Consider the following 100,426-nt stretch of genomic DNA (forward strand, 5'->3'; position numbering starts at 1 on the left):
TCAAGCCATAGAACCACTGATGCCCGATTTCATGGGCAATGACGATTTCTAGGTAGGGATTGCCACGCATCCATGACCGTTCGGCAATCTGGACCAGACCGGGGAACTCTACCCCGCTTGGTGTTGGGTTTTGGACAATATCAAGTTCGCGGTAGGGATACTCGCCAAAGGTGGCATTGAACGTTTTCACCGAATTGAGCGCCCACTCTGCCGCTTCATCTGTCCCGTTCGTCTTTTCGGCAAGGAGGTCTTTGTAGTGAACGATGTTGATCGTTGTGCCATCGACGGTCACAGCCTTGATTCCATAACGGGGGCTTGCCTGAAACGCATGATCGCGCATCGGTCCGGTCACATCGCGGTAGGTGACGGTGTTCTCAGCGTTTTCCGTCGTCTCAACAATCGTCCCACTCATGGCGACGGCAACCTCTTTGGGAACGGTCAGCCGCACATCGTACAACCCCGACTCAGAATAGCCGGGATCGCCTTGTGGGGAGGGTAGATCGACCCACCAGCCCGTTTTTTGATCAAAGACCGAGAGCGTCGGGTACCATGCCGTTGCCGAGACAACTTGATTTTGGTAACCAAAACGCCCGTAGGAAGTCCCCAGCCCCCGCGACAAAATGACGCCAAAGGTCATGGTCATCTCAACGCTCTCATTAGGCTGGAGCGGCAGGGCAAGGGGAATACCCATCACCGAGTTTAATTCGGCAAAGGAGGGCTTCACGGGTATCCCGTTGACGGTGACGTTATCGACGGTCATACGCCCGCCAAGCGCGGGGGTGTTCGGGTAAAGACGGAACACAATCACATCGAGCGGGATACCCGTTCGGTTGGTAAAGTGGACGCGCTGTGCCGCCCGAATCACAGCGTCTGGCTCAAAGCGAAGTTCAGCGACAATCAGGTAGCGATTCGCCTTGATAAAGGAGTCCACATCGGCGGCGAAGGTGGGTTTCATCGCCATTTTATGGACGCTGACATCCGTCCAATCAATAGTGGGAAGAGGAGCGGTGGTGAAAGGTGGAAGGGGTGTTGCCGTGACAAGGGGGCTGGCAGTTTCCGTTGGTTGGAGTGTGGGCTGTGCGGCATAGGTAAGTCGTTGAGGCGCGAAACCCGCCCGTCCGAACAAGACGATAAACAACAAGGCACAAAAAACACTGGCTGCGACAAATCGTTTCACCAACGCCCTCCTCAACGCTCACGATGGTGAGATTATAGCGGGGGAACGCCTTATTTCGCAGCCCAAGTGTCTTGTTTTCGCTCAAGGCTCAGCAATTCTTCAACAAACGCCCTAATCAACGCGGCGGATCACCGCGAGAACTTTCCCCTGAATCTGAAGGTTCGATTTTTCCACGAAAATCGGGTCCATCATAGGGTTTGCTGGTTGCAGGCGAATCCGCAAGCCTTCCTCGAAGAAGTATTTCAGGGTTGTTTCTTCACGGGCGGGCAGCCACGCGGCGATCATGTCTCCATTGCGGGCAGTCTGCTGGTGTTTCAAGATCACCATATCGCCATCGTCAATCATCGCATCAATCATGGATTGCCCTTTGACAATGAGGGCATAAACCTGACTGGGATCGTTGTTTCCGATCAACGAAGCGGGAACGGGAATCAAATCATCATGATCGGCATTAGCAAAGACAGGCACGGGCAAGCCGGCAGCAATCTGCCCCAAATTGGGAATTTCCAGCATCTCCATGTCAAGACGAATCGGTTTTTCGCCTTCGATAGACGCTGTGAGGCGAATCCCCCGCGAAAACTTCTTGGAACGGATGATGTACCCCGCATCCACCAGTTTGTTCAGGTTGTAATTGACCACCGAGGTAGAGGAAATGCCCACCTCTTTCCCAATATCGCGGATGGTGGGAGGATAACCACGTTCTGACACCCATTCTTCAATGACCTTTAAGATCGCTTTTTGTTTCTCAGAGAGTGTTTCATGTTTCATGACTCAAACCTTCGTTAAACACACATTCGTTCATGTTGACGATTATAGGGCGAACGTATGGTCGAAGTCAAGGCATTCGTTCAAGTTGGGGTGTCCGTACCACTCCAAGCGGGTTAGGCAAGAGCCGAATACCCCCGCCAAAGCGAGCGATTTTGCCCTAGCCAGCAGCGGCGGCAAGATCGCGCTGCGCCGCTAGGGGGCGCGGTTCGGGAAGGCGCAGTACACCAACCAAGCCGATCACCGCCAGCCCCAACGCCACAGTAAAGACCACCGCATAAGGCGTTACACTGACGGGGGTGATTCCCCAGCCGAGCCATCTGAGATCGGGCAGGGCGGGGCGGGAAACAACCTGCAAGATTGCCCCACCAATGACCGGACCGAGATTCCCCACCGCCCCAAACGTATTTGAGAGTCCGAAATAAATTGGGCGGTCACTGGCAGGGGCATAGGTGATCACCCAATCGAAATAGCCAGCATAGATGATGCCATGAAACGCGCCAGTGGCGATGAAGGCAAGGTGAAGCAGCAGAATCCCCCCGCTGAGGGCGCTGAACAGCGCCAAGCCTGTTTCAATGATGGCGAAAGTCACTGCTACCAGTAAAACGGCACGGCTGCCCGAACGCCGGCTGACATATGCCATGAGTAGCGAGGCGGTGGCGTTCCCGATCTGGATCAAAATAATCGAATCGCCCACTAGCCGATCACGCGGGATAGCGAGAGTCCCAATGGCAAAGACAGCGTAAAAGGGGGCAGCCATGACCGCCATATCAATGAATAGGCGCATCGTGATAAACCGCCGGAAGGGGCGATCTTGGCGCAAGATGCGCCCTAGATAGGGGATATAGCGGCGCAGTGAGGGTCCCGTCTCAATGGGTGTGGGGCTGGCTTCTTCTTTCAAAAGGGCAAGGGCAACCCCGCCGATGAGAAACAAAATACCTGCTACCCCGAACAAAAGGACAAAGTTATGGGGAAACGGCAACCCACTTTTCCCCAATGCCCACCGTGCAAGGGCGCTCATCCCCAACGCGCCAAAGGCAACGGCAAACTGCCCCACGCCGAACATTGTCCCTCGGATGGCATGAGGGAGGGATGATCCGAGGAGATCGCCCCAGGCGATGGAGATCAGCGCATCGCCTAGAGCAAAGACGGCATAGGCGATCAAAAAGACGGTCAAAGCGCCCTCAGGGTTTGCCGCCCCAATCGTGCCAATGACAAGGGCAGCGACGATGATCGTCAGACGAAAAAAGACCACCGGATGAATAAATGGTTTGCGGCGCGAGGCACGGCTGACAATCTGCGCAAAGAGAAGCTGCGGCAAGAGCCACGAAATAAGGTAGAGCGACCCCGTAAAACCAATCAAGAGCTTGGAATCGCTGATCTCGCTGATAAAACTCGGCACAATTGTACTGTTTGTTCCAATCAGGCTGTACGCCATGCCAAACATAAGGTAATCGCACAGGAAACAAGCAATGTTCCGACGGAGGTGTTTGTATTGGCGCAGGGACAAGGTCATAGAAGTCACAGGGGCGTCTTTCTCTTTAGAGTCTCTTTAGCGTGGTGGGCAATAGGGAAGAAGTCTACGGGGGTTTGCCGAAAGGGTCAAGGTACGGCGCGATGCCCCCCACATAGGAAACGAAAACGGGGAGGCTAATCACGCCTCCCCGTCTTATCGTTCGTGATTGAGGAAGGGCGCGTGTTCGGCGCCCTCCCTCGGCTGAGGTTACTTCGGCAAGACGGGCAAGACCGGCGTCGGAGGCGGCTCTACGACGGGCAGACGCCCACCGTTGATGCTGCGCACGCGGACGTAGAAGGAACTCACCCATGCCTCACCGCCAACGATGGCGATCTTGTACCACTTTCGATCCGGGCTGATGCCCAACAGCAGAAGTTCTGTTCCCAAACGCACCAAACCGATCTTCTGGTAGGTGAAGCCCGGACCCGTGCGCACACGGAGGTTATAGGTATTCACCACGCCGATACCCTGACCCTCGACCGGGATGAGCGGCGAGGGGATTGGGACCAGCGGCGCCGTCCCCAGTTGATCATCAATCACGGGCAGGGTGCGGAACTCAGCGCGTTTCATACGAATCCACGCCGCGTAGACCCATGCCGTTCCTGTCTCAAGCTGGATTTGCAGCCACGTTCCCCGTTTGTTCTTGGCGAGGATGCTTACCCGCGTGTTGAGCTTCAGCAAGCCGATGATCTCGCAATCAAGGCTTGGGCAGACGCGCACCCGCAAGCGGTAGGCGATGACCGTGCCTGTGATTGGACCGGCGGGCAAGAAGCCGCCTTCAGGTGTCCCCGTCCCTGTACTTGGCGCTGCCACAGCCGCCGTGCCGGGTGCGGTGAACTTGATGGTTACCGTTTGGTTGATGAAGACCACCGGATTGTCGTTCACGCTGGCGCTAAAGACAGACTCGCCTTGCGCGGACGAACGCACCGTAAACTTCACCTGACCGCTGGAGTCAGAGACATTCGAGGTTGCCTGCTCAATAATCAACGTGCTTGGCGCCGGATTCGCCGTGAGCGTCACCGTCTTGCCCGTGATGGGCTGGTCGGCGTCGTTCTTGAGCGTCACGGTGATGGTTGCCTTAAACGTTCCATCAGCAGGGATAGAGATGTAGTCGGTGACCACCGTCGATTTCGAGGCGCTTACGACCCCTGTTCCTGTGCCAGTAGTGAAGGTCACCACCGGTGGGTTTTGGTTGTAGGTGACTGGTCCGCCGAAGCTGTTCGTTGCCGAGTACGGGATTTGCACCGTCTGGGCAATGGACGACTTGATCGTGAAGGTCACTTGTCCACTGGCGTTCGTTGTCCCCGTCAGACCGGGCGAGAAGGTCAAGCCGTTGCTGCTGTTCGGTTGCAGGGTGACGGTGGTGTTTGGCGCCGGCGTGGTGTTGTTCAGTTGGTAGATGGTGATCGTCAACGTGACCAACGTCGTGTTGTCTGCCGGAGCGCTGGTTGGCGTCAGGGTATAGCTAGACAGCGTGCCGGGTTCGGCGGGGTTGGTTGCCCGGATTTCGATGAGCAAGCTGCTGGTGTTGTTCCCCAACGTGGTACTAGGTTCGCCGCCGCCGCTGACGGACGCCGTGTTCGTCACAAACCCATTGCTCACAGGCAGGACATTCACGATGATCGTCTGGACTTCGTTAGCATTCATCGGCGTGCTGCGTGTACAGGTGACTGTTGCGCCGGCTGTTTGCGCACCAGAACAGCTAAAGCCGCCGCCAGAAGCAGAGATGAACTGAAGCGCCGTCGGCAAGGTATCAGTGACGGTGATCGTCCCGGAGGTCGGTCCGCCGTTGCCGTTGGCGATGGTCAAGTTGAACGACCCGTTCACGTTTTGGCGTAGGAAGGTCGTCCCGCTTGGCAAGGACTTCGTGATCGAGAGGTCGGGCGCCCCGCTGATCGGGATAGCGCCGGTGCTGCCAGAATTGTTGCTGGTGGTCACATCGCCACCGCCGCTGACCGTCGCCGTGTTGATCACACCGCTGCTGGATTGGGTGTTGCCCGAAACCGTCAGGGTGACTGTAGCGCTGCCGCTCACGGCAATGGCGGTGGTGGTGGTGCAGGTCACGGTTGCGCCCGCCGTCTGCGTTCCGGTGCAGGTGAAGCCACCCGTCCCTGAACCGCTGACATAGGTCAACTGGACTGGGATCGTGTCGGTGACGGTGATTGTCCCTGTCGTCGGCAGCGTCCCGATGTTCGTCACGGTGATTGTGTAGTTTCCATCGGCGCCAACGGCGAAGCTGCTCGGACCACTCTTGGAGAGTGTCAGATCAGGCGACGGTCCGGCGACGACGGTTGTTGTGTCTGAGCCTGTGGCTGGCGAGTTATCGCCGCCACCTTGCACGCTGACGTTGTTCGTGTACGTGCCGGGGGTGACCCCGCTCAGGCTGACGGTAAGATCAAGGAAAGTTGCCGTTGAAGCACCGATGACGATGTTCGATTGGCAAGTAACCGTTGTTGTTCCGGTGCAGGTAAAGCCTGCCGGACTGCTGTGGCTGCTATAGGTCATGCCCCCAGGGAGCGTATCGGTGACAACGATGTTGCTGCCGTCTGTCGCCACCGTGCCAACGTTTTCCACCGTGATGCGGTACGTTCCCGTGCCGCTGCTGATGGTGAAGTTGCCCGCGGGAACTTCGGTCTTGGTCACCGTTAGGTTTGGAAGCGGCGAGGCGTTCACCGTTGTTGTGTCGCTGCCAGAAGACGACGAGGTATCGCCGCCGCCAATGACCGACACATTGTTGGTGACTGTTCCCGTCCCTGTTAGGTTTACGGTGAGATCGAAGAAGAAGACACCACTGGGCGCAATGACGTTCGTGAAGGTGCAGGTGACGGTGGATGTCCCCGTGCAGCTTACGCCGCCGCTGGCGCTGTTGAAGTTCATGATGCTGGGGAGTGTATCGGTGACGGTGATCGTGCCGCTGGTTGAGCCAGAGCCGACATTCGTCACGGTGATACGGTACGTTCCCGTGCCGTTGGAGAGGGTGAAGTCGCCAGCAGGTTGTTCCGTCTTGCTCACGACGAGATCAGGCACACCGTTCACGATCACATTCGTCGGATCGATGAAGCTGTCGTTTGCCGAGTTCGCATCACCCGTCGTCGTGACGGTAACTGAGGTGTTCGGGAATGTTCCGGCGGTGCTAGGAATCAGCTGCAAGGTGATCGGTAGGCTGCCGCTGCTGGCGGGGATGGGTGAGCTTGATAAGCGCACGCACTCTGCCGTTGGCACGCCGAGGAGAGACACCTGCGAACAGGTGAAGTTGCTGCCGCTGTTGCCCGCCACGACGCTGAAGCCGCTTGGAAGCGCTTTGCGGACGTACACATCCGCCGTCGTCGGACCGGAGCCGATATTCGCTACGTTGATGGTAAAAACGCCCTGAACGCCAAGCGTGAAGGGATTGACATGCGACTCACTGACAAGCTGCATATCCGGCGCAGCACCAGAGGTCACAATCGTTGGGTCGGTGGCGTTGTTGTTCAGCGCACTGCCATCGATGCCGGAAACAACGATGCTGGCACCAGGTGTGTAGCTGCCCGCCGTCGTCACGTTTACGGTGATCACAATGTCTGGGTAGAAGCTGCCCGCCGTCAGCGCATCGCTGCGCGTACATTGGACATTCGTCCCCCCAAAGGGAGCGCACGTCCAGCCCACCGCACTGCCTACTGAGGCAAAAGCCAATTGGGTGGGGAGATTTGTCGTCATTTCGACCAGCCCACCAGCATAGTTCACGGCGCTCACATTTTGGACGCGGATCGTGTAGGTGCCGGGGCTGCCCACGATGAAGTTCCCCGTGTGGGTCATCGTCACGGCGAGGTCAGATTGGGGTGTTGGCTGAACGGTGATCCCCGTTTGGGCGCTGTTGTTCGCCGTGTTGTTTTCCGTCGCTGCAATAGCGATGGTGGAGTTCAGATTGTAGACTGCCGAACTGCTGACGGAGGCGCCTTGTAGGGTCAGGGTAAAGACCGCCGTATCGCCTGTCGCCATGACGTTCGTGCTCGTCCATTCAAAGACGCCAGGTGTTAGCGTCGCCCCACCAGACCAGCCGCTCGCATTCGTATTTGTGACATACGTCAGACCTGCCGTATCAAAGCTGGTCGTCAGGGTCATCGTGGCGCCCGTCGTGGCACGTAGTCCGATATTTGTCACGGTGATCGTGCAGGTGGTGTTCTGCCCAGTGCTGATCGTCAGCGGCGTGCAGCTATGGCTCACGGTGAGGTCAGCCGTCGGCTCTACCTCAACAATGAGGGTATCTGTCGCCGTATTATTGCCAAGTAGTGAGCTAGGTTCGCCCGCGTTCGCCACTGTCACCGTGTTCACGACCGAACCAAGTGGGGTTAGATCGGTGGCGTAGGCCTGGAACTCAAAGGTTGACTCTGCGTTCGGGGCAAGCGTCCCACTGAAGGTGAAGACGGGCGCAGTTGCTCCATCGGGGCTGCTGGTCGTCCACGCCCCAAGCAGCGGGAGCGTCCCGCCGAGGTACATACGCATTCCGGTGGGAAGCGTATCGGTCACGGTGATCGTGCCGGTGGAGGTTGCCGCGCCGATGTTGCGCACGGTGATGCGGATATTTCGCGAGACGGTGCGGGGGAATGTCCCCGTATGGGTTTTGGTGATCAGCAGGTCTGCCGTGCTGATGTTGAAAGTGTAGGTCTTCGTATCTGCCGGCGTGCCGGGATCAAACCCACCGTTGATCGTCACCGTCACCGGGAAGTTACTGGCGATGGGTGGCGCGGTGAATTCGACTTCAACAGTTTCGGGATCTGCTTGCCGGACGTTGCCCGCTGTTTCTGTACAGGTGAGTGTTGGCGCAGCAAAAACACAGCCGCCGGTGAAGTCGATAGTCGAGGTTCCGGTGCTGCTGATGACGTTCGCCGCGGTGACTCCCGATGGGAAGGTGAAGGTCAGGATGATGGGGTTGCCCGCTGTTGCCGTCGCATTGGAAATGCTGCTGTTTTCCACCGTAAAGGTGAAGCGGCTGTTCGGATCAAGCGCCACAAAGGGGCTTGGTGTTTGCGAGACAACGGTGTTGCTCAGGATGAGATCAGGGGCAGCAATCGGACCCGCATAGGTGTGCGATCCGGTGTTGTTGCTGGTATTCTGGTCAGCAGTGACGGTTGCTGTCGCTGTGTTCGTCACGTTCGTCGCGCCGATGCCCGTGTTGCGGGCGCGGACGGTGAAACTAATCACGCCCGTCTGCCCCACGTCCAAGTCGGCTGTATTTGTACAACTGACCATCTGCCCGGCGAGCGTACAGTTCCAGCTTATCATGTCCCCGGTGAAGGTGAACGTGCCGGCAACCGGAAGCAGAATGGCGGGAACGGTGTCGCTCAGGGAGATTGTCCCTGTGGCGGCGCGGAAGCCCAAGCCGGGGAAGGTCGTGTTGCTGACATTGGCAACGGTGATCGAGTAGGTGGCATTCACCCCAACGGCGAGATCGCCCGTCAGGTCTTTCGTCACCGCCACATCAATCCCCTTCACATCAACCGGAAGGCTGAAGGAATTATTGCCTGTCACCTGATCAAACGCCGTGTTGACAGTGACGGTATTTGTCACCGTGCCAACGACGGTTGGCGTCACCGTGATGGTGATTGTTGCCGTCGCGCTGGTGGCAAGGGTTGCTGTCCGTACGCAGGTGACCGTCTGCCCACTCGTATTGCACGAGGGGAAATCGGCTGAGGTGACGGAGTTAATCGTCAACCCGGCTGGAACAGTATCGACAACGGTGATGCTGTTTGCCCCGCTGAAGGTTGGTCCGCCGTTGTTCGTCACCGTGATGGTGAAGGTGCGCGTCCCCAAGCCAACGACAAAATCGGGCGAAGCCGTCTTTGTCACGGAGAGGTCAGGCTGGCGGTAAATATCGCCAATGGCGGAGGCGGAGTTATCGCCCGTCGAAGCGGCGGGTTCTTCCACACTAAAGACCGTAGCGATATTCCCAGTTAGGGGCAGAGTTGCGTTTGGACCAGGATTGGTAGGATTGGTATAAACCGTGATGTCAGGGGCGGTTTGCCCGGCGAGAAGTTGCAAATTGTATTGGCACGCCAACTGTTGCCCGCCCAATTGGATGGTGCAGTTCCAGTTCGTCCCCGACCAATTTGTAATCAGGTTGTTCGAGCCGGCGTTGTCGTTGACAAAGACCGGTTGAATGGTCGCTGTGGCGCTGCCCTTATTGCGGACACTGATGATAAATCGCGCTTCGTTATTGTGAACCAGCGGCGGGTTTTGCAAAATTTTCGTGATGGTCAGATCAGGCACACCAGCGACGGGGGTTGACCCCTGTCCGGTGTTATTGAAGGTGTTGTCATCACTGTTGGAGACGCTCGCCGTAAGGGTAATCGTCGGTGAGGCATTCGTATCAATGCTGATTGGAATCACAAATTGGCTCGTCCCGCTGTTGGCGGCAATGCTATTGCCAACATCGAGCGTACACGTTGCCGAGGTCGTGGTGTTCACCACGCACGTCCAGTTTGTGCCAGAGCCACCTGTGATTTGCGCCCCTCCAGCAATGTTCAGGTTGACGACAATAGGCTCGCCTATCGTGGAATCTGCCTGAACGGTGCCGAAGTTTGTCACTGTCACCGTGTAGTTGTATCCCGTCGCCGTTCCAGCAATGAAGGACCCAGCATTCGCCGTGACCCCATTCTGGACGGAGAGATCAACTCCTGATGGTAGCGCCCGAACCGTCCATACACCAGCGCCAAACGCCAGCGTGAGGATCAGTATGGTGGCAAGGAGTAACCGCCGTCCTCTAGTCATAGATAATCTCCCAATGAAACGTAACTACCCGCGAAAAGGGTGAATGGATGAACATGATCGACACTCTATAGCGCTGCCTCTCCCGCTGTTACCCCAGTATGTGCCGCGTCTGAGTGTAGCGTTAATTCCTTTACCGCGATAGAGGGTGAGAGGTGACGGAATCCTTGAGGGGAATTTTGTAGGGAGGCTGTTCATATTTTTAGACAAGACACTAGTTCAAAAATTCGCTCACTCCCCCTGCCCAGTCAAACTCCTTATGGGAGAGGGGGTAGGGCACCAAGCGCTATATCAACCCGCCGTCCCTTGCCCCTCCCCGTGGGGCGCAATGGATGGTACGCCTGTACGAGTCCATTTGTACAGGCTGCAAAATATACCCTTGACAGTCCCCTAATTTACTCTATGATAACAGATAATAAAAGGCTTTAATAGTCTACAAAGGGTCATTATAGCTCAAGTGCCGGGGTAGCTCAGTTGGCAGAGCAAGTAAAATACTCTGAGCAGTGTTCTCCGCGCAAGCGGCAGCGAGATTTCAGAGTTACTCCATTCGTAATGGCTAGGTCGTAGGTTCGAGTCCTATCCCCGGCTTTGTGCAGCAGTGAGGTAAGCGGTTACTTCGTGCAGTACCCTCACTGGTTGGACTGCAATCAGCCTTCTTACAAGAAGGACAGGCGTCGTTCATTTTCCCTTGATCACCACCGCCTGCCCATCGGCAGGTATATCGTGATAAGCGGGGGTGTCAACCACTGAGGGGTCAATCTCGTTGAAAAATACTGTAGGTTCGAATCCTAAACCTGATGGCTCTTGATCGGATGACCATCAGGAAACCGCTTTCAATGTTCTCCTCGCATCAATACTGTGCATAGCAGGGCAGTGAGTGTGTCGGATACTTCAAGGTCTAGTGGCGCAAGCCGTGCAGGTTCGATCCCTGCCTTCTCCTTCGGGAGATGTGGCGGAATTGGCAGACGCGCTAGAGAAAATACCGGCGCCAAGATTCTCCCTGTTTTTTTCTAATGTCTACGCCTGAACAATGAACGGGCAGTGAGTGGTTGGGTTACTTCATTTGTCAACGATGGCAAGACCATCATCCATGTGGCTAACGTCACATAGATGGTGGGGGAAACCCCAACCGCAGCGTTCTCTCGTTCACTTTTATAGGACTTACGCAGTTGAACGTGTTTGCCCTGTAGTCATCGAAAGAGGACGTTTGAGGGGGCTTCCCCCTCAAAAAATGAATACCCCCTTCTCCCAGTGGGAGCGGGTACACGCCGAAGGCGGGTCGCAGGGGGATGAGGGCAACTGCGTAACCTCTAATTTATCAAGGTGAGTGCATCATGGGCTTTCTGAACCGCAAGAAGAAAAGGGCTGAGCGGGCGAACACGCATCTGAACTGGATGGGTGGTCCCTCTTACGACATCAACGACTCGCTGAAGCGCTTGCGCTATGCAGCCTCGTCATGCTTTTTTGGAGAGCCGATGTATTACCAGCGCGACAGTCAGGATAAGCGCCCGGCACGCAAGCGCCCGCCTGTGGCGCTGAGCGATGAGGACGTCACTCGGCTGCGCGAACTGCTCAACGCCATAGACCCCCGTGAATGGCGCGGCATGACTCCGGCTGAATTGATGGAATCAGCCATTGATGCGGCACTGGCGGCTGATCCCGAAGCAACGCTGAAGGAAGCCGTTCGCCTGCGTCAGGTGGATCACATCCGCACCACGCCTCAGGTCATCCTCGTTCGTGCCGCCAATCATCCGGCGGTGCGGGGGACGGGGTTGGTGCGGCGTTATGCGCCACAGATCATTGCCCGCGCTGATGAACCGGCTGTTGGACTGGCGTACCAGCGGGCGCTGTATGGCAAGCCGATCCCGAACGCGCTGAAGAAAGCCTGGCGCGATGCATTGGAAAAGGCGAATGAATACGCACTGGCAAAATATCGCCTTGAATCACGCACGGTGAAGTTGGTGGATGTTGCCAATCTGGTACATCCCAAGAGCGAGGCTGTGAACAAGCTGGTACGCGGCGAACTACGGCTCACCGATCAGACGTGGGAAGCGATCATCTCTGCGAAAGGCGCCTCGAAAGAAAGCTGGGAGCAGGCGCTGCCGCTGATGGGGCATATGGCGTTACTGCGCAATCTGCGGAATCTGCTCGAACAGGGGGTCGATCCGAAGGCGTTCAAGGATACCCTTATCAAAGGGGCTGCCGAGGGAAAGCAACTGCCGTTCCGCTACTACAGCGCCTATCGCGCTGTAGAGAAGATTGCGCCGCCTTCCGTGCTGGATGCTATCGAAGAATGCTTGAACTTGGCGCTGGGCAATCTGCCAACCTTTCCGGGGCGGGTGATGAGTCTGTGCGATAATAGCGGCTCTGCGCGGGGTACTACGACCTCATCTATGGGAAAAATGCAGATCAGCACCATTGCCAATCTGACGGCGATTCTCACAGCAATGCAGTCTGGGGAAGGCTATGTCGGCATCTTTGGCGACAAACTGGACATCATGGCTGTACGCAAGCGCAGTTCCCTGTTTGACCAACTCAAAGAGGTTGATAAGCGCGGCTCTGCTGTGGGAGGCGGCACCGAAAACGGGGTATGGCTGTTCTGGGATGAAGCCATTCGCACACGCCAACACTGGGACGTGGTGTTTATTTACTCGGACATGCAAGCTGGACATGGCGGACTTTACGGAACAGATCCGGGTGCATACAGCGACTTTATCTGGTCTGGTAAAGGTAATCGCTATATCGATGTGCCTAAGCTGATAGCTACCTATCGCCGCCAAGTGAATCCTCAGGTATTGGTCTTTCTGGTGCAGGTGGCGGGGTATCAGGATACGATTGTGCCTGAATTCTACGACAAGACCTACATTCTGGGCGGCTGGAGTGATGGTGTCCTGCGCTTTGCGGCGGAGATGGCAGGCTTGAACAATCTGCCGTCGGCAGAGCAAGAGTAAGCGATTGGAGGGGTTGAACAAGCCCCTTTTTCAACTCCTTCAACCCCCTTCATCCCCCGATATCATTTTCCCTGTCTACGGCGGAATAGGTAAACACAGTCCTTACCACATAGGAAGGGAATGAACGCGGGTTTTTGTGAAGCGGCTACCTCAATCTCTAAACATACGTTTAACGTTTAAGGGACTATCTGTAAATTAGGATGTGACATATGAGCGTACCCTCTTGGCAAAACGCATGTTGGCTTCTCAAAAGACGTTATTCCCCCTCTCTCGCTGTGTGGGAGAAGGGAAATCAGGTTTTTGAGGGGGATTCCCCCTCAAACTGTCCCTTTCAATGACTATAGGGGAAACATGTTCAACTACGTAACGTCTATATCTTGTTAGGGCTGAAAGATGAACAGCGGAAGTGGTTTCCAAGCCCCGGAGGGGTGGCTACCCTTAGCCCGCTGCTTTAGCGGCGGGCGATAGAGCGTCCCGACAGGAAGGACGTGTCGGCAGGAATCGGCGTGGACGCCCTCTAGGGCATCTCTACAGGGGCGGGGAACAAACCTCATCCTCCCTCGCCCCTTGTGGGCGATCTATACAACGCTAAGGCGAATGTGCCTCATTGGTTACTACCGTTACCGTTTGGGGATAAACTGATTTTCGGCAATGTACGCCTCAACCATCTCCGCAAGAAGGCGATTTCCCGATGAATCAAGGTGCGAATCGAACCCATAGTAGATCGTCTGGCCCCGCCGGATTGCCTCGCGGAAGGCGGGCAGCGTATCGAGGCACAACCACCCTCGCACCTCACACTCCGCCAGCAGGCGCTCCCGACTTATCGCCATCTGATCCAAGTAGGCTTGTCCCACTGCTTCAGTCAGGAACTCGGCGTAGGCTTCCTCTTTTGTGGGGATCACGACGATCAGCAGGCGTCCGCCCCATGCCTTTACAAGGTCTTGCCCCTCAGCCTGAGCCGCAATGCCACGCTCCCACCCATACTGTGTGCGCGGGTAGGCGTCAATGACCGTCGCATAGGGGTATTCGTTCGTATGGACAAGCAGCCGTCGCCCATTGACGAGAACGGTTTCATAATGTTTAAAGGGCGTCAGGCGGGGCGGTGGCGAAACATTCGCATTGATCAACTGCGCCAACGCCGAAAACTGCCCTAACCCGCTTGGTGGGGCAACGGGATCATCGGCGGGGGCACCGGGGAGTTCCCCCACCTCATCACGGATGCGGGCGAGGTCGTAATTGTCAGAAAGGTCGTTGTTGTACCATGCCCACACAACAAGCGCTGGTTTCCAGGGTGGGGCAAGTTCCTTCATCAGGTTCAGTTGGGCGGTTGTCCCTGTGCCAGGGATTGCCGCATTAAAAACGTTCCACCCGCCTTCTATATCCAGCGTTTCAACCCAACACTGCTCCCATGCCGTCCAGCAAAAGGTGAACGAATCCCCAAAGGTCAGAATGTCGAGCGCCCATTCGGGAGGGTCGCTGCGCAATCCGGCGCGGTGTCCCTCCCACGCGCTGATCGTGTTGAAGTTGAAGCGGGCGTCGCTCCAGCGCACAGGGTAATCGACCAAGCCAACGGGCAAACGCACTTGAAAATCACGGTCAATGGTGAAGGGCATCGGCGGGACGATGGGCGTCTCTGACCAGGGGACGCGCCGCACCCCTTGAATATCGCCCTGTACCTTTGGGGGAAGGTATTCAAAGGCAAGGCGTAGGGCAACTTCGATCAGTAGCCACGTGAAGGCAAGGCTGAACAACAAGGCGATCAGCCGCCCCCGCCACACGCGGCGGCGAGGGGGTGATTGGGTGACATCGTGACTCATAAAAATTTAGGTGACCTGTCTCATTGTTCCTCAGGCGATCTACCCTAGCGGACACCAACAGTGAAGCGCAGGAGCAAATCACCGTGTTCGTTGACCGCCCCGCTGATCGAGGCATCGCGCAGAAGCGTTGTGAGGGTGCGGTAGGTTTCATACTGGCGCCGTTGGTAGTCGTTAGGGGCAAGCAAGGCAAGGGCATCAAAGCGTGAGGTCAACTGCCCGGGCACAACATACCACCCCATGCCTGCCGTCGGAAGGGTGTATTGCCGCACCCGCCGCAGCGAGGCGGATTCCTCGGTGGGGGTTAGGACGCTCTCTACCGCTCCCCGCGACCCCATAACGAGGATCGCTTCGTCGGCAGCAAGGACAATTTCAAAGGGCGCACCGCCATAAAGAGGGACGACCTTGATCACCAACACCTCGGTATCTCTGATGTGCGTCCACGCCGAATCAATCAAAACATCCCTGACGCCAAGCAAGGTCAAGGTAATGCCCAGTTCGCTCTCTACCGTTCGCAAAAACTGACGGGCGCTGGCAGCATCGCTCACAGCGAACATCAGTCCGGCGTCAATGGTCACCCCGCCCGCATCGGAAAGGAAAAGGGCGTAGTCGCCCCTGATCCAGCCGGAGAGGTCGCGCTCGTAATCGAAACCGATCAGGTTGCTGAGGACGACATTGAAGGGGCGTTTCAGTCCCTCGATAAGCGCCGCATCCTCTGTGAACGACTGAAGGGTGAAGGTGCTGAGGATGTGTCCCGCCGCCTCCCAGAACGTTTCCGCGCTGGCGGCGAGGTCAGCCCCATGAATCACGGCGAAGGCGTTCCCCGGAACACGGGCAGCAAACTCAGGGATGAGCGCCCGTCCGCGCTGTGTGAAGGTGAAACCCAACGCCTTTAAGGGGGCAGTGTTTCCCACTGTGAAGATGGTATCCATCGTGATAGTGTCGGCATCCAAACTGGTGAACCCAACGCCTACATAGCCCGCCGCCCGCATCAAGGGCGTTAAAACCATGAGCGTATCCCATCGAAAGCCATAATAGGAGGCGTAGAACGACGAGCCGATACCTTGTTCGAGCCATGTGCGGGCGTTCGTAAAGACCACCGCTGTGTAATGTGGCAGCGGCATACGGCTGAGAGTTTTTTGGAAGTGCGGCGCATCCGCCAGCGAATTGGTGACGAGGGGGAGGCTTTCCAAGCCAATGTTTGTAGAGATAATCAGGCTGTCGTCTCGAATGGCGATTGCCGATGCGCTGAAGTTAGATATATCGCCCTGCGTAAACACTGTTTGAAAGGCGGTGTCTTCTGTCTTCTGCCACACGCCGTCCGCCTTCTGGAAAAACTGTTCCAGTGCGGCGGCTGCCCCTGCCCGATCACGAATCTGGAGGATAAAAACAGGCGCGTAAAAGGACGAAAAGCGGCTGCGGCGAAAATCCCGCGCCAAAAGGTTAATATCAGGGCGGATGAGTGCCGCCGCCCCCACATCGCCCAACCATGGACGGATGCTGGTGGCAAAGTCACCCCCGAAAAATCGCTGCCCAAACACATCCAAACTGGCAAGGAGGGCAATCATATCGCGGGTTGAAGGGGACACCGCATCGGCGGGCAGCCGCTCACGGAAGGTGGCGAGAATGGCATCAAGGCTGCCGAGGGTGGCATCGTCCAGACGGACGGCAGCGTAAAAAAAGGTGTTGGCAGGAAGAATCGCAGCCGGAACGAGCAGTGGATCAGCGGTGGGGGGTTGGGCGGCAGCGGGAGGGGTCATTCCTCCGAAGGTAAGAGCGATCAACAGGGCGACGAATCCTATCGGGCGTAGGAGGCAGAACATGAGCATATCCTCACTGGTGAACAAGGTGCTTGTCCCTAAGTACAAATAGATTGAAAACGCAGGATCGCAAGGAACATCGCATGAGTCCCAGTGCTAAAGCACCGGGCTGGAAGTAACCACCCCTTCGGGGCTTGAAAGACAAAAGAGACCTACCTTTGCCTTCTTTAAGCCTCAACGTGGCGGCTTCAGCCCCGCACCGTTTGACCAACTAGAAGTGCTTTAGAGCGCCCCTGTGACTACTGCTGTCAGCGCCTGATCCAAGCGCCGCCGCGCCGCCCCTGCCCCAATCAAGACGAGTATATCGGTCAGGTGCGGTCCGCCGCTGACGCCCGTCAGGGCGGCGCGAAGGGGCTGCATGATCGCCTTGCCACCGAGGTTGTGACTCGTTTTGAGTGCGGCACGCATCGTTTTGAAGATCGCTTCCGCCGTCTCTGGGCTTACAGCATCTTCTGCCGGAAGCGCCTCGCGTAGGGCATTGAGGGCAATTTCCGCCGCTGCTGATTGAAGGTGTTCGCGCACCTCGCCGTGATAATCAACGGGATCGATGAAGGCGAAGCGCGTTTTCTCAGCAACCTCCCCCACCGTGATCAACTCCTCTTTGACCGCCCCCAAAAGGCGATCCACCCAGCCCGAATCGTCCAAGCGCGGCGCGTCGGGGTATGCCACCTTCAGGTAAGGGAGCGCCCCCGCTGCCAGTTCAGCGGGGGGAAGGCGGCGAAGGTGCTGCTGGTTAAACCAATCCAAACGATCCACATCAAAGACGGCGGGGCTTAGGCTAAGGCGATCCAAGCTGAACGCCGCGCTGAGTTCGGCGGGGGTGAATAGTTCTTCCGTCGTGCCGGGATTCCAGCCCAAAAAGGCGAGGAAGTTCATCACCGCAGCGGGCATATAGCCCTTTTCGCGCAGGGTATCGATGCGCGTCATTTCAACGTACTTCGCGTACTCCTCATCTGCGCCTTGCCCATCATCCCGCTTCTTGATCTTTTTCCCCTGAAAGTCCGTCACAAGGGGGAGGTGAACCCAAACCGGCGCTTGCCAGCCAAAGGCGGCGTAAATCTGCTGGTGAATGGGCGTTGAGGGCAGCCACTCTTGCCCGCGCAGCACATGGGTAATCGCCATGCGCTGATCGTCCACGATCACGGCGAGGTGATAGGTGGGAAACTGGTCTGACTTCAGAATAACTGGATCACCGATCAGGGCGTTTTCAAAACGGGTATCGCCCCGCAGGTGATCCCGACAGATGGTGACGCCCTCAGTGGGCATTTTGAAGCGGATTACGCGCCCTTCGCCCGCGCCCAACCCGCGCTCTCGGCAGTGGTTGTCATATCGGGGGGGCTGACCGCGCTGCTGCTGCATCTTGCGCACGACATCCAGCCGTTCCGGGGTGCAATCGCAGTAATAGGCATGTCCCCGCGCCACCAAATTGCGGGCGGCGTCGCCATAGGCGGGAAGGTTTTCCGATTGAACGTAAGGCACTCCCCGTCCGCCGAGGTCGGGACCCTCGTCCCAGAGCAGACCGAGCCAGCGCATGGCGTCCATCAATTCAGCCTGTGCGCCCTCCACAAGCCGGGTTTGGTCGGTGTCCTCAATACGGAGGATGAACTGCCCGCCACTGTGCCGTGCCAAAAGCCAAGCGAACATGGCGGTACGGAGATTGCCGAGGTGGGTTTTTCCCGTTGGGCTAGGGGCGTAACGAGTGCGGGCGGGTGAATCAGTCATAACCTTACTTTCTCGGATCATCGTCGGGGCGGGCAAAGTACATTTTCCCCGCTGAGGTCTGAATCATGCGTTGAATGATGACATCAATGGTGCGATCAAGGTAACGTCGCCCCTGATCGACAACGACCATCGTCCCATCATCCAGGTAGCCTACCCCTTGCCCCGGTTCTTTCCCCTCTGAGGCAATTTGGATGGTGATCACTTCGTTGGGCAGCAGCGAGGCTTTCACGGCGTTGGCAAGGTCGTTCACGTTCAGAACATGGACACCCTGCAATTGAGCGATGCGGTTCAGCGTGTGGTCGGTGGTCAAAAGGTAGGCGCTCATCTGCTTGGCAAGGGCAATCAGCTTATGATCCACCTCTTTCACGCCTTCCACATCCATTTCCGTGACATAGACCGGGGCGAGGCTTTCCTTCTTCATCGTCTCAATGATTTCCAAGCCGCGCTTGCCACGTGCGCGGCGCTTGGCGTCGCTTTCATCGGCAATGTGCTGTATCTCGTGAAGGACGAACGTCGGGATAATGATTTGCCCGCTCAGGAAACCCGTTTTGCTAATGTCAAGGATGCGCCCATCAATGATGGCGCTGCTGTCCATGAGGATCACGCTCTCGTTAAAGGTTGGGTCGGCGGGGAACGCTGGATCGCGCACGGGGTAAGGGGAGCGTTCTTCTGCACGGATAATTCCCCGCGCTAGGGCGAACAACTCACGGGCGCGATAGCCAAAGACCGTCACCCCCAAATAGGCGGCGAGGATAGCAACGACGGCGGGCAGCCATTCGCTCCAGGGTTTGGGGAGCAAGCCGAGGGGGACGGAGAAAAGCGCCGCCACTATCAAGCCAACCACCAACCCAATCAGCGAAGTGACGAGGATTTCGGCAGGCATTTCAAGGACAATGCGCCGTGCCAGACGCGCAGGGCGTGTGGTGAGATAAGGTGTCAAAATCAAGCCCGTCAGCGAACCGGTTAAGCCGAAGATGAGCGCATAGGTTTCGACGGACAGCGGAGGAATGGCAATGCCCGCACCAATCCGCGCCCCAATTAGGGTGAAGATCAGCATCCCAATAAGACGCAGCCCCAATTCAGAGGTCATGATTCTGTGTCCGTAATGTCATGTGGATATATCCTGATGGCGGTCAGCCCTTCAGGGGGAAAGATGTGCAGTCTCACCGCACCATTGTCGCACGGAGCAAGGCGGGAGTCAACGTGAAGGGGCGCAAAGGGGAGAATTCTTCACCTTCACTTAAGAGCAGTATCGTCCCCAAAACGCCCTAGCCAAAACGAGGTATGCTCATCACGTTCGGTAAGCGCGACAACATAACGGTTAAACCCCTATAAGGACATTCGCTTGTGTTCATCACCTTTGAAGGACCCGAAGGCGGCGGCAAAACGACACAGATTGCCTACCTTGCCGATTGGCTGAGGGCAGAAGGATTTCGTGTTCTTCACACCCGCGAACCGGGTGGCACAGACATTGGCAATCAAGTGCGGCGGGTGCTGTTGACGCCCGGCAACGCGATGAGCGCCGCCTGTGAATTTCTACTCTATTCGGCGTCCCGCGCCCAATTGGTGAACGAAATGATCCGTCCGGCACTGGCAGCAGGGGAGATTGTCCTCTGTGATCGCTATGCCGACAGCACGCTTGCCTATCAAGGCTATGGGCGCGGGCTTGATTTGTCTGCGCTGCGGACGATCACCGCCTTTGCGACGGGCGGTTTGCAGCCCGATCTGACGATCTACCTTGATATTGATCCGGCGGCGGGCTTGGCACGCCGTGCCACCAGCAGCAAGGGCTTGGATCGTCTAGACGCCGAGTCGCTGGACTTTCACCACCGTGTGCGGGAAGGCTACATGACGCTGATGGCTGAAACACCGGAACGCTGGACGCGCATCGACGCCGATCAGCCGTTGGCGGGCGTGCAGGGGATGGTGATCCATATCGTGCGGGAGCGCTTGGCGCGGCGCGGCTTGCTCAGGTTGTAACGTCGCATTGCGCCCGCCGCGAAAAGGCTTGTTTGGGAACTACGTCAGTAAAGGGGTATGGGCAAAATTGGGTCTACCGAGGGGGCGGTTAAACCAAATGCCGAGGTTGACGGCGGCAACTTTAGTAGCGATGCGGACATATAGACCGAGATAGGTGTGTGCGTTGACGGATTTGAGACCGAAAACGGTATAAAAAGGGAAGATGTGCTGACCTTCCCTTTCTATGCCTTGCCTTAGCTGTTCTGCGTAGAACGCCTTTCGTTTATACCGACCCAATCGTTTTTACTGTTCCGCATCAGTTCAGATTCTCAAATAGTCCTGCCGCGCCCTGACCGCCACCGATGCACATTGTCACAACGCCATAACGCGCCTTCCGGCGTGCCATCTCATTCATGATCTGGACGGTCAGTTTTGCGCCTGTACAGCCGAGCGGATGCCCTAGCGCAATTGCCCCACCGTTCACATTTACCTTTTCAGGGTCAAGCTCTAAGGTGCGGATCACGGCAAGGGCTTGGGCGGCGAACGCCTCGTTCAACTCGAACAGATCGATATCTTGCAAGGCAACCCCTGTCCGTTGGAGCAGTTTCGGCAACGCCTTGATCGGACCCACACCCATTACTTCGGGGCGGACGCCCGACGCCGCAAAGCCGACAAACCGCGCCAAGGGCTTCAAGCCGAGTTTCGCTGCCATGCTCCCTTCCATGATCAGCAGCGCCGCCGCCCCATCGCTGAGCGGCGAACTGTTCCCCGCCGTCACCGTCCCACCCTCTTTGAAGACGGGTTTCAGCTTTGCCAGCCCGTCTACCGTCGTCTCACGGCGGAGGTGTTCATCAGTGTCGAAGGTGATCGTCGTTTTCTCTGGCTTACCATTGGCGCTCATTGTCACCTCATCAAAGGTGATTGGGGTGATTTCCCCCTTGAATTTGCCCGAATCATAGGCAGCGGCTGCCTTTTTGTGGCTCTGGTAGGCAAATTCATCCTGATCGGCGCGGTTGACATTCCATTCCGCCGCCACACGCTCTGCTGTCAGCCCCATACCCATGTAGGATTCGGGCATCGTCTCAACCATCGTCGGGTTCGGGCTGATGCGAAAGCCTGTCATGGGGACAAGGCTCATCGTCTCTGCCCCACCGGCAATGATTACATCGGCGCCGCCAGCGATGATCCGTTCGGCAGCGGTGGCAATCGTCTGCAAGCCGCTGGCGCAAAAACGATTCACCGTTTGGGCGGGAATATCCACCGGCAAGCCCGCCAGCAGCCCAATGATCCGCGCCATATTCAGCCCTTGCGAGCCTTCCGGCATGGCGCAGCCAATGATAATGTCATCAATCAGCGCCGGGTCAAGTTTCCCTTCGACATGCCTCAACACATCTTGGATCACAGCCGCTGCCATGTCATCCGAGCGGAGGTTTTGGGTCGTCCCTTTTTTTGCTTTGCCAACGGCGGTACGCGCCCCGGCAACGATCACAGCGTCACGAGTCATAACCTGGTTGCTCCTTAATTCCGCAGTGGCTTGTTCGTTTGCAACATGTGTTGGATGCGCTCAATTGTCTTTGGCTCGCCCATCAGACTCATGAACACTTCGCGCTCCAGATCGAGGAAGTACTGTTCATCGACCCATGTCGGGGCGGTGAGATCACCACCACAGAGGGCATAGGCAAGTTTTCCGGCGATCTTCGCATCGTGGGCGCTGGCGTAACCTGCCTCCCGTAGGGAGTAAACGCCTAATTGGAGCGCCGCCTTTGCATCGCGTCCGGCGGCGTAAAGTTTAGCGCGGGCGGGCGGGGCGTAGCCAGAAGCAACCATCTGCAACACGGTCTTTTTTGCCTCGGCAATCTGGTGATCCTTGTTCATCACGATGCGATCCGATGCACTAAGGAACCCCATAGCACGGGCATCCATGGCGCTGGTGCTGATTTTGGCAAGGGCAATCGTCTCAAACGCCTTTTGGAGCGGGGGAATGGGATCGGCATTGGGGATGCTCATAGCGGGGGTAATCACCCGGCGCACCATCTCTTTTGTGCCACCCCATGCCGGAATCACGCCAACACCGAACTCCACCAAGCCGATGTACAACTCAGCATGGGCGACAATGCGCGAACCGTGCATGGTCGATTCGCACCCCCCACCAACGGCAATGTTAAACGGCGCGGTGACAATCGGTTTCGGGGAGTAACGCATCTTCATGAAGGTGTCTTGTCCGGCGGTGAGCATCTGCTCAACCTGATCCCACTGCCCGCCCATGGCGCCCATCATGAGGACAAAGAGATTCGCCCCGGCGGAGAAATAATCACCCTGATTGCCAACGACCATCCCCTCAAAATCGCGTTCGAGGCGGTCATAGGCAACGTGGAACATGCGGAAAATATCTTCATCAAGGGCGTTCGCTTTGGTATGGTATTCCAACAGCAGCACCCCATCCCCAAGATCGTGGAGGCTTGCCCCACTGTTGCGCTCAATCTCTTTGCCGTTCGCCCGCAGCGACGGAATACTGATCGCCTTGGGGTCGCCCGTCACACGGGTATAGCCTTTCCTTTGTGGGTTATACATGCCGACCACCGTCCCATCGGCGGCACGCTGATAGAACGTATCGCACCCCCCCGCCAACATGCCGATCACCCATTCGGCTACCTTGTAGCCATCGGTAGCCATGCGGTTGACCGTCTCGCGCACGCCGAGGGCATCCCAAATCTCGAAGGGTCCCATCTCATGGGCAAAGCCCCATTTGTTGGCATTGTCGATGCTCAGAATATCATCAGCGATCTCACCGATCATTTGAGAGGCATAGCTGAGGTAAAAGGCATGGATGTGCCAAAGGTATTGGGCGGCGCGATCTGTCTCGCCAAGCAGTGCCTTCAGCCGTGCGCCGGTATCTTCAATCTTGCGGTGCTTGCCAACGCTTTCAAACTTTGCCTTCAGCGGCGAAACATACTCAAGGCTTTTCAAGTCTAGCGCCCAAAATTCCTTCTCGCCGGATGCGCCAGTGACCTTTTTATAGAAGCCCTGCCCGGTTTTATCGCCGAGGAAATTGTTCTTGAGCAAGAACTGCGTCGCCCCCTCAATGATTGGGTCTTTCAAGACCTCTCGATAGGGGTCGGTGGGGATCGCCGGATAGAGGTTTGTTGCCACATGCGCCAGAACATCCACCCCCACCACATCGGCAAGGCGAAACGTCCCCGTCTTGGGACGCCCGATGAGCGGTCCGGTTAGGCTGTCGATCTCCTCAACGGTATAGGCGTTTTGGGCGGCGTAGTTCATGCCAAACCCGCCCGCAATGCTGATGAAGCGGTTGGCGATGAAGTTCGGCGTGTCTTTGCAGATGACGACCCCTTTACCTAACACCGCTTCGGCAAAGTGGGTCATAAAAGTGACGAGGGCGGGGTCTGTGTCTGTGCCGGGGATGAGTTCCAAAAGTTTGAGATGGCGAGGGGGATTGAAAAAGTGCGTCCCCAAAAAGTGCTGCCGAAACGCCGCCCCGTTTGCGCTGCAAATGGCGTTTACGGAAAGCCCTGATGTATTTGTGCTGATGATCATCCCCGGACGGTGAATCGCCTCCAAGCGTTTCATGAGGTCTTGCTTCACATCCAGACGCTCTACGATCACTTCAACAATCCAATCGCAATCGCGCAGCCGTTCGAGGTCATCCTCGGTGTTGCCAATGGTCAGAAGGTTGAGATCATCGTCTTGGAAAATTGCCGGAATACGGCTTGCCTTCAGCTTGGCGAGGTTGCCAGCGGGAATGGCATTGCGCTTGGTGGGGGAATCACCGGGTTTGGTGTCTTTGGGAGGAATATCGAGCAACACGACGGGGATTCCGACGCCCGCTAAAAGCGTAGCAATCCCACCGCCCATCGTCCCTGACCCAATGACGCCCGCCTTGCGGATGTGATAGGACATGCGGCGCAATCTCCTTTTTCAGAAAAAGTCTAATATAATTGAACGTTCGTTTGATTATACTATGGGGTGAGGGTAAAAACAACAAAAATACGTCTGAGGTGGATAGGCGTTATGGGCTTGCCCCATTTCCCTAACCCCCTCAAGCTGCCCTTAAATTATCCCCCCGTACAATGTCAAGGGGTGGGGTCTATGTGTCGCCTACTCCCAATTCACCCCGCAGACCAAGACCAATTCCCCATCGCCCCACATCCATTCGCCGTTTGCTCCATCGGGGCGAAGAGGATTGCCGCCGTCGGGGTGGGAGTCCGCGAAGGGAGTAGCCGTTGAGGTTTTCGGTGGGCTTGGGATTGCTGTGGCAGCGATATCGCTGATTAATATTCCTAGAAGTCATTTCAAAATTCGGTCAAGGCATCAAAGAATGACGGCGACGAGACAAAAGGCGCGGTAGATATGCAGACGACGGTCATAACGCACCGCCAAACGACGCCAGTTATCTATTATCTATCCAACCAAAGTTGGTGTTTTTGAAATAGGTTCTAGGGAAAGAGTTTACTCGCTGCGGGGTGTTTTGGGGGTGATTTTATCAAGAATAGCATCGGAATTGCCCCAATAGGTTTTAATGAATTCGAACATCAATTCCATATCATCCGCCTCAAAATGAAGTAAATTTCCTGTGGTGACTTCCATGGTAAGCGACATACGTTTTGAGTTCACCCTTGTTGGTTGAGCAAGCAAATCATTGAAAATTTCAAGGATGAGGTCTTTTCCCATGATGGCTCGCCCTTCAACAAGGCGTGGAAAGTAAAGCCATGTGCTAGCAATATCGGCTAATTGCCCGCTTTGTTTCAGGATCATTAGCGCACGTTGCATGTCTTCTGATCGTGGTAGCCGTTTACGAATCAACCGTGCATCAAAGACAAATGGCGGGAGATTGAGAGTTGCTAAAACTTCGTTGATCGGGTTTTGCAAGGTGCTATAGATTTCTTCATCTGTGGCGACTAATGCGCTATGCACACCGCCTTCAGAGCGGAACATGACGGCAACACCCTCTGTCCAATAGCCTGCCAAAACTGCCGCTGCTCCGCGCACCGTGGGATATTTCTTGCAATCTCTCGTAATTGCAAGATCCATGCGCCTTTATCATTGTGGTGGCGTGCATCTTTTAGCCATTTGCTTTCCACAATCGCAATTGGTTCTTCAAAACCACGTTGTGTGATTACACCATCAATTTGCCGAACTGTTCCGCCCGCCATCTTTAACCGACTGAGCGCGTCTCCGCTTTCCAGAAGTACGTAATTGGGGTGGCGATCTGCGAGTGCCATTTGAATCGTTTGAAATACATGGTCAGCAAAAGCATCGCCAATGAGTTGCCCAAATTTACTTGCGGCTCCATGTGATTCAAGGGAGGTTCGTTTTGCTTGACGCTTCCCCATAAAACCCTACTTTCGCAAAATAATGACACCTTCGCGCAACGGTACAGAATGGCGCTGCGGGTTTGCTTGCCATTTTGTACCACGCGCACGAAAGGTTTGATATACAAAGGATTGAAAACCCAATGAACACCCCAGCTGCCCAAGCCATTCATCGGTGTGAACATGTACTCCATAGGGAGCAGAGTCACCCAATACCATATAAAAAGCACCGCCGGGCTTCAGCACCCGATAGGTTTCCTGCATAACGGCAAGAAGATCATTAAAGTAAAGGGCAACCATGAGGTCGTAGTCTTTTTTACCGCCCTTTTTCAGGCGCATAACAGAAAGTTCGCGCACCGATTGCTGAATTTTCTGGTAAAGCATTGGTGAAAGAGCGCGAATATCGGCGCTGAGGGCGGTCTCTACATCATGTTGACGACGGACAACCTGTGTTGTAGCGGCAACAATTAAACGATCTCGAAAGGTGTGGGTAATGTCTGCCCATGATTTCGCAATCCCCCAAAAATAAACTTCAAGACGGGTGCGATCTGCGTAGTCGTAATTGTTCAAATAGGGAGGCGAGGTCAAAGCAAGGTTAATCTGGGCGTCGGAGAGTGTTTGTCTAACACGGGAATCGCCAAGGATATTATGAAGTTCAGTATTGTTTGGAACATGTTGTGCCGCATGGTGTAAATCGCGTACCATTTCCAACACAGTTTGCCCAAACAATTTGAGGGCATCTTTGGGTGGTTTGTCGCCTTTATTTTTTCGCGGCGCAATGTAGGGCCACCCCGTTCCGGCAGCCGCGGAACTCCTCAAAACATCTGTCAACGCCAATTTACACAAATCACGTAAGATCGGGGAGGCTAACTCGCCAACAAATTCTCGTAACACATAGAGCGTTTTGAGATCATCGGGATGGTAGCACTTGTAAATGAGTTCAGGAAAAATCCCCTCTACACGGGCATTGGGTGTTTCTTTAATGACGAAGGCTTGGGCATCCCGTAGGATGTGTCGAATTTGTTGATCTAATGCTACCCACTCGTAATTGCGCTGTAATTTGACGCTGGCAACCCAATGGACAAAGCTATGCGCTTCCACGCCATATCCATTGATTCCAGCTTGTTCAGCACAAAGAAGGGTTGTTCCGGTTCCAGAAAACGGATCATAAACCCACTCGCCGGCGGTGACACCCTCACGCCGGAAAATCTCATCGACAAACCGATAGGAATACCCGGCTGGATAGCGAAACCAGCGGTGAATTGGCGCACGCTGGCTATCCTTAAACGTTCCGAAATCGGCGAGTTCTGAGGCAGTCGTTTGCTCTTGTGGGAAAAGATCAAGTTGTTGGGAAGGTTTCATATTCACTCCCCCCGCACAGCAACGACGATCACCTGCTCGGCGTCGGGATGGGCATCATACGCCTCTAAGCGCTCGTATTCGGGCGTGACGATCCGCACAGTCTTGAAGCCGCAGCTTTCGGCAAGGCGGATCACCCCCTGTACCGGGTAGCCGCGCAAGGTATGGGTTTCTTCCGCCCGCACCCACCCTGATCCTCCCATCGTAAAAATGGTGTAGCGCGTCGTGAGCGTCAATGTCTCATGGTTAAAGCCGTTCCGCGAGAGGATCAAATGCCGCGCCGGATCGTCGCTGACGATTCGATCCCCTTCGCCCGCTCGCACCAAGCCCAAGATCGTTCGTAGGTCAAAGAGGAACAATTTCCCCGGCATCAGCGCGGCATGGGCGGCGCGAAAAATACGTTCCAGTTCCTTCAAAGACGGCGCGTAGTTCAGAGAACTGCCGATACAGGTGACCATCTCATAGGGAGTGGTGGTAGTGAACGTGCGCATATCGCCCTGATCAAAATCGGCGCTGTAGCCGCCCGTTTCCGCCCCAGCTTGGGCGCGGCGCACCATCGGGGCGGAGAGGTCAATTCCCCGCACACGCAAGCCACGTCCGGCAAACCAACAGGCAAGATCACCCGTCCCACAGGCAATATCCAGCAGAGTCTTTCCTGTCCATTCCAAATCAAAGGCAAGGTCAATCAGTTTCGGGGCAATCTGCAAACTGTACTCAGCAAAGCCGCCCGCCTGATAAACGCTGGAGAGGGCGGCATAGGGTTCAACGGTAAAGGTCGTATCAGGCATGATGTTTGTCCCTATTCTCCCGTTTCTCCAGTTTGCGCACGGGCAAGGACGCGCTCCGCTGCCCGCAGCATCGGCATATCGACCATTTTTCCATCAAGGGCAAAGACGCCCGCACCGGCTTCCTGATTAGCATGGAAGGCATCCACCAAGCGCTGCGCTTTCGCCACCTCCTCAGCAGAAGGGGTGAAGGCGCTGAGGATGGGGGCGATCTGTTTAGGATGAATGGCGAGTTTCCCGCTGTAACCCATGCCTGCTGCAAGGCGGCAATCTTCGGTTAGGGCGTCCATGTCGTTTAGATCGGCAAAGATTGTGTCAATGGCTTGCAGATCGTAGGCGGCGGCATGGGCGACAACCGCACTGCGGGCATAGAAAACCTCCCATCCGGCTTTTGTCCGCGCTGCGCCGATGCTCCCTACGTAATCTTCCGCCCCAAACATGAGTCCGTCCAAACGCGAATCGCTGGCGGCAATCTCTTTCAGATTCACAATGCCAAGCGCCGTCTCCACAAAGACCAAAATACGGATCGTCCCCACCGCGATCCCTGAATATTTCTCGTGTTGGCGGATGAGCAGACTCACCTCGCGCACATCATCGGCACTATCCACCTTAGGAATGATGATCCCATCGGGGTTGAAGGGCAAGACAGACAACAAATCGTCACGCCCGAAAGGGGAATCCAGCGGGTTGATGCGCACGAGGCGCTCGCCCCAACCAAAATTGACCGTCCGAAACGCCTCATGAATCGTCGCCCGCGCCGCCTGTTTTCGGTTGAGCGCCACGCCATCTTCCATATCGAGGATCAAACTGTCCGCACCGAGTGTTGCCCCTTTTTGAATTTTCTTCAGATCGTCGCCCGGTGTGAACAGCAGCGCCCGCCGCACCCGATTCGTGATTTGTCGTTCAGTCATCGCTTATTCTCGTTCCTCGTCTACTAGACGTTTTTTAAACATGACGGTGCGTTCCAATTCGACCACAACCACGCCATGTTGATTCTTGCCGAGATGCTTCAGTCGGACAAGCCCGCGATCCGACTTGGAGGTCGATTCGCGCATTTCTAAAACCTCTGTTTCAACGTAGATGGTGTCGCCATGATAGACCGGCTGTGGGTGCAGGACGCGCTCATAACCGAGGTTGGCAATGATTGTCCCCTCCGTCAGATCGGCAACGGTCAAGCCGACGACCAAGCCCATGGTGAAAATACCATTTACGATCCGCTGCCCAAAGGTCGTCTCGGCGGCGAAATGTTCGTTGATATGAAGGGGTTGGGTGTTCATGGTGAGGGCGCAGAATAAGATGTTGTCCATCTCGGTGATGGTGCGCCCGTTCGTGTGGCGCACACGCATTCCGACACTGAATTCATCGTAATATTTGCCGGGCATCGATTCATCATCTCCCAAAAAATGAGGGGTTTTGTGTGCAAGCTGCAACTATAGCGGCTATGATCCATGTATAGCCATGTAGTCTACGTTACTTTTTATACCCTGTACACAGGTGAGGAATTCGACGATGAGTGTATCAAGTCTGCTGAGTTTTGTCGCTCTTGGTGGGTTGGTTTTGCTCCTTGCTGGGGCGGGAATCGCCGTCAGCAATATGAGCCAGAATAAATCGGGACGGGGTGGTTGGGCATTGGCAGGAATTGGGGCGGTGATCGCCGCTTTAGGCTTTATTGCTAGTTCCGGCGTGGTGATTGTTGGGGCGACCCAAGTTGCCGTTGTCTTTCAATCCGTCGGGGGCGACCCTGCTAATGGCAACCTTTGGGAAGTACCTCTCGGTCCGGGGCTTCACATCATCCCTCCGGTCATTAACGAACCGATCATTTACGATACGAGCGTGCAGAACTACACAATGTCCCACATCAGTAATGAAGGGCAGCGGTCTGGGGACGGTGCCGTCCAAGCGCGTACCCGCGATGGGCAGCAGGTCGATATTGATGTCTCCGTTCTCTATTCCATCGATCCAGCATTGGCGAACATTGTTCACCGCAAGTTTCAGAACCGCTATCAAGATGCGCTGATTCGCCCTACCATCCGTTCTGCGGTGCGGGAGAAAATCGCTTCCTACAGCGTGAATGATCTCTATGGAACAACCGGTATTGATGTGGCTGGCGTTCCTTCCAAACTCCCTGAAGCGCAGGCACAGCTTGAGGAACAACTCTCGCGCATTTTCATGGACAACGGCTTACGCTTGCAAGACTTCCTGATCCGTGAAATCACCTTTAGCGAGGAATTCATCCGGGCAGTAGAAGCGAAGGTTGTTGCCGAGCAGCAAGCGGAACAAGCAAAGCAAGAAGCGATCCGCGTTCGGACGATTGCTGAGGGCGAAGCAGATGCCGCTGAAACACGGGCGCGTGGCGCGGCAAACGCCGTTATTGAGAAGGCACGTGGTGACGCTGAATCGATTCGGGTGAACGCCAAAGCCGAGGCAGAGGCGCTCGCCCTGATCAACGAACAATTGAGCAAGAACCCCATTTTGGTACAGTGGCGCTATATCGAAAAGCTCTCTCCCAATGTGAGTTTGGTGCTGCTGCCAAGCAACAGTCCCTTCCTGTTTGATCTAGAGACGCTGCGGAATACCGTTGGTACAGGGGGAAATTAACCTACAAGTCATTTCAAAACCCTGCCTCTTGCCCCGCCCCTACAGGGAGCTGAGGAGAGGACATGTTTTCAAGTAAACCTTATGCCTGGGATAAAGGGTAATCCTAGACATAAGGTTTGGCGTTGAACAACTTGCACGAAGTAGCGCAAGCCTTCCCGAAACAAGCTCCAGAGGCGCCGGAACGAACCGTCGGGATGACGAACGAGCGGTTGGGCGATGCCAGCAGCAACGGCTTGGCTGCCGAGGGCGACCATCCACGTGTAGGCAATGACCAACAGAACCAGCCGGTTGGCGATATGATGCTTCCAGCAGGGCGCGAATCATCTCCACTTGTCCTTCGGCAAAAAAGGCTGTCAGGTCGAGCGCTTTATTAGCGAGCCAGCGGCGAAAGCGCCGCGCCGTACTCTCTACCTGTTCCCCGCAACTCACCGCCCGCGCAATCGCTCCTTGCTGACAGCTCTCCGCTTGAATCACCCCATAGCTAAACAGGCTTACATTTTGCTGCTGCCAACCATTGAAACACGGTAGATGGGCTGACAAGTGCTGCTCTAATTGGTACAGTAGTTTGTAGTTCATCGTTCCTCACTGGGTTTCTTGGTCGATTTCCAGTTTGAACGATGAACTCCCTATTTTTCAACCCTCCTTCCAAACATGTCCTCTCCTCAGCCGTAAACGGAGAAGGGGCAAGGGGCGGGGTTGTTCGGTCAGCCTATCTCTATGTAGCTGTGTAGATGCCTTTCAAGCCCCGAAGGGGTGGCTGCTTTCAGCCCGCCGCTTTAAGGCTTGTCCGGGAACGGGTAGACAGTCAGAAAGATTTCTAAAAGAATCCCTATCCCCTGCCTCCTTTCCCCGTACACAGGGAAAGGGGAGAAATGCTGCGGGCGAGGGGGTGAGAGGAAAGCCCTCTCAAAAAATGAATTCCCCCTCAAGATCGTCAAGCGGCGCATAGAGAGCAATATCTGCATCGAAATAGATCAGCTTGGGGAAACCGTAAGCGGCAAAGAAAAACTTTAGCGTGCTGGCTTTTAACGCCGCTGCCAGTTCAACCACCGTGTATTTGAAGGTGAAATCATCCCAATGGGGAATCCCCAAATCCTCGGTGTGAACGACGCGCTCAAAGGGCGAGGTCTCAAGCGCCATGCCGTTTCCCCCGATCAGGCATAAAAATGCCTGCCCATCGGGGCGCTGTGCGCGGTATGAATAGGCGAGGGTGCGTGCTGTCCCACATAACTCGGTGTAGCGATGGTGGCTATAGGGATCATCGGATTAATCGGGACTCATCGGATGAAAGGCATACCCCTGAGCGCTTAGCTGTTGCAATAGGACAGCCAGCGCCGCAGTGGTTTGCGCACGATCCCCCCCACCCTGATGGAGTAAGATGATTCCCCCCGGATGGGCGTTTTGGATTGTATAGGCGGCAATCTGCGCGGCATCGGCTTGCCGCCAATCGTGCGGGTCTACCCAATGATTGATTCCCCCCACCGGAAAGTGTTTGAGGCTATCGCTGCGGAGGGCGTGTCCCTTAGCAATGATGCGCTGTTGAAGGCGCTCCAATTCAGAGGGCGTTTCGTCCCCCCGCAGCAGGAAGGTTGCCTGTGCCTGATAGATCTGCAAAAGCTCAAGGATGGGCGCAGTAAAGGGGCTTTCCCCGCCCGCAAAGACAAGGTAAAGGATCGGCTTGCCATCGGGTGTGGTGATCGGCAGTGGGCTGGAATCGCCGCTTTCTCCGTCTGGTGGGGCGGCGGGGGAAGGCGTTTTTTTCAGCGCGGCGTAGGTTGCTCTATCCACGACGCCCGTTACAGGAAGCCCTTGTGATTGTTGAAAGCGACTCACCGCACGGCTTGTACTTTCGGTGTAATACCCACGATCTTCCGGGGCAAGGGCGAAGGCGAGCCACCCCAAACCGCTTAAGCGATCTTGCAGAATGCCTACGGCAGTGTTCATATCCCCTGCGCCAAGCGTAAACTGCAAGCCATCCTCGCCATAAAGGGTTTTGTCGTACTCAATGGGTGTCAGGAAGCCATCGGTCACATCAAAAGTGAGCGCAAGAGGGTTGGTCAGGGGGGCAGAGGGGACGTTTAATGCGCCTTTGCCGCCCTCTAGGCGATGGGTCAACACAACAAAGAGCCTTGTGTCGGTGGCGTACCATGTCCCTTCCTCAAGGGTGTTCTGGGCAGCGCTGTCCTCCCGTTTGGCAAGGGGGGTTATCGCCAACTGTGCTGAACCATCCACCCGCAGCGAGAGCGCATAGCGAAGGGCGACCTCCCCCCCCGCATCGGAAGGGCGATCCAAGAGGTACAGCCCGCTGAAGGATTGTGTCCCAAGCGGGGTGGTATAGGGCGGAGGGACAACAAGTTTCTGCCCAACATAAATGATGTTTTCATCGCTCAGACAGTTTGCCGCTGCCAGTGCCGCCGTTGTGATTCCATAGCGTCCGGCAATCAGCGAGAGGGCATCCCCCGCTTGAACTGTGTAGATCGTCCAATCTGTGCGGGGCTGGCATTGGGCAGCGGCGGGGATGGGCATGGCTAAAGCAGAGACAAGGAAGAAGAACAAGGCAGCCAGATGACCACAGGTGTTCATCGTTTTAACGCCGCCTGTATTTTCGCGCTGGTCAATTCGCGGAGCGTATCAGTGGCAACCCATCGCGCCGCCTTCGCCGCACCGCTTGATCCTTTGGGATGATCGGTGAGGAGTGCCTCGGCGGTTTGGATCGCCTTCGCGTTCAACGCCCGATTTCGCTTCCCAATCCCACGCAATGCCCAATTGATCGCCTTCTTGACGAAGTTTCGCTCATCATCCGCCTTCGCCCGAATCAGGGTGAGGTAATGCTCAAAGAGCGAGTCCGGCACTTTTTTGTCGTGGGTGGCGGTGGCGGCAATCAAAACGAACCCCGCCCGTTTGACGAATTCTTTGCTGCGCTCGCACCATGCCTCAACCTTTGCCTGACGGTGGGGCGTTCGCACATAAAGATTGGCGCAGCACTGATCGCAAATATCCCACGAATCAAACGATTCCGTCCAGCGATCCATCTCTGCGGAAGTCAGTTTGTTGGGGTCGGCAAGGACGCTGGCAAGGATGCGCCCTTCGTGAATGCCGGATTCCCATAGGCGGAGGGCAAGGGCGTGCTGAGCAGGGAGTTTGGCGCGTTTGATCGCCGCCGCCAACGCACGAAGCGTTACCATTGAGATGCCCAGTTGGGTCGTTTGGGGGGTGATCCCAAAGCGGCGCTGTCCGGCAACATTGGCGGGGTTATACGCCGCCCGCAGGTGGGCGATGATCGACTCGTAATCGAGAGGTGGGTTGGCTGGTTGGGACATGGTGAACTTATCCCTTCTATGGCTCGCTTTTTGGGGGGGAGGCGCTTTCTATGGTGTTGAAATCCGCGTTGCAGTGGATGTTGGGGGAGGCGTTGGCAAACCAAAATTTTCCTCTGTCAGGTACGGAGCAACCTCGCGGGGGAGTGGATCGCGGGGGACTGCTGCTCGCCATACATCGCTGTGTTGGGTGACATAGGCAGAGGCTATTTTTTGCGTTTGCCAACGGCTAAAGGCGCGGTCTGCCGCTTTGTCGAGTTCCTCCGGTTGAGGGATGTCCAACTGCCGATCCGTAATCTGGACAACCTCCCATCCGGCTGCCGTCTCAAGCGGACCAAAGAGCGTTTCTGCCCCGCCCGCCTGAACCGCCCGCGCCACTTCTGGGGCAAAGACTTCCACCCCAACGCGCCCTAATTCCCCGCCAAGTCCGCCCCCCGTCGTCAACGAATACTGACAAACAAGCGATCCAAAGTCCTCGCCGCCTTGGGCGCGTTTCAGAATATCCGCCGCCACGTTTTCGCCGCTGACGGTGATCACCGCCGCCCGAATTTGCGCGTCGCCATCAGCATTTGTCCGTTTCTCGGTGATGTGATAGACCTGCCAACCGAGTGGCGTTTGGAAAACCCCCACCGCTGCGCCAACCTCAGCGCCGAAAAGCCGCTCCGCACCGGGAAAAGTAAGCACGGCACGGGTGAGAAAGCCCGTATCGCCGCCTGTTCCACGCGCTGCCGCATCAATCGAATAACGGCAGGCTGCCGCCCGGAAATCGCCACCGGTCTTGATCAGATCAAGCGCAGCGCGGGCGTCCGATTCACTGCGGGCGATGATTCGTTTGGCATTGAAGCTCTCTAAGCGTGGCGTCTCGCCCAGTTCACGGACGATGATCGGTTTGAGCATCGTCGCCATGACGAACGACTCGGCAACGCTGTCGATCTGCTTGACTGTCAGACCGCTGTAGCGTACCGCCTCAGCGCGGTAGGCGGCAAGCGGCGCTTGGACGGACTCGGCGGCGTTGGGATCACGCTGTAATTCAAAGCGACGAATCCAATACGCCCGCACATCGTCAGAGGGAAGGGTTAGTCCTCGGCGGGCAAATTCTTGCCGAATGACCGCCTCCCGCAGCAGGATGTCGTAAATCTGCGCTCCGAACGCATCGGAATTCGCCAGTGTATTGAAGATGCCCGCCACAAAATCAGCGGGGCGGTTTGCCCCTGGCTGGCTCAGATCAAACGCTTTCAACCCCAGGGTTTGCACAGCACGACGAACGTTATCAAGGGCGGCGAAACGCTCATAGCGCACCCGCGCCCGAAAATCGCCTAAGGTGATCGTTTCGTCTCCCACGGTTACAAGTGGAAGGGCGAGATCAAGTGTGGGGGCGTCGGTGGGGCGTATGTAGGGCGTGGAGGTTGCTGTTGGGGTGGGGGAAGGTTCGCTAGGGGTGCGGGTGGGGAGCGCAGCGGCGGTGGCGGTTTGGTCGCTCCGCGTGTCACGGATGACGATGGGGGTTGGCGGTAAAACGGAATTGCAGCCCGCCGCAAGGAACAGGCAACCGACCAGCAGAGCAAGCCAACGTACCACCTTCACCTCGATATATCCTTCTAAGTAAGCCATGTCTGGGGAAAAGAGTAGCGTATCGCCCGAAAAATAGCGACTCCGCCTTGCCCATTGAGTGATCCTTGGGCATTGCGGAAAAGGAGAAAAGGCGTTCCTAATTCGGTCTAGGCGAAATAAAGAGCATCGGCTATAATCCCCGATGGCTCTGTAGCTCAATGGTAGAGCAGTGGACTTTTAATCCATTGGTTAAGGGTTCGAGTCCCTTCAGAGTCATCGGATTGGACGTAGTCCGAACATTGACCAGCCATCGCGCTGGTCTTTGTTTTTCCCTCAAGCGCACTACCGCCACTCTTCTGTACCCGCTCGGTCACATGCCGCAAGTAAGAGAAGGGGGGGAGTAACTCCAGCCGGACGATCATTCCCTCCGGGTTGACCACAACCCGCTCGATCATCTGACGCAGCAAGTCTTGTTGGTCGCTGCGCAATAATATTTCATACAGTATACCTAATTTTGCAATTATGGTGAGCGCTTCATCCAGATCGTCGATATAGCTCTCACATTTCTGGTCGAGCAAATCCAGACTTGAGCGCAGTTTATGGCGCTTGTCCTGCCATTCTGCCCACAAATTACGCCAGTTTTCCTCTGTGACCATCGTCGCTGCGTAGAGCCGCAGGACTCTTGCTTCCTCTTCATCGATCTGCTTCAATGCGCGTTCTATCTCGGTTCGTTCATCCGGGCGCAGCCGTCCGAGTTTGTCAGCCACTTCGTTGATATAGTAATCACGAATTAGAGGCATTAACGCATCATCGACCTGAACCTGCTGGAGGTGGGAAGCAAGCTGGCTTTCAACCTCAGAACAAAGAAAATGAATGGGGTGACGATCTAATCGGTAATGCGCGGTTCCACCGCCTGAGCGCCCAGGTATTCTCCCAATAGGCGAACTTCTCTCTCAATTATCGCAAATCGGGGTCGGGCAAAAGCTGTAAATTTGCAGTTTCAGGGCGTTAAAATTACCTGTTGATGACCAAAGCAGAGAAACGGAGCAAACTATAGCGAAAGGGGTTTTGTACCAGTGGCCAGTAAGTTCTCAGTCTCTTTTGCCTCAAACGTCGTCACAGGCTTACCAGCGGCGATCAACACCCGCGCAAAAGTCTCTGTCTTACCGCCGGGTTCAGCGTAGGCGATAAATACCTGTTGAGCCAGAGCAGCGACCAGTTGATTGCGGAGTGCTGCCATTTCCTGCGTAGCACGAGGTTGATTTTCTGCAAATGGTGAGACGATGAGCAGCCGCTGCTGTTCAATTGGCTTTTTCCAATCCGCGGGGACGCGCATGTTTTGGATGCTGCGTGCAGGACAGATAACAATCGCAGAGTTTCCATGCAGCAGTGTCACCAATACTTCTTTTTCCACCGGTGAATGAAAGCCGCTGATAACACTAATGTGCTTATCCTTCAGTATTTGAGCCAGATCATACGTTTTGAGGATGATGGATACAGGACACCTCACCGAACAAAACAGGGCGAACAGTGACTCGTTGAGCAATCCTGAGTCGCCAATCACTGAGAGGCATTCGATTTTGGGAATAAGCTGGCTGAGTGATGCGGACGCTTCTACGCGCTTAATTTCCACGACGGCGACATCCTGCGATTATTCTTGAGGATCGTCGGGAAAGACCAATGGAAGTCTTGGGGAACTGACATAGGGCTCCAAGATATCATAGCCAATGATGCTGCTGAATTTGTTGAGCTTTTGATCGTATGTAAAGCATTCAGTAACGCCCACATATCTTGCTGATGTTAGGTGAATTGCGTCATTGGTTCGCAGAGCATATTTCAAGCTAATTGCCTGTCGAATCAAATCTCGTGCCTGACGTGCAATCAACTCATTGAAGTCTACAAATTCGATGAGCGAGTTATCACCCCAGAAACTTTCGAGCCCGTCATACACCTTCTTATCCAGCCGATTATGATTCTTCTCCTCAGCTACATGTGAAACTTCGGTGATACTGACCACTGAAGTCACGATTTTACGCTGATTATTTTTCTGCACTTCCTCAAACAGTTGGTCAAGGATGGTTATCCGCCCTGCTTCAGCATTAAAATAAGCGAGGAACACATTGGCATCGCAATAAACGTAACTAATTTTCGGCATCGCGCAACCGCCTTATGCTGACTTCCGCTGGTTCAGGTTCTCCACTTCCAGCCAAAATACCCCGCGCCATACGATAACTGCCGGGTTCGATCATCGGCACAAAATCAATCGAGGTAATCTCGCGTACACTTACAGGTTGCCCGCTGTCTGGTTGGCGTGTGACACGCCCACTGACGAAAACGACCTTATCCCAAATATCCGCGAGGATGTCTTGACGATCTTCTTTGACGTAGCAGCTTACCGGTTTATCGAACACCCCGTCATAGAGCGTAAAGCGCAGTTTACCGCGATTACTGATGGACTGAACACGCCCTTTCACCGATCCGAAAGATACCATTGGCTTGGCAGTAGTGATTTTTTGGGTATCAAACAAACCATAGATGATTGCTTCTTTACGAGCCGTGCCAAGCCGTACTGCCTTAATATCGCCACCGATGAGCTTGGTGAGCAATTCAGCTTCTCTGGCAACATGGCGGGAAAAGGGGATTGGTTGGTGCTGCTGGAGAGACTGTCCGACATCTTCAAATGCCGAGACAACCCGCAGCACAGGTTCTTCGGTATCCGCACGTCCGGCAACCGCCATAATCGCGCTACCGTACTGCAAATCCTCTAAATCCCATTCAATTTTTGTATCTGCCGCGACTTCCTGGGTGAGTTGCAAAAGCAGTTTGTGAAAATGGTTGACCGCTTCGGAAAACTGGTCGAGCCTTACATCACCCTCAAGCGCAAGCACAAGTGTCGTATCAGGCATAACCGCCTCAATCACCGAACCTATGTTCTGTTTATCTCATTATAATCCATATTTACCTCTATTTTACACGCAATTGATTTTGCTTGACTCATTCTTCCTCCCCCTCATCCCCGCCGAGATCATCACCCATGCGGTACTTGATGTCATAGTTGATGATGAAGTCCAGTTCTTCATCGGTGAAGCCGTAGTGACGTGCCAGCACCCGGTCAATTTCATCTATTATCAATACCTTCGCCAAGGAAAAGGTAGGGCTTTTGAGGTAGAGTAAGAGTTTGCGAAAACGAACTACTCAAAACTGACAAAAGCCCATGGGTGAGATTGTAACACCGATAGCTTGCCTGACACCGTATGTAACGACAACAACCATGCGCCACATGGCACAGATCATCTTGGCGCTACTGTGCATCCCAGATCGGGTGACGCTGTTAGGACTATCACGCTGGATGGAAAGCGGTGGTAGCTATCGAACATTGCAGCGTTGGTCACAAACACCGTTGGTCTGGGCGCAGGTGTTGTGGGCCGTCGTGCGTAGCTACCTGCTGCATCCGACAGGGAGGTATCTGTTGGCTGGCGATGACGTGGTGGACTCGAAAGCGGGTCAGGCCACGCACGGGTTGGGGCGCTTCTATTCAAGCTTGGCTGGAGGTGTCATTCCGAGCGTGTCGTTTTTAGTGGTTTCCCTAATTGATATAGAGCGGCGGCGCTCGTATCCATTGCAGGTGGAACAGCGTATGCCGCCGACAGGCGCATCAAACGCGGTGCCTGCTGGCTTACCCAAACACCCGCGCGGACGGCCCAAAGGGAGTAAGAATCACGCCAAAGCCGTCCCCACCCTCACGCCCGAACTGAGCCTGCTTGAGCAGATGTTGAGGGCGGTGTGTGTCCGCATCGTGCCACTGCGCGTTGGGCATGTCGTGCTGGATGGCTTTTTCGGGACGTATCCAGCCACTTATATCGTGCAGCAGACGGGTTTGCATATGATTTCCAAATTGCGCCACAATGCCGCGCTGTACCTGCCCTATGCTGGACCTAAGCCAGTGCGTGGCCCCACGCCACGCTATGGTCAAAAACTCACTTATCACGCGCTACCACCTGAAGCCTTGTGTCAGACCGTCATGCAGGGTCACTACCGTACGGATACCTACCAAGTCACCGCCCTACACCATGACTTCCCTGACCCCCTCAATGTGGTCATTTTGGTCAAAACCAATTTGCGCACAGGCCGTACCAGCCATGTCGTCCTGTTTAGCACTGACTTGACCTTATCAGCCGCCCAACTCGTCGATTACTACAGCTTGCGCTTTCAAATTGAGTTCAATTTCCGCGATGCCAAACAGTATTGGGGGCTGGAAGATTTCATGAATGTCTCTCCGATTGCCCTTACGAATGCCGTCAACCTCGCCTTTTTTATGGTCAATTTCTCGACCGTGCTCTTGCTACCCCATCGTCAAGCTCAAACCGATTTTAGTGTCCTCGACTTGAAGGCTCACTATCGTGCCCAACGCTATCTCGACGAAACAATTAAATGCCTTCCGACTGTGCCCACTCCTGATTTAATCTCGCTCATCAGGCAAAAACTCAGCGCACTGGGCGGCCTTCGCACTCGTCAACTTCAAAAATCCCCCGCATAATTGGCGAAGGGATTGCTAAACATGATGCATTTTTAATTTTAGATACAGGTTAACTGCATTTCCATGCGGTAACTAGGTTGTTTGGCGACCACAACACGAGCGGGCAGTACCACACCTACGGCTACGACGGGTCGGGGTTGGTGCGTCATGTGCTGTATGGCAGCGCCCTCATCGCCCAGATGAATTACGATCCCTATGGCAACCCCGTGCAGCCTCTCCCCTTTGTCAATCTGTCCACCACCTCCCCAACGGCGTTCGGTTACATCGGGGAGCCAACCAACTGCTTCGGCGTGGTGAATCTGCGGGCGCGATACTACAATCCACAGCATGGGGTGTTCACGAGTCCCGATCCTGTGCTGGGGGTGGTGGGGCGCAGCGAGTCGTACAATGGGTATGGCTATGTGGAGGGGAATCCGGTCAATTTTACCGACCCAAGTGGAAAATGCCCTTGGTGCATACCTTTACTTCTATGGGGTTTGGGCGCAGGCGCTGCGGCTTTCACGGTAGGAACAGTAGGGTATAAGGTTATTATGCGTGGAAGTTGGGAAGAATCGATTAAGACTGGGCTTGTATTTGCTCCATTAGGGGCGATTATTGATGTAATTGGAGGATTTGCCAGGCGTATTGGAGCGCCAGCTGCATTGATAGGAGGAGCAGCTACCGGTGCTGCTACATGGAGTAGCCCTTGGGCTTGGACTGCTATGCTCGGTGCCGCTGGTACTACACTTATTGAGTCTGCAACAGGAAGCTATGACCCCTCTCAATCTCTTGAATTATAAACTCACCTTACGCAGCAATCCGAATAGGATGAAATTGGTGCAAGGTATCAAAAGCGAAATGCAAAGCCGCAATATAGAGTTTGGTAGCTTTAGGCAACCATTCTAGCTTGATATAGGCGCATAAAGCGGCAAATAGTTCGACAACAATCGTTGAATCTGGTCATGGCTCACGCTACCTCCTATCAACCCTGCCAAGCCCGTGCCTGTTGTCTGTCCGAAAGCGCTGATAAGATAATCACTATAGATGTCGAGCAGTTCTTTGTTTTTCATTCCATTAGGTTATCTCACCTCTGCGTAAGGTGAGTGAGTAAGGATCGTGATCCAAGGTTGATTACTGTGCATCGTGGCGGAACGCTGCAGGATGCCGACCATCGCCTTCTTGCGGTCTGGGCGCGGTTGATTGTGCAGAGCATGTACTGCATTTCTTCGAGCAAGTACAACTCAATGATGATCGACCCCGCATGGCAATTGAGTAGATACACGCCTGGGTGCGCGGTGAAATCACTATGAAGCAAGCCCGTACCGCTGCTGGACATGCTATGGGTGCGGCAAGAGAGTTGAGCGGTGCAGCCAGAGAAGCAGCTTACGCTGCTGGGCAAGCCGCGGCAGTGGCGCATGTAGCAGCTCACGAGTTAGGCGCGGCTGCCTATGCAATCAGGGCGGCACGCGCGGCAACCCCTGAAGATGAACGTATGGCGGCGGGGAATATGGAGTGCCAATGGCAGTGTATACAACTTCCAAATGAAATTAGAGAACTCGTGATCGATGATCAGCGCTTACGAAATGAATATTGCTGGTTTGTATTTAACTGCTGAGCTACCGATAGCCTCAAAAAACTGGCCATAACCAACCATACTGACCATTTTTCAGCCGAAGCTGTGGTCAGTCTATTGCGCGATCACGTTCACATCGTAACGGTGCATCATATCGAGTAGCTCTTCACGCTTGATCCGGTACATCTGCCCGCCAGCATAAGCTTTGCGGCGATGACGGTCAGCCAGTTGCAACCGGTTGAGAATATGCCCAATCCATTGCGTGTGTCCCATCTGTTCTTTCGTATAACTCAACAAGGATTGAACCTGCACGCGCAAATCGGTTGCTTTGATCCACATGGTTTCCTTCGGGCAAACAACCACCCGATAGACCATTTCATGCAGCAGCTTTTTTTGACTGCTGCGTTTTAGCTTGTTATACAGTATGCTCACTTTTACAATGATCGTGAGTGCCGCATCCAAATTGGCGATGTGAACATCGTTGTGCGCCTGTAACGACTGTAGTGCCCCCTCTCCCGCTGCGCGGGAGAAGGGGCTAGGGGTGAGGGTAACGGCGCACCATCAACTAATATAAGGGAATGTCGCTATGGCGAAACAATCAATCATCCCCCCTATTGGCAAGAAGGTTAGTCTGAAGGATTATGATCCCGCCTACACGGGCGAGTTTAAGGATAAACGTGAGGCGGAAGAGGCGACCCAAAAAGACCTTGAACGCCTTGACATCATTCAGGACACCCTCTTTGCCGGAGCAGAAAAATCGGTTCTTGTCGTCTTTCAAGCAATGGACACGGGCGGCAAAGACGGGGCGATCCGCCATGTATTTAAGGGGGTTGACCCACAAGGCGTTCAGATTAGTTCCTTCAAAGCGCCCACTGCTGACGAACTCGCCCGTGATTTTCTCTGGCGGGTGCATCGCTGCGTCCCGCCCAAAGGGATGATCGGCGTCTTTAATCGCTCCCATTACGAAGATGTTTTGGTTGTGCGCGTCCATAACCTTGTGCCGAAAACAATCTGGAAAGAGCGTTACGACCACATCAACCGCTTTGAGGAACTGCTCAGCGAACACAGGACGATTATCCTGAAATTTTTCCTGCACATCTCGAAGGCGGAGCAAAAAGAACGCCTTGAGGCACGTCGAGACGACCCCCAAAAACGCTGGAAATTCAACCTAGGCGATTTGAAAGAGCGTGATCGGTGGGATGATTACATGGCGGCATATGAGGAGGTGTTGACAAAATGCAATACCTCCTACGCCCCTTGGCACATTGTCCCTGCCAACAAAAAATGGTACCGAAACTATGTGATCACACGGGCGATTTTGGAAGCATTGGAGAAGGCGAAACTGAGTTATCCCCCCGCGCCGGAAGGGGTGGAAAAGATCGTTGTCCCAGATTAAGCTCAGTATGGGCTGCGTGGAAACGTGCCACACCCTGTAGGGACGCGCTATAGCGCGTCCGCTAACCAGAACTACGGTTCAACATAGATCGGGTTGCTGAAAATCCATGCCCGTTCGATTCCTTTGTAAATGTGCCAGACCTCAACGCGGTAAGCGCCGGGGCGCTTTGCCGTAAAGGTGATGTTTTCTCGCCCTGTCGTCTCGGCAATGACCTTTCCCTCGTGAATCACCTTGAAATGGCTGCGTTCGTGGCAGAGCGCCTGAAGGGTGACCCCACTCCCTACGCGGATTGTCCCGCCCATGAGCGCTGTTCCCAACTCACCTGTGGCAGAAAAGCGAAACCCCCGTGCATTGCCAATCAGATCATAGGCGACGAATGAGCGCCCCTCGCGGAGCGCCCGATAGATAATCGCTTGATCCTCCGCCCACCGTCCGCTGAAGGGTTTATGTGCCAAGATGTGCGTGTTGACACAGCTAAAGAGAAAATCGTAGGGAAAGACAACGTGTTGGAGTATTCCCACGCGGACGGTCATTCCGTGCGCATCGGAATTGCCTATGACACTGATCGGTTTGCCTGCCATGAGCAGATCATCCCACAAGCGAAGGGTATCGGGGTTTGGTCCGATCACAAGGTCTTCGGGGCGAAAGGCGGCTCGCATCAGATTCCGCACGCCGCCTTTGATAACCCGCTTGAAATCGCTCATGTAGTTCCACAGTTCCAGCCCCGCATACCCGCTCACTTGCCAATCGACCCAGGGGATGGGCGGCTCATGGACAATGGCGAGTTCGGTATCCTTTGGATGAGCGAGATAGGCGAGACCGCCCGCCGCGTTGACCGCATCAATGAGTTCTTGGGGATCGGCAGCGCATTGGCAGAGTTCCATCCCCGCCCCATAGACAAGAAGGTGATTCACCTGTGGGTCGCGCTGGCGATCATGAACTTCCTCGCCTGTCAGAAGCAGGACATACCCGCGTTTATCATCGCCATAGTAACCCTCCACGCCGCGCACGAGGATGTTGTGATCGGTGACGATCACGAAATCGATGCCCGCCGCCAACGCCGCCGCCGCAATCTGCTCATGCGACCCTTCCCCATCCGAATACGGGGTGTGCATATGCATGTTCCCAACGTATTCGGTAAGGGTTAGGTAGCCGCCGCTCATGCCCCGTTAGTTCCCCCAATCGGTGAGGATCACGGCTTCGGGGTCAAGCGTGAGTTGGTAGATTTCCTGTGTTGCCACATGGACGGCATAGACTTCCCATTTCCCGCTGCGGTTGCTGGAAAAACCGAGATACTGACCATCCGGCGACCAGCGCACATTGATGATCTCGTTCATCCCAGAGACAAGGGCGCTTGGTGCGCCGCCGCTGACGAGGTAGATCGTTGTTTCAGAGGAGTCTTTTGCCCGTCCGGTATAGGCAATTTGCGATCCATCCAGACTGAACCGAGGGGACGCCTCAATAACTGCATCGCCATCATTCGTGATTCTGATCGGTGTGCCGCTTGGCAGCCCATCGGCAAGGTTGAGAACGTATATATCTGTCCCCGCACCATCGATAGGTGTTGTATCTGTCGTGTAGACAACCCGTATTCCATTCGGGGCAAGGTGTGGGTATAGATGTATGCCGCTATCTTTATCTGTGAGACGGACAACCTGAAGGGGGATGGGCGTCGCTGTCTCGGTGGGAGGGATGGGTGTCTCCGTCGCATCGGTGGGAGTGTAGGTAGCGGTTGGGGGCGGCGTCGCGGTGGGGGGTGTCCCGGCGATGGGAAAGTTCACCTGCAGGTAGTAAATCGTTGAGTAAAGTTCGTTTTCGGTGATATTGCGCCCCACAAAAACGAAATCACGCCCAGTAGGGGCAAGGTTTGGTTGCTTTTGATCGGCAATAGGGGGACGGTTTCCCCACAAGGCGTTGATCTCTGAAGGACGCGCCCCGCCGAGGTTTTGCAGGCGGAGCAGCAGTTGGGGGCGGCTGCCAGAGACGTAGCGCCCGTAGATGATCCGTCCATCGGTTGTGAAAATGGCATCTGCCCCGCGATTTTCGGCAACCTCTGTGCGTGTTCCGGTGGCAAGGTCAATCATGGCGATGGGCAAATAACCGTCCAGTGAGAGGGACTTTCCCGCCATGACCAAAAGCCGCCCGCTGATGCCCGCTGGTGGGGTGGCTAAGGGGGTTGCCGTCAGCAAACCACGCGGCGTATTCGTGGGGCGGGGTGTCCACGAGGGTGGCAGTGCCTGACTCGTTTGGCGGGCAATCTCCGTCACCTGAAGAGCAAGTGCCGTCGCCGTCACCATCTTCGGATCATCCGTCGCTGTGAGCGTAGGAGGGATACTTGTAGAGGTGGGTTCAGGGGGGGCGCCCGGGTTACGAAAGAGAAGTACCACCGCCAACAGCCCGACGAGGATAACGCCACCCATGATTGTCAGCGTGCGGCGCATCCCCTCATTTGCCGGGCTGATCGTCGCTCCCGACGTAGACTTCTTGCTAGTCCCAGAGGTGGAAAAAGAGGAGGCAAAAGGCTGTGTTGGTCGGCGCGGACGGCTGGCGCGGAGGTCTTCGGCGCGGTCAAGCTGCTCCAAAAGCTCTTTGGCGCGGGCGTTTTCCGGGTTGATGATCAGGACGTTCCCCAGACAGGTTCGTTTTTCCTCAACATCGTCGCTTACCGAGGCAAGCAACAGCCATGCCCGTTCATGCTTATCGTCAAGCTCGGTTACTTCACGGTATTTATTTTTGGCGGTGGCGCGATCTCCGGCTTTCGCTGCTGCCGCAGCTTCGCGCATAAGCTGCTCAATCCGTGCATTTTTATCAGCGCCTGCTTTGGTGGTCACGCTTTAGAACTCCCGCCTAGAAACCCGGACGAAATTCAACGGAAAGGACGTTCCCGTTTTGGTTGGTCACTTGCTGCGCGTTACGCCCTGTTGCCACAGGGACGATGAAAAGTTGATACTGCCCACCGTTGCGGTTCGAGGCATAGGCAAGGTACAAGCCATCGGGCGACCATGCCGGGTCCGCATTGGAGGCGTTGCCATCCTCCACCAAAAGCGGGCGCTCATCCGACCCATCGGCACGCATCAGGTAAATCTTGGCAAGAGAGCGGCTGCGCGTGCTGATGAAAGCAATGGTTCGACCATCGGGCGAAAAGACCGGGCGTGTATTCTGCCCCCCAGAGTTTGTGAGGGCAACGGGCTTTGCCTGCGGGGTGTCGTTTTCCACAGGCAGGGCAAAAATCTGGAAGGACTGCCGTCCGGTGGTATCCGAGGTAAAGACGAGTGTTTTTCCATCGGGCGAGAACGCCGGATCAATATCGGCATAGGGCGTTGAGACATAGCGAATCACGTTTGTCCCATCGGCATTCATCAGGTAAATCTGGTCATTCTCAAAATCGCTGGCGACAAACGCAATTCGTTTGCCGTCCGGCGACCAGGCAGGTGAGCGCACCCGTGAGGACTGCACCTTCGTCAGGATCACCTCTTCCGACCCATCGGCGTTGGCAACGGCAATCTGTTCAGAACCATCGGCAATCGTGGTATAGGCAATTTTGCGCCCATCAGGGGAATAGCTGGGATTCGCCAAAAACCGGTCTGTCAGCGTGCTGTCACGTGAACCATCCCCATTCACAATACGGGTACTGGAGACGCCCTCTCGTTCCAAACTATATACCAAGCGATAGCCCGCTAAGGGTGGCAGGGTTGCTGGCGGCGTGTTCGTGGGTGCGGGGGTGTTCGTGGGAATAGGCGTCCATGTAGCGGGGTTACTTGTCGCGTTCGGGTCAATGGTCACCCGCGTGGCGATCAACTCGACGGTGGGTGAACTCTGCTGCACAACGCGAGTGGGTGTCTGGTTTACAGGGGTAGGCGTCAGAGGGGCTGTGCCGAACCCGCCTGTGGCAAGCAAAATCCCCACACCAATGACCGTCACCCCTAGAAGGACAAAAAATAGAATCTGTGGATCGACCCCGTTGGGATTGCGCTGCCGCCGCCACGCCTCTTTCGTAGCGCTGCCAGCCGCCTCCCCCGCACGAACGGTGGGGGCAGTAACCGGCGGCGGGCGGCGGATGGTGCTGGTGGCGGGGGATTGCCCCGCGCCTGTTTTAGCACCCCCTTCTTCGGTTAGGGAAACAATCCCCTGCGAGGGAGGGGAGGGTTTCAGGCGCTCTAAGGCTTGGCGGGCGCGTTCATTGTTAGGGTTGATCTCTAAGACATTTTCAAGGCAAATACGCCGTTCACGGGGTGTCTCCACCACAGAGGCGAGGACGAGCCACGCTTGTTCATTGCTATCGTCTTGCTCAAGCACTTTTTCAAGCGCCTGCCGTGCTTCGCCACGCCGTCCCGCTTTGGCGGCGGCAATCCCCTGTTGGAGGAGCTTATCCACTGCGTTCGATTCGTTATCCACACTCACACCTCTAGGGAAAAACTAGGGAATGACCACCACAACGAGGATCGCCACAATGACGATCAAGAGAATGAGGAAAAACACCAACGTCATGCCAAAACGCATGGAGGCTTGTTCGGTGTTTTGAATGGCATCATCCATCGCCCGCATCAGCTTCTGGGCGCTGGCATTGTTAGGGTTAATATCCAAGACGGTTTGAAGGAGGCGGCGTTTTTCAAGCTGATCGTCTTGGACAGACGCCAACCACAGCCAAGCCCGCTCGTTGCGCTTGTCTTGGTCAAGGACACGCTGAAGGATTACCTTGGCGCTGTCTTTGTTGCCCATCCTCGCCGCCTCAATACCCTGTCGTAACAGGTCTTCAAGGCTAAGCCCCTTTGGTTCGCCAGATCGTGCTGTCATTCTTTGATCCTCTTTCCGTGCAGTGCGCGTCCCACCCCTAGCCTCGTTTGGAGAATAGACTAGCTTGGAGAATATCCATATGAATATAGGGTGAATATAGCCCGAAACGGCGAAGAAAGGCAAGCATCTCCGCCGAAAGGCATGGCGGCAATGCGCTCACCTTATCACCCCTACCATCCTCGCGCCCACCGCTGCACTTCGTCATAAATCGGGCGAGGGCGAAAATCGACGGTGACAAAGGCAAAATAGTCTTGGTAGGTGCGATGAAGGATGGGCGAACGAAAATACCAAAAACAGAGGTTGCGGATAGTGGGATGGGCTGTTTCGGTGTAGCGCAGCGCATCCAGCGTCGAGGTGATCCGCATGGCGGGCGGGACGGCGTGAATCCAGCGAGGGTGGTCGTTCCAACTGCTTTCGGTGATGTAGATAGGCTTTTCGCCATCCCCATTCGCCGCCATGACCTCTAGAAGCAGTTCGTAGCGGCGGTAATTAAGGCGATCTGCGGCGGGCGGGTCAAGGGCGGGGCGCGTAAACCCATAGGTGTGGATCGCTAGGGCGTCAAAATAAGCCCCGCCGCCCGCCGCATACAGCCCTTCCAGAAACAGTCGGTCATCAAGGGCATTCGCGCTGCGCTCTACCGTTGGGGCAAGCGCCCCGCCGAGGATGATCACCGATGGATTTGCCGCATGAGCCGCCCTGTAGACCGCCCGCAGCAGATCGACATATTCGGCGGGGGTGACGGATCGATACCCCCACTCAAAGGCAAGATTCGGTTCATTCCAGGGGATGATGTGGGTGACTTGCCCCGCATAGCGTTTGGCAAATGCCGCCACAAAACGGGCATAGCGCTCAAAGTAAGCAGGGGTCAGCCAGTTCAGAAAACTGGGATCGGCTTTTTCTTTCGGACGCGCCCACGCCGGAACAAACCCCAAACGGGCGATAACCGTCAGCCCTTCGTGCCTTGCCGCCGCGATGATCCGATCACTGTGTGACCAATCGTAGTAGCCCTCGGCAGGTTCAAGGTATGCCCACAAGAATAGGTTGACGATGGTTGACGCGCCCATCTCGCGTACCATGCGCAGCGTTTGGGCAATGGCAAGATCGGTCACTTCGCCGTCAAGCCGCGTGTGGACACAGGTGATTGGGTGTGCCGTTTGAACCGTTTGCGGCGGGGTGGGCAGCAGCCGCGCCGGAGGAGGGCGAATTTGGACGATCAAGAGCGCGGCAACGGCAGCCCGCAGCCAGAGTCCCCAACGGGCAAGAAAAGTCCCCTGAAAGGCAAGCCCGGCACGATAAGCACGCGATGCAGGGTTCATCGGTGGGGACTCATCAATCGATACCTTCTTTCGCTGCCCCTTTTCCTTCTGTGACAAAGGGCGAAGGGGCAGGGGAATTTAGCCGATTTTGAATGAACTGAACATTTCGTTGAACACCGGCGCAACGTCCTCTTGCACATCAAGGTCACAGGTTGCCGTCATCGTTATCAGAACTTGATTGATAACGAAGAATGCCTGTGTCTGCAACACCGGAACGTTACCATCAGGGTTCAGCCACGAATACATATGGTATTTGCCCGTCCCCACGCCCGCTTGCACATCATCCTCGGCAAGCAAGGTGAAGCCTGGATATTCGGCGTTTTCGGTTTCTTGGGCGTTTTTCATGACGACCTCAGCGGTCACATCCGGTTGGACGGGGCGCAAGGTGATGATTACATTGGCGCGAAGGCGCTGCCCATGACTTGGCTCAATAAACATCGCCTGAATTTCAGGCGAGGCGGTGATGAACCAGTCTGAGGGAGTCTTCAGCGTAAAGAGCGGTCCTTGAAATTCCATGTAGGTACGTGTTGCCACGAGAATGATCTCCTTTGTTCTTTGTTTGATTGTTCTAGGGTTTATCGGCACGCCCCATTGGGCGTGTTATCTATGTCTAAGGTGCTACGTTAGAGCGCATCCCACCAGCCTTTAATCGTACTGGCGGCGCTCTTGCCAACGCCAATGACTTCGTTCACGGCTTTGCGAGCGTCAATCTCAACATTGAAATTCACCCCCGCCCCAACGCCCAACGACGCGCCAATCTTCCCGCCGAATTTCAGTTTTCCATTGTCATAGCCAGCTTTCACATCGGCTTCGGCGCTCAAGCCATAGCGGACATCACCGCCAAGCGCCGCCCCAACGGGGACGCCGCCGATGTCCGTGCCATACTTGACACTGCCTTCCGCCTTACCACCGATGAATGCCGAGCCGCCGGCTTGGACATACGCCTGATTCGCGTTGAACACCGCACCGACTTCGCCTTTCACGTTTGCCCCAACGTAGGCAGAGGCTGCCACATCTGCGCCAGCAAGTTTGCCAGTATAACTAACCTTGCCGAGGTAAGCGCCCGCTTCACCGCTAATGCCCGCCTTAACGCCCGCCCCGTTTTGCTCAATGCCCCACTTGGCGCTTGCCTCTGCGGAAAGTACGGAAGCTTTCACTCCCGGCGCGATCTCTTTGTTGTGAACAAGACCGCCGCCCACCTTCCCTAAATCATCTCCGGCAAATTTGATTCCGCCGCTGAACTTGCTAGGGTTTTTCGTGAATTCATCACCGAACTTTTTACTGAACAGTTCCTTTGAGTTCGTCTTGATCACGTTGCCGTCTTTGTCTTTGACAGTGGCGGGGAGTTTCCATTCATAGGCCTTGTATTTCAGAGTCTCTGGCTTGGGCTTACTGCCTGCGCCAGCGGCTGCGGCTACCGCTGCCTTACCCGCTTGTCCAACAGCACCGCCAACCCCACCCGCGCCACCCGACGCCCCACCAGCGAACCCACCACTGCCACCACCAAAACCACCCGCGCCACCCGCTGCGCCGCTACCAACCCCGCCCGCGCCACCCGCCCCGCCCCCGCCGCCAAATAGAGCGCCGGATTCCTCCTCCGCAGCGCGTAAGGCGTCGCTGATCTTCTTCGTCGCCCCGCCCGCATCGTGCAAGACGCCCTTCAGTTTCTTCATGCGGGGAAACACAAAGTCTGCCATCTCCCGTGTGAAGTTATCGGCAGCCTCGCCTATCCAGCCGCCCCCGCTCAGCGATTCGCTGATACGCTGAATAGCTGAGATAAGCTGCTCGGTTTGCCCGGCTTCTTGGATAAACGCTTGGGCAATCTGCGCTAGTCCATCATAATCAGCCTGTATTTTAGCCGCCATAAGAACGCTATCCTCTCTGACCGTGATTCGTTTGAAATCGGTTGGTGTCCGTAAGAATGGACGCGATTATGGCATGGAGGTGTTCCCGACAGAAAGAGCAATATTCATAAAGACCTGTGCAGAAGACGTAAAAATCGCTACACTTCCCTTCAGCTTTCTCCGAGAAAACCGCACAAGCACTGAAGGATACACGCACGATCCATGAGCAGCGCTGAACACGTCACCCCCCGCCTGATCACGATGAAGTTCGGCGGCACCTCCATGGGCAACCATGACGCCATAGCCCAAGCCGCCCGCATCATCCTCGATCATCGTATGCAAGGACATCGCATTCTCACCGTTGTTTCAGCGATGAGCGGGGTTACTGATAAACTGAAAACAGCCGCACGAACAAGCGCTATTGGGGACGATGAGGAACACGCCCGCATCATTGACGACCTGCGCCGCCGTCATACAGAGACCGCCGAGCAACTCGTCAGCGATGAGGCGCTCCGTAAAGCGCTGGTAGACGACCTTGATGCTTTATTAGACAGCCTGAATGCGCTTTGTCACAGCATCGCCGTCTTGAAGGAAATCACGCCGCGTGGGACGGATTTGATCATGTCCTTTGGGGAGCGGCTGAGCGCCCGCCTTCTCGCCGCCCATCTACGCGATCTAGGGCAACCCGGGCTTGCCATTGATGCCAGCGATATTATCGTCACCGATGATAACTTTCAGGACGCTGCCCCGCTGATGGAAGAAACCCAAGCGCGGGTGACGGAACTCCTGCTGCCTTACCTGCATGAGGGGAAACTCCCCATCCTCACTGGTTATATCGGGGCAACCCGCGAGGGAATCATCACGACATTGGGACGTGGCGCCAGTGATTACAGCGCGGCGATCCTCGGTGCCTGTGTGAACACCGATTACCTCTGGATTTATACCGATGTAGACGGGATCATGACCACCGACCCGCGTCTTGTCCCCACGGCGAAGGTCATTCCCATCCTCAGCTATGGAGAAGTGGGCGAGCTTGCCTATTTTGGGGCGAAAGTCCTTCATCCCAAGACCGTGCAGCCCGTCATTGATAAGGGAGCGCCGGTGCGTGTGCGGAACACCTTCAACCCAAGCCATTTAGGGACGCTCATCCAGCCGCAATCTGAAATTACCCAGGGGGCGGTTAAAGCGGTTACGGTGATCCGCGATGTCAGCCTGATCTCTGTGGAGGGGCGGGGGATGGTCGGCGTGCCGGGCATTGCCGGACGAACCTTCATGGCGGTGGCGCGGGTGGGCGTCAGCGTGCTGCTCATTTCGCAGTCATCCTCCGAGCAGAGTTTCTGCTTCATCGTCCCCCAAGCGAAAACGGCGATTGTGTTGGACGCGATCAAGAAGGAACTGCGCCATGAACTGGAACGTGGGGATGTTGACAGCGTGTGGGCGCGTGAAGATGTGGTGATCGTCACCACTGTTGGCGCGGGGATGCGCGGAACGCCCGGCGTTGCCTCGCGGGTGTGCAGCGCCCTAGCAACGCGAGGGATCAATATTTTGGTCATTGCGCAAGGATCATCGGAGTACAGTATTTCCCTTGTCTTGCGCACCGAGGAAGCAACGGAAGCCGTCCGCGCTCTGCATGAATTAATTTCGCTGATATAACGCGGGAAACAGGCTATGACTACCGACTCTTCTCCACTTATGGTTACCATCAGCGCTCAAGGGGTGAACAAAATCTTCAACCCGGGCGGAACCAACGAGGTGATCGCCCTCGAAAATGTCAACCTCACCGTGAAACCGGGCGAATTCGTCTCGCTCATTGGTCCCTCTGGCTGCGGAAAGTCAACCTTGCTGCGCCTGATTGCCGATCTGATCACACCAACCAGTGGGGAACTGCTGGTGAATGGCAAGACGCCCGACGCCGCCCGCAGAGATCGAGATTACGGGATCGTCTTTCAGAATGCCACGCTCTACGATTGGCGCACTGTTGCCAAGAATGTTCAGCTTCCTTTAGAGATCATGGGTTACCCGTCGAAAGAACGTGCAGCCCGTGCGCAGACAATGCTTGATCTCGTTGAATTGGGTGGGTTTGGCAACCATTTCCCCTGGCAACTTTCGGGGGGTATGCAGCAGCGCGTCTCCATTGCGCGGGCGCTGGTCTTTGATCCGGCGATCATGCTCATGGATGAGCCGTTCGGGGCGCTGGATGAATTCACCCGCGAACGGATGAATCTGGAACTTTTGCGCCTTTGGGAGCAGACGAAAAAGACGATTATCTTCGTGACGCACAGCATTCCCGAAGCGGTCTTTCTCTCCACCCGCGTTGTGGTCATGTCCCCCCGTCCGGGGCGGATCACGCAGGTGGTTGATGTGCCGCTGCCCTACCCGCGCACCTTTGACACCCGCGAAACAGATGCCTTTTTCCAAAAGGTGATCGAAGTCCGCGAATACCTCCGCGAGGCGCACGAGGTCGATGATGAGATTGCCGCTGCCCAAACTGCAAAGACGACGAAGGCGCTCAAAGGGCGAAACCGCAGCGAGCCACTTTAGCGCAGGGAAGATAGCATCTGTAATCGCATCCTCAAAGTGGCGATCTGAACGAAATGTAGTTTACCTCAGTAAAAACCCCTCGCCACCTATCCCTTTCTACGCAAAATAACGGTACAATTCGGGTTTGGCTTAGCGTGTTCGCAGAGGACAAACCCGCATGGAACTCGCCTTTACCTATGTGTTTGTGGGTGGCTTATGTATTGGCATTGTCACCCTGATCATCGCCGGAATCCGCAGCCGGGGACGACTGAAGGCACTCTTTCCATGGCTGATGGTCGTCCTTGTTTCGGCGCTGCTGGCAAAAATGATCAACATCCTGCCCCCCGATGCCCATTTGGGGCAGTATGCCAGCTTTTTCCTCGGCGGCTTGACCCAACCCGCCCTTTATGTGGCGCTTGCCAGCGCCCAAATTGCCGCCTTTGCCGCCCTTTCCATCCGCTATTATGGGCTGCGGGGGGCGCTGGTGCCCGGGATCACCGGCGTGGTCTGGGTCGTCGCTATCTTTGGCGCAGCCCTGCAAACCCCCGGCAAGTTCGTCCTGATTGGCGCGACGGGGTGGTTGGGAAAAGTATTCACCCCACCCAACCCCTTGGGGTTGGTCGTTCTTGGTGGCTGGCTCATTTTAGGCTTAATCATCCTCGCCGGGGCGTTTTATACCTTTGCCACCGCCCGCCTACCGGAAATCTCCAACCGAGCGCTCTATTGGCTAACTGTCGCCCCAATGGTCATCATGGGCGAACTGCTAGGCATCAGCGGCAGCCAATTCCTCCGCGAAATTGGTTGGTTGGTCAGTTTCATTGGCCTGATCGGGGCGTTTTATGGGGCGCTCTTACACGGCGTCTTTGACGTTCGGCGGGTGATCCGCGTCAGCATCACAGCGGCGCTGACGACGGGACTTTCGGCGGCGGCTGTTTTTATCACGCTGCTGCTTGCCCAAGCCCTTGACCCCGCCATTCCCAACCGTCTTTTGGCACTGGTGGGGCTGGCGTTGGCGGCGGCTCTCGCCTATTTGCCTTTGCGCAGCCTGATCAACGGTATTATGGATCGGATTTTCGGCGCTTCCCGTGAAGACCCTACCTCGGCGGTGCGCATTTACAGCCAAAATATCGCTGGCGAGGTTGAACTTCCAAAGGTCTCTGATCAGGCAATTGACATGGTGCGCGGTTCGTTGGGGGCAAGGCGCGGGGGGCTGCTGCTTGCCACCCGTGACGATAACAACACAATCCGCCTTGAGCCGATGGAAAGCCCCAACGCTGATATGCCCGAAGTCCGAGGGTGGATCGGCAAAGATAGTCCCCTGTATATGGCATTTTTTGAACGTCGCATCCCGCTGCGGCAGTATGATCTTGAGTATGGGAGCGATTACGCCACCATGCCGCCCGAACTGCTCTCCTTTTTTAAGCAGCTTCGGATGAGCGCCTTTGCGCCCATTGTTGGGCAGGGGCAGGTGATTGGTATTCTGGCGGCGGGCGGCAAGACGAACGATGACTCGTATTCCCCGCAAGACCTCGAACTCTTGGCGACGATTGCCGCCCAAACGGGGGCGGCGCTGCGCAACGCCCGCTTGGTGAACGATCTCCGCAAGGCGCGTGACGAGACGCAGGAACTGAATATCGACATCATCCGCACGAAAGAACGCCTCGAGCAGTTGGACAAGGTGAAGACGGACTTCATCACCATTGCCAGCCACGAACTGCGCACACCATTGGCGCAGATGCGCGGATACACCGATATTTTAGAGGCGCTCAATGAGCAGCGTCATCTTGACCCCGACCAAACCGCCGGTCTGACGAACAACCTTCGCAAGGCGACAGATCGCCTTGAGCAGTTGATCGCCGATATGCTCGATGTGAGTCAGCTTGGCTTAGAGGCGATGGATTTGCGCTTTTCGCCAACCACAGTGGATAACGTCATGCGTCTTGCTATTGAGCCGCTGGCAGATTCGGTGAACCAACGGAAACTCCAACTGACGGCAAAGGGGCTGAAGGCGCTTCCGCCCATTCAGGCAGATATGCAGCGGTTGGTGCAGGCGTTCCGCAATATTGTGCTGAACGCGATCAAATACACGCCCGATGGGGGACGAATCGATATTACGGCAAAGACGCAAACAAACGAACGAAATAACGAGGAAGAAATCGTCATTGCCATCCGCGATACAGGGATTGGCATTGAACCGAAGTTCCAAGACCTGATCTTTGAGAAGTTTTTCCGCATTGCCGATCCGGGCTTACATTCTACGGGGACAACAAAATTCATGGGCGCTGGTCCGGGCTTGGGCTTGACCATTGCACGGGGGATGATTGAAGGTCACGGTGGGAAAATCTGGGTGGAAAGCCCCGGACACGATCCTGAAAAATACCCTGGCACCACCTTCTACATTATGCTCCCCGTCAACCCGCCGGAAAATGCTAAACGGGTGAAAGGCTTAGAGGGTGGCGGGGTGCGTCCCACCTCCCCCATGAAGCCGGGAATGATGCCCGTTGGGAAACGCTAGGCGAACGCCCAAACAAGCCCGCAGCCAACAGCGCGTCGATCACCTCTTGACAACGGCGGCAGCAGTCTTTGGCGAGGTGGGCTTGGCAGAGGCAACCACCAACCAGATCGCAGCGCGGGCGGGGATGTCCATTGGCTCGCTCTATCAGTTTTTCCCTAACAAGGAAGCGATCTGGGCAGCGTTGATTGAACGTTATGCCTTCCAACTTCGCGGATTGTTAAGCGCTGAGGGTATGGCGGATCGCCCCTTTCGAGAGGTAATTCAAACCATCATCACCCGTCTGCTTGCGTTTGATACCGAACATGCCGGATTCAAAGCCCTGTTCATCACTGGTCCTACGGCAGAGCAGATCAACGCCGAAATTGTCAACCAAATCTGTGATCTGTTTCGGACGCGGTTTCCGGCTCTCTCGGAAGAAATTGCACTTCCAACCGCACTGGTCGCCGTTTCCTTAGTGCGCGGGATGCTGACCTTAAGGAGTGACCCACACCCCGCCGCGCCACCACTACCCTCTCTTGTGGGGGAGATTACAGCGGCGCTTTTGGGCTATTTGCGAACAGTGCTGCTGCGGCATGGGGTAACGATTCCGGCGGATATTGAGGCAGTCTAAACCTCTGACGATGAGAACGCGACTGTGGTATGAGGTTAACTGTTTTCCCACTCCGTCCCACAAACTGCACAAAACCAATAGCCACCCTCATCGGTGACCCATTCTAAAACCCCTTTGTGGCAGCCCGGACAGCGCTCTAGTGGCAAGTCTGCTTCTCGCCAGAGCCGCTCACAGCGTGGGCAATGGCTGAGCGTTTCCCCGCCCAATTCTTCGGAAAGCATCCAACAATGGCAGGTGGGGCAGCGGCTCATTGTGTGGGCAAAGGCATCGCCCCACCCTACCCCACACCCGCCGCATAGCCAGAGATCATCATCCTCGTGGTAAGTCACCGATGCGCCGCATTTAGGGCATCCCAAACGGCGGCTGGCATGCTCATGCGCCCATCCCAAATAGACCTTAATGTCGTATAGTTTTTGCTTTGCCCGTCGCGTCCCTAATTTTGCTCGCAACCACTCCAACGGGTCTTTCTTACCTTTGCTGTTGTTGCAGCCACCTTCACCATGACATAAAGGGAGGATGTTTTCTGCCGTTGTGCCGGGGCAGTTCGCATCCGTCAGAGGAATCCAGTGATCTTGGGCCAATGTATGCCATAACCCGCGTGGGCGCTCACAAACGGCACAGCGGTGATCCCAATAGGTTAGGGCGCGTTCCCAGTCGGCGTTCGTTAGCGTGTTGGGAAGGCGGCGCTTGCGGATAAGGTAAGGGCGCTCCGCTGCTGTTGGGTGTTGAGGCAGCGCCGTTTCATGATGCCCAACGCGCAAAAATACCCCTCGCATCCAATTGCTAAAAGCACGTAATGGACGCTGGTCGTTTGTCTGTGTATCCATACTAAGATATCAATGGGGCTACGATAACGAAAATCTAACCTAATGTAAATTATACGCCCTTTTGTGCGAATGCGAACGAATTTGTCAAAAATATCTTGTTAGGACTTACGCAGTTGAACGTGTTTGCCCTGTATTCATCCAAAGCGGAAATTTGAGGGGGACCCCTCAAAAAATGGATTCCCCCTTCTCCCAGTGGGAGAAGGGGGTTAGGGGGATGAGGGTTGCGGCGCTCTAGTGGAGTTGGGACCATTGGTTAAATACCAAAACCATTTTTCAAGCGGTTATAATAAATACTCAAGACATTCGATCTCAGCACAACGAATACAAGCATAAGGGAAAGGGATCATTGCGCATGACTGTAACTCCTAAGAAAGCGCCTCAGACCGTCCGTCAGGATGGTACGCGGGTTGCCACTTTGATTGACGGCGTAAAGATTCACTCTCAAGTGACACAACAAGACGAACGCGGCACATTGACAGAACTCTACAGCCCGTATTGGAGATTTGATTCGATCCCGCTGGTATTTCTCTACACAGTCACCGTCCGTCCCGGCAAGGCAAAGGGATGGGCAGTCCATCATGATCAAGTGGATCGCTACTTTTTTTGGGGAGGGACGGCAAAACTCGTTTTGTTTGATGACCGCCCCGAATCGCCTACCTACAAGTTGATCAACGAACTCTATTTCAGCGAGTTCAACCGCAGCCTTGTCCTTGTGCCGCCGCACATTTATCATGCCGTGCAAAACGTAGGAACAACAGATGTTGTCATGATCAACTTACCAAGCGAACCCTACCATCATGACGATCCTGATAAATACACCCTCCCCTTAGAAAACGATTTGATCCCTTACACCTTCAAGCCGGAGAGCGGGCATTGAGCGCTGGAACTCAAGGAAAACCCCCTCGCGTCAGCGTGATTGTTGCCGCTTACAATTGGTCGAGCGTTTTGCGTTTGGCGTTGCGCACTGTCCTTTGGCAGACATTTACTGATTTCGAGGCACTCGTCATTGGCGATCACTGCACGGATGATAGCGAGGCGGTGGTTGCCTCGTTCAACGATCCACGTCTGATTTGGCATAACCTTCCTGAAAATATAGGCAACCAAGCGGGCGGAAACCAAGTCGGACTGTTCATGGCGCGGGGGGAATACACCGCCTACATGCATCAAGATGATTTGTGGACGCCGAAGCACTTAGAGGTTTTGGTTGCCGCATTGGAGACGACTCCTGCTCACCTTGCCTATACCTATTGCCTTCAAGTTAGCCCTGCGGAGGATAACCCTGAGGATAGGATTCGGCGCGTTTTGGGGATGCCAAACACGGGGCGTCTGACAAAAACAAACCGTTCGATCATGATTCCGACGATTATGCACCGCACCGAACGAGGACGGACGATTGGGGGATGGGGCAATTGGCGGGCGACACCAAAGCGCGTCACCTTCGATTTTATAGAGCGCGTCATGGGGGAGGAGGAATCTCACCTACCCGTGCCAGAGATCACGGTAATCAAGTTCAACTCTGCGGAGCGGCGTAATTCGTACATCGAAAAACCGAGCCACGAGCAAGCTGATTTTCTTGCCCGTCTTGAGAACCAACCGGATTTTTGGTATCGGGAATTGATCCTCGCTGTTGATGCCCATGTTCGGGATCGGCTGCCGATTCGGGCGCTGCCTCCCCGTCCAGAGAATGCTCCACCCGGATGGGGAATCGCCTACATGCGTTACCTGCGTGGGCTAGAGCCAGCGCCGCCTTATGTCCCCCCGGCAAAGCCGCGCCGTGTGCGGAGGGTGGCGCGGCGGATTCGCAAGCTGATTCCCAACGCTATTCGGAGTCGGGTGGCGGCAGGGCTTACCCGCGTAGGGAGATTTTTTGCTGAGACGTGAAACCAATTGATGAAGGCTTGCCTAAAATCGATGAACGCTCCACCCCTACGAACCTTAGACTAGGGGTGGAGTGTTATAGACCACCAACAAAAGCCATGCCCGTTTGTCTTCCCCTTCTTGTGCGTGGGCACCAACCTCAACAGCTATCTCAACTGGACTTCCCCGGCGTGGTATATGCTGGCTCAGGGGCAGGTCACAGCGACGCCCAAAACGTCTCCAGCGCGGCAACAGTCTCCGGTAGTTTTTCCCAATGGGGTAAGCCTCGTGTCGGGACGATGCGTACAGCCCGCCAATTGGGGCAGCGTTCCAATGTCGTGGGGAGCATGGCAAAGCCGATATTGGGGTCTACATCATAGAGAGTCAAGACAGGCAAGGTCAATGCCTCATAGATGGTTTCCCGAATATTGGGTGTGAAAAGCTGTCCGCTGATGAAATGTAATGGGGCGTGACGTGCGCCTGGACGGTGTCCACTGGCAAGCGCATAGCGAATAAGCCCCTCGTCTGCCGCCCCTTCAAAGGACTGCCCTAAAAAATAGCGGATGCTGCGCTCTGAGACGAGCAGATCGTAGAGCGCCTGTCCCCACACGGGAAACGACAGCACCCGATGAAGGGTATTGCCAAACGGCACACTGTTTTGGCTTGCCCCGCCGCGCCCTGAAAATCCCGTTGGGGAGATCAGCCCTAGCGAATGAACCCGCGCCGGGTTGATCTGCGCCGCCCGTGCGACGAACTCTGCCCCCAACGAAAGGGCGATCAGATCGGCGGGTTGTTTTTCACGGAGTTGTGTTTGCAAGAAAAGGGCGATCACATGGGTATAGAGATCGGGTGTGTAGGGGCGATCTGCCCGATCACTAAACCCGAAACCGGGCAGATCAAGGGCATAGATCGGGCGTTTACCCCGATAGTAATCAAAGAGCGGGCGCATTTCGTAGGCAGAGGCAGCCGTATTGATGCTGTGGATCAGGATGAGCGGGCGCCCCACACCCGCCCGCGAGACATAATAGCTTTGCATACCAGCGCCCGGAACAGCAAAGGTTCGCCGTTCGCCATCCAACGCAGGCGGGAGATCATGGTTATGATTAATCGCCAGAGCGCTGTAGGCGATCCCGCTGAGCAGCCCCACGATCCCACCACCCAGGACGACTTTTAGAGCGGTTTTGGAAAAGCGCGACATCTGGATTAGCCTGTTAGTCCAGCCACAAAGAGATCAAGCGCCAAACGCCCTTCCACCCGTCCGGTTTTGATTGCGTAGTCGGTATCCAACAAATTGCGGTAAATCCCTTCCAATTGGGGCAGTTCAAAGCGACGTGCTTGCTCTCGAAAGGACTGTGCGATTTTCGGATATTTTGCTTCAGGAAGGTCGCTCACATTCCCCCCTGTGTCGATTTTTTCCCGAACTTGAATCAAGATGCGAAACTGCCGAATGATCATCCCAAAGAGTTGGAGTGGTTCTTGTTTCGGGTCGCTCAAAATACGCTCAATCAACGCAGTGGCGCGTTGCCCATCGCCGCGCCCAATGGCATCGACAATGCTGAAGATGTTCGCCTCAGCCACATAGACGGTCAGCGCCGCCACGTCCTTTTCGGTAATCAGCCGTCCCCGCGCATAATCAATCAGCTTGGCACATTCGCTCTCGACGGCGTAAAGGGAGAGGTGTTCCACCCCAACAAAGGCGCTCCCTAATGCCAATGCCGCCTTTGGCTCAATGTTCCCACCTTCTGCCTCAATCCGTTTGGAGATCCAACGGGGGAGGTCTGCCAGAGCAGGGATGGGAAATGTTTTTGCCAAACCGCGCAAAGTAGGCTGATTTGCCAATTTAAGGAGGGGATGTGTGTCGTCTAGTGCTTTTGTTTCAAGAAAGACCAAGCGTGCAGTTTCGGGGAGTGCTTGCACACCCCTCACCATCGCTTCGTAATCTGCCTTCGCCGCCTTGCTGGAGGAACGCCTGCTGCTGGCGCCGCTGTATAAACCTTCGAGGATTACCAAGCGGCGCTCAGCGAGGAACGGCATTACCCGTGCCGCCGCTACCGCCGCCCCAAAGGATGATGTTTTGCCGTCCAGAAAGGCAGTGTTCAGCATCCCGGGATCATTCATTTTCTCCCGCATGGCGCGAACTTCCCGCCGGAGGGTGAATTCATCCTCGCCATGCAGCACATAGAACAGGGGCGGGGCAGTGTTTTTTGCGGTCATTTGCAGTACCCTCACTGGTTGGGCTACAACCAGCCTTCTTACAAGAAGGGCGGGCGTCGTTCGTTTACCCCTTGATCACCACCGCCTAGCCCATTGGTAAGTATATAGTGTTAAGGGGGGCTGTCAACCATTAAGGGGGTCAATCTCCTTGAACCATGCTGTAGGGTGGCCCTAACCAGCGGTGGTTGTCACGCGGTGGATAATCATCGTTCCCCCACGTAACCCGCGTGACTCGCGGCGGGTGATTCCGGTGATCTGCATCTCGCCGGGATCGCCCAATGTCGTCAGATGTTCTTGGAGTTGCAACCCCAACGGACGGGAAAAAATGATCGCCACAACTGCCAGCAAAACAACTGTTGGCAGACGCGAAAGGTACTGTACCATCCCGCGCTTCACCCCAAAACTGCTGACCCATGCCGCCAGACTGACCAGCGTTCCAGTGGTGAGCAGCGATGTCCCACAGTTAGGGTGAACAGCCAGCGAATGTTCCCCATTTCGCATCCGGCGAAGGGCTTCTCGTGCCGCAGCCTCTACTTGCTCGGTAGGAATATCGCCAATCAGCCAAAAGCCCCCCCCATCACTGCGTCCGGCGGCGGAAAGTCCCTGAATCTTCGCGCTGAGCATATGGACAGTGGCATGTTCCAATCCATGATTGCGGCGAGTGCGCCGGATGTATGGCTGCTCTAGCAGTGGGCGAATGTTCTCGGCAAGACGGGCGACAAGTGACGGCACGCGGGAAACCCTCCCTAACCCCTATGTGATATTCCCAAAGGTAGCACAAGTGATCGTTCCGCGCTACCTCACACCCGCGCCATGACCCGCTCGATAATCTCGGCGGCAATATCATATTTCCCGAAGGGGGGAATCAGATATGCGCCCTGTACCATCCCTTGTAAATCACTCAAAATCTCGGTGGCAATCTGGATACCTACGGTTGGGTTCACCTCTCCGGCGGCGGTGATCCGCTCTCGAATCGCTTCGGGAATTTCTACACCGGGGACTTCATTATGCAAGAAGGAGGCGTGTTTTGCTCCGTAAAGCGGCAAGATGCCTGCAAGTATAGGCATTTTCAACGCCCCGTAGAGCGTTTCGTAGCGCTTCAGGAAACCCTCCACGCGGGCGGGATCATAGACGGTCTGCGTCAGAGCAAAATCTGCCCCTGCCTCGATCTTCTTGACCAGCAATCCGATCTCTTTATCCAAATCTGCCGGGCAAAGGTTCAAGGCACAGCCTACGAAAAAGGAGGTGGGCTGACCAATCGAATTTCCGGCTTTGTCTGTGCCAGTGTTCAGGCTGTGCTTGATCAGGCTGATCAAGCCGGATGGCACAATATCATTTTTATCGTTGGCATCGGGGTAATCGCCAATGGCGGTGGGATCGCCCATGACGACGAAGATATTCCGCACGTTCAGGGCATGTGCTGCCAAAAGATCGCCCTGAATTCGCAGGATGTTACGTCCCCGCGTGGGAAAGTGAAGGATGGTCTCCATCCCCAAGTGATTTTGGACGAGGTGGCAAACCGCCCAGGGACTCATGCGCATCCGCGCCATTGGGCTATCCGAAACATCGACACAATCGGCGCCCGCCTCATGGAGCATGTTGGCGGAGGCGATCACTTTTTTGGCGTTAAAACTGCGCGGAGGCGCCATTTCAACGGTGATCGTAAAGTTGCCCGCCGCCAATTTTTGCGCCAGCACCGTTGGCTCACGTTCCGGTTCATTGGGAACAGGAAATTCTGTGGGAAGGACGGTGATAGCCGAAGTGCGGCGGGGGGCGCTGATCCCTTCACGCATGGCGGCGATATGATCAGGGGTTGTCCCACAGCAGCCGCCGATAATTGCCACACCGAGGTCGCTCAGCGTCCGCGCATACTCACCAAAATATTCAGGCATTGCCGGGTAAACCACCCGCCCACCCACCTGTTCGGGGAAGCCCGCGTTGGGCATCACGCTGATCAGCGCGTCTGGCTCTACGGCACGCATCACTTGGGCGATCTTTGCCAATTGCGAGGGTCCGCTGGAACAATTCACCCCAATCACATCGGCACCTGTGGCTACCAACGCCCGCGCCACATCGCCTGCCGAGTCGCCATAGATGGTTGACCCATCGCGGGTGAAGGTCATTGAGGCAATGATGGGAAGATTGGGGTTTATGGCACGAGCGCTGCTGATAGCGACAGCAATTTCGTTGAGGTCGGTGAAGGTCTCCAAAAGGATAACATCGGCACCGGCGGTGGTAAGGGCGCTGATCTGTTCACGGAACGCCTCGCCTGCTTGGTCAACGCTCACCCGTCCATAAGGGGCAAGGCGGACGCCCAAGGGACCTACTGAGGCGGCAACATAGGCTTGATAATGCCCTTCTTGGATCGCTTGTTTTGCCAGCGCCACACCAGCCACATTGATAGCGACGAGATCGGCACTGGCATCATGGGCAGCAAGTTTGTAGCGGTTTGCCCCAAATGTATTTGTCTCGATAAGCGCCGCCCCCGCCGCGAGGAAGGCATGATGAACGGCAAGGATACGCCCCGGATCGTTGAGATTCAGTTTATCTAAACAGGCGTTTAGAGGAACGCCGCTGTGATGAAGCATCGTCCCCATTGCCCCATCGGCAAGCAGGACACCTTCGTTCAAGCGTTGGAGGAAGGACATCATAGTGAGTCAATCCCTGTGGATAGGTTGTCGATTTTAGGATATCAAAACGATGGCTGCTGGTTGTTAGAGGGATACACCAGAACACCTTGTATTCAGTTTTTAAGGATAACGGATCTTGGGTGAAGTCTGCAACCACCCCGCCTTGAACATCCGGCGGTACGCTTTTCTAACGCGATTATTGCACCGTTTTCTATACGGCTCTAATGCTTGCTTGCTAGACTCTCCATAGGTCAGTCTTCGTGTGCAACACAAATCAGTGATCGGTGCGGTAAAACAAGCAAAAGGGGCGTACAATTCCCCTAAGAGATGGCGGGCGAAAGTAGGACTAGCGGATGATGCGATTTGATCGGTTCACGGAACGGGCGCAAGATGCCGCTGCCCGTGCCTACGAAATACTCCAACGTTATGGGCATAACCAAGTTGACACAGAGCATATCCTCCTCGCACTCCTTGAACAGCCCGAAGGGGTGATCTCCCAAATGCTTGAAAAGTTAGGCATTGATCAGGATGCCATGCGTGGGCGCTTGGACGAAATTTTGCGCTCGACGCCAAAGGCGTCGATCTATGGCGGCGGGGCAGGGCAGGTCTTCATGACGCCCCGTGTCAAACGGATTATTGATGTCTCGCAGGAAGAAGCCAACCGTCTGCGCGACGAATACATCTCTACAGAACACATCTTCCTTGCCATCTTGGGAGAGAAAAACACTGCCGTTGCGCGGATGCTGAAGGATGCCAACGCCACCCGCGAACGAGTCCTTGACATTATCAAAGATTTTCGGGGTGGGCAGCGCGTGACCGATCCCCAAGCCGAAACGCGCTACCGCACGCTGGAACGGTACAGCCGCGATCTCACGCGGATGGCGGCAGAAGGAAAGCTTGATCCCGTCGTCGGGCGCAGTGAGGAAATTCTGCGGGTGATCCAAATTCTCTGTCGCCGTTTGAAGAATAATCCTGTACTCATTGGGGAGGCAGGCGTTGGGAAAACGGCAATTGTCGAAGGGTTGGCTCAGAAAATCGCGAATCATGACGTACCAGAAATTTTGCTGGGACGCCGGGTGATCAGCCTTGATCTCGGCGCGATGATTGCTGGCAGCCGCTTTCGGGGGGAGTTTGAGGAACGTCTGAAAGCCGCCATTGAGGAAGTTCAGCGCAGTGAAGGGGAGATTATCCTGTTCATTGATGAACTTCATCAGGTGGTTGGTGCGGGGGCGGCACAAGGGGCGCTGGATGCTGGAAGTATGCTGAAGCCCGCCCTCGCACGAGGCGAACTGAACTGCATCGGGGCGACAACCCTTGATGAGTATCGCCAATTCATTGAGAAAGATTCGGCGCTTGATCGGCGGTTCGCTCCTGTTTTTGTGGACGAACCGAGCGTTGAAGACACGATTGACATGCTGCGTGGGTTGCAAGATCGCTATGAAGCGCATCACAAAGTACGCTTTACCGAGGCAGCACTTGTTGCCGCCGCCCGCTTAAGTCATCGCTATGTCACGGATCGGCGTTTGCCCGATAAGGCGATTGACCTGATGGACGAAGCGGCAGCAAAACTGCGCGTGGCGCTCTATAGTATGCCAAACGATCTTCGCCTCATGAAGCAAGAATTGGACAGAATCACAGCGGAAGAAGAAGCCGCCGGCGTCGCTCGTGAATACGAACGTGCTGCACAATTCAAGATGCAGCGCATCAAAGCTGGGGAGGATTACGAAGCCGCCCGTGAGGCATGGCAGCGCGAACACCTCCTCGATGATGAGGTTGATGAGAATGATATTGCCGAAGTCGTCGGGAAGTGGACAGGGATTCCCGTCAATCAGATCATCGAAGCCGAAGGGGATAAGCTGCTCCGCATGGAGGAAGCGCTCCACGCTCGCATCATTGGGCAAGAGGAAGCCGTCGCCGCCGTTGCTGATGCCATTCGCCGCGCTCGTAGTGGGATGAAAGACCCTAACCGTCCGATTGGCTCATTCATCTTCCTCGGTTCATCCGGCGTAGGAAAGACAGAACTGGCAAAGGCGCTGGCAGAATTCATGTTTGATGACGAGGATGCCCTCGTCCGCATTGACATGAGCGAATACCGCGAATCGCACACCGCCAGCCGGTTGTTCGGTGCGCCGCCCGGTTATGTCGGTTATGAGGAGGGCGGGCAACTTACCGAGCAAATTCGCCGCCGCCCCTACAGCGTAATCCTCTTTGATGAGATAGAGAAGGCACATCCAAATGTATGGAATGCCCTTTTGCAAATCTTGGATGATGGACGGCTCACCGATGGTCAGGGGCGTGTGGTCGATTTCCGCAATGCGGTGATCATTATGACCAGCAATTTGGGGACGGAATTCACCCGCAAGGGCGGCACACTCGGCTTTGTGACAAACCGCGATCCCGAATTGGTTGCCGATCACAAGAAGATTGAACGGGCGCTGCGCGAAAACTTCCGCCCCGAATTCCTCAACCGCATTGACGAGGTGATCATCTTTAGCCCGCTCTCGCTGGAGCAGGTGAAACAGATTGTCGATCTTCAGGTCAGTTCCGTCGCTGAACGGCTTGGTGAACAAGGCTTAGTCATTGAACTGACGGCGGCAGCGCGAGGGTGGCTGGCGGAACAGGGTTTCGATCCACAGTTTGGGGCGCGTCCGTTGCGGCGGGCGATCCAGCGCTTTGTGGAAAGCCCGCTCTCGGTGCAGGTTTTGAAAGGGTTGTTCCATCGTGGGGATGTCGTTCTTGTCGATGTGAACAGCGAGGGGACAGCACTCATCTTCACGCGGCAAGAGGGCGCATCGTTTGAACTGCCCACAAAGGTGGAAAACACAACCCCTAGCGAGGGCGGGTAAAAGTACCGGGCTATATTCGTGGGCGCAGAACCAATGCGCCCATCATTCCTCATTGCCTTCATCACGGCTGCCCGCCGAGGTGGAATCAAGCGTCATATCGGCTGCCGTTTGCATCTCGCGCATGGCGCTGCGGGCAGCCGCGCCAAATGCCAACCCCGCCGCAAGGAAGCCCAACCGCCGTGCCGCTAAGGAACGTTCGCGCCAACCAGAGGCGCGGAAAGCACAAAAGGCGAGCGCAATGTAATATTCCTTCCATTCCCCCGCCCTCCCCAATAGATCACTAGCAATCCGGCGCACTTCTTGAATGGCGCGAAATCCTTTGTAAAGAGGATGGTCTTGGTCAATTGGAACTGGCGCATTTATGTTCCAGTTAAGGTGGTTAATGAGGGGCAAAACAGCGCGAACCTCTGCCCATGAATTGCCAATTTTGGGGGCGATCAAGTCTGTCAGTAGGCTGATCTCCAAGACCGCCCAATCAAAGAGTGTATGCCCATCGCGGGCGAGTTCAAAATCGATCAGCCAGGCATCGCCTGAAGGGGAAACAAGGATATTCCCCGTATGCAAATCACCATGAATGGTGGAATAGCGCCCAGAAAGGCGCTGTCCTAATGCCCATCGATAGCGGCGAAACGGATTGGGAAGGGCATCACTCACCCCGACTACTGGCGGCAAGGTAGCATCCATAAGGTTAAAATCCGGTTCAAGGGCGGCAATATCACGGGCGAGGAGGTCATCCCGCGTCTCGCTAATGCGTCCGACTACACGCCCGACATGATTGCCACGTCGTAACGTGGAATCGCCGCCACGAAGATCAACGCGGCAAGCGTAGTTTTCCGCTTCCGGCTGGATGCTGCGTGCCATACGAATAATGGTTTCCCCCCCATCTCGCCCCCGCTTCAAGCGGATCACAACGAAATCTTCAAGGGCGACGATCTCCCCCGGATGACGTTCCTCCCCCCGACTCCACTCTCCTGTTGGGTGCAGGATTATTCCCTCCGATGGCATATCCTCCAGCGAGAGCGCCTCAAGGACAAGGGCGGGCGGCAAAAGAAGCTCGTATTCCTTCCATGCTTCGGGGGTATAGGTTGAGGATTGTTTCCACCACTGTCGTCCAAAGACCTCGAACAACTCATGGCGCAAAAAGCGTGCGAGTGCTTCCCCATCAACCTGTTCGGCATACTGCGCCAAATTGCGAGGGCGCTCATCGGGGGTGCCACCAACAAAGGTATATTTTAGCCCCCCATACGAACTGTGTTCGGGGATGGTCAGATCGGACTCAATACGGGCGGTTTTTGGGGTCAGGCGGCTGCGAACGAATAAATCATAGCGTTCGCGCTCCATGCGCAAAGCGTGGTAATCGTGCAGTTTCACGATAACTGGTGCGTCGGTGCGGTCATCAGCGTGAAAGGGACGGATGAGGAGGACGGTTGCCCCGCTATAGCCGCTGTATCCCTCTGTAAAGTAGGTTTCGATAACAATCTTTTCATAACGGCGAAACATATGACCCAACACAAGGCGCTGTTCATCCGTCAGACGTTCGCCGTTTTCAATGGCTACTTCATTAGGCAAAATGGCAAGAATTTTGTCTTGAGATTGCTCTAACGCCCGATTTTGCAGCATAGTCGGATTAATGCCCTTCTTGCGCAAAACGCGGACGGGTAAGCTATCCACTTCATCCAAAATGGCGTTCAAAAGCGCCCATTCAGGGGCGGTTGTTTCGGGGTTATTGGCTATGATCCGCCGTGTAGAGGCAAGAACGCGAGAGGCACGCGGCGTTTCTGGATAGCCGGACGAGGTGCGTGAACCATCCCCCATACCCGCCGTCTGGCGCACCTGATCGCGCAGGTCTTTAGGGGAAATCCCAAAATGCTCTAACCCATTCGTCAACAAGCCGCCCTCTAGCTTGGCAAGGGCGAGGAAAAGATGTTCAACCCCGAGGTAGAAATGCTTCAGCCGAGCGGACTCTTCCTGTGCCAACGCGAGGATTGCTTCCAAGCTAATTTTTTCCACGTATCGCCCTTGCCTTTTCCTTCCTAAATTAGGAGGAGTCTAACTGAAGGGTAGGATGATGAGAAGGGGCAAGACACTATTATCCCGAAATGATCTGAAAAGAATACATGAAACCTAACAGGTTTAGAATTTCCCCTTCACCGCCGCGTCAAGCTCTGTTAGAATGCGATCCCCTATCTGATTCGAGGAGGTGCAGACTTGACGACCTTCGTCGGCAGTTCGCCTACTAGGGCGGATGATCCCTCACTCAAGACAGCGCCAGAAGGCGCAGAAGAACCCTCAATACCAACCCGTGAAGCAAATTTTCGGTGGCTTTTAAGCCACCTCCGTCCATACCGTTCAGCGGCAATCCTTGCCCTTGTGTGTGGGATGATCGGTGGGGCTGCCACCGCCGCCGGACCCTATTTCGTTGGACGAGTCATTGACCACCTTCGAGAGGGGACAACCCTTTCCCAAATTGGGGCGGATGTCTTGCTCTTTTTGGGGCTGACGGTCTTGGTGAACATCGCCTTTTTCGGGCAGCGCACCTTCAGCGGTTTCGTTGCCTATTCCGTTGATTTGGACGTTCGGCAAGCGCTGTTTGGGAATCTACTGCGTTTGGAGCAAGGCTTTTTCCAACGCTTTCCCCTTGGCGATCTCATCTCGCGGATGCACAGCGATATTGAGATGATCTGGCGGCTGAACGCGATGTCCCTCACACGCGGTGGCAGTGCTGCCTTTCTCCTCCTTGCTACATTTTTTCTGCTCGCCTCGGTCAACCTCCTGCTGACACTCGCTGTGTTCGTTATCTTAGCCATCTCAACCCATTTTCAATTTCGGGCGGGGCGCGTACTAACACCGCTTTGGGAGCATGTTACCGATCAGGCGGGAACACTCTCCGCCCTTGTCCAAGATTCCGTCAGCGGTATTCAGACAATCAAGACCTTTCATCAAGAAGCAGACACCGCCCGCGCCTATGCTGAACAAAATCGTGAGTTTCGCCGCCGTTGGCTCTTTTTTAAGCGGCGCAACGAGCCGGTAGGGATGCTCCCGAACATGATCAGCGAGACGACAGCGGGCATTGTTGTGTTGTTCGGCGGTATTCTGACTCTGAATGGGGCAATGACGCTAGGCAATTTCACCCAATTCTTGCTTTACCTCGGCTATATTGCTGAGGCGCTTTTGCAGATTGGGACGATCTACCAACGTTACCAGCAAACACGGGGGGCATTCCGGCGGATAACACCGCTGCTGACGGATGCCAACATCAAAGACGAACCACATGCCTATGACCTTCCGCACCCAAAGGGAGCAATCACCTTTGAGGGGGTGAGCGTGATCCTCAATGGGAAAACGCTCTTAGAGGGCATCTCACTCCATATTCCGGCGGGGCAGACGGCTGCCATTGTTGGACCAACAGGCTGCGGAAAAACACTTTTGATCAGCCTTTTGGCACGTATCCTTGACCCCCATGTCGGGCGTGTTCTGGTTGATGGGATCGATGTGCGCGATGTGAAACTGAGCGCCTTACGAGCGGCAATTGCCTATGTTCCGCAGACTACCTTCCTGTTCAGCCAACCGCTTCATACGAATGTCCGCATGAGCCGCGACGACGTGGACGATGAAATGCTTATGGGGGCGATCACCATTGCCGGCGTCGCCCGCGACCTCCCCCAACTTCCCGATGGGCTGAATACCCTTGTTGGGGAACGCGGGGTAATGCTCTCTGGAGGGCAAAAACAGCGTGTTGCTATTGCCCGCGCCGTCATTCATTCCCCGGCGATTTTGATCTTGGATGATGCTCTTTCGAGCGTGGATACGCACACTGCCGCTGATATTCTGGCGAACCTACGGGATGTGTTGCGGACGCGGACGAGCCTGATTATTGCTCATCGTATTGCCACCGTGAAAGATGCCGACATGATTTATGTCATGGATGAGGGACGGATTGTTGAACAAGGAAGCCATGAGGCGCTTATCGCCCTGAACGGACGCTATGCGCGGATGGTGGAGCGCGAACATCACGAGGAGGAACGTGCCAGCCATGTCAGCCCTTAAGTCATTCACCGCCAGTACCAATCGTGCCGATGTGCCTCCTGATATGGTGCGAACAAAATTCACAGATCGCGGGTTGGTGCGCCTTCTAGGGCGTTTTCTCGTCCCGTTTGCCAAGCCGCTTGCCATTGTTTTTCTTGTTCTTCTGGGTGTGACAATCCTTGCCCTTGTGCCGCCGATCTTAATTCAGCGTGCCGTTGATGGACCGATTGCTGCTGGTGATCTGAATGGGCTGATCCCACTCGGCATACTCTATTTTGTGGCGATCCTCGGCGTTTTCGTCCTGCGCTTTGCCTATACCTACCTGTTGCAAACGGTTGGGCAGAACGCCTTGTTAAGCATCCGGCAAACGCTCTTTGAACACATCCTGCGCCAAGACATGCGCTTTTTCAACACAACTCCCGTTGGGCAGATCGTCTCACGGCTCTCCAGCGATATTGAGGCGCTGACCGAATTGGTCTCAACAAGCATCGTCTTGGTCGTCAGCAACTTCATCACCCTGATTGGAGTGATCGTTGTGATGCTGCTCATGAACTGGCGCTTGGCGCTGCTCAGCTTTGTTGTGTTGCCCGTGATGATCTTTGCCACGCGCTACTTCCGCCGAAAAATCCGCGAGAATGCCGCCCGCTTACACAAAATTGTAGGCGATTATCAGGCATTCCTAAACGAGCATCTGGGCGGGATGTTGATCGTCCAACTCTTTGGACGCGAGGCATGGAGTCGGGCGATGATGGGCGATATTTTAGGGCGCTACCGAGATACCCATGCCAAACTGCGTGATCTGTACACCTTTTTTGCTACTGTGCTGCAAAGTCTGACCGCAGTGGGCTTGGCGTTGGTCATGTATGGTGGCGGCAGCAATGTGCTTGCTGGGGTTGCCACACTGGGGACGCTCATCGCTTTCACCCAATATACACAGCGGATGTTCCAGCCTATCCTCGCGCTCTCCGAACAATATGCCCAGATTCAAACGGCGCTGGCAGCCGGAGAGCGCATTGCCCGCCTGTTGGCGATAGAGCCAACGATTCACGACTCCAGCAACCCGCAGCAAATCACCGCCTTTCATGGGGCGATTCGCTTTGAGAATGTGACCTTCAGCTATGATGCTGGAATGCCCGTTTTGCGAGGAATTACCCTCGATATTCCGGCGGGTCAGCGTGTTGCTATTGTTGGGGCAACAGGGGCGGGAAAAACGTCCCTTGCCGGACTGTTGGCTCGCTTTTACGATGTGGATGCTGGACGTATCCTGATTGATGGCATTGATCTGCGCGATTTGGCTGGAACAGATATCCATCGTTATGTGGTTGTTGTGCCGCAAAACCCGTATTGTTTCAATGGCACGATTGCCGATAACCTTCGCCTATTCAACCCCGCTATCACGCTAGAGCAGATGCGCACTGCCGCCGCCATAGCCGCCTCTGCGCCGTTCATCGAGCGGCTGCCCGGGGAGTACGATTACCGCCTTTTGCCCGGTGGGGCGAACCTCTCGCAGGGGCAGCGTCAGCTTTTGGCGCTGACACGGGCGCTCATCCATAGTCCAATGGGGATTCTCGTGCTGGATGAAGCGACCAGCAGCATTGATACCGAGACAGAGGCGCTGATTCAAGAGGGGTTAAAGCGTATTCTAAAAGACCGCACCAGTTTGACTATTGCTCACCGCCTCAGCACCGTCAGAGAGGCAGATCGCATCCTAGTGATGAGGCATGGGCAGATCGTTGAAGACGGGAATCATGCCTCCCTCTTAGAGGCAAGGGGTATCTATGCCGAGCTGCATGAGCGGCAGTTTGCTGAGGTAAGCCTTTAACGCCATGCCTATTGGCAAGTAGTAGTCCATCAGAACGCTAAACAAAGAAAGAGGCAGTCCTCATCCCCCGAACCCCCTTCTCCCTGTGGGAGAAGGGGGTTCGGGTTTCCAAGCCCCGAAGGGGTGGCTGCTTTCAGCCCGCTGCTTGAGCGGCGGCGACCCCGTGTAGTCGCCCCTACGGGGAGGCGAGGTGTGTCGGGAAAAGGGGTTCCTTAGAAATCCCTGTGGTGGACGACCACCCTAAATATCGAGCGTTGCCTCTTTCGAGTGAGTCATGATGAACTTCTTGCGCGGCGGCACTTCGGGACCCATGAGCATATCAAAAGTGTGATCGGCGGCGGCGGCATCATCAAAGGTTACTTGGAGAAGTGTCCGTTTTTCGGGATTCATCGTTGTTTCCCAAAGCTGGTCAGCGTTCATTTCTCCCAACCCTTTGTACCTCTGAACCCCCACTTTGTCCGGTTCAGGGTAGCCTTTCAGCAGCCGTTGCAAAAGGGCATCTTCCTTAACGCCACCTTCGGGATAGACATAGGTGGCGTTCTTCTTGTATTCCAAGCGGAAAATCGGCGGTTGAGCGATATAGAGCCGTCCAGCGGTGATCATCGGCTGCATGTAGCGAAAGAAGAATGTTAGCAGCAGCGTTCGGATGTGGCTCCCATCGACATCCGCGTCGGTCATAATTATGAGTTTACCGTAGCGCATCTTGTCCAGATTGAAGTCGTCGCGGATGCCCGTCCCTAAAGCGGCGATCAGCATTTTGATCGAGTCGCTGTCCAGAATTTTGTTCAGCGTGGCGCGTTCAGTGTTCAGGATTTTCCCCCGCAGCGGGAGAATAGCCTGGAAGTGCCGATCCCGTCCTTGTTTGGCGCTTCCGCCGGCGCTATCGCCCTCAACGATGTAAATTTCGGTGTTTTCACCGCGATCACTGCAATCTGCCAATTTGCCGGGGAGTGTTGTATTGGCAAGGAAGCTCTTACGTTCGCCCAAAAGAAGTTCCCGCTGTTTATCGAGGGCGTCCTGAATACGCATCGTCGTCAGGCACTTGTCAACGATTTTCTTGCCCTCTTTGGGGTTGTTTTCCAACCATTCGTTGAACGCCTCGCTGACGACCTGCGCCACCGCCGGATTCACTTCGGGGTTCATCAACTTCACCTTCGTTTGCGATTCAAACTGGGGGTTTGGGTGACGAACACTGACAATGGCGGTTAAACCGTCAAGCGTATGGCGTCCGGTGAAGTTGGCATCTTTTTCCTTCAGGAAAGCAGATTTGCGAGCATAGTTGTTGATTGCCCGCGTCAGTGCCGTGCGCAAGCCAGTTTGGTGCGTCCCTCCATCGGGGGTGTTGATCGTGTTGGCAAAGGTGAGTTCGGTGCTATTTGTGCCATCCGTATATTGAAAGGCAAACTCCACCTCCATCTGTGCCTCGCGGGTTTGCCCCTCAATGATCATATTAAAGGTGCTTTGCCCGCTTCCGCTGACAACCTCATGAATGGCATCGCGGTTGCGATTGAGGTAACACACAAAGGCGCTCAAACCGCCCTCAAAGTAAAAAGTCGTTTCGCGGGGGAGGGGTGTTTCGCGTTCATCGATCAAGCTGATCGTCACCCCCCGCACCACATAGGCCATTTCGCGGAAACGATCTGCCAGCGTCTTGAAGTTGAGATCAAACTCTTGGCGAACGCCGGTGAAAATTTGATCGTCGGGGTAGAAGGTGATTCGCGTGCCCGTTCCTTCGCCTTCGCCCATCTCTCGGATGGCTTCCACCTCGCTGGTTTTGATCCCGCGTTCATAAGTCTGCCGCCAGAGATGCCCATCACGCATGACTTCGGCAACGCACCATGCGGAGACAGCATTCACTGCTTTCACCCCAACACCATGCAGCCCGCCAGAGACGGAATATGCCCCGCTACCAAACTTTCCGCCAGCATGGAGCGTGGTCAAGACTAATTCGAGAGTAGGAATGCCCTTTTGCCAGTGATTTTCCACCGGAATACCGCCGCCGTTATCGGTGACTGTGACAGAGCTATCAGGGTGAATGACGACTTCGATGAAATCACAACGCCCTGCCATTGCTTCATCGATGGCGTTATCAACCACCTCGTAAACAATGTGGTGTAAGGCGTGAACATCTGTGCCACCGATATACATGCCGGGGCGCTTGCGGACTGCCTCCAACCCTTCAAGTGCCTGAATATCACGTCCGGTTTGCTGATGTTGCGGGGTTGCCACCACCTACCTCCTAAGAGAATGCTTGTTTGGGAGATTCGCACTGTGTTCTAGTCAGTACCATTACCAAAATGATAAAAATCAAAGCGATAAAACGCCGAAAAATCACGTCCCAATGTGCCGGGAAACATGCTTATTATACCACACTGCAAAGGCGAGTTCAAGAATAAGTGTTCGAGGGATTCAGCGGGAGACAACAACCTCGGCAAAGCGGAGAATACGGCTTGCTGTTTGGTAACCCCGTCGTCGTTCAGCAACAACAACACCCGCCGGCATCCCCGGTTCGTCGGCGGCTTCTACGGCGCGGTGGCGGCGTGGATCAAAGGGCTGCCCCACCGCTGGAATGGGGCGAACGCCCTCCCGTTCAAAAAGGTCGAGAAGCCGCCGCAGCAGGACGCGCTGCCCCTCTAACCAACCACTTAGAATATCGTGAGCGGTTGGGTCAGCAAGGGTTGTAAGTTGCACCGTTCCGCTCTCGATTGCTTTTTCAATCCCATCGACAACGGGCATGAGTGCCTCGATCCACTTCAAGGCGGGGCTGCTCCCGCTGATTGCCGTCCCTCGCATCATCATACGGACTCCTTAATCATACCGGGCAAGGGGCGAAAATCGTCCCGAAACTCTGTTCGGTTCAGGTCACTGTGACGCCGCGCCTCAAAAAATAGATCCTCAGGGTGAAAGGTCAGATCGGGCGGCGGAAGGCGGCGTGGGGGGATATACGGCGGCGGCGGGTGTACGATCTGCCGATCTGTATCGGCGCGGGCATCGGGCGTGCGAAGGGCATCATAGGCGGCGCGGATGCGGCGAAAACCCTCTGGATCACGTTCAGGGGGATGCTCTTTCACCAAGGCGAAATAGGCATTCTTGATCGCCGCAGCGGTGGCATCGGGCGTAACCCCTAAGATGGTATACGGTGTTTCTGCCATCAGCCTACCCATCCCAACAAGCGGCGCATTTCGCCATCTGTGCCATCGGGGTCTATCGAATCCAAAACGTCCTCCAGCGTGGGTGTGTACCGTTCATTGAGGAGATTGATCGCCTCGTCAATGCCAAGCTGAATGTCACGCCGCCGAATAGTTCGCGCCCATGCTGCCGCCTTTTCAAGGTGATCAAGGGCGGCGGCACGGCGTCCCTTCGCCGCATCCCACATCCCCAAATGGAGATGGGCGACGCCATAGGTGGCATCCTCTTTCAGGGCGCGGCGGGCGTGATCGTAAGCAGCGCTTGATTCACCCTGGGCATAGTAGGCGGCGGCGATGCGTGTCAATAAGATGGGGCGCTGTCCATCGCTGCCCCCCGCTAACGCAGCAGTAAAGTACTCTGCCCCTGCAGCGCCTTTCCCTAAGATGGCAATGCCCACATCGACAAGGGCTTCCGGCGGCAAGGGCGCATGGTTTTCGCGCCGTTTCAACCAGCGCCGCGCCTCAGCGTGATCGCCTACGGCGTGCCATGCTTCAATAATGAGCCGCGCTAGATCATCGTTCGTCAGGTCGAGCCGTTCAAAATCTGCCCGTGCTGCCTTTGGTTCAATGCCCGCCAACGCCGCGCCCCGCCGAGCATAGAGCAGGGCATCATCGGGTGTGAATTCAAGCGCCTTTGTGTAATCGTTGGCGGCGGCGCGAGAGTCCTCATCGGCACGGTGGAGGTCGGCACGGGCAGCGTAGAGGATCGCCAAGCGATTCCGCGCCAACGCTGCGTAAGGCGCGTTCGTCGTCCTATCGACACGCTCCCAGGCATCAAGGCTCTGATCCAAGTCACCTTCCATCTCGCAGGCTTGGGCGTAAAGCATGAGCGCCTCAGCGTTTTTGGGGGCGATCTCTAGGACGCGCAGGGCAGCTTGGCTTGCCGAACGCGCATTTTGCTGTTCAAGGTAGCGCCCGATGAGGGCAATTTTTAGGGCGAGATCATCAGGCTGTGCTTTGACTGCATACCGTAAGGAGGCGGCTGCCCGTCCGAACTGTCCATCACGGGCGTAGAGCGCGTCAATATGCCGCCACAGACGGGCGATATGTCCGGGTGTCCAGGCCTGTTCGCCGCGACGCGGACGGCGGCGGACGAATTCGCGCCACGCCTCGGCTGCCTCTGCCCATTGATCCAGCCGTTCATGGGCAAGGGCAATATTGGCGATTAGGTCGCGGGGGGCTGCGCCAGCCCGTTTTGCCGCTACCCAGTGACGGAGTGCCGCGTTCCAATCGCCCGTTTCGGCAGCAGCATTGCCCGCTAAAAAGTCGGCGCGTTGTTTCAATTTCAAGAGGATGGGCGACTCTGGGGCAATTTTGAGCGCTTGACGCACGGCATCAGGCAGCACATCAGCGTTCTCCACATGATCAAGCGCCCGTTCAGTAAGGGCGCGAAGGAGGTTCAAGCGGAGAGCGGGCGTGTTCAAGCCGTTTGCCTTTGCCGCCAAAAGACGGGCCAGAGTCTCGCGCTTTTGCCCCCGACGATAGGCGATGAGTGCCAAGTAGAATTGGCAAAAGGCAATGGCATGGTTTAAGGCGCTATGCAGATGCGGTTCAGCCGCATCAAAATCGCCATTGGAGAGTGCCTTGATCGCGTTTTTCAAGGCGGGCAGTTTGGGCTTCAGGCGATTCTGCTGCTCTGGGGTGAGCAGTTCCCATGTATCCTCACGGGCGGGATCGCCGCCTGTTTCAGCAACAGCAAGGCAAAGCATGGCGGCGGTGCGGGCGTAATGACGAGGATCAAGACCGATGCTCTCACGGTAGGCGGAAATGGCTGCTTTCAACTGCCCGCCTCGGTGGTGTGCCAAGCCCAAATGGTAAAGGTAAAGCGGATCGCCCGGATAATAGGTGTTTGCCGTCTGTATATCATTGAGGGCGGACTCGGCGCGAAGATTTGAGCACGCCCGCCGAAAATGTGCTTCTGCCAGCGCTCGCCGAAGTGCCTCGTCGGGTGGTTCACGCCGTGCCTGTGCCGACCATGCTTGAATAGCACCCTCGTAATCGCCCCGCTCAAAGGCGGCGACGCCTCGCTCACGGTCTGTTAGGCGCAGCAGAGGACGAGGTGGATTTTCGGGGCGGGTCTTTTTCTTTGCCATGTGGTCAGTGTGTGGTTTGAGGTTACGCCTGTGCATTATAGCATCTCGTCTGTGGGCTGGTCACGTAATTTCCGAAAGGGGTACAATGAGTCTGCTTCGGCGGACTAGATGTGAAGGATACGCGATGCGACGCCCGCTCTCTGTAATTTTTTTTATGGCAGCCTTTATCCTCGGTGTTGGGTTGATGTTTTTGCCTCCCACAATGTTCACGATTGCTCAAAGCCCCCCGACACTCACGGCAACTCCTGATGTGCCTGACTCCGATTTGCGGCGGGAGATTGAATTCCTAAGCCAAAAGGCGGAACAAAACATCACCATTGCTAATTCACTGCTGACACTTGTCCAGTCCGCCGCCGATACGATTGGGTTGGTGATCACGCTGGTTGGGGGGTTGGTTGCCCTGGGTGGTTTTGTCCTCGGCGCGTTGGGGGTGCGCACACTTCTGAATTTTAATAATGTCCGTCGCCAGTTTGAAGCATCTCAAATGGCATTTGACGACACCCGGCAGAGTTTTGAGGCGGTGAAACATGAATTCGAGGCGACGAATTTACAGTTTCAAGTGACCAAAAACCAATTTGAGAGCGAGATTGCCCTTGCGCGGCAAGAACTTGACCGAGCGAAGGCGGAATCGGTGCGGATTAGCGAACGCGGCGAAAACGCAATTTATGCCCTGACGATGCTTCATATTGGCAAGGAGCAAATGGAGAAAAACAACCTTGATGCGGCGCTGAATACGCTCACCGAGGCGTTCCATTTTGACTCCAACAACCGTGCCATCAATTACTTCTTGGGTGAACTGCATACCCAATTAAACCGGTTTGATGAGGCTGCCAAATACCTGATCACGGCTGGCGCAGAGGAATCCCCTGATGCAGAGGCATCCTTCCCCGCCGCCAAAGCTGCCTATGCGTTCATTTGGCGCAAGAAGGGGGATGGCGAAGCCGATCCCGCCCGCCGCAAAGATTTCTATGACCGTGCCGAGCGCTACTACTTAGAGGCACTGCGCCGCAACCCGAAACTGCTGGATATTCACGGGGAGGCGGTTTATGCCTCACTGGGGGGGCTTTACAAACAGCAGAACCGCCTTGAGGATGCTGTTGAATGTTATGAGAAGGCAATCACCGTGCGCCCGAAGGATTCCTCGTACCCATTCAATAATTTAGGGATTCTCTATACCCAGTTGAAAAATTACGTCCGTGCCACAGAGGTGTTTCAAAAGGCGCGGGACATTGCGCTTGACAAGGTGGATGATCGCCCTCAAGACTTTTGGGCGCGGTTTGATCTGGTCACGGCGTGCGCCATGCTCGATGATCGGGATGGCGTTCAACAGCACATTCGTGAGGCGTATAAATACGTTCTGCTGCCAGACCCGCTGCGCACCTTTTTGCGAGGGATTACGACACTCCATGAGGCAAAACCAACCGACTTATTGGCATGGCTGATGCAGAACGTGACGGCGGAAATCGAAACCCGCGAACGAGCAGCGAAGCTGTGAGCGTAGGGCGATGAAGGCAAGTGCATAGCGCCTAGAAAGAGCGAATCTCCGGTGGGCTGCCTGACCAACTGACAAAAAGGGGCGGGTAAGGTATACTCTCCAGTAGCCCATCGGTACCCATTGGAGATCTGGGATGAACGCTGCCCCGCGCCCTTATCGTCTTGGAATCATCGTCCTTATCCTTATGCTGCTTACGGCATGTGGGGGAGGGACGGCGAACAACCCTACCGCCGCCCCAGAGCAACCCACCACCAGCGGCAGCACCGCTATCCCTACAACGGCATCAATCAGTACAGAGGCTGCACCGTCCGCCCCTAGCCCACAACCAACTCTGCCACCTGCAGCCGCACCTACCGTTGTTCCTACGGTTGTGGCGGCAGCCCTTCCAGAACCGATCAAGGGGGTCAAGTTTGGGCCGCTCGCGTATTCTCCCGATGGCAAAACCCTCGCTTTTGTTGGCTCGGTGTACGACCAATCAACTGGGTACAGCGACAGCACGCTCTATGTGAAACCGATAGAGGGCGTCGAGGCACGCGCCATTACCAAAACATCGCGGCGGCTCATCTTGACGATTGCCTTTTCGCCCGATAACGCCTCCATCGCTTATTTCGTTCAGGAAACAGGGACGTATGTCGTCGCGGTGGAAGGGGAGGCGACCCCCAAAGAAGTGAAGAATGTGACTTGTTTGAATTGGTCACCAGACAGCAAAGGACTCATCTCGATCACAAAGGGCGCAGTGAATTTTGTGCCGATTGACGGTGGGCAGCCCAAGACGCTTTTCAAGGACGATATTACGGTGGGCTGCGCCGCTTATTCCCCAGACGGTCAATCCATTGCCTACCTCGGCAAGAAGGACGCGAAAGGCTTTCCACAGCTTTATGTGAGTGCGCCGGATGGGAGCAACGCCCGTCCGGTTTCTGGCGACAACAATTGGGGGCTTTTCAATGTGATGTGGTCGCCCGATGGGAAACGGCTCGCCTACTTTGTAACCGATGTCACCCTGAACGGTGACATTCCTTGCATTGCCGAAGTGGAAAGCGGGAGCGCTGTTTGCTTGAAGGATGTTGCGGGTAAATATTACACCCATATGGCATGGTCGCCAGACAGCCAGCAGGTAGCGCTCGCCAGTCTGGGGCAAACCATGCAAAAACTGCGGACGATTGAGGTGATGCCCGCTGCCAGCATGACGTCGACGCTGTTGATCAAAGGTGATCCGTTTGTGGTAAATGATGTTACATGGAATCCGGCAAACGATCAGATCGTTTTTGCCGCCGTTCGCGCCTCCTCAAACGGCGGGTCAATCTACGCAATTACCCCCGATGGGAAAACGATCCAACCAATTTGGGGTGGCGACCTTGTAGCGCTAGGAAAAACCCTCGTTGATTTCACCTACACGATTGATTCAACGACAAAACTGCTCTTTCAGCGTCCGAAAAGCTGGTTTTTCAACAGCACCAATTCCATCTTGATCTTTGCCCCAAGCCAAGCCGCACTCCAAAATCTGCGGCTGCCCTTTGAGGCACAGTTTGGGATCGCTGGGGGAATCAAACACATCAACACGGTTTACAAATCGCTTTTAACAACCGATCTCTCGCCGCGAACCATCCTCCAAGAGGCGATCAAGAATGCCCCCGGCAGACCGAGCGCCGAGACTATCACAGAGAAAATACTAGGCGCTCATCCAGTGGCAGAAATTGTCTTTACCACCCCCAACAACGAAGAACAGGTGTTGATCGCTGTCAACTTAGATGGTTATCCGGTTGTTGTCCAGTTCATCTATGAACGTGGGCAAGGGGATCGTTTCTTGGCAATGGCAGAAGCGAGTGTCAGCACACTCCGCAAAGAGTAAACGCCGACTACCTCGCCAAAGCACATCTGCGCAGTTGCCCTCATCCCCCTACCCCCCTTTGCCCAGTGGACGAAGGGGGAGTCGATTTTTTGAGGGGGCTTCCCCCTCAATCGTCCCTTTTCGATGAATACTAGGGTAAACACATTCAACTGCGCAAGTTCTAATCTGCTCTCAGCCCGATGTGAAGGCGTCGGGCAGGGGCAACCCCTCTCTCTCAGTTTCGTGGATCCCCTTGCCAACTTGCGCCTCAGGCATTTTGCCTCACAATACAGAAGGATGTTTTTACCGATCCAAAGAGGTATTTCGCCATGGCTAAACGATACCACCTTACCCTTGCTGTTATTGTGTTATTTGCGCTCACCTTTAGCATGGGCGGGACGCTCCGCGCCCAAAGCCCTGAACAACTTGACTATGGGGATACCCTTGTCGGATTCATCACAAAGGACGCGCCTGTATCGTTTTACCAGTTTAAGGGGGCAAAGGGCGACCCCGTGACAATCACGGTGGAGTCCGTTCAAAGCGATTTGCTGCCTGCCTTTTGGGTCTATGAAACAGCGAAAGGCGAACCGGGCAAGATTGGCGAGGGAAAACCCGCCGCTGATGGCAAATCTGCCATGCTTGATGTGATGCTCCCCGCCGATGGCGACTATTCGATCAATGTTGTGGGTAGCAAAGACACACTAGGGGATTTCATCATCACCCTAAGCGGTCCGCCCGAACCGGATTACCCCCTCCTGCGCAGTTTCAATGTGAAGGGACAGAACCCCAACGGTACAACCTTTGAAGGAATCCTAACGATCACCGACGTTGAAGGGGCAGAAGTCACTGATACGCTGTATGTCTTTGATTGGCAGTTCGCCAACCAAACGATTGGGCTTGGCTTGCGCAAGGGTAATTACATTGCTGTTGCCTACAGCCGCAATGAGGACTCCGAAGCGTCTTGTGGGGTTGCCCTTTTTGAGAAAGACCCCAATGATAAGAATGTTTTGAACGGGCAGTTTGCCGATGTGGGCGATACCATCCCCGGTACAGAAACGCTGACGAAGGCGGATGGAGATACCTATGATGTGATTGGGGAAATGCCCAATGGCGAGAAATATAAGGACACGCTCACTCTCGTGTTGGATGGCGAGGCGCACATCTTTACCTATCTGACGAATGATGTTTCAGGGGTAGCTATCGAAGGGGATAACTACTTTGCGGCAAGCTATGGGACGGATTGTGTCTTGGTGTTTTATCACATCAATGCCGATGGGAGTATGGATGGCTATTGGACGGAAGAGGCGTCAGAGGCGCTGCTGATTGGGTCGGAGAAGGCAACCCCACGAAAGTAACGACTGGTGTATCGTTCTGGGATAGCTAAAGCCTATACCGAGGTTGAAGGCGGCAGCTTTAGCAGCGATGCGGGCATAGAGACCGAGATAGGCGTGGGCGTTGACGGATTCGAGACCGAAAACGGTAGAGAGGATGGCAAACACGGTTTCGATAACCTGATGGGCAGCCTGCGCTGCCGACTAGGGGCGGGTTGCCGGTGGCTGGGGTTGAGCGATAAAGTGAGCTTGGGCGTCGGTGAAGAAGGTATCCATAGCCATTGTTCAATCCTTTTGTTGTTGTCTTGGATTGGACATTGGCGATACCTTCTTTTCCTTCTTGGATAAGCCTTTTAGCGGCGGGATCATGAACGATTCTGCGTTTTCATTGTATTTGCACTACGTTCTGTTGGCTTTTTGGGTTCAGAACCCCTACCCCCCTGCCCCCTTTCCCCGTACACAGGGAAAGGGGGAAAAATTCTGCGGGCGAGGGGGAAGCCCCCTCAAAGACGTGATTCCCCCTTCTCCCTGCGGGAGAAGGAGGTTAGGGGGATGAGGATGGTCTCATTCTATGTTTACCTTTTTGATGGACTACTCACCGTTGGTGGTAGTTGAAAAAAGGTCATGGACAGCATACAACTGATAGTCATCCAACTGTAGGGAGTATGCGCCGTGACTACGGAGCCACCGAGGGTATTCTGTCCAATCTCAAGCGTTATCGGCGAGGGACTTGGAACGCACGCATGTCGGTGGAAACCGCACTCTCGCTGGTGACGACTGTTTGCCGCTCGAAAATGGTCTTTCATCGCTCTCCTACCCATGTTGAAGCCCGTCTAGCCCATGTGGCTGCCATGTTTAAGGTGCGGCTCAGACTCAATCGCACGTTACAGCCGGAGGCTGATCCTCTGGATCGCCTCTATCATCTTGCTCAGTTTGCTCTGTGAACTAGCACCAACGGTTGCTAGGCTTGGAGAGCAGCGCTCCTGTAGGTTGCCTGTTTGCCCTGACAGGGTTACACTGCATAGCGATTTGTCTTAGTTCGTCGTCCTGACCTCGCCACCACAGAAGGGGGTCTTTATTTATGCTCAAGTCAAAATCGTTGGTCCGTTTGGTGATCGTCCTCGCCGTGATTGCGGGGATCACCCTTCCGGGATTAGCGGCTCATCCCGCTGCCGCCCAAATTGGGCAGCCCTATGCCAAAGTAAGTGGGGATCGCGCTGTTGTTTACGCCGGACCCGGCACAGGGTTCTGGCAGTTTGGGGCGCTCCGTAAGAATGTGATCACCCCGGTGACGGGCGTCACAGCGGACCGTCAGTTTTGGTATTCGGAAACGCCCATTGGGGCGGGCTACCTTCGCGCCCAAGATGTAGAGGTTGTTGGTGGGGAATCCGTCCCCATCATTGATCCGGGCATCATCGGGACAATCATTACTGGTGCAGCAAATGTCCGCACGGGTCCCGGCGCCGAAGCGCCCTCCATCGCCACCTTGCAAAAAGACATGCAGTTCTTTGTTATTGGGCAACAGCCTGATGGAAGTTGGCTGCAAATCCGCTTCAAAGGGGGCAAAGGGTGGGTGAAGGCAACACTCACAAACCTCGGCACAGTCGGTGTTCCCGATGCCCCGTCAACAGCTGGACCCATCGCCATTGCCAACGCCAATGTAACGCTGCGCAGCGGTCCTGGCACACAGTACACGATCATTGGCGTGATTCCCGCCGGAGAGGTCTCCGTGATTTTGGGGAAAAATGCCAGTGGGCGTTGGCTGTTTGTCGATTCCATCCTCGGTGAGGGCTGGGTGATCACCTCCGGCGTTGCCACACGGAATTATTTTGGCAGTGTCGCCATTCTGGATGCCGAATCGACGGGTGCGGAACTTGATTTGACGGCAAAAACGCGCACCGGCGCGAACATCCGCTTGGGACCGGGCTTGGGCTTTGAGAGCATCGGATCGGTGGCGGGCGGTACGTTCATCACCATTTTGGGGCAGAGCGCCGATAAAGGGTGGTGGTATGCCGATACCCCTGTTGGCACGGGCTGGATTGCCAAATCGGTTGTGGCAACCCCCCGTGACTTCAGCCGGGTTGTGCCGGTACTCCCATAAGGTGCTGTAGAATAAACCGTTAGGGGCGATGGTCTGAGCCTCGCCCCAACGACACCTCACAGAGATATACAGAGACATAAGGATAATCAGGCAGTTTGACCACCATCGATCCGACACTTTCCCCCCACACCCCACAGCCCGATACGCAGCCCCGCCGCCCCGCCGGACTCGATGATTATTTCGATGATGCGCCCCGACGCGGTTGCGGCAACACGCTGCTTATCAGTATGGTGATCCTCATGATGTTGGTCATGTCCTTTGCCGTGATTGGGATCGCCGGATTCCTCGGTTGGCGGGATGGTGGGACAGCACGGCGGGCAACTCAGGCGGTTGCTGTCGCCGCCACCTTGGACCGGCAGGCAACATTGGCACGGACAAATCTAGATGATGGGCAGTGGGAACTCGCCTTTACCCGCTGTGACTATGTGGCGACCCTTCAACCGCTTTACGCAGAAATGGCGGCGTGCAAAGCGACGGCGCAAGCGGCGCTCAATGCAACGGCGACTCCCACACCCACCGAGACCCCCATCCCAACGGTGATCACCTCTACGCCCACCACAACACCCCCTCCGGCGGGCGCGTTTGCCCCAGAAGAACTGCTCACCCGCGCCCAAGAATCGGTTCGCCGCACAGATTACGAAACCGCCATGCGTTGGTTGGAGGCGCTGCGGGCGGTGGATGCCAGCTACAAACGCGGAGAGGTCGAACAACTTTTGCTGACGGTCTATCAGGCGTTGGGCAGCCAATACCGCTTTGAGGGACGTTTGGGGGAGATGATCGTCGTCATTGAGAAGGCGTTTAAGATCAACGCGCTAAGCAACACAGATTGGGGGTTTACGGTGAATGCGGCGAAACTCTACCTAAGCGCACGCGGCTACCTTGAAGCGGGTAATTATCCGCTTGCTGCACAGGTTTTCGCCCGCCTGATGAGCATCGCTCCGGCATTTTCGGATGATACGAAAACGCTGGCGTGTAAGGCGTTCGCCTCGGCGGGGGATACGATCTCTGCTGCTCAGTATGGATGCCGCTGATGATGACCTTTCTTGTCCGCCTTGGCGCACTGCGGCGGAAGATCAAGCCCCGCACGCGCCTCACCGAGTGGCGTATTCGCCTCACCTTTGGGATGGTGCTGCTTGTCCTTTCTGAACTCGTCGTTTGGCAAAACCCGCCCCGCCGGACAGGGTTTGATTGGGTTGCTCTCTACATTCTCTATACGGCATTGGGGGCAATTTTTCTCGATCTTGTCGTCCGCTTTCAAGTGGCGACTCCCGCCGCGTTGGGCTTGGCAAGCGGCGTTTATGGCTTGGCAGCCAGCAGCCTGATCAATCACACTGCCTATGAGAACATCCCCTTTGGGCTGCTGTCACGAGGGATGGGTCTCCAAGTGGGCGCTGGCTTTTTAGCGCTCATGTTTTTTCTGATTGTCATGCGTGGCAAAGCGCCCGAACCACTCCCTATCGCTTCGGCAGGCGTTGTTGGCGTGGCATGGGCGCTCTGGGGGCATTGGTATCCCCTTCAGGCAACGGTGGGGTGGGGCTTGGCAACGATGGAAACACTCCAACTCTACACCGTAATTGGGCTGATGATCCTCGCTATACTGTTTTCAACTCTCCCGCCGCGCTTTGGGACGCTTCGTGAAACACGCTTCACCCTGCTGTGGTGGGAAGGTATTCTTGTTGGCGTGCCGCTGTTTATCTCGGTGTTGGTGGGGATGATCAATGGCGCGATCCCCGCCTTGATATTTCTCATCCCTGTTGTGCTAGTGGCATATTGTCTTTGGGCGCTGCGTTGGCAGAAGGATCGCCGGGGTTACGAACCGTCTATCCTTGCCGAACTCACCTACATCGCCCCGAATTTAATCACCTATGTGATCATGGCGGGGATGTTTCTTTTTGCCGGAGGGGTGGCATACCCCCTTGTAGAGGGCAAAGATGCCCCCTTAGGGGTGGTGATCTATTACACGGTGGTTGGCTTTGGCACAGCGTGGCTGCCTTTTGCCAGCGGGCTGATCTTCTGGGAAGTCTTGCGCACCGACCTAAACCCCCGCTTGGTCACGGAAGCAGCAGACGAGGATGAGGAAGGTGAATCATGAATTTCCCCGGCGGTGGCTATTCCAACGAAGATGATGAGTATGATGATTCATTAGATGACGAGTTCGCTCTTTCGCGGGATCAGAATCGGGACGATTTCGCCTCGTTTGACGCCAATCGTTACGTGGAGCGGCGCGGGCGGCTAGCCGACGCTGACCCAGAAGATGTTATGTATGATGCGCGGCGACAAGCCGAAGATGGCTCGCAGCCGCTGGGTGCGGACTTTGATCCCTCTGCCTACATTCGCCGCCGCACCTCGGTTGCTCGTCCGGCGCAGCCACGCGGACGCCAGAGCCGACGAGGAGCGCAAGATGCCCGCTTACAGCCACAGATGGAATCATCCGACACAGAAGCAGGGACAGGGCTAGGCTCTCTATTTCGCTTTGGTCGTCGGGGGGGCGGGGGGCAAAGTCCATTGGGCTTGCTCGGAATGGTCACGACCCTGACACCCGGGATCGGCATTGTCGCCCTTAGTTTCGGCTGTTTTGGGCTGATGGCTTTGATCGGCGCATGTGGATTAATGGCTCATCTATTGGGGATTATTAAGCCCTAGCTCAGCGTTTATCTCGCGTGCTGCGTCGCTCAACCCAGCGCACAAACAGGGATAAAATGAGCGTCACACACAGATACATGAAGGTCATCACCGTATACGTTTCCTCGGTACGAAAGCTGCCCGTCATGTAGATCGTTGCCCGCCCTGTAATGTCCTGCACACCGAGGACGCTGACGAGGGAGGAATCTTTCACCATCGCCACAAAATCATTTCCCAAAGCGGGTAAGACATTCCTCAGCGCCTGCGGCAAAACGACGTGACGCATCGCCTGAACAGAGGACATCCCCAGTGACCGTGCCGCCTCAACTTGCCCCCGATCAATGGATTGAATCCCCGCCCGAAATACCTCACTAAGGAACGCCGAATAGCCGATGATCAAAGCAATAATGACGCGGGCAAGGTTTGAGAAATCGCGCAGGCGAATCGTCGTCAGAAAATTCGCAATGGAGGTGATCACCCCAAGCTGCTCAAGATCAGTGGCGATCAGGGAACGCCCGAGGGTGTTCAAGCCGAAAATAATCCCCGGGATCAGCGCAAACGCAATATAAAGTAGCAAAACCAACATCGGCAGCCCGCGTACAATTTCGACATAAAACGTCGCCAAATGGTAGATGAAAGGATTCTTCGACAGACGGGCAAAGGCGACCAACAATCCCACAAGCATGGCGAGGGTATAAGCAAGGACGCTGACGAAAATAGTCACCCCTAGCCCACCCATGAGCAGGTTGAATATTTGGGTAAGCGTTTTATCGGTGGTGATTTGCCAAAAGGCGAGGACGCCAAAAATCGCCGCCACCAAAACCCACCATGGCACCTGTCGCAGCGTATTTAGGATAGGGAGTAACCGAGATTGTCCGGGGGTGGAAGTCATGATCAGCCGATCTGCGGATGTTTCGCTTGTTTTGTTGGGACGCGCTCCTCAGAATCATATATTGCAGTACCCTCACTGGTTGGGCTGCAACCAGCCTTCTTACAAGAAGGACGGGCGTCGTTCGTTTACCCCTTGATCACCACCCCCTAGCCCATCGGCAAGTATATCGTGATAAGCGGGGCTGTCAACCACTAAGGGGTCAATCCCCTTGAAAAATGCTGTAGGCGCATGCCACACACTGTCAAACGAGACACGGCTGACCACAACCAAAGTTCCCGTGTGCGCGATCCTTGTCCCAACCGAAATCACTCGTAATAACCGGTGCCGCAAATGAACGCTAAGGCTGGATCATTCGTCTTTCCCACAGCACGGCAAGGGAGCGGTTTGAGGGGAATTCCCCCTCAAAAATCGTAATTCCCCCCTTCTCCCAATGGGAGAAGGGGGCAGGGGGATGAGGGCTGCACGTTCTATTAAAATCGGCGTCAGTGGTTAATACGTCCCGCTTGCCCATACATACACATAGGTATCGCGGTAGAAGTTATCCGTCCAGTTGAACAGCCAGCGCGAATCGGTGACGCTCATATTGACGCAGCCATGACTATGGCGGTAGCCAAAGCCATCATGCCAATACGTACCATGCAAGCTGATCGCCTCGTCAAAGTACATGACATACGGCACAGCCGGCAAACTGTAAAAGTCTGGCTGCCCCATGGCGCCGGTCATGCCGTCCTGAACGAACCGCGCCCAAATACGGAACAACCCCTCCCGCGTGGGCCACTGCGGTAAGCCCGAAGCGATCAGCGTGGCAAAGACGGGGCGTTGATCCTCATAGGCAACCAACACCTGCTCATAGAGGTCAACGGAAATCCAGCGCCCTTTCAAGCCTTCTGGTTTGCGGCGAGGGACGATCTTCCCAATCTGGCGCTGCTCAACCCACTGCCCGGGCGCGATCAAGTACCAGCGCCAGCGCCCTACGGTGACATGCGTAAACAGGTTGACACGGGTATAGCGCGGGAGAATTGCCGTCCCTGCCGTAGGTTTTTGCCCCGGAATTTCACTGGGGGCAGTGGGTTGCAACAGCCACGCCATGGGGTAAGCAAGTTCGCTATCAATGAGTACACCTGCAAAGGTAGATGCCCCTACCGCTTTTAGATTGCTGCGCGGCGTCCATTTTCCACGCTCCACTTCAACCCAATCCCCCGAACTGTTGATCACCTCTACAAAGTTGAAGCCCGGGTCAATTGCCCCCATAGGGGAGCCTCCCGGCGCGTTATAGAGCGTCACCCCTTCGCGTGCCACCTGAAGGTACGTATAACGCTGCACATCGCGGATACTGACATCCAAAGGACGCACATTGGGCGTTGGGTGCGCCACCATCTCCCCTAAGAGAAGCTCATATTGGAAGGCAGGCAAGCCATAAGCACACCCCGGCGTACCCGGCGTAAAACAGGGCGAATCTTCGGCACGGGCGGGGATGGGCAGCACCCCACTTGCCGTTAGAAGCACCGCCAGAACCAACCAGAATCGGGCAGATCGAAAAGGCATCACTAGCGACTCCGAAACACGTAGACGGACGACCCTTCACCGAGGAAATCATACACCCATTTGGCATCCCCAACGGACATATTCACACAGCCGTGCGATTTTTGGTAGCCAAAACTGTTGTGCCAAAACGCCCCGTGCAAGGCGCGATCCCCATCAAAATACAAAACATAAGGGACACGCGGAATGCTGTATTGATCGGGCAAGCCCATCGAACCGCTCATGTCGTCTGTCGCCATTTTTGCCCAAACGCTAAACAGCCCTTCACGGGTGGGAAAGCTGCGTAGCCCCGATGAGATTGGCGTGGCAAAAATCGGCGTGCCGCCCTCATAGGCAACAAGAATTTGTTCATAGAGGTCAATGGATACCCAACGTCCGTTTGCACCACCCGGCGGGGCAATAAACGTCACCCGTCCGAGGTTTAACTGCATCACCCACTGCCCCGGACCAACAAGAAACCACTCATACGTCCCAACGGTGACGGCATGATAAATGTAGACGCGCTGGTACTGCTTTAAAACGGGGTTGGCGGGGTCGGCTTTGGCGCCCGGAATGGCGGAGGCGCGGGTCGGACGCAAAATCCATGCCATCTGAAAGGGCATCCCGCCGCTTAAGAGGACGCCCGTATGTCCCGACGCATAGGTTGCGGTGAGATCAGTACGTTTGATCCATTTATCGGGTTCGATCTCCATCCAGTCATCCGTTTTGCGATAGGCGAGGACGAAAGCAAACCCTGGGTTTGTCTTACCAATGGCTTTCCCATTGGGGGCATTGTAGATCGTCACATCGGTACTGGCAAGCCGCCAAAAACTCCAGCGTTGCAGTTCCCCACCGCTCACCCCAATTTGGCTGACAGAGGGTTCGGGGTTCGCCTGCATTTGGGCGAGGAGTCCGTTGTATTGATCGGCGGGCAGCCCGTGACGGCAGCCGCCGCCATCAACAACCCCTAAACACCCATCAGCGCGGCTGGGGCTGACGACCACCAGTGAGGAAAGGGCGATCAGGACGGCAAGCCCCCAACGCAGCGGGGGTGAAAATAAAGGACTCATCAGGCATACCCTCAAGGCGATTCAATAGGTTTCTCAATACTACCGAAAATCGCCTTAAGGTGGCTACCCGTTTGACTGACGCTTACCCTCCGTTAGGCGTATACCGCTGCGAATTCTTGAGGGTGTTCTGCCTGCATCTCGCGCCGCTGAATGAGCATCGGCAGCCGACCTTGAGGGCGCATTGTCAGTTTGGCATCAACCTTCACCTCTTGCCCCGGATGCAAGGCGAGATCAACCCGTTGGACAATTGTCGCCAAGATAAGCTGTGCCTCCATCATGGCAAACATGTTCCCAATGCAAATCCGCGCCCCCGCCCCAAACGGAAGATAAGCGTAGCGCGGAATCAATTTTTCGCGCTCTGGGGCAAACCGTTCGGGGATGAACTGATCGGCATCCGCCCCCCATAAGGCGGTATGGCGATGGGTGTGATAGAGGGAAACGACGATGGTACTCCCTTGTGGGATCAGATACCCCCCAAGCACGGTATCTTCAATCGCCATGCGGCTAAATACCCATGCCGGCGGGTACAAGCGCATTGCCTCTTTAACGACTTGTTCGGTATAGGGAAGGCGTTTCAAATCGCTCAGCGTCGGCAGCCGCCCGCCGAGAACACCATCAATTTCCGTTTGGAGTGCCTTTCGCTGTGTTGAGTTTTGGGCAAGGAGATAAAACGTCCAATTCAGAACGTTCGCGGTTGTCTCATGTCCGGCTAGGTAAAGTGTGACCAACTCATCGCGGATTTGTTTATCGCTCATGGGGATGCCTTCCTCATCCGTTGTTTGAAGGAGCATGGAGAGCAAATCGCCGCGATCTTCGCCCTCCTCACGCCGCCGTTTAATAAGCCGATAGATCACTTCGTCAAGGAGTTTCACTGCCCGCCGCGCCCGCAGTTCAAGCGGGGTTGGCAGCCATGTGGGGAGCAAATGCATATCGTTTGTGAAATCCTGAATAATATCCATCGCCTCCCCGATCTGTTCGGTATCGGCGTCAGCTTCGGCGGCAAACAGCGATTTCACGACGATTCGCAGGGTGAGTGCCATCAGAGCTTCGGCAATGGGGATCGTTGTTTGCCCTTGCCAGCCATCCACCATAGCGGTGGTGCTGCCCACTATATGCTCAGCATAGCCCTCAATCCGCTTGTGGTGAAACGCCGGCTGCATGAGCTTCCGCTGCCGCTTCCACGCATCGCCTTCGTTCGTCAGCAAGCCGTTTCCCAAAAACCGCGCCAAACCGCGCTTTGTATCTGTGTAATCGGCATTCTTAACGAACTTTTGCGCTTGGCTTACGGTGATCTGCTGGATTGCTTCAGGATCAGCGATCATCATTTGATTCTGCCCGCGAAAGTCGTAATAGTGAATGTCGCCAAACGTAGCAAAGCCTTCCCCAATTAACGCTAATGGCTCAGCGGTGTAGCGGCGTCCAAGTTTGAACATTTCCCAGATGTTGCGCACCCTAAAGGCAAGGGGCGGTAAATTGTGCTTGGTGATGTGTGTGTCGCTCACGATTTCCTCAACAGATTGGAGTATACTAGACACGTTGATGTCTAACTCAACTGACTCTAAGGATATTTTTGAATCACGTCAACCACCAGCTTCGTCGCTGCGTCGGATAAACGACACTTGTTGATAAATATATGAGAGAGGGCATTGATCATGACCATCCCACCACCCAAAGTAGACCGCCGAATTCAGCGCACGCGGCAAATGCTGCGTGATGCGCTGATCGACCTGATCAAGGGACAAGATTACGCTACGATCACCGTGCAGGACATTACTGAGCGGGCGAATGTAAATCGCAGCACGTTTTATCTTCACTACAAAGATAAAGACGAACTTCTTTACAAAAGCATGATCGAGGTTTACGGCGACCTTGTGCGTGATTTCCCTAGAATGCCTAAAAACCCTATCCTCGGCGTCGATTTTGATGCGCTTGCCGACCCCTCTGATTTTCAGCATGTGGCGCAACACGCCGATTTCTATCGGGTGATCCTTAGCGAAAAAGGGGTGGCGTCGTTCGTCGTCCAAGTCCGGCGCTATTTAGCGACTGTTTTTGAACAACTCTTTATTCGGGATATTGTGAGTGAAGATGAGCAGATAACGCCGCGTATGCCGATGGAATTTATCGCCCATTTCATTGCCGGAGCAGAGATCGGGGTGATCAGTTGGTGGCTGGAATCAGGGATGAAATACAGCCCAGAGGTCATGGCAAAATGGATGCTTTATTTGTGTAGTTTTGGTTCGTTTTGGGCGCTTGGGATGACCACGCCCCCCCCCTCCCAACGACAGTCCTAATCCTGCTTAGGAGATAGAGAAAAGTTCTTCATAGATGTGCCACAAGCGTTCCGCCAACCCCTCCCATGTGAAGGCGGCGGCGATCTCACGTCCGCCTTCACCCAAGCGCTTGCCTAGCGAGGGGTTGCTTAGCAAGAGGGTTAGGCGAGCGGCAATGGCGGTTGGTTCTGGATGAACACAGTAGCCGCTGACATCCTCCCGCACAATCTCCGTTACTGCCGGAGCGTCCCCCGCGATCACGGGTTTGCCTAGCGCCCCGGCTTCGATGTAAACACCGCCAAAGCTCTCCCGCGAGGACGGTACACACAAAACATCACAGGCAGCAAGGGCATCGGTCTTTGTTTGAAGGTCTACGCTGTCGCGCTCAATGATTTGCGGGTCGCTCACTTGCCGAAACACCCCCGCACTGTGGGAGGTTCGCGGTCCTAAAAAAACAAAGCGTGCCGCCGGATGCTGCTCCCAAACCGCGTGCGCGGCATGGAGGAGCGGCTCAAGCCCTTTGTACGCATATTTCTGCCCTAAAAACAGAATGAGCGGGGCGTGGGGGGGAATGTTCATTGTCCGCCGGAAACGCTCTCCATCCGCCGAGGGGGAGAGCAAGGGGGCAATGCCCAACACGTGAATACGGTGCGGCTCAACACCCAACCTCACCAACTCCTTGCGTTCCCATTCCGAATAGGCAATCAGGGCGTCGGCACGGCGGTAGAGACTGCCCCAATGACGGTAGAGCCATCCCCGCCAGTTGGGGTGATGGTTGGGCGTCAGAACGAACGGCACGCCAAGCCGCTGAGCCAGCCGCCAGGAGGCATCGCTCAAGCCCTCACGCCCAACACGCACATTATGGATCAGACGGGGCGGGTGCGGAAAATGTGCGGCGAGAACTGCCTGCATCGTCTCGGTGAACTGTTCGCTGATCCGCGCAATGGCTGTCCCTTGAAACAGGCGGTAGGTGTGTACCCAAAAGCGCACCCGCCGCCGCCCCTCATCACTGAGCGAGAGACGATAGAGAGGTATTCCATCAAGCGGGGGCGGGATGGCAGGCGGCGGCGCATTCAAGGTTGTTCCCCGCAGCCAATCGGTACGGTTGGTATCCCATTGGTAGATTACGCGGGTGTCCTCACGGGTGGCAATCTGTTGAGCGAAGGCATGGGTATGCGCCTGTGCGCCGCCAATACTCGGTGGGTAGGTGGTGATCGTATAAAGAATCATGCCCCGACCAAATCACTCATGATTAGGACTTTCGCTTGCAAGGCAAATTGCTGATATTGTAGAAGCATGATAAGCAAACGCCAATACATTGAGTACCTGATAAGTACACCTGGCAACTATACATGGAGTAATCTGGCTGAACATCTGGAAGCGATGAGCCAAGATGCTGTCAGTGATTATTGGCAAAGAGACAAGCTGACTGCCCGACATTTGTGGGATTTGGTCGGGGCTTTGTTGAAGGACAGTGAAAGGGCTTATTGGATCGTCGCTGATAGCGTGCAGAATAAGCAGTATTGGCGCAAGATAGAGTTAGTGAAAAAGCAATATAGTGGCGCAGAACATGGTCTAGTGCGTGATATCGGCGTCGTGAATCTCGTGCATAGCGATGGTACCGACTTTTACCCGATTGATTACCGCATCTATGCTCCTGAAACGGATGGCAAGACCAAAAAGGATCACTTCCGTGAAATGGTCTTAAATGCCCTGATGGACAAGGGTATCCACGCCAAGACCCTACTGTTTGATAGCTGGTATGCCTCCGTGGATAATTTGAAGTTGATTCATCGCGCTGGTCGTTACTTTGTGACCACGCTCAAAGCCAATCGTATGGTGAGTTTGAGTAAAGCGAGCGGCTCTATTCATTTGGAGGCGATTGAATGGACAAGCGACGCCGTAGAGCATGGTCTGTCGGTTAAGCTGAAGGAAGTTCCCTTTTATGTGCAGTTATTCAAGCTAGTTGCCCCAAACGGTGACATTGAATGGGTGATTACAAACCAGCCCCCAGGCACTTTCTCCAAGTCCGACATTCAAGACGCGAATGCCGTGCGTTGGCAGATTGAGCAACTGCATCGGGAACTCAAACAATTGACCGGGAGTGAAAAGTGCGAGTGCTGCAAAGCGCGTTCACAACGCAACCATCTGGCTTGTTGTTATCACGCTTGGCTCTCGCTGAAAGTTAAGGCTCACCAATTAGGCAAGAGCCTTTACGAGGCACAGCGAGATTTATTCCGCGACTATTTGCGGGCAGAGTTGCGCTCACCACGCCTTTCTGCCTTTGGCATCAACTAAAGCGAAAGCCCTAAGGATATTCGCAATTGGATACGGAACAGCGGCGGCGCAGAAGAAATACAGGGTTATAGCAAAATAAAAACCAGCAGCAAGACTGCGGCTGGTTTCGTCAGAACGGAATGTTCGCTTACCGTCCTAAGCTGCGGGGTGGTCAGTGAGCGTAGTATAACATAGGCGGTGGGGTGCGGTAAGGGCGGGGATGTGTGCCTTTGTTATTCTTATTGTCCTTCTTACGGGCACTCGACCTGCTCACTCGTGACGCAGATGGAATTGTCTGGGTGAAGGGGACGGATTTGCGCGAGAAGATTCGCAGCCTGCTGGGTCAGTCCGCTGACGAGATGGGGAACGCCCAATGGATCGGGCATATCTTGAAGCGCCTTCAACTGATTGACCAATCGCGGCGCAAGCATCATGTTGGTGGCAAGCTGTACGCTATCGAGCGCCGCGAAGTGCTGGACATGATGCAGCGCTACGATGTGCCGCCGATTGAAAACGGAACCACAAAATAACCGGTCAAAGTGGTCAAACCGGTCAACCAGTCAGCCGCCCTGATCGGTTTGACCGGTTTGACAGGCTTGATCGGTTTTCAGATAGTGTCAATGAAATTGAGCGGGGTCGCCTTAGAATCTGTCGCTGCCTGTGGCGTCAATGCTGCCAGCGTATCCGGGTTCCACCGGTGGGTTATTCAACCGCGGACTCCAGCGTTTCTTCGCGTAAGCGCTGGATGTCACGGATGGGCGCATCCCCAAAGAGGCTTTTGTACTCCCGATTAAAGTGGGCGGCATCGTTGTACCCGACCTGATAGGCGGCGCTGGTGGCATCAAGCCGCTCACTGAGCATGAGGCGACGGGCTTCCTGCAGGCGCAGCCGTTTCTGAAATTGCAGGGGACTCATCGCCGTTACCGACTTAAAGTGTTGATGAAAACTCGACACACTCATCCCTAGTTTCTGGGCAAGATCCTCGATCCGAACCGACTGATCGAAATTCTGGCGGAGCTGCTCAACGGCTTTGGCGATATTTGATGTGTAGCCGCCTGAGATGATCATATGGCTGAGCCGTCCACCCTGATCACCGATGAGCAGTCGGAAGATGATTTCACGTTTAATTAATGGGATCAGCATTCGCGTTTCGGCGGGGGCATCGACGAGCCGGACGAGCCGTACTACTGCATCCATCAGATCGGGGTCTAAATGACTCACCGTCGTGGCCTCCACGTGAGCGCTGTCGGCATGGATGAGCTGACCGGCTTCAATCATGACCGAACCCACCAGATTCGGGTCAAGTTCCAGCCTGAGGCTGAGATAGGGTTTCGCTCTGGACGCCTCGGCAACCTGACTGACTCGGGGTAGCTCAAGCGTCGTGAGAAGATACCGGAACGGGTCGTATTGATACCGGTTTCCCCCGATAAATACAATCTTGCTCCCCTGAGCAATCACACAGAGCGACGGTTCCAGCACGCTGTGAAGCTTCTCCAGCGGCGCCGAGAGCCGCGCCAGATGCAGCCCCGGCAGCGCTTGACGGACACCATCTTCGCGCATCACGACCGCAATTCGCTCAACCAGTTCCTCACGACTCACCCGCAGCCGCTGTGTATCCCGTTCTGTTCGCTGAGGGTTAAAACCATCCATGAGAACCTCTTGCTCCGCGTGCATTTGAAGATCAGGCGCATTATACAATACTCCAAAGTTGCTTTGACAATCCTGCCGGATTCTCGGAGAATTCTGCAATGATCGCGTAGGATTCTACAATCCTTGCCTGCCGGCTCTGCCTATAATGAGCAGTATAAAGCGTACACAACCTCAAAGGTAGAAGGCAGCGCGATGACCAAAATTCTGATTCTGGGTGCGAATGGGCAGGTGGCACGGCACACAATTCCGGTTTTGCTAAAGCAGCCCGATGTGGAGCTGACGCTGTATTTGCGCCGCGCGGATCGGCTCAGGAACCCTGACCCGGCGCGGGTGACGATTGCCGAGGGCGATGTCCTTGATCTGGAAACACTGAAACGGGCGATGCAGGGTCAGGATGTCGTGTATGCCAACCTCGCCGGCGCGATGGCGCAAATGGCGAAGGTGATCGTCAGCGCGATGCACGCGATGGGTGTCAGGCGCCTGATCTTCATCAGCTCGATGGGGATCTATGGCGAAGTACCGGGCGAGACCTATAGCAGTATCCTTGACCCCTATCGGGATTCGGCGGCTGTGATCGAAGCCTCGGATCTGGACTACACCATCCTGCGCCCCGGCTGGTTCACCCGTGATGCTGAAGTGAACTATCAGCTCACGCAAAAAGGCGAGCCGTTCAAAGGGCATGACATCTCGCTCAACAGCCTGTCCGATTTGATTGTCAGGCTGGCGCTCACACCCGATATGGAAGTGCGGCACAGCCTGGGTGTCAGTCGTGGGTAACGGGCAAAAAAGTCGTAAGACGCAGACTGCACAGGAGAAAAACGATGACGGACGTAATTGTTTTAATTGGAGCAGGTCAGATTGGACAGGCGATTGCCCGGCGAGTGGGCGTCGGCAAGCATGTGGTTCTTGCCGATCTGCATGAAGCGAATGCCAGCGCAGCGGCGGAAGTCCTTACGAATGCAGGCTATGAAGTCAGTATAACAACCGTCAATGTTGCCTCGCGTGATGACGTGGAGCGGCTTGTCAAAACAGCGACGGAGCGGGGCGAGATCACCGGGCTGATTCACGCTGCGGGAGTCTCCCCGTCGCAGGCATCCCCGCAGACGATCCTCAACGTCGATCTCTATGGCACGGCCCTCGTGCTGGAAGCGTTCGGAAATGTCATCACTGCGGGAGGCTCGGGCGTCGTGATTGCATCACAATCAGGGCATCGTCTTCCGCCGCTGAGCGTTGAACAGAATCAAGCGTTGGCGCTAACTCCGGTTGAAGAACTGCTCAGTCTGCCGTTCCTTCAGTCCGATCAGGTCAAAGATTCGCTGCACGCCTATCAACTCTCCAAACGTGGGAACTCGCTGCGGGTCATGGCGGAGGCCGTTCGGTGGGGCAAGCGTGGCGCACGTATCAATACCATCAGTCCCGGCATCATCATCACGCCGCTTGCGAAAGACGAACTCACGGGGCCACGCGGCGAAGGGTATCGCCGCATGATTGAGGTGTCGGCTGCCGGACGTGCCGGTACGCCTGATGAGGTGGGAAATGTCGCCGCCCTGCTCATGGGCCCGGACGGTGGCTTTATCACGGGCAGCGACTTCCTCATCGATGGCGGTGTGACGGCTGCCTATTGGTACGGTGAACTTGCCCCTTAATAGGCAGTTATCGCACAGCGGCGGAACGGCCATGTTCCGCCGCAGGAATTTTGTAAACAGGACGAGGAGCTCGAACAATGATAATCAATAGAAATGGGTCGCAACCCTCTGGCAAGGGACCGGCGGAATGGTTCACCGGTGTGGTGCGAATTGACCCACTTTTCTCCGCAGCGGCACCGGCGCGGATGGCGGGTGCCAGCGTCACGTTTGAACCCGGTGCGCGTACTGCATGGCATACCCACCCGCTCGGACAAACCCTGATCGTGACGGCGGGCTGTGGTCGGGTCCAGCGCTGGGGAGGTCCCATCGAGGTGATTCGTCCGGGCGACGTGGTTCAGTTTGCGCCGGGCGAAAAACACTGGCACGGGGCCGCCCCGACGACCTCGGTGACCCATATCGCCATACAGGAAAGTTTGGATGGTGATGTCGTCGAATGGATGGAACACGTGAGCGACGCGCAGTACACGGCTGAATAAACGTAACCGGAAATCCGCGCAGGGAAGCAGCGAGACAACACAAGGAAGAAAAGCGCTATGCGTGCAACCATCATGTACGGTGCAGGTGATGTTCGGGTTGTGAATGTCCCCGATGCTCAAATCAAACAACCAACCGATGCCGTGATCCGCATCACGTATGCTTGCATCTGTGGAAGCGATTTGTGGCCCTATCGCGGTTACGCCGAATTTGGCGAAAACGGCAAGCCAATGGGACACGAGGCTATCGGCGTGGTCGAAGCGATTGGTTCAGAGGTTCGACATATCAACGTGGGCGATCTCGTCGCCATGCCATTCGCCTTCTCGGATGGCACTTGTCCGCACTGTCAGGCGGGCATCCACACGTCCTGTGAGCATGGCGGCTTTTTCGGTTCGCCCGATGTTGGCGGCGCTCAGGCTGAAGCCCTTCGCATCCCGCAGGCCGATGGAACCCTGGTGAAGTTGGCGGGTGGAAACGACGGTGCCGTGATGGCATCGCTGCTAAGCCTCACCGATGTGATGTCAACCGGACATCACGCCGCGGTTTCCGCTCAGGTTGCCCCCGGTAAATTCGTCGCCGTTGTGGGTGACGGTGCCGTCGGATTGTGCGGTGTGATTGCGGCAAAACGGCTGGGTGCTGAGCAGATCATCATGATGGGGAATCATGCTGACCGCATTACGCTGGCGCAGGAATTCGGCGCAACTGATGTCGTGAGCGAACGCGGTGAAGCAGCCATCGAACGGGTAAAAGCACTCACGGGCGGTTACGGCGTTCACTCGGTTCTAGAGTGCGTGGGTACGGATCAGTCCATGAATACCGCCCTTCACATTGCCCGTCCGGGAGGCGTCATTGGTCGGGTGGGGGTTCCGCATGATGTGAACATTCCCGCAGCCGCGCCCACCTTCTATCGCAATCTCACCATCAGCGGCGGTCCTGCGCCGGTCCGCGCCTACATTGAAGACCTCATCCCGGATGTGCTTGAAGGCAAAATCCAGCCGGGTCGTGTCTTTGACCGGATCATCGGTCTGGACGACGTGCCAGCCGGCTATCAGGCGATGGACAATCGCGAGTCCATTAAGGTCATGATCACGTTATAGGGCAAATGCGGAAACGTAGCTATCGCTGCGGGTTTCCGCATCGAAACTCTATAACGAAAACCTGCTCAATCAGAATAGCAAGCGAAGGAGAACAGCATGAGCAAACAAATTCTCGTCCTCATTGGCAGCGGTGGGATCGGACAGGCAATTGCCCGTC

79 protein-coding genes and 2 tRNA genes (1 of these 81 running past the window's edge) are annotated in these 100,426 nt (G+C 55.5%); 35 read left to right on the plus strand and 46 right to left on the minus strand.

Annotation, left to right across the window (positions count from 1 at the left end; all coding sequences use genetic code 11):
* From HS103_18690 to HS103_18705, 4 genes are all read right to left on the minus strand, one after another.
* Positions 1–1,177, minus strand: the 5' portion of a protein-coding gene (locus tag HS103_18690) for a M1 family metallopeptidase (GenBank protein MBE7514821.1). 452 nt of this gene lie to the left of the window's left edge; 1,177 of the gene's 1,629 nt are visible here — the first part of the coding sequence; its start codon is at positions 1,175–1,177; the stop codon falls past the left edge of the window.
* A 111-nt stretch (positions 1,178–1,288) separates the two neighbouring features.
* The gene (gene lexA, locus HS103_18695; GenBank protein MBE7514822.1) at positions 1,289–1,945 is read right to left on the minus strand and encodes a transcriptional repressor LexA; all 657 of its coding nucleotides are present in this window, start codon (positions 1,943–1,945) and stop codon (positions 1,289–1,291) included.
* Between the two features lie 157 nt (positions 1,946–2,102).
* Positions 2,103–3,467, minus strand: a complete 1,365-nt coding sequence (locus HS103_18700) for a hypothetical protein (GenBank protein ID MBE7514823.1) — start codon at positions 3,465–3,467, stop codon at positions 2,103–2,105.
* Positions 3,468–3,665: 198 nt separating this feature from the next.
* On the minus strand, positions 3,666–10,205 hold the full coding sequence (locus HS103_18705; protein MBE7514824.1) for a DUF11 domain-containing protein: 6,540 nt from the start codon (positions 10,203–10,205) through the stop codon (positions 3,666–3,668).
* Between the two features lie 456 nt (positions 10,206–10,661).
* On the opposite strand from HS103_18705, the gene HS103_18710 reads away from it, so the two are divergent.
* Together HS103_18710 and HS103_18715 are read left to right on the plus strand one after the other, a co-directional pair.
* Positions 10,662–10,790 (plus strand) — tRNA-OTHER (locus HS103_18710).
* Between the two features lie 746 nt (positions 10,791–11,536).
* A complete protein-coding gene (locus HS103_18715; protein MBE7514825.1) occupies positions 11,537–13,153 on the plus strand; it encodes a TROVE domain-containing protein in 1,617 nt (538 codons plus the stop codon).
* Positions 13,154–13,773: 620 nt separating this feature from the next.
* Here HS103_18715 and HS103_18720 read toward each other — a convergent pair.
* The 4 genes from HS103_18720 to HS103_18735 all read right to left on the minus strand — a co-directional run bounded on the left by HS103_18720 (position 13,774) and on the right by HS103_18735 (position 19,599).
* Positions 13,774–14,970 (minus strand): hypothetical protein, encoded by a 1,197-nt coding sequence (locus HS103_18720; protein ID MBE7514826.1) that lies wholly within the window; start codon positions 14,968–14,970, stop codon positions 13,774–13,776.
* Positions 14,971–15,014: 44 nt separating this feature from the next.
* Entirely contained in the window at positions 15,015–16,814 is a 1,800-nt protein-coding gene (locus tag HS103_18725) for a DUF3352 domain-containing protein (GenBank protein MBE7514827.1), read from the minus strand.
* A 195-nt stretch (positions 16,815–17,009) separates the two neighbouring features.
* Complete coding sequence (locus HS103_18730) at positions 17,010–18,509, minus strand: glutamate--tRNA ligase (GenBank protein MBE7514828.1); 1,500 nt, start codon at positions 18,507–18,509, stop codon at positions 17,010–17,012.
* Between the two features lie 4 nt (positions 18,510–18,513).
* The gene (locus tag HS103_18735) at positions 18,514–19,599 is read right to left on the minus strand and encodes a PIN domain nuclease (GenBank protein MBE7514829.1); all 1,086 of its coding nucleotides are present in this window, start codon (positions 19,597–19,599) and stop codon (positions 18,514–18,516) included.
* 257 nt (positions 19,600–19,856) lie between these two features.
* On the opposite strand from HS103_18735, the gene HS103_18740 reads away from it, so the two are divergent.
* On the plus strand, positions 19,857–20,489 hold the full coding sequence (locus HS103_18740) for a dTMP kinase (GenBank protein MBE7514830.1): 633 nt from the start codon (positions 19,857–19,859) through the stop codon (positions 20,487–20,489).
* Between the two features lie 295 nt (positions 20,490–20,784).
* On the opposite strand, the gene HS103_18745 is transcribed toward HS103_18740, so the two are convergent.
* The gene (locus HS103_18745) at positions 20,785–21,972 is read right to left on the minus strand and encodes an acetyl-CoA C-acyltransferase (GenBank protein MBE7514831.1); all 1,188 of its coding nucleotides are present in this window, start codon (positions 21,970–21,972) and stop codon (positions 20,785–20,787) included.
* Between the two features lie 14 nt (positions 21,973–21,986).
* Positions 21,987–24,386, minus strand: a complete 2,400-nt coding sequence (locus HS103_18750; GenBank protein MBE7514832.1) for a 3-hydroxyacyl-CoA dehydrogenase/enoyl-CoA hydratase family protein — start codon at positions 24,384–24,386, stop codon at positions 21,987–21,989.
* A 189-nt stretch (positions 24,387–24,575) separates the two neighbouring features.
* On the opposite strand from HS103_18750, the gene HS103_18755 reads away from it, so the two are divergent.
* Positions 24,576–24,713 carry a hypothetical protein gene (locus HS103_18755; protein MBE7514833.1) on the plus strand — a complete coding sequence of 46 codons (138 nt, stop codon included), beginning with the start codon at positions 24,576–24,578 and terminating at the stop codon, positions 24,711–24,713.
* A 222-nt stretch (positions 24,714–24,935) separates the two neighbouring features.
* Here the strand turns inward: HS103_18755 and HS103_18760 are convergent, their stop codons facing one another.
* From HS103_18760 to HS103_18780, 5 genes are all read right to left on the minus strand, one after another.
* Positions 24,936–25,517: a hypothetical protein gene (locus HS103_18760; GenBank protein ID MBE7514834.1), complete on the minus strand. Its 582-nt coding sequence runs from the start codon at positions 25,515–25,517 to the stop codon at positions 24,936–24,938.
* 308 nt (positions 25,518–25,825) lie between these two features.
* Positions 25,826–27,160 (minus strand): hypothetical protein, encoded by a 1,335-nt coding sequence (locus HS103_18765; protein MBE7514835.1) that lies wholly within the window; start codon positions 27,158–27,160, stop codon positions 25,826–25,828.
* A 2-nt stretch (positions 27,161–27,162) separates the two neighbouring features.
* Positions 27,163–27,945, minus strand: coding sequence for a class I SAM-dependent methyltransferase (locus tag HS103_18770; protein ID MBE7514836.1), 783 nt, complete (start codon positions 27,943–27,945; stop codon positions 27,163–27,165).
* Positions 27,946–27,956: 11 nt separating this feature from the next.
* Positions 27,957–28,853 (minus strand): CoA ester lyase, encoded by an 897-nt coding sequence (locus HS103_18775; GenBank protein MBE7514837.1) that lies wholly within the window; start codon positions 28,851–28,853, stop codon positions 27,957–27,959.
* 3 nt (positions 28,854–28,856) lie between these two features.
* Positions 28,857–29,324, minus strand: a complete 468-nt coding sequence (locus tag HS103_18780) for a MaoC family dehydratase (protein ID MBE7514838.1) — start codon at positions 29,322–29,324, stop codon at positions 28,857–28,859.
* 127 nt (positions 29,325–29,451) lie between these two features.
* Between HS103_18780 and HS103_18785 the strand changes: the two genes are divergently transcribed.
* The gene (locus HS103_18785; GenBank protein MBE7514839.1) at positions 29,452–30,540 is read left to right on the plus strand and encodes a prohibitin family protein; all 1,089 of its coding nucleotides are present in this window, start codon (positions 29,452–29,454) and stop codon (positions 30,538–30,540) included.
* A gap of 122 nt (positions 30,541–30,662) precedes the next feature.
* On the plus strand, positions 30,663–30,914 hold the full coding sequence (locus HS103_18790; GenBank protein MBE7514840.1) for a hypothetical protein: 252 nt from the start codon (positions 30,663–30,665) through the stop codon (positions 30,912–30,914).
* Between the two features lie 532 nt (positions 30,915–31,446).
* Here the strand turns inward: HS103_18790 and HS103_18795 are convergent.
* The 4 genes from HS103_18795 to HS103_18810 all read right to left on the minus strand — a co-directional run bounded on the left by HS103_18795 (position 31,447) and on the right by HS103_18810 (position 35,441).
* Positions 31,447–31,680: a hypothetical protein gene (locus tag HS103_18795; protein MBE7514841.1), complete on the minus strand. Its 234-nt coding sequence runs from the start codon at positions 31,678–31,680 to the stop codon at positions 31,447–31,449.
* 126 nt (positions 31,681–31,806) lie between these two features.
* A complete protein-coding gene (locus HS103_18800; GenBank protein MBE7514842.1) occupies positions 31,807–33,123 on the minus strand; it encodes a peptidoglycan-binding protein in 1,317 nt (438 codons plus the stop codon).
* The gene (locus HS103_18805) at positions 33,120–33,860 is read right to left on the minus strand and encodes a DNA alkylation repair protein (GenBank protein ID MBE7514843.1); all 741 of its coding nucleotides are present in this window, start codon (positions 33,858–33,860) and stop codon (positions 33,120–33,122) included. The genes HS103_18800 and HS103_18805 overlap by 4 nt, the downstream gene beginning before the upstream one ends.
* Before the next feature lie 48 nt (positions 33,861–33,908).
* Complete coding sequence (locus HS103_18810; GenBank protein ID MBE7514844.1) at positions 33,909–35,441, minus strand: peptidylprolyl isomerase; 1,533 nt, start codon at positions 35,439–35,441, stop codon at positions 33,909–33,911.
* A gap of 171 nt (positions 35,442–35,612) precedes the next feature.
* On the opposite strand from HS103_18810, the gene HS103_18815 reads away from it, so the two are divergent.
* Positions 35,613–35,684: transfer RNA gene (locus HS103_18815), tRNA-Lys, on the plus strand.
* A 775-nt stretch (positions 35,685–36,459) separates the two neighbouring features.
* Here HS103_18815 and HS103_18820 read toward each other — a convergent pair.
* From HS103_18820 to HS103_18830, 3 genes are read right to left on the minus strand one after another with little or no spacing between them, the layout of a single operon-like run.
* Positions 36,460–37,041: a DNA-processing protein DprA gene (locus HS103_18820; protein MBE7514845.1), complete on the minus strand. Its 582-nt coding sequence runs from the start codon at positions 37,039–37,041 to the stop codon at positions 36,460–36,462.
* A gap of 18 nt (positions 37,042–37,059) precedes the next feature.
* Positions 37,060–37,563, minus strand: coding sequence for a type II toxin-antitoxin system VapC family toxin (locus HS103_18825; protein ID MBE7514846.1), 504 nt, complete (start codon positions 37,561–37,563; stop codon positions 37,060–37,062).
* Positions 37,550–38,314 (minus strand): hypothetical protein, encoded by a 765-nt coding sequence (locus HS103_18830; protein MBE7514847.1) that lies wholly within the window; start codon positions 38,312–38,314, stop codon positions 37,550–37,552. The genes HS103_18825 and HS103_18830 overlap by 14 nt, the downstream gene beginning before the upstream one ends.
* Before the next feature lie 308 nt (positions 38,315–38,622).
* Between HS103_18830 and HS103_18835 the strand changes: the two genes are divergently transcribed.
* Both HS103_18835 and HS103_18840 read left to right on the plus strand, forming a co-directional pair.
* Positions 38,623–39,945 (plus strand): transposase, encoded by a 1,323-nt coding sequence (locus tag HS103_18835; GenBank protein ID MBE7514848.1) that lies wholly within the window; start codon positions 38,623–38,625, stop codon positions 39,943–39,945.
* Between the two features lie 77 nt (positions 39,946–40,022).
* Complete coding sequence (locus tag HS103_18840) at positions 40,023–40,724, plus strand: RHS repeat-associated core domain-containing protein (GenBank protein ID MBE7514849.1); 702 nt, start codon at positions 40,023–40,025, stop codon at positions 40,722–40,724.
* Between the two features lie 887 nt (positions 40,725–41,611).
* Here the strand turns inward: HS103_18840 and HS103_18845 are convergent.
* Entirely contained in the window at positions 41,612–41,959 is a 348-nt protein-coding gene (locus HS103_18845; GenBank protein ID MBE7514850.1) for a hypothetical protein, read from the minus strand.
* Positions 41,960–42,083: 124 nt separating this feature from the next.
* Between HS103_18845 and HS103_18850 the strand changes: the two genes are divergently transcribed.
* Positions 42,084–42,893, plus strand: a complete 810-nt coding sequence (locus HS103_18850) for a polyphosphate kinase 2 family protein (protein MBE7514851.1) — start codon at positions 42,084–42,086, stop codon at positions 42,891–42,893.
* A 71-nt stretch (positions 42,894–42,964) separates the two neighbouring features.
* On the opposite strand, the gene HS103_18855 is transcribed toward HS103_18850, so the two are convergent.
* The 7 genes from HS103_18855 to HS103_18885 all read right to left on the minus strand — a co-directional run bounded on the left by HS103_18855 (position 42,965) and on the right by HS103_18885 (position 50,868).
* Positions 42,965–44,056, minus strand: a complete 1,092-nt coding sequence (locus HS103_18855) for a CehA/McbA family metallohydrolase (GenBank protein MBE7514852.1) — start codon at positions 44,054–44,056, stop codon at positions 42,965–42,967.
* A gap of 6 nt (positions 44,057–44,062) precedes the next feature.
* The gene (locus HS103_18860; GenBank protein ID MBE7514853.1) at positions 44,063–45,724 is read right to left on the minus strand and encodes a PD40 domain-containing protein; all 1,662 of its coding nucleotides are present in this window, start codon (positions 45,722–45,724) and stop codon (positions 44,063–44,065) included.
* 16 nt (positions 45,725–45,740) lie between these two features.
* Complete coding sequence (locus HS103_18865; protein MBE7514854.1) at positions 45,741–47,288, minus strand: PD40 domain-containing protein; 1,548 nt, start codon at positions 47,286–47,288, stop codon at positions 45,741–45,743.
* A 21-nt stretch (positions 47,289–47,309) separates the two neighbouring features.
* On the minus strand, positions 47,310–47,687 hold the full coding sequence (locus HS103_18870; protein MBE7514855.1) for a hypothetical protein: 378 nt from the start codon (positions 47,685–47,687) through the stop codon (positions 47,310–47,312).
* Positions 47,688–47,857: 170 nt separating this feature from the next.
* Positions 47,858–49,003 (minus strand): beta-galactosidase, encoded by a 1,146-nt coding sequence (locus HS103_18875; GenBank protein MBE7514856.1) that lies wholly within the window; start codon positions 49,001–49,003, stop codon positions 47,858–47,860.
* A 78-nt stretch (positions 49,004–49,081) separates the two neighbouring features.
* Entirely contained in the window at positions 49,082–49,537 is a 456-nt protein-coding gene (locus HS103_18880; protein MBE7514857.1) for a DcrB-related protein, read from the minus strand.
* Positions 49,538–49,626: 89 nt separating this feature from the next.
* Positions 49,627–50,868 carry a WXG100 family type VII secretion target gene (locus HS103_18885; GenBank protein ID MBE7514858.1) on the minus strand — a complete coding sequence of 414 codons (1,242 nt, stop codon included), beginning with the start codon at positions 50,866–50,868 and terminating at the stop codon, positions 49,627–49,629.
* 201 nt (positions 50,869–51,069) lie between these two features.
* Between HS103_18885 and HS103_18890 the strand changes: the two genes are divergently transcribed.
* From HS103_18890 to HS103_18905, 4 genes are all read left to right on the plus strand, one after another.
* Positions 51,070–52,500, plus strand: coding sequence for an aspartate kinase (locus HS103_18890; GenBank protein ID MBE7514859.1), 1,431 nt, complete (start codon positions 51,070–51,072; stop codon positions 52,498–52,500).
* A gap of 15 nt (positions 52,501–52,515) precedes the next feature.
* Complete coding sequence (locus HS103_18895) at positions 52,516–53,388, plus strand: ABC transporter ATP-binding protein (protein MBE7514860.1); 873 nt, start codon at positions 52,516–52,518, stop codon at positions 53,386–53,388.
* A gap of 157 nt (positions 53,389–53,545) precedes the next feature.
* Entirely contained in the window at positions 53,546–55,882 is a 2,337-nt protein-coding gene (locus HS103_18900) for a GAF domain-containing protein (protein ID MBE7514861.1), read from the plus strand.
* The gene (locus HS103_18905) at positions 55,869–56,492 is read left to right on the plus strand and encodes a TetR/AcrR family transcriptional regulator (protein ID MBE7514862.1); all 624 of its coding nucleotides are present in this window, start codon (positions 55,869–55,871) and stop codon (positions 56,490–56,492) included. The genes HS103_18900 and HS103_18905 overlap by 14 nt, the downstream gene beginning before the upstream one ends.
* 35 nt (positions 56,493–56,527) lie before the next feature.
* Here the strand turns inward: HS103_18905 and HS103_18910 are convergent, their stop codons facing one another.
* Complete coding sequence (locus tag HS103_18910) at positions 56,528–57,319, minus strand: hypothetical protein (protein MBE7514863.1); 792 nt, start codon at positions 57,317–57,319, stop codon at positions 56,528–56,530.
* 352 nt (positions 57,320–57,671) lie between these two features.
* On the opposite strand from HS103_18910, the gene HS103_18915 reads away from it, so the two are divergent.
* Both HS103_18915 and HS103_18920 read left to right on the plus strand, forming a co-directional pair.
* Positions 57,672–58,196 (plus strand): dTDP-4-dehydrorhamnose 3,5-epimerase family protein, encoded by a 525-nt coding sequence (locus HS103_18915; protein ID MBE7514864.1) that lies wholly within the window; start codon positions 57,672–57,674, stop codon positions 58,194–58,196.
* The gene (locus HS103_18920) at positions 58,193–59,200 is read left to right on the plus strand and encodes a glycosyltransferase family 2 protein (GenBank protein ID MBE7514865.1); all 1,008 of its coding nucleotides are present in this window, start codon (positions 58,193–58,195) and stop codon (positions 59,198–59,200) included. The genes HS103_18915 and HS103_18920 overlap by 4 nt, the downstream gene beginning before the upstream one ends.
* 193 nt (positions 59,201–59,393) lie before the next feature.
* Here the strand turns inward: HS103_18920 and HS103_18925 are convergent, their stop codons facing one another.
* The 4 genes from HS103_18925 to HS103_18940 form a co-directional block, all read right to left on the minus strand.
* On the minus strand, positions 59,394–60,374 hold the full coding sequence (locus HS103_18925) for an alpha/beta hydrolase (GenBank protein MBE7514866.1): 981 nt from the start codon (positions 60,372–60,374) through the stop codon (positions 59,394–59,396).
* 5 nt (positions 60,375–60,379) lie between these two features.
* Positions 60,380–61,390, minus strand: coding sequence for a DNA polymerase III subunit delta (gene holA / locus HS103_18930; protein ID MBE7514867.1), 1,011 nt, complete (start codon positions 61,388–61,390; stop codon positions 60,380–60,382).
* Positions 61,391–61,561: 171 nt separating this feature from the next.
* Positions 61,562–62,122 carry a hypothetical protein gene (locus HS103_18935; GenBank protein MBE7514868.1) on the minus strand — a complete coding sequence of 187 codons (561 nt, stop codon included), beginning with the start codon at positions 62,120–62,122 and terminating at the stop codon, positions 61,562–61,564.
* 68 nt (positions 62,123–62,190) lie between these two features.
* Positions 62,191–64,041, minus strand: coding sequence for a bifunctional homocysteine S-methyltransferase/methylenetetrahydrofolate reductase (locus HS103_18940; protein ID MBE7514869.1), 1,851 nt, complete (start codon positions 64,039–64,041; stop codon positions 62,191–62,193).
* A 335-nt stretch (positions 64,042–64,376) separates the two neighbouring features.
* Between HS103_18940 and HS103_18945 the strand changes: the two genes are divergently transcribed.
* Positions 64,377–66,866 carry an AAA family ATPase gene (locus HS103_18945; protein MBE7514870.1) on the plus strand — a complete coding sequence of 830 codons (2,490 nt, stop codon included), beginning with the start codon at positions 64,377–64,379 and terminating at the stop codon, positions 66,864–66,866.
* Positions 66,867–66,908: 42 nt separating this feature from the next.
* On the opposite strand, the gene HS103_18950 is transcribed toward HS103_18945, so the two are convergent.
* Positions 66,909–68,876: a phosphotransferase gene (locus tag HS103_18950; protein MBE7514871.1), complete on the minus strand. Its 1,968-nt coding sequence runs from the start codon at positions 68,874–68,876 to the stop codon at positions 66,909–66,911.
* A 198-nt stretch (positions 68,877–69,074) separates the two neighbouring features.
* Between HS103_18950 and HS103_18955 the strand changes: the two genes are divergently transcribed.
* Both HS103_18955 and HS103_18960 read left to right on the plus strand, forming a co-directional pair.
* Positions 69,075–70,913, plus strand: a complete 1,839-nt coding sequence (locus tag HS103_18955) for an ABC transporter ATP-binding protein (protein ID MBE7514872.1) — start codon at positions 69,075–69,077, stop codon at positions 70,911–70,913.
* A complete protein-coding gene (locus HS103_18960) occupies positions 70,900–72,714 on the plus strand; it encodes an ABC transporter ATP-binding protein (GenBank protein ID MBE7514873.1) in 1,815 nt (604 codons plus the stop codon). The genes HS103_18955 and HS103_18960 overlap by 14 nt, the downstream gene beginning before the upstream one ends.
* Positions 72,715–72,954: 240 nt before the next feature.
* Here HS103_18960 and HS103_18965 read toward each other — a convergent pair whose 3' ends face one another.
* The 4 genes from HS103_18965 to HS103_18980 form a co-directional block, all read right to left on the minus strand.
* Complete coding sequence (locus HS103_18965) at positions 72,955–74,943, minus strand: type IIA DNA topoisomerase subunit B (GenBank protein MBE7514874.1); 1,989 nt, start codon at positions 74,941–74,943, stop codon at positions 72,955–72,957.
* 180 nt (positions 74,944–75,123) lie between these two features.
* The gene (gene grpE / locus HS103_18970; GenBank protein ID MBE7514875.1) at positions 75,124–75,513 is read right to left on the minus strand and encodes a nucleotide exchange factor GrpE; all 390 of its coding nucleotides are present in this window, start codon (positions 75,511–75,513) and stop codon (positions 75,124–75,126) included.
* Positions 75,510–75,866, minus strand: a complete 357-nt coding sequence (locus HS103_18975) for a DnaJ domain-containing protein (protein ID MBE7514876.1) — start codon at positions 75,864–75,866, stop codon at positions 75,510–75,512. Before HS103_18975 ends, grpE begins: the two co-directional genes overlap by 4 nt.
* Positions 75,866–77,995, minus strand: a complete 2,130-nt coding sequence (locus tag HS103_18980) for a tetratricopeptide repeat protein (GenBank protein ID MBE7514877.1) — start codon at positions 77,993–77,995, stop codon at positions 75,866–75,868. Before HS103_18980 ends, HS103_18975 begins: the two co-directional genes overlap by 1 nt.
* Before the next feature lie 124 nt (positions 77,996–78,119).
* Between HS103_18980 and HS103_18985 the strand changes: the two genes are divergently transcribed.
* The 9 genes from HS103_18985 to HS103_19025 all read left to right on the plus strand — a co-directional run bounded on the left by HS103_18985 (position 78,120) and on the right by HS103_19025 (position 87,393).
* Positions 78,120–79,490 carry a tetratricopeptide repeat protein gene (locus tag HS103_18985; GenBank protein MBE7514878.1) on the plus strand — a complete coding sequence of 457 codons (1,371 nt, stop codon included), beginning with the start codon at positions 78,120–78,122 and terminating at the stop codon, positions 79,488–79,490.
* Positions 79,491–79,623: 133 nt separating this feature from the next.
* The gene (locus HS103_18990; protein ID MBE7514879.1) at positions 79,624–81,339 is read left to right on the plus strand and encodes a PD40 domain-containing protein; all 1,716 of its coding nucleotides are present in this window, start codon (positions 79,624–79,626) and stop codon (positions 81,337–81,339) included.
* Positions 81,340–81,647: 308 nt separating this feature from the next.
* A complete protein-coding gene (locus tag HS103_18995; protein MBE7514880.1) occupies positions 81,648–82,673 on the plus strand; it encodes a hypothetical protein in 1,026 nt (341 codons plus the stop codon).
* A 6-nt stretch (positions 82,674–82,679) separates the two neighbouring features.
* The gene (locus HS103_19000) at positions 82,680–82,997 is read left to right on the plus strand and encodes a hypothetical protein (GenBank protein MBE7514881.1); all 318 of its coding nucleotides are present in this window, start codon (positions 82,680–82,682) and stop codon (positions 82,995–82,997) included.
* Positions 82,998–83,392: 395 nt separating this feature from the next.
* Entirely contained in the window at positions 83,393–83,593 is a 201-nt protein-coding gene (locus HS103_19005) for a hypothetical protein (protein MBE7514882.1), read from the plus strand.
* A gap of 137 nt (positions 83,594–83,730) precedes the next feature.
* Positions 83,731–84,750, plus strand: a complete 1,020-nt coding sequence (locus tag HS103_19010) for an SH3 domain-containing protein (protein MBE7514883.1) — start codon at positions 83,731–83,733, stop codon at positions 84,748–84,750.
* A gap of 95 nt (positions 84,751–84,845) precedes the next feature.
* Complete coding sequence (locus HS103_19015) at positions 84,846–85,781, plus strand: hypothetical protein (GenBank protein ID MBE7514884.1); 936 nt, start codon at positions 84,846–84,848, stop codon at positions 85,779–85,781.
* Positions 85,781–86,842: a hypothetical protein gene (locus tag HS103_19020; protein ID MBE7514885.1), complete on the plus strand. Its 1,062-nt coding sequence runs from the start codon at positions 85,781–85,783 to the stop codon at positions 86,840–86,842. Before HS103_19015 ends, HS103_19020 begins: the two co-directional genes overlap by 1 nt.
* Positions 86,839–87,393 (plus strand): hypothetical protein, encoded by a 555-nt coding sequence (locus HS103_19025; GenBank protein MBE7514886.1) that lies wholly within the window; start codon positions 86,839–86,841, stop codon positions 87,391–87,393. The genes HS103_19020 and HS103_19025 overlap by 4 nt, the downstream gene beginning before the upstream one ends.
* Before the next feature lies 1 nt (position 87,394).
* On the opposite strand, the gene HS103_19030 is transcribed toward HS103_19025, so the two are convergent.
* From HS103_19030 to HS103_19045, 4 genes are all read right to left on the minus strand, one after another.
* Positions 87,395–88,264, minus strand: coding sequence for an amino acid ABC transporter permease (locus HS103_19030; protein ID MBE7514887.1), 870 nt, complete (start codon positions 88,262–88,264; stop codon positions 87,395–87,397).
* 489 nt (positions 88,265–88,753) lie between these two features.
* Positions 88,754–89,809: a L,D-transpeptidase family protein gene (locus HS103_19035; protein MBE7514888.1), complete on the minus strand. Its 1,056-nt coding sequence runs from the start codon at positions 89,807–89,809 to the stop codon at positions 88,754–88,756.
* Between the two features lie 2 nt (positions 89,810–89,811).
* Positions 89,812–90,855 carry a L,D-transpeptidase gene (locus HS103_19040; protein ID MBE7514889.1) on the minus strand — a complete coding sequence of 348 codons (1,044 nt, stop codon included), beginning with the start codon at positions 90,853–90,855 and terminating at the stop codon, positions 89,812–89,814.
* Positions 90,856–90,947: 92 nt separating this feature from the next.
* Positions 90,948–92,357 (minus strand): cytochrome P450, encoded by a 1,410-nt coding sequence (locus tag HS103_19045; GenBank protein ID MBE7514890.1) that lies wholly within the window; start codon positions 92,355–92,357, stop codon positions 90,948–90,950.
* A 150-nt stretch (positions 92,358–92,507) separates the two neighbouring features.
* Between HS103_19045 and HS103_19050 the strand changes: the two genes are divergently transcribed.
* On the plus strand, positions 92,508–93,146 hold the full coding sequence (locus HS103_19050) for a TetR/AcrR family transcriptional regulator (GenBank protein ID MBE7514891.1): 639 nt from the start codon (positions 92,508–92,510) through the stop codon (positions 93,144–93,146).
* Between the two features lie 6 nt (positions 93,147–93,152).
* Here HS103_19050 and HS103_19055 read toward each other — a convergent pair whose 3' ends face one another.
* Positions 93,153–94,355: a glycosyltransferase family 4 protein gene (locus HS103_19055; protein MBE7514892.1), complete on the minus strand. Its 1,203-nt coding sequence runs from the start codon at positions 94,353–94,355 to the stop codon at positions 93,153–93,155.
* Positions 94,356–94,421: 66 nt separating this feature from the next.
* Between HS103_19055 and HS103_19060 the strand changes: the two genes are divergently transcribed.
* Positions 94,422–95,423: a transposase gene (locus HS103_19060; protein MBE7514893.1), complete on the plus strand. Its 1,002-nt coding sequence runs from the start codon at positions 94,422–94,424 to the stop codon at positions 95,421–95,423.
* 209 nt (positions 95,424–95,632) lie between these two features.
* Positions 95,633–95,932, plus strand: a complete 300-nt coding sequence (locus HS103_19065; GenBank protein MBE7514894.1) for a hypothetical protein — start codon at positions 95,633–95,635, stop codon at positions 95,930–95,932.
* A 172-nt stretch (positions 95,933–96,104) separates the two neighbouring features.
* On the opposite strand, the gene HS103_19070 is transcribed toward HS103_19065, so the two are convergent.
* Entirely contained in the window at positions 96,105–97,076 is a 972-nt protein-coding gene (locus HS103_19070; GenBank protein MBE7514895.1) for an AraC family transcriptional regulator, read from the minus strand.
* A 168-nt stretch (positions 97,077–97,244) separates the two neighbouring features.
* Between HS103_19070 and HS103_19075 the strand changes: the two genes are divergently transcribed.
* The 4 genes from HS103_19075 to HS103_19090 all read left to right on the plus strand — a co-directional run bounded on the left by HS103_19075 (position 97,245) and on the right by HS103_19090 (position 100,269).
* Positions 97,245–97,829: an NAD(P)H-binding protein gene (locus HS103_19075; protein ID MBE7514896.1), complete on the plus strand. Its 585-nt coding sequence runs from the start codon at positions 97,245–97,247 to the stop codon at positions 97,827–97,829.
* Positions 97,830–97,873: 44 nt separating this feature from the next.
* A complete protein-coding gene (locus HS103_19080) occupies positions 97,874–98,698 on the plus strand; it encodes an SDR family oxidoreductase (GenBank protein MBE7514897.1) in 825 nt (274 codons plus the stop codon).
* A 77-nt stretch (positions 98,699–98,775) separates the two neighbouring features.
* Positions 98,776–99,174, plus strand: a complete 399-nt coding sequence (locus tag HS103_19085; GenBank protein MBE7514898.1) for a cupin domain-containing protein — start codon at positions 98,776–98,778, stop codon at positions 99,172–99,174.
* A gap of 57 nt (positions 99,175–99,231) precedes the next feature.
* The gene (locus HS103_19090) at positions 99,232–100,269 is read left to right on the plus strand and encodes a zinc-dependent alcohol dehydrogenase family protein (protein ID MBE7514899.1); all 1,038 of its coding nucleotides are present in this window, start codon (positions 99,232–99,234) and stop codon (positions 100,267–100,269) included.
* The last annotated feature ends 157 nt before the right edge of the window (positions 100,270–100,426 follow it).

The sequence above is a fragment of the Anaerolineales bacterium genome, from assembly GCA_015075625.1.
In the GTDB taxonomy this organism is placed as follows: domain Bacteria; phylum Chloroflexota; class Anaerolineae; order Aggregatilineales; family UBA2796; genus UBA2796.

Bases quoted from the DNA above. Each gene is read 5' to 3' on its own strand.
- lexA (MBE7514822.1), bottom strand. From the start codon at position 1,945: ATGAAACATGAAACACTCTCTGAGAAACAAAAAGCGATCTTAAAGGTC.
- HS103_18705 (MBE7514824.1), bottom strand. From the start codon at position 10,205: ATGACTAGAGGACGGCGGTTACTCCTTGCCACCATACTGATCCTCACG.
- HS103_18715 (MBE7514825.1), top strand. From the start codon at position 11,537: ATGGGCTTTCTGAACCGCAAGAAGAAAAGGGCTGAGCGGGCGAACACG.
- HS103_18720 (MBE7514826.1), bottom strand. From the start codon at position 14,970: ATGAGTCACGATGTCACCCAATCACCCCCTCGCCGCCGCGTGTGGCGG.
- HS103_18730 (MBE7514828.1), bottom strand. From the start codon at position 18,509: ATGACTGATTCACCCGCCCGCACTCGTTACGCCCCTAGCCCAACGGGA.
- HS103_18735 (MBE7514829.1), bottom strand. From the start codon at position 19,599: ATGACCTCTGAATTGGGGCTGCGTCTTATTGGGATGCTGATCTTCACC.
- HS103_18745 (MBE7514831.1), bottom strand. From the start codon at position 21,972: ATGACTCGTGACGCTGTGATCGTTGCCGGGGCGCGTACCGCCGTTGGC.
- HS103_18750 (MBE7514832.1), bottom strand. From the start codon at position 24,386: ATGTCCTATCACATCCGCAAGGCGGGCGTCATTGGGTCAGGGACGATG.
- HS103_18755 (MBE7514833.1), top strand. From the start codon at position 24,576: ATGTGTCGCCTACTCCCAATTCACCCCGCAGACCAAGACCAATTCCCC.
- HS103_18760 (MBE7514834.1), bottom strand. From the start codon at position 25,517: ATGGATCTTGCAATTACGAGAGATTGCAAGAAATATCCCACGGTGCGC.
- HS103_18765 (MBE7514835.1), bottom strand. From the start codon at position 27,160: ATGAAACCTTCCCAACAACTTGATCTTTTCCCACAAGAGCAAACGACT.
- HS103_18770 (MBE7514836.1), bottom strand. From the start codon at position 27,945: ATGCCTGATACGACCTTTACCGTTGAACCCTATGCCGCCCTCTCCAGC.
- HS103_18775 (MBE7514837.1), bottom strand. From the start codon at position 28,853: ATGACTGAACGACAAATCACGAATCGGGTGCGGCGGGCGCTGCTGTTC.
- HS103_18780 (MBE7514838.1), bottom strand. From the start codon at position 29,324: ATGCCCGGCAAATATTACGATGAATTCAGTGTCGGAATGCGTGTGCGC.
- HS103_18785 (MBE7514839.1), top strand. From the start codon at position 29,452: ATGAGTGTATCAAGTCTGCTGAGTTTTGTCGCTCTTGGTGGGTTGGTT.
- HS103_18795 (MBE7514841.1), bottom strand. From the start codon at position 31,680: ATGGCGCTTGAGACCTCGCCCTTTGAGCGCGTCGTTCACACCGAGGAT.
- HS103_18800 (MBE7514842.1), bottom strand. From the start codon at position 33,123: ATGAACACCTGTGGTCATCTGGCTGCCTTGTTCTTCTTCCTTGTCTCT.
- HS103_18805 (MBE7514843.1), bottom strand. From the start codon at position 33,860: ATGTCCCAACCAGCCAACCCACCTCTCGATTACGAGTCGATCATCGCC.
- HS103_18825 (MBE7514846.1), bottom strand. From the start codon at position 37,563: ATGCCGAAAATTAGTTACGTTTATTGCGATGCCAATGTGTTCCTCGCT.
- HS103_18830 (MBE7514847.1), bottom strand. From the start codon at position 38,314: ATGCCTGATACGACACTTGTGCTTGCGCTTGAGGGTGATGTAAGGCTC.
- HS103_18835 (MBE7514848.1), top strand. From the start codon at position 38,623: ATGGGTGAGATTGTAACACCGATAGCTTGCCTGACACCGTATGTAACG.
- HS103_18850 (MBE7514851.1), top strand. From the start codon at position 42,084: ATGGCGAAACAATCAATCATCCCCCCTATTGGCAAGAAGGTTAGTCTG.
- HS103_18855 (MBE7514852.1), bottom strand. From the start codon at position 44,056: ATGAGCGGCGGCTACCTAACCCTTACCGAATACGTTGGGAACATGCAT.
- HS103_18870 (MBE7514855.1), bottom strand. From the start codon at position 47,687: ATGACAGCACGATCTGGCGAACCAAAGGGGCTTAGCCTTGAAGACCTG.
- HS103_18875 (MBE7514856.1), bottom strand. From the start codon at position 49,003: ATGAACCCTGCATCGCGTGCTTATCGTGCCGGGCTTGCCTTTCAGGGG.
- HS103_18885 (MBE7514858.1), bottom strand. From the start codon at position 50,868: ATGGCGGCTAAAATACAGGCTGATTATGATGGACTAGCGCAGATTGCC.
- HS103_18890 (MBE7514859.1), top strand. From the start codon at position 51,070: ATGAGCAGCGCTGAACACGTCACCCCCCGCCTGATCACGATGAAGTTC.
- HS103_18895 (MBE7514860.1), top strand. From the start codon at position 52,516: ATGACTACCGACTCTTCTCCACTTATGGTTACCATCAGCGCTCAAGGG.
- HS103_18900 (MBE7514861.1), top strand. From the start codon at position 53,546: ATGGAACTCGCCTTTACCTATGTGTTTGTGGGTGGCTTATGTATTGGC.
- HS103_18910 (MBE7514863.1), bottom strand. From the start codon at position 57,319: ATGGATACACAGACAAACGACCAGCGTCCATTACGTGCTTTTAGCAAT.
- HS103_18915 (MBE7514864.1), top strand. From the start codon at position 57,672: ATGACTGTAACTCCTAAGAAAGCGCCTCAGACCGTCCGTCAGGATGGT.
- HS103_18925 (MBE7514866.1), bottom strand. From the start codon at position 60,374: ATGTCGCGCTTTTCCAAAACCGCTCTAAAAGTCGTCCTGGGTGGTGGG.
- holA (MBE7514867.1), bottom strand. From the start codon at position 61,390: ATGACCGCAAAAAACACTGCCCCGCCCCTGTTCTATGTGCTGCATGGC.
- HS103_18940 (MBE7514869.1), bottom strand. From the start codon at position 64,041: ATGATGTCCTTCCTCCAACGCTTGAACGAAGGTGTCCTGCTTGCCGAT.
- HS103_18945 (MBE7514870.1), top strand. From the start codon at position 64,377: ATGCGATTTGATCGGTTCACGGAACGGGCGCAAGATGCCGCTGCCCGT.
- HS103_18960 (MBE7514873.1), top strand. From the start codon at position 70,900: ATGTCAGCCCTTAAGTCATTCACCGCCAGTACCAATCGTGCCGATGTG.
- grpE (MBE7514875.1), bottom strand. From the start codon at position 75,513: ATGATGATGCGAGGGACGGCAATCAGCGGGAGCAGCCCCGCCTTGAAG.
- HS103_18975 (MBE7514876.1), bottom strand. From the start codon at position 75,866: ATGGCAGAAACACCGTATACCATCTTAGGGGTTACGCCCGATGCCACC.
- HS103_18980 (MBE7514877.1), bottom strand. From the start codon at position 77,995: ATGGCAAAGAAAAAGACCCGCCCCGAAAATCCACCTCGTCCTCTGCTG.
- HS103_18985 (MBE7514878.1), top strand. From the start codon at position 78,120: ATGCGACGCCCGCTCTCTGTAATTTTTTTTATGGCAGCCTTTATCCTC.
- HS103_18990 (MBE7514879.1), top strand. From the start codon at position 79,624: ATGAACGCTGCCCCGCGCCCTTATCGTCTTGGAATCATCGTCCTTATC.
- HS103_18995 (MBE7514880.1), top strand. From the start codon at position 81,648: ATGGCTAAACGATACCACCTTACCCTTGCTGTTATTGTGTTATTTGCG.
- HS103_19005 (MBE7514882.1), top strand. From the start codon at position 83,393: ATGTCGGTGGAAACCGCACTCTCGCTGGTGACGACTGTTTGCCGCTCG.
- HS103_19010 (MBE7514883.1), top strand. From the start codon at position 83,731: ATGCTCAAGTCAAAATCGTTGGTCCGTTTGGTGATCGTCCTCGCCGTG.
- HS103_19020 (MBE7514885.1), top strand. From the start codon at position 85,781: ATGATGACCTTTCTTGTCCGCCTTGGCGCACTGCGGCGGAAGATCAAG.
- HS103_19025 (MBE7514886.1), top strand. From the start codon at position 86,839: ATGAATTTCCCCGGCGGTGGCTATTCCAACGAAGATGATGAGTATGAT.
- HS103_19030 (MBE7514887.1), bottom strand. From the start codon at position 88,264: ATGACTTCCACCCCCGGACAATCTCGGTTACTCCCTATCCTAAATACG.
- HS103_19035 (MBE7514888.1), bottom strand. From the start codon at position 89,809: ATGCCTTTTCGATCTGCCCGATTCTGGTTGGTTCTGGCGGTGCTTCTA.
- HS103_19040 (MBE7514889.1), bottom strand. From the start codon at position 90,855: ATGAGTCCTTTATTTTCACCCCCGCTGCGTTGGGGGCTTGCCGTCCTG.
- HS103_19050 (MBE7514891.1), top strand. From the start codon at position 92,508: ATGACCATCCCACCACCCAAAGTAGACCGCCGAATTCAGCGCACGCGG.
- HS103_19055 (MBE7514892.1), bottom strand. From the start codon at position 94,355: ATGATTCTTTATACGATCACCACCTACCCACCGAGTATTGGCGGCGCA.
- HS103_19060 (MBE7514893.1), top strand. From the start codon at position 94,422: ATGATAAGCAAACGCCAATACATTGAGTACCTGATAAGTACACCTGGC.
- HS103_19070 (MBE7514895.1), bottom strand. From the start codon at position 97,076: ATGCACGCGGAGCAAGAGGTTCTCATGGATGGTTTTAACCCTCAGCGA.
- HS103_19075 (MBE7514896.1), top strand. From the start codon at position 97,245: ATGACCAAAATTCTGATTCTGGGTGCGAATGGGCAGGTGGCACGGCAC.
- HS103_19080 (MBE7514897.1), top strand. From the start codon at position 97,874: ATGACGGACGTAATTGTTTTAATTGGAGCAGGTCAGATTGGACAGGCG.
- HS103_19085 (MBE7514898.1), top strand. From the start codon at position 98,776: ATGATAATCAATAGAAATGGGTCGCAACCCTCTGGCAAGGGACCGGCG.
- HS103_19090 (MBE7514899.1), top strand. From the start codon at position 99,232: ATGCGTGCAACCATCATGTACGGTGCAGGTGATGTTCGGGTTGTGAAT.